Annotated in this window: 101 protein-coding genes, 3 tRNA genes and 1 other RNA gene (2 of these 105 cut by a window edge); 71 read left to right on the plus strand and 34 right to left on the minus strand. The window is 71.3% G+C overall.

Annotation, left to right across the window (positions count from 1 at the left end; genetic code table 11):
- From WFJ17_RS13485 to WFJ17_RS13500, 4 genes are all read left to right on the plus strand, one after another.
- Positions 1-3629, plus strand: partial view of an ExeM/NucH family extracellular endonuclease gene (locus WFJ17_RS13485; protein WP_336648696.1) — the 3' portion only. It extends 1405 nt beyond the left edge of the window; only the last 3629 of its 5034 coding nucleotides appear in the window; its start codon lies off the left edge, out of view; the stop codon is at positions 3627-3629.
- Positions 3630-3746: 117 nt separating this feature from the next.
- The gene (locus tag WFJ17_RS13490; protein WP_251445864.1) at positions 3747-4232 is read left to right on the plus strand and encodes a DUF3817 domain-containing protein; all 486 of its coding nucleotides are present in this window, start codon (positions 3747-3749) and stop codon (positions 4230-4232) included.
- On the plus strand, positions 4229-5815 hold the full coding sequence (gene guaA / locus WFJ17_RS13495) for a glutamine-hydrolyzing GMP synthase (RefSeq protein WP_251445867.1): 1587 nt from the start codon (positions 4229-4231) through the stop codon (positions 5813-5815). The genes WFJ17_RS13490 and guaA overlap by 4 nt, the downstream gene beginning before the upstream one ends.
- Positions 5816-5899: 84 nt before the next feature.
- Entirely contained in the window at positions 5900-6838 is a 939-nt protein-coding gene (locus WFJ17_RS13500) for an L-lactate dehydrogenase (RefSeq protein ID WP_251445870.1), read from the plus strand.
- Positions 6839-6945: 107 nt separating this feature from the next.
- Here WFJ17_RS13500 and WFJ17_RS13505 read toward each other — a convergent pair whose 3' ends face one another.
- Complete coding sequence (locus tag WFJ17_RS13505) at positions 6946-7620, minus strand: DNA alkylation repair protein (protein WP_336648697.1); 675 nt, start codon at positions 7618-7620, stop codon at positions 6946-6948.
- A 117-nt stretch (positions 7621-7737) separates the two neighbouring features.
- Between WFJ17_RS13505 and WFJ17_RS13510 the strand changes: the two genes are divergently transcribed.
- Positions 7738-8163 (plus strand): YciI family protein, encoded by a 426-nt coding sequence (locus WFJ17_RS13510; protein WP_251445877.1) that lies wholly within the window; start codon positions 7738-7740, stop codon positions 8161-8163.
- A 5-nt stretch (positions 8164-8168) separates the two neighbouring features.
- Positions 8169-9443, plus strand: coding sequence for an RNA polymerase sigma factor (locus WFJ17_RS13515; RefSeq protein WP_336648698.1), 1275 nt, complete (start codon positions 8169-8171; stop codon positions 9441-9443).
- A gap of 101 nt (positions 9444-9544) precedes the next feature.
- Here the strand turns inward: WFJ17_RS13515 and WFJ17_RS13520 are convergent, their stop codons facing one another.
- Entirely contained in the window at positions 9545-10468 is a 924-nt protein-coding gene (locus WFJ17_RS13520) for a Bax inhibitor-1/YccA family protein (RefSeq protein WP_336648699.1), read from the minus strand.
- Positions 10469-10555: 87 nt separating this feature from the next.
- On the opposite strand from WFJ17_RS13520, the gene WFJ17_RS13525 reads away from it, so the two are divergent.
- The 8 genes from WFJ17_RS13525 to WFJ17_RS13560 all read left to right on the plus strand — a co-directional run bounded on the left by WFJ17_RS13525 (position 10556) and on the right by WFJ17_RS13560 (position 18779).
- Positions 10556-11578 (plus strand): glycerophosphodiester phosphodiesterase family protein, encoded by a 1023-nt coding sequence (locus WFJ17_RS13525; protein ID WP_251445886.1) that lies wholly within the window; start codon positions 10556-10558, stop codon positions 11576-11578.
- Positions 11579-11630: 52 nt separating this feature from the next.
- Positions 11631-14117 (plus strand): ATP-dependent helicase, encoded by a 2487-nt coding sequence (locus WFJ17_RS13530; protein ID WP_251445889.1) that lies wholly within the window; start codon positions 11631-11633, stop codon positions 14115-14117.
- 27 nt (positions 14118-14144) lie between these two features.
- Positions 14145-15305: an SseB family protein gene (locus WFJ17_RS13535; RefSeq protein WP_336648700.1), complete on the plus strand. Its 1161-nt coding sequence runs from the start codon at positions 14145-14147 to the stop codon at positions 15303-15305.
- A gap of 241 nt (positions 15306-15546) precedes the next feature.
- On the plus strand, positions 15547-16173 hold the full coding sequence (locus WFJ17_RS13540; RefSeq protein ID WP_336648701.1) for a SipW-dependent-type signal peptide-containing protein: 627 nt from the start codon (positions 15547-15549) through the stop codon (positions 16171-16173).
- Positions 16174-16225: 52 nt separating this feature from the next.
- Positions 16226-16810: a SipW-dependent-type signal peptide-containing protein gene (locus WFJ17_RS13545; protein ID WP_336648702.1), complete on the plus strand. Its 585-nt coding sequence runs from the start codon at positions 16226-16228 to the stop codon at positions 16808-16810.
- 82 nt (positions 16811-16892) lie between these two features.
- Entirely contained in the window at positions 16893-17642 is a 750-nt protein-coding gene (locus tag WFJ17_RS13550; RefSeq protein ID WP_251445902.1) for a signal peptidase I, read from the plus strand.
- Complete coding sequence (locus tag WFJ17_RS13555; protein WP_336648703.1) at positions 17629-18273, plus strand: LPXTG cell wall anchor domain-containing protein; 645 nt, start codon at positions 17629-17631, stop codon at positions 18271-18273. Before WFJ17_RS13550 ends, WFJ17_RS13555 begins: the two co-directional genes overlap by 14 nt.
- The gene (locus WFJ17_RS13560) at positions 18270-18779 is read left to right on the plus strand and encodes a hypothetical protein (protein ID WP_336648704.1); all 510 of its coding nucleotides are present in this window, start codon (positions 18270-18272) and stop codon (positions 18777-18779) included. The genes WFJ17_RS13555 and WFJ17_RS13560 overlap by 4 nt, the downstream gene beginning before the upstream one ends.
- A gap of 25 nt (positions 18780-18804) precedes the next feature.
- Here the strand turns inward: WFJ17_RS13560 and WFJ17_RS13565 are convergent, their stop codons facing one another.
- A complete protein-coding gene (locus WFJ17_RS13565) occupies positions 18805-19482 on the minus strand; it encodes a YqaJ viral recombinase family protein (RefSeq protein WP_251445909.1) in 678 nt (225 codons plus the stop codon).
- Between the two features lie 277 nt (positions 19483-19759).
- On the opposite strand from WFJ17_RS13565, the gene WFJ17_RS13570 reads away from it, so the two are divergent.
- The 3 genes from WFJ17_RS13570 to rplL all read left to right on the plus strand — a co-directional run bounded on the left by WFJ17_RS13570 (position 19760) and on the right by rplL (position 22114).
- Positions 19760-20800: a hypothetical protein gene (locus tag WFJ17_RS13570; protein WP_336648705.1), complete on the plus strand. Its 1041-nt coding sequence runs from the start codon at positions 19760-19762 to the stop codon at positions 20798-20800.
- Between the two features lie 392 nt (positions 20801-21192).
- On the plus strand, positions 21193-21681 hold the full coding sequence (rplJ, locus tag WFJ17_RS13575) for a 50S ribosomal protein L10 (RefSeq protein WP_251445913.1): 489 nt from the start codon (positions 21193-21195) through the stop codon (positions 21679-21681).
- Positions 21682-21730: 49 nt separating this feature from the next.
- Positions 21731-22114, plus strand: coding sequence for a 50S ribosomal protein L7/L12 (gene rplL / locus WFJ17_RS13580; protein WP_251445916.1), 384 nt, complete (start codon positions 21731-21733; stop codon positions 22112-22114).
- Positions 22115-22253: 139 nt separating this feature from the next.
- Here rplL and WFJ17_RS13585 read toward each other — a convergent pair whose 3' ends face one another.
- Positions 22254-23273: a LacI family DNA-binding transcriptional regulator gene (locus tag WFJ17_RS13585; protein ID WP_336648706.1), complete on the minus strand. Its 1020-nt coding sequence runs from the start codon at positions 23271-23273 to the stop codon at positions 22254-22256.
- Positions 23274-23506: 233 nt separating this feature from the next.
- On the opposite strand from WFJ17_RS13585, the gene WFJ17_RS13590 reads away from it, so the two are divergent.
- From WFJ17_RS13590 to WFJ17_RS13610, 5 genes are all read left to right on the plus strand, one after another.
- Positions 23507-24838: an ABC transporter substrate-binding protein gene (locus tag WFJ17_RS13590; RefSeq protein WP_292883969.1), complete on the plus strand. Its 1332-nt coding sequence runs from the start codon at positions 23507-23509 to the stop codon at positions 24836-24838.
- 117 nt (positions 24839-24955) lie between these two features.
- A complete protein-coding gene (locus tag WFJ17_RS13595; protein WP_336648707.1) occupies positions 24956-26299 on the plus strand; it encodes a carbohydrate ABC transporter permease in 1344 nt (447 codons plus the stop codon).
- The gene (locus tag WFJ17_RS13600) at positions 26299-27267 is read left to right on the plus strand and encodes a carbohydrate ABC transporter permease (RefSeq protein WP_336648708.1); all 969 of its coding nucleotides are present in this window, start codon (positions 26299-26301) and stop codon (positions 27265-27267) included. The genes WFJ17_RS13595 and WFJ17_RS13600 overlap by 1 nt, the downstream gene beginning before the upstream one ends.
- A 143-nt stretch (positions 27268-27410) precedes the next feature.
- On the plus strand, positions 27411-28058 hold the full coding sequence (locus tag WFJ17_RS13605; RefSeq protein ID WP_336648709.1) for a phosphatase PAP2 family protein: 648 nt from the start codon (positions 27411-27413) through the stop codon (positions 28056-28058).
- Between the two features lie 65 nt (positions 28059-28123).
- On the plus strand, positions 28124-28732 hold the full coding sequence (locus tag WFJ17_RS13610) for a GNAT family N-acetyltransferase (RefSeq protein ID WP_336648710.1): 609 nt from the start codon (positions 28124-28126) through the stop codon (positions 28730-28732).
- A gap of 124 nt (positions 28733-28856) precedes the next feature.
- Here the strand turns inward: WFJ17_RS13610 and WFJ17_RS13615 are convergent.
- Positions 28857-28944: transfer RNA gene (locus WFJ17_RS13615), tRNA-Ser, on the minus strand.
- Positions 28945-29059: 115 nt separating this feature from the next.
- Between WFJ17_RS13615 and WFJ17_RS13620 the strand changes: the two genes are divergently transcribed.
- Positions 29060-30457: an LssY C-terminal domain-containing protein gene (locus tag WFJ17_RS13620; protein WP_336648711.1), complete on the plus strand. Its 1398-nt coding sequence runs from the start codon at positions 29060-29062 to the stop codon at positions 30455-30457.
- 31 nt (positions 30458-30488) lie between these two features.
- Here WFJ17_RS13620 and WFJ17_RS13625 read toward each other — a convergent pair whose 3' ends face one another.
- The gene (locus tag WFJ17_RS13625; RefSeq protein WP_336648712.1) at positions 30489-30944 is read right to left on the minus strand and encodes an Lrp/AsnC family transcriptional regulator; all 456 of its coding nucleotides are present in this window, start codon (positions 30942-30944) and stop codon (positions 30489-30491) included.
- 225 nt (positions 30945-31169) lie between these two features.
- Here WFJ17_RS13625 and WFJ17_RS13630 point away from each other — a divergent pair, with 225 nt between their 5' ends.
- The 3 genes from WFJ17_RS13630 to WFJ17_RS13640 all read left to right on the plus strand — a co-directional run bounded on the left by WFJ17_RS13630 (position 31170) and on the right by WFJ17_RS13640 (position 35228).
- Positions 31170-33500 carry a transketolase-like TK C-terminal-containing protein gene (locus WFJ17_RS13630; protein ID WP_336648713.1) on the plus strand — a complete coding sequence of 777 codons (2331 nt, stop codon included), beginning with the start codon at positions 31170-31172 and terminating at the stop codon, positions 33498-33500.
- Between the two features lie 64 nt (positions 33501-33564).
- Positions 33565-34461 (plus strand): oxygen-dependent tRNA uridine(34) hydroxylase TrhO, encoded by an 897-nt coding sequence (gene trhO, locus WFJ17_RS13635; protein ID WP_251445979.1) that lies wholly within the window; start codon positions 33565-33567, stop codon positions 34459-34461.
- Between the two features lie 98 nt (positions 34462-34559).
- Entirely contained in the window at positions 34560-35228 is a 669-nt protein-coding gene (locus WFJ17_RS13640) for a DedA family protein (protein WP_292883986.1), read from the plus strand.
- Between the two features lie 87 nt (positions 35229-35315).
- Here WFJ17_RS13640 and WFJ17_RS13645 read toward each other — a convergent pair whose 3' ends face one another.
- The 4 genes from WFJ17_RS13645 to WFJ17_RS13660 are packed head-to-tail and all read right to left on the minus strand — an operon-like array spanning position 35316 to position 43008.
- Positions 35316-38252: a DEAD/DEAH box helicase gene (locus WFJ17_RS13645; protein WP_336648714.1), complete on the minus strand. Its 2937-nt coding sequence runs from the start codon at positions 38250-38252 to the stop codon at positions 35316-35318.
- A gap of 59 nt (positions 38253-38311) precedes the next feature.
- Complete coding sequence (locus WFJ17_RS13650) at positions 38312-40648, minus strand: transglutaminase family protein (RefSeq protein ID WP_336648715.1); 2337 nt, start codon at positions 40646-40648, stop codon at positions 38312-38314.
- On the minus strand, positions 40638-41924 hold the full coding sequence (locus WFJ17_RS13655) for a DUF58 domain-containing protein (RefSeq protein WP_251445991.1): 1287 nt from the start codon (positions 41922-41924) through the stop codon (positions 40638-40640). Before WFJ17_RS13655 ends, WFJ17_RS13650 begins: the two co-directional genes overlap by 11 nt.
- A gap of 55 nt (positions 41925-41979) precedes the next feature.
- Positions 41980-43008: an AAA family ATPase gene (locus tag WFJ17_RS13660; RefSeq protein ID WP_251445994.1), complete on the minus strand. Its 1029-nt coding sequence runs from the start codon at positions 43006-43008 to the stop codon at positions 41980-41982.
- 125 nt (positions 43009-43133) lie between these two features.
- Here WFJ17_RS13660 and ffs point away from each other — a divergent pair.
- From ffs to WFJ17_RS13695, 7 genes are all read left to right on the plus strand, one after another.
- An RNA gene (ffs, locus tag WFJ17_RS13665) (signal recognition particle sRNA small type) lies at positions 43134-43230 on the plus strand.
- A gap of 99 nt (positions 43231-43329) precedes the next feature.
- On the plus strand, positions 43330-44040 hold the full coding sequence (locus tag WFJ17_RS13670) for a hypothetical protein (protein ID WP_336648716.1): 711 nt from the start codon (positions 43330-43332) through the stop codon (positions 44038-44040).
- A gap of 196 nt (positions 44041-44236) precedes the next feature.
- Positions 44237-44974, plus strand: a complete 738-nt coding sequence (locus WFJ17_RS13675; RefSeq protein WP_251446000.1) for a beta-phosphoglucomutase family hydrolase — start codon at positions 44237-44239, stop codon at positions 44972-44974.
- Positions 44975-45003: 29 nt separating this feature from the next.
- Positions 45004-47508 carry a glycoside hydrolase family 65 protein gene (locus tag WFJ17_RS13680; protein WP_336648717.1) on the plus strand — a complete coding sequence of 835 codons (2505 nt, stop codon included), beginning with the start codon at positions 45004-45006 and terminating at the stop codon, positions 47506-47508.
- A gap of 232 nt (positions 47509-47740) precedes the next feature.
- Complete coding sequence (locus WFJ17_RS13685; protein ID WP_336648718.1) at positions 47741-50095, plus strand: DNA polymerase III subunit gamma and tau; 2355 nt, start codon at positions 47741-47743, stop codon at positions 50093-50095.
- A 22-nt stretch (positions 50096-50117) separates the two neighbouring features.
- Positions 50118-50711, plus strand: a complete 594-nt coding sequence (gene recR, locus WFJ17_RS13690) for a recombination mediator RecR (RefSeq protein ID WP_251446009.1) — start codon at positions 50118-50120, stop codon at positions 50709-50711.
- Positions 50708-51718 (plus strand): DMT family transporter, encoded by a 1011-nt coding sequence (locus WFJ17_RS13695; RefSeq protein ID WP_251446012.1) that lies wholly within the window; start codon positions 50708-50710, stop codon positions 51716-51718. Before recR ends, WFJ17_RS13695 begins: the two co-directional genes overlap by 4 nt.
- Here WFJ17_RS13695 and WFJ17_RS13700 read toward each other — a convergent pair.
- Positions 51684-52157 (minus strand): DUF2871 domain-containing protein, encoded by a 474-nt coding sequence (locus WFJ17_RS13700; RefSeq protein ID WP_336648719.1) that lies wholly within the window; start codon positions 52155-52157, stop codon positions 51684-51686. The genes WFJ17_RS13695 and WFJ17_RS13700 overlap by 35 nt on opposite strands.
- A 95-nt stretch (positions 52158-52252) precedes the next feature.
- On the opposite strand from WFJ17_RS13700, the gene WFJ17_RS13705 reads away from it, so the two are divergent.
- From WFJ17_RS13705 to WFJ17_RS13740, 8 genes are all read left to right on the plus strand, one after another.
- Positions 52253-53560, plus strand: a complete 1308-nt coding sequence (locus WFJ17_RS13705; RefSeq protein ID WP_336648720.1) for a sensor histidine kinase — start codon at positions 52253-52255, stop codon at positions 53558-53560.
- Positions 53557-54174, plus strand: a complete 618-nt coding sequence (locus WFJ17_RS13710; protein WP_251446020.1) for a response regulator — start codon at positions 53557-53559, stop codon at positions 54172-54174. Before WFJ17_RS13705 ends, WFJ17_RS13710 begins: the two co-directional genes overlap by 4 nt.
- A gap of 124 nt (positions 54175-54298) precedes the next feature.
- A complete protein-coding gene (locus WFJ17_RS13715) occupies positions 54299-55585 on the plus strand; it encodes an aspartate kinase (RefSeq protein ID WP_251446023.1) in 1287 nt (428 codons plus the stop codon).
- 260 nt (positions 55586-55845) lie between these two features.
- Complete coding sequence (locus WFJ17_RS13720) at positions 55846-56910, plus strand: aspartate-semialdehyde dehydrogenase (protein WP_251446025.1); 1065 nt, start codon at positions 55846-55848, stop codon at positions 56908-56910.
- A gap of 125 nt (positions 56911-57035) precedes the next feature.
- Complete coding sequence (gene mqo, locus WFJ17_RS13725) at positions 57036-58496, plus strand: malate dehydrogenase (quinone) (RefSeq protein WP_292884021.1); 1461 nt, start codon at positions 57036-57038, stop codon at positions 58494-58496.
- 9 nt (positions 58497-58505) lie between these two features.
- Positions 58506-59108 (plus strand): thymidine kinase, encoded by a 603-nt coding sequence (locus tag WFJ17_RS13730; RefSeq protein WP_336648721.1) that lies wholly within the window; start codon positions 58506-58508, stop codon positions 59106-59108.
- 262 nt (positions 59109-59370) lie between these two features.
- Complete coding sequence (locus tag WFJ17_RS13735) at positions 59371-60096, plus strand: FadR/GntR family transcriptional regulator (RefSeq protein WP_336648722.1); 726 nt, start codon at positions 59371-59373, stop codon at positions 60094-60096.
- A gap of 15 nt (positions 60097-60111) precedes the next feature.
- Positions 60112-61371: an alpha-hydroxy acid oxidase gene (locus WFJ17_RS13740; protein WP_336648723.1), complete on the plus strand. Its 1260-nt coding sequence runs from the start codon at positions 60112-60114 to the stop codon at positions 61369-61371.
- 28 nt (positions 61372-61399) lie between these two features.
- Here the strand turns inward: WFJ17_RS13740 and WFJ17_RS13745 are convergent, their stop codons facing one another.
- A complete protein-coding gene (locus tag WFJ17_RS13745; RefSeq protein ID WP_251446033.1) occupies positions 61400-62152 on the minus strand; it encodes an HAD-IIB family hydrolase in 753 nt (250 codons plus the stop codon).
- Positions 62153-62306: 154 nt separating this feature from the next.
- Between WFJ17_RS13745 and WFJ17_RS13750 the strand changes: the two genes are divergently transcribed.
- Positions 62307-62383: transfer RNA gene (locus tag WFJ17_RS13750), tRNA-Pro, on the plus strand.
- 84 nt (positions 62384-62467) lie between these two features.
- Here WFJ17_RS13750 and WFJ17_RS13755 read toward each other — a convergent pair.
- Genes WFJ17_RS13755 through WFJ17_RS13765 form a run of 3 tightly spaced genes read right to left on the minus strand, consistent with a single transcriptional unit; the run spans position 62468 to position 66704 of the window.
- The gene (locus WFJ17_RS13755; RefSeq protein WP_336648724.1) at positions 62468-63124 is read right to left on the minus strand and encodes a Pr6Pr family membrane protein; all 657 of its coding nucleotides are present in this window, start codon (positions 63122-63124) and stop codon (positions 62468-62470) included.
- A 5-nt stretch (positions 63125-63129) separates the two neighbouring features.
- Positions 63130-64065, minus strand: a complete 936-nt coding sequence (locus WFJ17_RS13760; RefSeq protein WP_251446041.1) for a metallophosphoesterase — start codon at positions 64063-64065, stop codon at positions 63130-63132.
- A 2-nt stretch (positions 64066-64067) separates the two neighbouring features.
- A complete protein-coding gene (locus WFJ17_RS13765; protein ID WP_251446044.1) occupies positions 64068-66704 on the minus strand; it encodes a transglycosylase domain-containing protein in 2637 nt (878 codons plus the stop codon).
- Between the two features lie 74 nt (positions 66705-66778).
- Between WFJ17_RS13765 and WFJ17_RS13770 the strand changes: the two genes are divergently transcribed.
- Together WFJ17_RS13770 and WFJ17_RS13775 are read left to right on the plus strand one after the other, a co-directional pair.
- Positions 66779-67003: a DUF4177 domain-containing protein gene (locus tag WFJ17_RS13770; protein ID WP_251446047.1), complete on the plus strand. Its 225-nt coding sequence runs from the start codon at positions 66779-66781 to the stop codon at positions 67001-67003.
- Positions 67000-67458: a RidA family protein gene (locus WFJ17_RS13775; protein ID WP_251446050.1), complete on the plus strand. Its 459-nt coding sequence runs from the start codon at positions 67000-67002 to the stop codon at positions 67456-67458. Before WFJ17_RS13770 ends, WFJ17_RS13775 begins: the two co-directional genes overlap by 4 nt.
- A gap of 95 nt (positions 67459-67553) precedes the next feature.
- On the opposite strand, the gene acs is transcribed toward WFJ17_RS13775, so the two are convergent.
- Positions 67554-69518 (minus strand): acetate--CoA ligase, encoded by a 1965-nt coding sequence (acs, locus tag WFJ17_RS13780; protein WP_251446053.1) that lies wholly within the window; start codon positions 69516-69518, stop codon positions 67554-67556.
- A gap of 444 nt (positions 69519-69962) precedes the next feature.
- Between acs and WFJ17_RS13785 the strand changes: the two genes are divergently transcribed.
- From WFJ17_RS13785 to WFJ17_RS13840, 12 genes are all read left to right on the plus strand, one after another.
- The gene (locus WFJ17_RS13785) at positions 69963-70952 is read left to right on the plus strand and encodes a TadA family conjugal transfer-associated ATPase (protein ID WP_336648725.1); all 990 of its coding nucleotides are present in this window, start codon (positions 69963-69965) and stop codon (positions 70950-70952) included.
- Complete coding sequence (locus WFJ17_RS13790; protein WP_336648726.1) at positions 70946-71923, plus strand: type II secretion system F family protein; 978 nt, start codon at positions 70946-70948, stop codon at positions 71921-71923. The genes WFJ17_RS13785 and WFJ17_RS13790 overlap by 7 nt, the downstream gene beginning before the upstream one ends.
- Before the next feature lie 75 nt (positions 71924-71998).
- Positions 71999-72220: a DUF4244 domain-containing protein gene (locus WFJ17_RS13795; protein ID WP_295034839.1), complete on the plus strand. Its 222-nt coding sequence runs from the start codon at positions 71999-72001 to the stop codon at positions 72218-72220.
- Positions 72217-72615, plus strand: a complete 399-nt coding sequence (locus WFJ17_RS13800) for a TadE family type IV pilus minor pilin (RefSeq protein ID WP_336648727.1) — start codon at positions 72217-72219, stop codon at positions 72613-72615. Before WFJ17_RS13795 ends, WFJ17_RS13800 begins: the two co-directional genes overlap by 4 nt.
- Positions 72615-72956 carry an Rv3654c family TadE-like protein gene (locus tag WFJ17_RS13805; RefSeq protein ID WP_336648728.1) on the plus strand — a complete coding sequence of 114 codons (342 nt, stop codon included), beginning with the start codon at positions 72615-72617 and terminating at the stop codon, positions 72954-72956. The genes WFJ17_RS13800 and WFJ17_RS13805 overlap by 1 nt, the downstream gene beginning before the upstream one ends.
- A gap of 265 nt (positions 72957-73221) precedes the next feature.
- On the plus strand, positions 73222-76017 hold the full coding sequence (topA, locus tag WFJ17_RS13810; protein ID WP_442927986.1) for a type I DNA topoisomerase: 2796 nt from the start codon (positions 73222-73224) through the stop codon (positions 76015-76017).
- A complete protein-coding gene (tmk, locus tag WFJ17_RS13815) occupies positions 76014-76640 on the plus strand; it encodes a dTMP kinase (protein WP_336628798.1) in 627 nt (208 codons plus the stop codon). Before topA ends, tmk begins: the two co-directional genes overlap by 4 nt.
- A gap of 114 nt (positions 76641-76754) precedes the next feature.
- On the plus strand, positions 76755-77909 hold the full coding sequence (locus WFJ17_RS13820) for a DNA polymerase III subunit delta' (RefSeq protein ID WP_295034473.1): 1155 nt from the start codon (positions 76755-76757) through the stop codon (positions 77907-77909).
- On the plus strand, positions 77906-79462 hold the full coding sequence (locus WFJ17_RS13825; protein WP_336648730.1) for an alpha/beta hydrolase: 1557 nt from the start codon (positions 77906-77908) through the stop codon (positions 79460-79462). Before WFJ17_RS13820 ends, WFJ17_RS13825 begins: the two co-directional genes overlap by 4 nt.
- A 128-nt stretch (positions 79463-79590) precedes the next feature.
- A tRNA-Thr gene (locus tag WFJ17_RS13830) sits at positions 79591-79666 on the plus strand.
- 53 nt (positions 79667-79719) lie between these two features.
- Positions 79720-80313: an isochorismatase family protein gene (locus WFJ17_RS13835; RefSeq protein ID WP_251446082.1), complete on the plus strand. Its 594-nt coding sequence runs from the start codon at positions 79720-79722 to the stop codon at positions 80311-80313.
- Complete coding sequence (locus tag WFJ17_RS13840; protein WP_251446085.1) at positions 80310-80855, plus strand: DUF1697 domain-containing protein; 546 nt, start codon at positions 80310-80312, stop codon at positions 80853-80855. The genes WFJ17_RS13835 and WFJ17_RS13840 overlap by 4 nt, the downstream gene beginning before the upstream one ends.
- A 59-nt stretch (positions 80856-80914) precedes the next feature.
- Here WFJ17_RS13840 and WFJ17_RS13845 read toward each other — a convergent pair whose 3' ends face one another.
- Positions 80915-81160: a hypothetical protein gene (locus WFJ17_RS13845; protein ID WP_251446087.1), complete on the minus strand. Its 246-nt coding sequence runs from the start codon at positions 81158-81160 to the stop codon at positions 80915-80917.
- Between the two features lie 25 nt (positions 81161-81185).
- On the opposite strand from WFJ17_RS13845, the gene WFJ17_RS13850 reads away from it, so the two are divergent.
- Positions 81186-81704, plus strand: a complete 519-nt coding sequence (locus WFJ17_RS13850; protein WP_251446089.1) for a CGNR zinc finger domain-containing protein — start codon at positions 81186-81188, stop codon at positions 81702-81704.
- Positions 81705-81759: 55 nt separating this feature from the next.
- On the opposite strand, the gene WFJ17_RS13855 is transcribed toward WFJ17_RS13850, so the two are convergent.
- Together WFJ17_RS13855 and WFJ17_RS13860 are read right to left on the minus strand one after the other, a co-directional pair.
- Positions 81760-83172 carry an APC family permease gene (locus tag WFJ17_RS13855; RefSeq protein WP_336648731.1) on the minus strand — a complete coding sequence of 471 codons (1413 nt, stop codon included), beginning with the start codon at positions 83170-83172 and terminating at the stop codon, positions 81760-81762.
- Positions 83173-83185: 13 nt separating this feature from the next.
- The gene (locus tag WFJ17_RS13860) at positions 83186-84907 is read right to left on the minus strand and encodes an amidohydrolase (protein WP_336648732.1); all 1722 of its coding nucleotides are present in this window, start codon (positions 84905-84907) and stop codon (positions 83186-83188) included.
- 142 nt (positions 84908-85049) lie between these two features.
- Between WFJ17_RS13860 and WFJ17_RS13865 the strand changes: the two genes are divergently transcribed.
- The 4 genes from WFJ17_RS13865 to WFJ17_RS13880 all read left to right on the plus strand — a co-directional run bounded on the left by WFJ17_RS13865 (position 85050) and on the right by WFJ17_RS13880 (position 88782).
- On the plus strand, positions 85050-85661 hold the full coding sequence (locus WFJ17_RS13865; protein WP_251446095.1) for a TetR/AcrR family transcriptional regulator: 612 nt from the start codon (positions 85050-85052) through the stop codon (positions 85659-85661).
- 412 nt (positions 85662-86073) lie between these two features.
- A complete protein-coding gene (locus WFJ17_RS13870) occupies positions 86074-86703 on the plus strand; it encodes a DNA-directed RNA polymerase subunit beta (protein WP_336648733.1) in 630 nt (209 codons plus the stop codon).
- Between the two features lie 380 nt (positions 86704-87083).
- Complete coding sequence (locus WFJ17_RS13875; RefSeq protein ID WP_336648734.1) at positions 87084-87974, plus strand: aminodeoxychorismate lyase; 891 nt, start codon at positions 87084-87086, stop codon at positions 87972-87974.
- A gap of 76 nt (positions 87975-88050) precedes the next feature.
- Positions 88051-88782 carry a flavodoxin family protein gene (locus tag WFJ17_RS13880; RefSeq protein WP_251446103.1) on the plus strand — a complete coding sequence of 244 codons (732 nt, stop codon included), beginning with the start codon at positions 88051-88053 and terminating at the stop codon, positions 88780-88782.
- Between the two features lie 74 nt (positions 88783-88856).
- Here WFJ17_RS13880 and WFJ17_RS13885 read toward each other — a convergent pair whose 3' ends face one another.
- From WFJ17_RS13885 to WFJ17_RS13915, 7 genes are all read right to left on the minus strand, one after another.
- Positions 88857-89966 carry a phosphate ABC transporter substrate-binding protein PstS gene (locus WFJ17_RS13885; RefSeq protein ID WP_251446106.1) on the minus strand — a complete coding sequence of 370 codons (1110 nt, stop codon included), beginning with the start codon at positions 89964-89966 and terminating at the stop codon, positions 88857-88859.
- Between the two features lie 109 nt (positions 89967-90075).
- Positions 90076-90855: a phosphate ABC transporter ATP-binding protein PstB gene (pstB, locus tag WFJ17_RS13890; RefSeq protein ID WP_251446109.1), complete on the minus strand. Its 780-nt coding sequence runs from the start codon at positions 90853-90855 to the stop codon at positions 90076-90078.
- A gap of 18 nt (positions 90856-90873) precedes the next feature.
- Positions 90874-91968 (minus strand): phosphate ABC transporter permease PstA, encoded by a 1095-nt coding sequence (pstA, locus tag WFJ17_RS13895; protein ID WP_251446112.1) that lies wholly within the window; start codon positions 91966-91968, stop codon positions 90874-90876.
- A complete protein-coding gene (pstC, locus tag WFJ17_RS13900; protein ID WP_251446115.1) occupies positions 91965-92978 on the minus strand; it encodes a phosphate ABC transporter permease subunit PstC in 1014 nt (337 codons plus the stop codon). Before pstC ends, pstA begins: the two co-directional genes overlap by 4 nt.
- 171 nt (positions 92979-93149) lie before the next feature.
- Entirely contained in the window at positions 93150-94277 is a 1128-nt protein-coding gene (locus WFJ17_RS13905) for a substrate-binding domain-containing protein (protein WP_251446118.1), read from the minus strand.
- Between the two features lie 127 nt (positions 94278-94404).
- Positions 94405-95412: an NUDIX hydrolase gene (locus WFJ17_RS13910; RefSeq protein ID WP_251446121.1), complete on the minus strand. Its 1008-nt coding sequence runs from the start codon at positions 95410-95412 to the stop codon at positions 94405-94407.
- A complete protein-coding gene (locus tag WFJ17_RS13915) occupies positions 95409-97574 on the minus strand; it encodes an RNA degradosome polyphosphate kinase (RefSeq protein ID WP_336648735.1) in 2166 nt (721 codons plus the stop codon). Before WFJ17_RS13915 ends, WFJ17_RS13910 begins: the two co-directional genes overlap by 4 nt.
- A 141-nt stretch (positions 97575-97715) precedes the next feature.
- Between WFJ17_RS13915 and WFJ17_RS13920 the strand changes: the two genes are divergently transcribed.
- Positions 97716-99137: an ATP-binding protein gene (locus WFJ17_RS13920; protein WP_336648736.1), complete on the plus strand. Its 1422-nt coding sequence runs from the start codon at positions 97716-97718 to the stop codon at positions 99135-99137.
- A gap of 7 nt (positions 99138-99144) precedes the next feature.
- On the opposite strand, the gene WFJ17_RS13925 is transcribed toward WFJ17_RS13920, so the two are convergent.
- Positions 99145-99837, minus strand: a complete 693-nt coding sequence (locus WFJ17_RS13925; RefSeq protein ID WP_251446130.1) for a winged helix-turn-helix transcriptional regulator — start codon at positions 99835-99837, stop codon at positions 99145-99147.
- A gap of 68 nt (positions 99838-99905) precedes the next feature.
- Here WFJ17_RS13925 and WFJ17_RS13930 point away from each other — a divergent pair, with 68 nt between their 5' ends.
- From WFJ17_RS13930 to pabB, 4 genes are all read left to right on the plus strand, one after another.
- Positions 99906-100196 carry a hypothetical protein gene (locus tag WFJ17_RS13930; protein ID WP_251446133.1) on the plus strand — a complete coding sequence of 97 codons (291 nt, stop codon included), beginning with the start codon at positions 99906-99908 and terminating at the stop codon, positions 100194-100196.
- A gap of 199 nt (positions 100197-100395) precedes the next feature.
- Complete coding sequence (locus WFJ17_RS13935; RefSeq protein WP_292884177.1) at positions 100396-101016, plus strand: FABP family protein; 621 nt, start codon at positions 100396-100398, stop codon at positions 101014-101016.
- Between the two features lie 2 nt (positions 101017-101018).
- On the plus strand, positions 101019-102170 hold the full coding sequence (ygfZ, locus tag WFJ17_RS13940; protein WP_336648737.1) for a CAF17-like 4Fe-4S cluster assembly/insertion protein YgfZ: 1152 nt from the start codon (positions 101019-101021) through the stop codon (positions 102168-102170).
- A 13-nt stretch (positions 102171-102183) separates the two neighbouring features.
- Positions 102184-104310, plus strand: coding sequence for an aminodeoxychorismate synthase component I (gene pabB, locus WFJ17_RS13945; protein WP_336648738.1), 2127 nt, complete (start codon positions 102184-102186; stop codon positions 104308-104310).
- A gap of 9 nt (positions 104311-104319) precedes the next feature.
- On the opposite strand, the gene WFJ17_RS13950 is transcribed toward pabB, so the two are convergent.
- Positions 104320-104679 carry a hypothetical protein gene (locus tag WFJ17_RS13950; protein ID WP_336648739.1) on the minus strand — a complete coding sequence of 120 codons (360 nt, stop codon included), beginning with the start codon at positions 104677-104679 and terminating at the stop codon, positions 104320-104322.
- A gap of 118 nt (positions 104680-104797) precedes the next feature.
- On the minus strand, positions 104798-105619 hold the full coding sequence (locus tag WFJ17_RS13955) for a class I SAM-dependent methyltransferase (RefSeq protein WP_251446147.1): 822 nt from the start codon (positions 105617-105619) through the stop codon (positions 104798-104800).
- Positions 105620-105675: 56 nt separating this feature from the next.
- On the opposite strand from WFJ17_RS13955, the gene WFJ17_RS13960 reads away from it, so the two are divergent.
- Complete coding sequence (locus WFJ17_RS13960; RefSeq protein ID WP_336648740.1) at positions 105676-106179, plus strand: GNAT family N-acetyltransferase; 504 nt, start codon at positions 105676-105678, stop codon at positions 106177-106179.
- A gap of 12 nt (positions 106180-106191) precedes the next feature.
- Here the strand turns inward: WFJ17_RS13960 and WFJ17_RS13965 are convergent, their stop codons facing one another.
- A complete protein-coding gene (locus tag WFJ17_RS13965; RefSeq protein WP_336648741.1) occupies positions 106192-107157 on the minus strand; it encodes an intradiol ring-cleavage dioxygenase in 966 nt (321 codons plus the stop codon).
- 147 nt (positions 107158-107304) lie between these two features.
- On the opposite strand from WFJ17_RS13965, the gene WFJ17_RS13970 reads away from it, so the two are divergent.
- A complete protein-coding gene (locus tag WFJ17_RS13970; RefSeq protein ID WP_285814333.1) occupies positions 107305-108048 on the plus strand; it encodes a phosphoglyceromutase in 744 nt (247 codons plus the stop codon).
- Positions 108049-108221: 173 nt separating this feature from the next.
- Here WFJ17_RS13970 and phoU read toward each other — a convergent pair whose 3' ends face one another.
- A complete protein-coding gene (gene phoU, locus WFJ17_RS13975) occupies positions 108222-108932 on the minus strand; it encodes a phosphate signaling complex protein PhoU (protein WP_251446160.1) in 711 nt (236 codons plus the stop codon).
- A 229-nt stretch (positions 108933-109161) separates the two neighbouring features.
- Between phoU and WFJ17_RS13980 the strand changes: the two genes are divergently transcribed.
- Together WFJ17_RS13980 and WFJ17_RS13985 are read left to right on the plus strand one after the other, a co-directional pair.
- Positions 109162-110436, plus strand: coding sequence for a sensor histidine kinase (locus tag WFJ17_RS13980; protein ID WP_251446163.1), 1275 nt, complete (start codon positions 109162-109164; stop codon positions 110434-110436).
- Positions 110433-111116: a response regulator transcription factor gene (locus tag WFJ17_RS13985; protein WP_251446166.1), complete on the plus strand. Its 684-nt coding sequence runs from the start codon at positions 110433-110435 to the stop codon at positions 111114-111116. Before WFJ17_RS13980 ends, WFJ17_RS13985 begins: the two co-directional genes overlap by 4 nt.
- A 71-nt stretch (positions 111117-111187) precedes the next feature.
- On the opposite strand, the gene WFJ17_RS13990 is transcribed toward WFJ17_RS13985, so the two are convergent.
- Positions 111188-111739: a DNA modification methylase gene (locus tag WFJ17_RS13990; protein WP_336648742.1), complete on the minus strand. Its 552-nt coding sequence runs from the start codon at positions 111737-111739 to the stop codon at positions 111188-111190.
- Between the two features lie 168 nt (positions 111740-111907).
- On the opposite strand from WFJ17_RS13990, the gene WFJ17_RS13995 reads away from it, so the two are divergent.
- On the plus strand, positions 111908-112390 hold the full coding sequence (locus WFJ17_RS13995) for a CarD family transcriptional regulator (RefSeq protein WP_251446171.1): 483 nt from the start codon (positions 111908-111910) through the stop codon (positions 112388-112390).
- Positions 112391-112461: 71 nt separating this feature from the next.
- On the opposite strand, the gene WFJ17_RS14000 is transcribed toward WFJ17_RS13995, so the two are convergent.
- Positions 112462-113280, minus strand: a complete 819-nt coding sequence (locus WFJ17_RS14000) for an ABC transporter permease (protein WP_336648743.1) — start codon at positions 113278-113280, stop codon at positions 112462-112464.
- Positions 113277-114071, minus strand: the 3' portion of a protein-coding gene (locus WFJ17_RS14005; protein ID WP_251446177.1) for an ABC transporter ATP-binding protein. The gene runs 234 nt beyond the window's last position; only the last 795 of its 1029 coding nucleotides appear in the window; its start codon lies off the right edge, out of view — the gene reads right to left on this strand; it ends in the stop codon at positions 113277-113279. Before WFJ17_RS14005 ends, WFJ17_RS14000 begins: the two co-directional genes overlap by 4 nt.

Below are 114071 nucleotides of genomic sequence, written 5' to 3' on the forward strand. Positions count from 1 at the left end.
ACACCGTGAACTTCCCCGCTGAGGGCGAGATCCTGCAGTACGGCTTCGACGACTGGCGGCTGCAGCCGGTGGTGCCGATCGACGGCACCTCCGCCGCGTCGCACAAGCCGACCTTCGGCAACGAGAACGCGCGCACGACGGCACCGCCGGCCGTGGGCGGCGACGTGAAGGTCGCGTCCTTCAACGTGTACAACTTCTTCACCACTCTCTCGAGCCAGGACGCGAACGCCCGCGGCGCCAAGACCGACGCGCAGTTCCAGATCCAGCGGTCCAAGATCGTCTCGGCGATCAACGGCCTGGGCGCCGACGTCGTCGGCCTCATGGAGGTCGAGAACGGCCCGAAGTTCGGGCTGGCGCTCGACGCCCCGCTGCAGAACCTCGTGCAGGGGCTGAACGATGCGGCCGGCGCCGAGGTGTGGGACTACGTCCGCACGCCCGCGGCGCTGAACGACACGTCGATCACCGACGTGATCACGACGGCGATCATCTACAAGAAGGCGTCCGTCACCCTGAAGGGCGACGCGTCGACCATCGTGGACGAGACGGTCTTCGGCAACGCCCGCGAGCCGATCGCGCAGACGTTCCAGACCAGCCAGGGCCGCGTGCTCTCGGTCATCACGACGCACCTGAAGTCGAAGTCTCCGCCGCAGAACGCCGGCCCCGAGCCCGCCGACGGGCAGGGCTTCTTCAACGCCGACCGTGTCGCCCAGGCCAAGGCCGAGCTCGCGTTCGCGCAGCAGGTGCAGAAGAGCTCCGGTAGCGACGACGTGTTCCTCGTCGGCGACTTCAACGCCTACGGCAAGGAGGACCCGATCGACGTGTTCTCCCAGGCCGGGTGGACCGACGTCGAGCCGACCTTCGCCACGGGGCAGTACACCTACTCCTTCGACGGTGAGCTCGGATCCCTCGACCACGTGATCGCGTCGCCGTCCGCGGCGAAGGCGATCACGGGCGCCGGCGTGTGGAACATCAACTCGCCGGAGTGGAGCGACCGCGGCTACGCGTTCGCGGCCACCGAGACGGGCACCCCGTACCGCTCCAGTGACCACGACCCGATCGTCGTGGGACTCAAGGGCGCGGCGGATCCGATCGACATCAACATCGCGACGATCAACGACTTCCACGGACGCATCGAGGCCGACAGTGCCGCCGCCGGCGCCGCGGTCGTGGCCGGTGCGGTCCAGGAGTTCCGGGCGCAGAACCCGAACACGATCTTCGCGGCCGCGGGCGACCTCATCGGCGCCTCCACGTTCACGTCCTTCATCCAGCAGGACAACCCGACGATCGACGCGCTGAACGCGGCCGGTCTCGATGTGAGCGCGGCGGGCAACCACGAGTTCGACCAGGGGTACGCCGATCTCCGCGACCGGGTCATCCCGCGTGCGGACTGGACCTACCTCAGCTCCAACGTGTTCCTCACCGCGGACGGCAAGCCGGCTCTCACCCCGTCGTGGGTGAAGGACGTGCAGGGCGTCAAGGTGGGCTTCATCGGCGCGGTGACCGAGGATCTGCCGACCCTCGTCTCGCCCGACGGCATGAAGGGCCTGGAGGTGCGCGACATCCCCACGTCGGTGAACAAGGTCGCTGCAGCGCTCAAGGACGGCGACCCGTCCAACGGCGAGGCCGACGTGATCATCCTGCTCGTGCACGAGGGCGCGACCACGACCGACGTGGCCAGCATCACGCCCGAGTCGCGCCTGGGCGAGATCGTCAACGGCGTCGACAAGAGCGTGAACGCGATCGTCTCCGCGCACACGCACCTCGCCTACAACCACGTGATCGACGGGCGTCCGGTGGTCTCCGCCGGGCAGTACGGCGAGAACATGGGCCTCATGGATCTGAAGGTCGACCCGACCACGAAGAAGCTGCTCTCGATCACCAACGAGATCAAGCCGCTCGCGAAGCAGATCACCGACCCGAAGGATCCGACCAAGAAGATCTGGGTGGGCAACTACCCCGCGGTCCCGGCGGTGCAGGCCATCGTGGACGCGGCGAAGAAGAAGGCCGATGAGCTGGGCGCGGTCAAGCTCGGCGACATCACGGCCGACTTCAACCGGGCGCGCCAGAGCGACGGCAAGACGGAGAACCGCGGTGGCGAGTCCACCCTGGGCAACTTCGTCGCCGACGTGCAGAAGTGGTCGACCGGCGCCGACTTCGCGGTGATGAACCCGGGCGGTCTGCGTGCCAACCTCACCTACGCGTCGAGCGGCGCGGGGGATGCGGACGGCAGCGTCAGCTACCGGGAGGCCGCGACGGTCCAGCCGTTCGCGAACACGCTGATGACGGTGAAGCTCACCGGCGCGCAGGTGAAGCAGGTGCTCGAGCAGCAGTGGCAGCCGGCGGGTTCGGCGCGTCCGTTCCTGAAGCTCGGCGTCTCCAAGGAGCTGACCTACACGTACGACCCGGCCGCTCCGGCGGCGACGCACATCACGGGCATCCTGGTGAACGGCACGCCGATCGACCCGGCCGCGACCTACACCGTGGGGGCGAACGCCTTCCTCGCAGCCGGCGGCGACGCGTTCACCGCGTTCCAGCAGGGCACCGACAAGAAGGACACCGGCAAGGTGGACCTGCAGTCGATGGTCGACTGGTTCGCGGCGAACAAGACGGCATCCCCCGACCTCGCTCAGCGCGCGGTCGGCGCGGTGCTCTCCGCTCCCGCCGACGCGGCCGGCTACAAGGCCGGGGAGAGCGTCACGCTGAACCTCAGCTCGCTCGCGTTCAGCGCGGGCGAGAAGGCTCCGGGAGACGTCACGGTCTCGCTCGGCGGCACCGCGCTCGCGACGACGGCCGTGAACGCGGCGGTCACGGTGGACGCCTTCGACGAGGCGGGCACCGCGACGCTGACCTTCACGATCCCCGAGGGCGTGACGGGCGCGCAGGCGCTGCAGGTCGACGTCGCGGTCACCGGGACGTCGCTCCGGCTGCCGATCACGGTCGCGGGATCCGACACCGGATCCTTCAACGGCACGATCTCGGTCGGTGCGGCCAAGGTCCTCGCGGGGGAGAAGCTGACGCTGACCGGCACGGACTTCGAGCCGGGCGAGACGCTGACGCTGCAGCTGCGCGACCAGGGCAAGAAGGGCACGGTCATCGACCTCGGCACCGTCAAGGTCGGCGGCGACGGATCGTTCACCGCCGCACCGGTGGTGCCGCGCTCCGTGAAGGGCGGCGACTACCTCGTCGCCGCGACGCAGGCGGACGGGGACGAGGCGACCGCCGCCGTCACCGTGGTCCGCGGCAAGGGCCAGCTCAAGCTCGGCGCCTCCTCGGTCGCCGCGGGCGGCACGGTCACGATCTCCGGATCGGGTCTCGAGGAGAACGAGAAGGTGGCTCTCGAGCTGCACTCCACCCCGGTCTCGCTCGGCTCGGCGACGGCGGACGCGGACGGCGCCTTCACGGCCACCGTCACGATCCCCGCCGGCACCGCCGCAGGGCAGCACCACGTGGTGGCGATCCTGTCGGACGGCTCGCAGATCTCCGTGGAGATCACGGTCGTCGCGGCCGGATCCGGGGGAGGCCTCGCGCTGACCGGTGCGGACTCGGGCTCGTTCCTCCTCCTCGCCCTGGTGCTGCTGGCACTCGGGCTGGGGCTGGTCGTCGCCCGTCGTCGCCTGCGCGTGGAGTGATCCTCTCGCGCTGACCTGCGAAGGCCGTCGGATCTCCGGATCCGGCGGCCTTCGTCGTGCGGCGCCGCGTCCCCTGGTCCGGGAATCGCGCACAGGTCCGGCGCTTAGACTGGAGGCATGCCCGAACCGAAAGCCGCGAGCTTCCCGGCCATCCGCGGGGCGCTGAAGTTCTACCAGATCGCTTCTGTGATCACCGGCGTCATGCTCCTGCTCCTGGTCACGGAGATGATCCTCAAGTACACCCCGATCCACCTCGAGCTCTTCGCGGGCGGATCCGGCGGCTTCCTCTGGTTCGCCCCGGTCGTCGAAGGCGTGCACGGCGGCCTCGAGTCCACCGGCAACGGCCTGAACCTCTCGATGGGGATCCTGGTCGCGCACGGCTGGTTCTACGTCGTGTACCTCTTCGCCTGCTTCCGCGTGTGGAGCCTGATGCGCTGGCCGTTCCTCCGCTTCATCATGCTCGCCCTCGGCGGCGTCGTGCCCTTCCTCTCCTTCATCATGGAGACCCGCGTCGCCCGCGAGGTGAAGGCGTATCTCGCCGCGCGGGAAGCCTCCTCCGACCAGAACTCCTCGACCACTCCCGCCACGGAAGGTGCCCGTTGACCGACAACACTCCCGACACCGAGCAGCGCCCCGCCCTCGTCGTCGACTTCGGTGCGCAGTACGCGCAGCTGATCGCCCGCCGCGTCCGCGAGGCCGGCGTCTACAGCGAGATCGTGCCGCACACCGCGACGGCCGCCGAGATCGCGGCGAAGAACCCGGTCGCGCTGATCCTGTCCGGCGGTCCGTCCTCGGTGTACGAAGAGGGCGCGCCGCAGCTGGATCCGGCGGTGTTCGACCTCGGCGTGCCGACGCTCGGCATCTGCTACGGCTTCCAGTACATGGCGCGCACCCTCGGCGGCGAGGTGGCCAACACCGGCCTGCGCGAGTACGGCGCGACCGACGCGATGATCCCGATCAACGACTCCACGCTGCTCGGCGGCCAGCCCGCGGAGCAGAACGTGTGGATGAGCCACGGCGACCAGGTCGCCCAGGCGCCCGACGGGTTCCAGGTGCTGGCCTCGACGCCGGCCACCCCCGTGGCCGCGTTCGCGGACGAGGAGCGCAAGCTCTACGGCGTGCAGTGGCACCCCGAGGTCAAGCACTCCGACCACGGCCAGGAGATCATCGAGAACTTCCTGCACAAGGGCGCGGGGCTCCCCGCCGACTGGAACAGCGACAACGTCATCGCCGAGCAGGTCGAGCGGATCCGCGCGCAGGTCGGCGACGCCCGCGTGATCTCCGCGATGTCCGGCGGCGTCGACTCCGCCGTGTCGACCGCGCTGGTGCACAAGGCCATCGGCGACCAGCTCACCGCGGTGTTCGTCGACCACGGTCTGCTGCGCAAGGGCGAGCGCGAGCAGGTCGAGCGCGACTACGTCGCCTCGACCGGCGTGCGCCTCATCACGGTCGACGCGGCCGACACGTTCCTCGGCCACCTGGCCGGCGTGACGGATCCCGAGACCAAGCGCAAGATCATCGGCCGCGAGTTCATCCGCACCTTCGAGCAGGTGCAGCGCGATCTCGTCGAGGAGGCGAAGGCCTCGGGCGAGAAGGTCCGGTTCCTCGTGCAGGGCACTCTGTACCCCGACGTCGTCGAGTCCGGCGGCGGCGCCGGCACCGCGAACATCAAGTCGCACCACAACGTCGGCGGTCTCCCCGACGACCTCGACTTCGACCTCATCGAGCCGCTGCGCACCCTCTTCAAGGACGAGGTGCGCGCGATCGGCCGTGAGCTCGGGATCCCCGAGGCCATCGTCGGCCGTCAGCCGTTCCCCGGCCCTGGCCTCGGCATCCGCATCATCGGCGAGGTCACCCGCGAGCGCCTCGACATCCTGCGCGAGGCCGATGCGATCGCCCGGGAGGAGCTCACGCTCGCCGGCCTCGACCAGACCATCTGGCAGTGCCCGGTCGTGCTGCTCGCCGATGTGCGGTCGGTGGGCGTGCAGGGCGACGGCCGCACCTACGGTCACCCGGTCGTGCTGCGCCCGGTGTCGTCCGAGGACGCGATGACCGCCGACTGGACCCGCCTGCCGTACGACGTGCTCGCGAAGATCTCGAACCGCATCACGAACGAGGTGCGCGACGTCAACCGCGTGGTCCTCGACGTGACGTCGAAGCCGCCGGCAACCATCGAGTGGGAGTGACGAAGGAGCTCCCGCGCCGCTGATCCGTCTCGCTTCTGCCGCGACCCGGATGTGCTCACCGGCCGGTGCGGGCAGGATGGAGTCATGGCGAACGGACGCACGAAGCTGTCGGTGATCGGAGCGGGCGGGGTCGGGGTGGCGGTCGCGTATGCGGCCCTCATCCGGGGGAGCGCCTCGGAGGTCGCGCTCTACGACGTCGCGACGGAGAAGGTCGACGCCGAGGTGCTCGACCTCGCACACGGCACGCAGTTCACGGCATCGTCGGTGAGCGGCGGATCCGATCTCTCCGTGGTCGACGGCAGTGACGTGATCGTCGTGACGGCCGGCGCGAAGCAGCAGCCGGGGCAGACCCGCATGGAGCTGGCCGGCACCAATGTGCGCATCCTGCAGGCCCTCATGCCCGCGCTCGTCGAGCGGGCCCCCGACGCGGTCTACATCATCGTCACGAACCCGGCCGATGTGATGACCGTCGTCGCGCAGCGGATCTCCGGGCTCCCGCCGCAGCGGGTGTTCGGATCCGGCACCGTGCTGGACACCTCGCGCCTGCGCTGGCGGATCGCCGAACGCGCGGGGGTGAGCACAGCCAGCGTGCACGCCGACATCGTGGGCGAGCACGGCGACACCCAGTTCCCGCTCTGGTCGAACGCGACGATCGGGCCCGTCCCGATCCTGGACTGGCCCTCGGACGACCCGTTCACCCCGGCGGAGCTCGACCGCATCGCGATCGAGGTGCGCGATGCGGCGTATGCGGTGATCCGGGGCAAGGGCGCCACGAACCTCGCGATCGGGGTGAGCGCGGCCCGCATCGCCGAGGCCGTGCTGAACGACGAGCACGCCGTGCTCCCCGTCGCGACCGTGCTGGACGACGTGCACGGCATCAGCGGGGTCGCGCTCTCGGTGCCGTCTGTGGTGAGCTCCGCCGGGGCCGAAGCGCTCGGCGAGACGCCGATGACCGCCGACGAGGAGGCGAGGCTCGCGGCGTCGGCGGCGGCGATCCGCGCGGCGCTGGACGAGCTCGGCTGACGTCGATCCGCGAGAAACCGCTTCTCGCATGAGACGCCCCGTGTGCCGTGATGTCCCATGCAGGATCCGGCTTCTCACGCGCCGGCCGCGCCGGTCCCTGGAACGGCTCAGCCCAGGTGCTTGAGAGCCTCGCGGCGGCTCAGCGGGGAGAGGCCGGGGTGCGCGTCGACGAAGGCCCGCACCCAGTCCGGATCCGCCCTCGCGTGGTCGCGCAGAGCCCAGCCGATCGCCTTGCGGATGAAGAACTCGCCGTCGCCGAGGTTCGCCTCGATCACGTCGGAGAGCAGGGCGTGATCGACGCGGTCCTTGCGCTGCAGCTGGGCGATGATCGCCGCGCGGCGGATCCAGAAGTCCTCGTCGTCCGCCCACACGCGCAGCTCCACGGCCAGCTCGTCCGGGTGCGCGTCGAGCAGATCGGCGAGCCGGTGCGCGACCTCGTCGACGTGGTCCCACCAGGCTCCGGTGCGGATCATCTCCTCGTGCACGTCGAGCAGGTCCAGCAGCCCGCGCAGGGGCCGCAGCGCCATCAGGGCCTGGGCGGCGTAGCGCTCCTCGCGGTACTCGGCCTCCCGCCACAGGTCGAGGGCCGCCTCCCGCAGCTCATCGACGTCGGCGACACCGCGCGCCGCCTGTGTGGCCAGCCGCCGCGCCTCCGGCACGCGCACTCCGAGGAACGGCATGGCCGACTTCATGTAGGCCTGCTGGCCCGGTGCGAGAGCGGGGTCCGCGGCCGCACGCAGGGTCTCGCGGATCTCGGCGGCCAGGCGGGAGGAGGACGTCACATCCGGAGTCTAGAAAATCTTCGAAGGAATCTCGACGAGCTGTCGATCCCGCGTCTTCTCGTTCGACGTCTTGAGTGAGAGGGTCGAAGGACGACCCCCGATGAGGAGACAGACATCATGAAGTTCATGCTGATCATGCGCGCGGACGAGCAGGGCGTGCGGGCGTACGAGGACATGCCGTTCGAGCAGGTCATCGAGGCGATGGGCCGGTACAACGAGTCGATGATCAAGGCGGGCGTGCTGCTGGCCGGAGAGGGCCTCACCGACGCCGCGGAGGGTTTCGTCGTCGACTTCTCCGGCGAGGCGCCGCTGGTCACCGACGGCCCCTACGGCGAGACGAAGGAGCTGTTCAACGGCTTCTGGATCATCGAGACGTCCACGCGCGAGGAGGCGGCGGAGTGGGCCAAGCGTGCGCCGCTCGGACCGGGTGCGTTCCTCGAGGTGCGTCGCGTCACCGAGCTGGAGGACTTCCCGGCCGACAACGAGTGGATCCAGAAGGAGGCCGGCTGGCGCGAGGAGGCCGCCGCCCGCGCGGCCGAGTGACGGCGATGGCCGGATCCGATTCCGCGGCGACGGAGGGCGCTGAGACAGAGCGCGCCGTCGCCGCGGTGTGGCGCATCGAGTCGGCGCGGATCATCGCCACGCTGACGCGTTTCACCGGGGACTTCGGCCTCGCCGAGGACCTCGCGCAGGATGCCCTGCTGGAGGCCCTCGCGCAGTGGCCGCGCGACGGGGTGCCCGCGAACCCCGCCGCCTGGCTGACGGCCGTGGCCAAGCGCCGTGCCATCGACGGGTGGCGGCGCAGGGAGCGCTATGACGATCGCCTCGCCGTGATCGCGCACGATCTCGAGCGGGAGCAGGACGCCGCCCTGGACGCGCCGCCCTGGGATCCCGACGCGATCGACGACGACGTGCTGCGACTGGTCTTCATCGCCTGCCACCCGGCGCTCTCGCGGGAGGCGCGCGTGGCCCTCACCCTGCGCGTGGTCGGCGGTCTGAGCACGGAGCAGATCGCGCGCGCGTTCCTGGTGCCCACGGTCACCGTGCAGCAGCGCATCGTGCGGGCGAAGAAGACGCTCTCGGTCGCCAGGGCTCCCTTCGAGGTGCCGGGGCGCGACGAGTTCCCCGCCCGGCTCGGAGCCGTGCTCGGCGTGCTCTACCTGGTGTTCAACGAGGCGCATGCGGCGTCGGCGGGGGAGGACCTGCTCCGTCCGGATCTGGGACGCGAGGCGATCCGGCTCGCCCGGGTCCTGACCGCGCTGATGCCGGCCGAGCCGGACGTGCACGCGCTGCTCGCGCTCCTCGAGCTCACCGCCGCGCGCTTCCCTGCGCGCGTCGATGCGCACGGCGACCCGGTGCTGCTCGCCGACCAGGACCGCCGTCTGTGGGACCGCGGTCGCATCGCGCGCGGACGCGCCGCCCTGGCCCGGGCGGACGCCTTCGGCCGCGGGCGCGGGGCGTACGCCCTGCAGGCGGCGATCGCCGAATGCCATGCCGTCGCGCCATCGGTCGAGGAGACCGACTGGGAGCGCATCGTGCTGCTGTACGAGGCGCTCGGGCGTCTCGCGCCCTCGCCGGTCGTGGAGCTCAACCGCGCCGCAGCCGTCGCGATGGCGACGGGCCCGGCGTCGGCGCTGCGGATCGTCGACGGGCTCGTCGCGGGCGGGGCCCTGCGCGGCTACCACCTGCTGCCGGCGACGCGCGGCGAGCTGCTGCTGCGCCTCGGGCGGGCGGAGGAGGCGCGCTCGGAGTTCGCGGTCGCCGCCGCGCTGGCCGGCAACGACCGGGAGCGTGCGCTGCTCGAGCAGAAGGCCCGCGGCTGACGGATCCAGCCCCGTTCTCGTCGGGACCGGACTCCGGCCCCGACGAGAACGACGAAGGCCGCCCTCCGAGGAGAGCGGCCTTCGTGCGGATCAGAGCCGCGTCAATTGTTGCCGCGGGCGATCGCGATCATGCGCAGGATCTCGACGTAGAGCCAGACGACGGTGACCATGATGCCGAAGCCGCCGAGCCAGCCGTACTGACGCGGGGCGCCGTTGCGCACGCCCTGCTGGATCTGGTCGAAGTCCATGACCAGCGAGTACGCGGCGAGGAAGACGACGAGCACGCCGATGATCAGGCCGAGCGGGATGCCGGCGACCTTGGCGCTGTACAGGCCGAACATCTGGTTCGCCGGCAGCACGTTGAACACCATCAGCACGACGTTGAGCAGCGAGAACAGCAGGTAGCCGAGCATCGCGATCATCACGATCTTGGTCATCTTCGCGGAGGCGCGGACCTTGCCGCTCGCGAACAGCGCGAGGGTGACGGCGACCACGGCCGCCGTGGCGAGGGTCGCCTGCAGCACGATGCCGGGCCAGAGCACCTCGAAGAACGCCGAGATGCCTCCGATGAAGAGGCCCTCGAACGCGGCATACGCGAAGATCAGCGCCGGGCGCACCTTCTTGCGCGAGGTGAAGCTGACGACCATCGCGAGCACGAAGCCGCCGAGCGCGCCCACGGCCCACGGCCAGATCGCGACGGCGGTCGGCGTGCGCGGCACGGCCGCCCCGCCGAGGGTGAAGAACCAGCCGACCGCGGCGAAGACGAGCAGGATCCCGAACAGGCCCGCGGTCTTCCAGACCGTGTCCTCGACGGTCATCCGGTCGGTCTCGATGGCGCCGGCGGACGGCGCGGCGTACATGCCCTCGAGGTTCGCGTTGACGGCGGCCTGCTGGGCCGCGGCGAGCTGCGTCGCGGGCGGCGGCGGCGCGTACTGGCCACCCGCCTGCGCGCCCCCGGGATAGGTCGCGACGGCGCGCGGATCCCGCTCCTTGAACGCCGGGTTGTTGAAGGCGAAGTTGCTCATGGTCGGCCTCACTCCTCAGAAGTGGTGGTCATCTTCCCTCTACAGTACCGGCGGAACCCGTGAGGAGCACTGCCGTACGCTGAGAGCGTGACCCGACGGATCCCGCCCGACGTCTCGCCGACGGATCCGTCCGTCCGTCCGCTCCTGATCGGCCACCGCGGCGCCCCCGGTCATCGGCCGGAGCACACCGCATCGTCCTACCGTCTCGCCTTCGCGATGGGGGCGGACGCCGTCGAACCCGACGTCGTCGCGACCGCCGACGGGGTACTGGTGATCCGTCACGAGAACGAGATCTCGGGCACCACCGACGTGGCCGACCATCCCGAGTTCGCGGATCGCCGCACGACGAAGCGCGTCGACGGGGAGCGTCTCACCGGGTGGTTCACCGAGGACTTCACCTGGGCCGAGCTCGCCACCCTGCGCTGTCGGGAGCGGATCCCCGCCCTGCGTCCCGGATCCGCGGAGTTCGACGGCACCGAGCCGATCCTGCGGCTGACCGATCTGCTGGCGCTCGTCGCCGAGGCCTCGGCCGAGCGCGGTCGCGAGCTCGGCATCGTGCTGGAGATCAAGCATGCGACCTTCTTCGCCCGGATCGGGCACGATCTCGCGGCACTGGTCGAGCGCGACCTGCGCGCGGCCGGATGGGCGTCGGGGGAGCACCCGCTCTGGATCGAGTCGTTCGAGCAGACCGTCCTGGCGGAGCTGCGCGGGCGCGGCGTCCGCGGGAGGTTCGTGTACCTGCTGGAGGCGACCGGTGCGCCGGCGGATCTCGTCGCGCGGGACGGCGCCGACGCGCAGACCTATGCGGAGGCGCTCGCCCCGGAGGGGCTCGACCGGCTGGCCGGCGAGGTCGACGGCATCAGCGTGGACAAGGCGATCCTGCTGCGCGACCACGGAGCGGACCTGGTCCGGGCGGCGCACGCACGCGGGCTGGACGTGTTCACCTGGACCTGTCGTCCGGAGAACGCGTTCCTCGACCGCCGCTTCCGCCGGGGAGCGCGCAAGGCCGCGTTCGGCGACTACCGGGCGGAGTGGGAGTCGATCGCGGCGACCGGCGTGGACGGGGTCTTCGTCGACCATCCGGACCTGGGCGCCGCGGTGCTCCGCTGACACCCTCCGCGCCGGAGTCGATGTCCGCTGCTCGACCTAGACTGGGAAGGTCATGAGCGAAGCCCCCTCTCCCGTCATCCTCCCGCCCGGAACCGCCCCTCGAACGGGTGCGGGACCGTCCGCGGGAGCCCCCGCGGACGACCTGCTCGCGGGCCTCAACCCGCAGCAGCTCGACGCGGTCACCTACCGCGGGCAGGCCCTGCTCATCGTGGCGGGTGCGGGGTCGGGTAAGACGAGCGTGCTGACCCGGCGCATCGCGCTGCTGCTGCGTCAGCGGGAGGCCTGGCCGAGCCAGATCCTCGCGATCACCTTCACCAACAAGGCCGCGGGCGAGATGCGCGAGCGCGTCGCACAGCTCGTCGGAGACACGGCCCGCGGCATGTGGATCTCGACGTTCCACTCGGCCTGCGTGCGCATCCTGCGTCGCGAGGCCGAGCAGTTCGGGTTCACCAAGTCGTTCACGATCTACGACTCCGGCGACTCGCGCGCGCTCATCAAGAGGCTCGTCAAGGAGCACGAGGCCGACGCGTTCGGCTACACCCCGGCCGCGATGCAGTCGCGCATCTCGAAGCTCAAGAACGAGTTGCAGGATGCCGAGTCCTTCGCCCGGCAGGCGAACATGTCGGATCCGGCGGAGCGCGTGTTCGCGGAGGTGTTCGCCGACTACCAGCGTCAGCTGCAGAAGGCCAACGCCTTCGACTTCGACGACCTGATCGGGCAGACCGTCTACCTGTTCCGCGCGTTCCCGCAGGTGGCCGACGTCTACCGGCGCCGCTTCCGCCACATCCTCGTCGACGAGTACCAGGACACCAACGCCGCGCAGTACGCGCTCATCCACGAGCTCACCCGCCCGGTGCAGGGGAGCGCGCCCGAGCCGTATGCCTCGAACGGCATGATGATCTTCGAGCCGGATCCGCAGGAGGCCGCCGGCGCCGAACCGGGCGCCGCCCTCACCGTGGTCGGCGACTCCGACCAGTCCATCTACGCGTTCCGCGGCGCCGACATCCGCAACATCAGCGAGTTCGAGCGCGACTTTCCGGGCGCCAAGGTGGTGCTGCTCGAGCAGAACTACCGCTCGACGCAGAACATCCTCTCCGCCGCGAACGCCGTGATCAGCAACAACTTCGACCGCAAGGAGAAGAAGCTCTGGAGCGACAAGGGATCCGGTGACGCGATCGTCGGGTTCACCGGCTACTCGCAGCACGACGAGGCCCAGTTCGTCGCGGACGAGGTCGAGGCGCTGCGTCGGGCGGGCATGCCGTATGGGGAGATGGCGGTGTTCTACCGCACCAACTCGCAGTCGCGTGCACTCGAGGAGATCCTCATCCGCTCCGCCGTGCCCTACAAGATCATGGGCGGCACCAAGTTCTACGAGCGCGCCGAGATCAAGGACGCCCTCGCCTACCTCGTCGCGGTCGCGAACCCCGCCGACGAGATGGCGGTACGGCGGATCCTGAACAAGCCGCGCCGCGGGATCGGAGACGTGACGGAGACGTCGATCGCGCGATTCGCGGAGGAGCACGGGCTGAGCTTCCGCGATGCCCTCGCGCACCCGACCCAGCTCGGCGTCGGGCCGAAGATCCAGGGCGCGATCGCGCAGCTGGACGCCGTGCTGCGCGAGGCGACCGAGATCATGCTGCCGGCCAGCGGCGAGATCGCACCGCCCACCGCGGTCGCGGAGGGCCTCACGGTGCTGCTGCAGAAGAGCGGATACCTGGACGCGCTGCGCGCGAGCCGCGACCCGCAGGACGAGGCCCGTCTGGAGAACCTCGACGAGCTCATCGCGGTGACCCGCGACTTCGCCCGGAACAATCCCGAGGGCACGATCGCCGACTTCCTCACCGAGGTCGCGCTCGTCTCGGACGCCGACGACCTCGACGACGAGTCCGGGGTGGTCTCGCTCATGACGATGCACACGGCGAAGGGTCTCGAGTTCGACGCCGTGTTCGTGACGGGCGTCGAAGAGGATCTCATCCCGCACCGGATCTCGGCGAACGAGCCGGGCGGTCCGCAGGAGGAGCGGCGCCTCTTCTACGTCGGCATCACCCGGGCCCGCAAGCGCCTGCACCTGTCGCTGGCGATGACCCGCGCCCAGTTCGGCGAGGTGTCGGTCGCGATGCCGAGCCGGTTCCTGCAGGAGATCCCGGGCGACCTCATCGACTGGCGGCAGTCGCCGGGCGACGTGAACTCCCGCGGCGGCACGCAGTCCCGAGCCCTCAACGCCCGCCGGCCGGGCGGCTTCGGCGGTTCCGGCAGCGGCTCCGGCGACCGGTTCGCCGCGCGGGCGCTGCCGAAGCGCGAGGGCCTCACGCCCCTGTCCACGGCGATGGACAAGTTCCCGAACCGGGTGACGGCGAAGGTGCGCGACAACGGCGATCTCGAGCTGAACGCCGGCGACCGGATCCGCCACGACGACTTCGGTGAGGGGCGGGTCGAGGCGATCACGGGCGAGGGGGCCAAGCGGATCGCGCATGTGCGCTTCGATTCCGCAGGTCAGAAGAAGCTGCTCGTCAAGATCGCGCCGATCCAGAAGCTCTGACGCGAAGGGCGCGGTTAGGCTGGGGCAATGGGTCTTTTCTCGCGCCGTAGCAAGCAGGACGATGCCGTCACGCCGGAGTCCGCTCCTGCCACCGCCGAGGAGGCCGCCGACGCCGACCGGGCATCGGTCTCCGTCGCCGAGGGCGGCGCCGGCGCGGCCGACGCCGATGTGCCGGTCGTGAACATCGCGGTGCAGGCCTTCCGCGGGCTGGGCTCGCCGTCCGGCCCCGTCGTCGACGCGCCGACCGAGGCGCCCGAGCCCGGTCATGACCTGATCGACCCCGTCGTGGACGAGGCGCCCGTGCCGCCTGCTCAGGCGCAGGCTCCTTCCGGGCGCCCGCCGCTCCCGCTGGCTCCGGCGGATCCGCCGGAGCCGACCGAGTCGATCCCCGGAATGCCCGACAACGTGCTGCTGCGCGAGGCGCTCGCCATGCTCGGCGACGACGCGAGCCAGGCGGAGCTGCTCGGCGTGCTCCGCCAGTCGCTGCAGGGCAACCTCTTCCTGCGCGTGAGCGGCGATGCCGGCGAGCAGATCAAGGAGGGCCGGCCGCTCGCCGTCGCCGTCGTCAACGACGGCGAGAACTCCTTCATGCTCGCTTTCAGCTCGGCCGCCGCCGTGCGCGACTCCGTGCAGCAGGGCGATGAGGACCCGTCGGAGACTTCCGCCGTGGTGCAGCCCGTTCAGGCCGTCTACCAGAACGTGATCGAGGGACCTTTCGCCGGGCTCATCATCGACAACGCCTCCGAGCCGCACCGTGTCGTGTTCCCGTCGGAGATCCTGCAGAAGGCGCTGGAGGAGGCGGATCCGACCTTCGCGGTCAAGGCCCTGCTCGCGGCGCCCCGTGCGGCGGACTCCGAGGCCCGTGTGGCCGAGGCGCTGACCACGGCCCGGCTCTGGGTGGCGGTCAGCGATGTCGACGGCGACGGCCAGTACGGCGTGGCGGAGGCGCACACGGCCGAGGGGGCACGCTACCTGCAGCTGTTCAGCCACCCGCTCGAGGTCATCGCGCTCGGCCGCGGCGACCAGCCCCTGCCCTTCACCGCCGAGCAGATCGGCGCCGTGCTCGTTCAGCAGCCCGAGATGAGCGGCGTGCTGGTCGACGCCGCGGGCCCCGCGATCGCGGTCGGCCGGGGCGCCCTCGGTCCTGTGATCGCGCTCGCTCCCGCTGCGGAGGAATCGGCCGAGTAGGCCGTCGGTCCCGCCCGGAGCCGGCCGAGGAGGCCGTCGGTCCGACGCGGAATCGGCCGAGGAAGCCGTCGGTCCGGCGCGGAATCGGCCCGGCGGAGCCCCGTCGAGTGGCTCTGGGAGGGCATCCTCAAGGGCACCCTCAAGGATCCGTGAAGCGAACCTCAAGAACATGTGAACGCTCTTGCATGCCAGTATTCCGAAATGAAGGATGAGGTCAACAACCCCGACCACGAGGACGATCATGACCAGCACAGCTCCTTCATCCACCCGCACACGTCGCAAGGTTCTCGCCGTCCTCGCCGGAGGCCTCGTCCTCGGCGTGGGCGCCGCGATCACCCTCGCGGCCTGGAACGACTCCGAGTTCGCGACCGGCACGTTCACCGCCGGCTCCTTCAACCTGCAGGGGTCCACGGACGGCACCACCTACGGCGAGCACACGACCGCTCCCGGCGCTCCGCTGACGTTCAGCGCCAACTTCGGCAACCTCACGCCCGGTGACAGCGTCTACGCGTCGTACTGGCTGCAGCTCGACAAGAACACGACCAGCCCGGCGACCGTCACGCCCGCGCTCGACGCCACGTCCGGCACGGGCAGCAACGCATCGGCCATCTCGTACAAGGTCTACACGGTGCCCAGCGCGACCGCGTGCGACGCGAACGTGGCCACGACCGGCACCCTGATCCTCTCCGGCGCGAACCTCAGCACCGCCACCGGTGCGACGACCTTCTCTCTGGCCAAGGGCACCCCGCCGACCACCGCCGGCGCCGCGCAGAAGCTGTGCTTCGTCGCGACCGCCGGAACCCAGGCGGTCCTGCAGCAGGGACAGAGCGGAACGGCCGTCTGGAAGTTCACCGCGACCTCGAACTGAGGACGTCATGATGCGAGCCCACCGAGGGAGGCGAGCAGCGCCGCGCGCTGAGGTGCGAAGGATCCGTCTGCTGCGGATCCGGGCGCTGCTCGTCGGCGGGCTCGTGCTCGGCACGGGAGCGACATCCACCCTGGCGAGCTGGAACGACGGCGAGTACGCCACCGGTTCGTTCACGGCCGCCCGATTCGGCATCGAGGGCAAGCTGCCCGCCGAGACCGACTACGGCAAGCACACCGGTTCCAATGCGGCAGTGCTGGGGTTCACCCCCGCCGTGACCGGTCTGTATCCCGGGGTCACCGGGTATGCGGCGTTCTCGGTGCGGGCCACCAGCGGATCGATCGCCGGCTCGGTCCGGCTCACCGCCGGAACGCCGACCGGCACGCTCACCGAACTCCGCTACGGCGTGCGGACGGTGGGCAGCGCATCGGCGTGCAACGCCTCCGGCTACTCCGGCGGGACCTCCGTGATCCCGGACAACTCGACCTTGGACACGTCGGCCGCCGTCGCGCAGACGCTGGCCGCCGACCGCACCCCGGTGTACTACTGCTTCGCGATCTCGTTGCCCGTGGGGGCCTCGAACGGGATGCAGTCCCAGTCGAGGGCGCAGTCGTGGCAGTTCGTCGCGATCTCCGGCTGAGCCGGGCGCACGCGGCGGCGGCACCGAAGGATCCACGTGATCGCGATCCGCTCGCCGCGGACCACACAGAGAGAAGGACGGCATGACCGAGACGACGCAGCCCCTCACCCGCCGTGCCGCGCGCGAGAACGCGGCGGCAGACGGCACCCGCGGCGAGCACGCCGAGACTCCCCGCACGACAGCGGCGGAGTCCCGTGACGAGCGACCGGCCGCGGAGGGCGGACGGTCGCGCCGCACCTCTCTTCGAGGTGTGCTCGGCGAGGTCCTGCTCTGGGTCCTGGCCCTGGCGGGGCTCGTCTGCATCGTGCTGGTGGTCCTCGCGTTCACCGCGCACATCACGCTCATCATGTTCCGCACCGGCTCGATGGCCCCCACGATCCCCGCCGGATCCGTCGCTATCGTGCAGCAGATCCCCGCGTCGCAGGTGCACGTCGGAGACGTGGTCACCGTGGACCGCCCCGGCGAGCTCCCCATCACGCACCGGGTGCGCGTGGTCGCGGACGGCGCGCAGCCCGGCGAGCGCCTCCTCACGCTGCGCGGCGACGCGAACGCGCACGACGACCTGGCGCCGTATCCGGTCTCGACCGTGCGGATCGTGCGCTTCTCGGTCCCCGGGGTCGCCCCCGTGATCGTCGCGTTCAGCAACCCGCTCGTGCTCGGCGGGATCACGGTCGGCGTCGCCGGCCTGGTGATCTGGGCGTTCTGGCCGCGCGGCCGCCGCCCGCAGGGACAGGAGGGCTCGGATGAGGGAGACGGCGGTCCGGCGGACCGTCCCGCGGACGCGGGGCCGCGTCGCCGGGGCGCAGGAACGGAGAACCGTGTATCGCCCTGACCGCGGCCCCGCCGGGATCCTCACCGCCCTGGCGGCGTCCGCGGTGCTGCTCATCGCCGCGATGCCGGCAGCAGACGCCGCGCCGACGACCGAGACCGTCCAGGGCCGGTACGTGCGCATCGTGTCGAGCGCCGACTGGGATGCCGCAGCGGCGATGGGACCGGGTGCCAGCGTGCGCTGGGACCTCGTGGTGAGTGCGGCCGCGCCGGAGCCCGGCACGCTGCGGCTCGGGCTCAGCGCCACCGGGGACGCCTCGATCACCGTCGACGCGCGGCTCTGCCCCACGGCGTGGCAGGGCGAGACGTGCACTGAGGGGGAGCGCCTGCTGCGTTCCGCGTGGACCGTCCCGCGCGACGGCCGGACGGTCGCGCTCGACGAGATCCCCGCCGACGCGGTCGCGCATCTCCGGCTGGATGTGCGCCTCGATGCGCGGGAGGACCCGGCGGTCACGCAGCTCCGCGTGCAGGCGGAGGGGTTCGGCGACCGGATCCAGACCGGTCCGACGCCGGCCCTCCCCGCGACCGGGGGATCCGTGCCGGTCGTGGCGATCGCCGGCGGGGCCGCGCTGCTCGTCGCGGCGGCCGTGCTCCTGCTCGTCGGCCGACGACGCCGCGGCGGCGAGGACTCATGAGCGTCGCCGAGCGCGGTCCGCGCCGTCGCGTCGCGATCGCCCTGCTCGCGATCGGGGCCTGTGCGGCGCTGCTCGCGTGGCCCCGGCCGGCCCTGACGGACGCGGCGTACACGGATGCCGAGTACGTCGCGAGCGGCACCATCTCTGCCGGGTCGCTCTCGAATCCGACGAACATGACGTGCACTCCGATGAAGGCCCTCGGGATCATCACCGGAGTGACGGTCACGTGGCAGTCGGCGTATCCGCTGACGCCGACGACGGTTCCGACCTCGAAGCTCACCGCCAACCCGTCGAGCTACGTGAGCACGATCAGCTCCTCCGGGACGGGCCCGTTCACCTACACGATGACTCTCAACGAGGGGCTGCTCGGCGGCATCCTCGGCAACGCGCTCGGCAGCACGGTCACCTTCACCGTCGTCAATCAGGCGGGGACGAACTGGCAGTCGGCGAGCATCACCAAGACCTTGACGACGGGCGCGCTCGGGTTGAACCCCAAGTGCACGTGATCGGCCTGGTCCCGGCGCGAGCGCGTCACTCCGCGAGGGCGAGGGCGCGGAACATGTCGCGCTCGCGCAGCGCGTCCCGTTTGCTCGGCGCGGCCGGCGCGGGACGCGGAGGCGCCTGGCCCGTCGTGCGGTGGTAGAGCTCGTCGATCAGGCGCGTGGCGAGGCCGACCAGGCGCCCGATCTCGCGGTCGTCGCGGTCGATCCACACCGACTTGGGCTCGTCGTGGATGGGGCGGAAGTCGTCGTGCTCCTCCCACACGAACAGCGTGCGCTCGGCGCCGAGCACATGCTGCTGCCACCACACCTGTCGCAGGTAGGTGCGGGGGATGGAGCGCCACGACTTGTTGGTGGTCTTGATCTCCGCGAGCAGCACGCGGCCGCCCGGCTCCTGCACGATGCCGTCGGGGGTAGCCAGGTGGCGCTTCTCGACCTCGGCGCAGAACAGGGCCGACGAGGGCAGGATGCCGTGGGTCGCGGCGACCCAGGCGGCGATCTCCGGCTCGCGACGCCGGCCGTGGTCGGTGTAGACGTTGCCGCCGAAGCGGGGTCCCGCGCCGAGCTTGGCGTCGGCCGCGCGGGCGATCGAGGTCTCGCTGGTGAGCCCGGCGACGTCGGTCGCGGTGATCCCGCGGGCCCGCGCGCGCAGCCACGCCACCCGGTCGCGCGAGTCGGCGACGATGCGCGCTTCGAGTTCCGGGGTCACCCACCGAGGCTACCTCCGGCCGCCGACTCCGGCGCCCTGGCACGCCGCGGGGACGGAGTCCGCGTCCGCCGGTAACGCCCGGCGCCGAGTGCACGGTCGGTTGCCGAGCGCACGGGTCGTTCGCGCGAAGTTCCCGTGCAGTCGGCGGGTTCCCGTGCGGTCGCGGCCGACGACGCCGGGTGGCCCTTCGTTCCGCACAACGGGCGAACCCGCCGGGTCCCGCACCTTTCGCGTGAGGCGCCCTCCACGATGCCCCGGCACGGCGCCAGCATCAGGCATGATCTCGTTCGATTCTCTTCCGGCTCATCCGGATCCGCTCGTCGGCGCCTCGCATCCGCCCCTCGAGCACGAGGTGCGCTCGCGCGACGATCTGATCCTGAACGGGTGGACGGATCGGCGCCTCGCGGCTGCCGTTGCGCGAGGCGAGCTCTTCCACCTCCGGCGCGGCTGGTACATCGACGGCGCAGAACGTGCGGCGCTCCACCCCGAGGAGCGTCATCGGGCGCACGTCATCGCGGTCGCGCGGGACAGCACCGGGGGTGCGGTCATGTCGCACACGTCCGCCGCCGTGCTTTGGCGGCTGCCGCTGCACCGGATCCGCTGCGCGGCCGTGCACATGACGATGCCCGCCGCCCGGCGGGTGTCGAGCAGCCCCGACGTACGGCGGCATGCGGGGCCGTTGCCCGCCGCCGATGTCGTGATCGTCGACGGGATCCGATGCACCTCGCTGTCACGCACGGTGTTCGATCTCCTGTGCGTCCTGCCTCGGGAAGCGGCCGTGTCGGTCGCGGATGCCGCGGAGCGTCAGATGGCGCGGCGCCTGCGCGAGTGGGATCTGGATGCGGTCGCGGCCTGGCGCCTCGAGCTCGGCCGACGCCTTGCCGAGGCCGACGGGAGGAGGGGCGTCCGTCAGGCGCGATGGGTCGCGGCGTTCGCGGACGGACGGGCGCAGCTTCCCGGTGAGAGCGTCAGCCGACTGCAGCTGCATCGGCTCGGGTTCGCGGCGCCCGAGCTCCAGGTTCCGGTGGCGGGACCGGACGGGCGGACCTTCTTCGTGGACTTCGAGCTCGGCGATGTGCGCTGCTTCGGTGAGTTCGACGGCAAGGAGAAGTACTTCGACGAGGCGATGCGCTCGGGGCGCACCGTGGAGCAGGTGATCTTCGACGAGAAGCGCCGGGAGGACTGGATCCGCGGTGCCTCGCAGAACCGTTTCGCCCGCTGGGGGATGGAGCACATCGGCACACCGGCCGCCCTCGGCCGCCGACTCGCCTCGTTCGGCGTGCGTCCGCCGGATGCCGGTGCGCAGGGTCGCCGATGATGCCCCGCGCCGAGTGCACGGGTGGTTGCCGAGTGCACGGGCTGTTCGCGCGAAGTTCCCGTGCAGTCGGCGGGTTCCCGTGCGCTCGCGGCGAGAGCGGGCGACGCGGCGGCGAGAGCGGCGCCGATTTGGGGGAGCGGCGCAGATGCCGTAGTCTGGGACCAACCGAAGACCGCTGGTCATCGTCGTGTGCGCGAGCACGAGACGATCGAAGCACTGCCGGATCCTGGATCCGAACAGCAGAGGCCCGCGCAGGTGACACGAACGAACTCCAGATCCTGGACCACGCTCCGTGCGCTTGCGCCGGAGCGTTTTTGTTTGCCTGCAGAGCGCGGCGGTCGAGGCCGGTGCTCCACCGCCGTGGAGCATCCCGTACTCATCAAGGAGTGACCATGGCGCAGAAGGATGCATCGGTCGCCGAGCTCACGAAGAATTTCGAGAACTCGAACGCCGTCCTGCTGACCGAGTACCGCGGTCTGACGGTTGCCCAGCTCAAGCAGCTGCGCAACAACATCCGTCAGGACGCGAACTACGCCGTGGTGAAGAACACGCTGACCAAGATCGCCGCGAACAACGCGGGGATCACGGCGCTGGACGACGACCTCAAGGGTCCGTCGGCCGTCGCGTTCGTGCACGGCGACTTCGTCGCCACCGCCAAGGCTCTGCGTGACTTCGCCAAGGCCAACCCGCTTCTCGTGATCAAGGGCGGCATCTTCGAGGGCAACGCCCTGAGTGCCGACGAGGTCAACAAGTACGCCTCCCTGGAGAGCCGCGAGGTTCTGCTGGCGAAGGCTGCGGGCATGATGAAGGCGACGATGGGCAAGGCCGCGGCCACCATCGATGCTCTTCGCGAGAAGCTGGAGACCGCCGAGGCCGCCTGAGCCTCCAGGTCTTCACCCCCCAAACCCCCATCTATCTAGGAGATACATCATGGCGAAGCTCACCACCGAGGAGCTGCTCGACCAGTTCGCTGGTCTGACCCTTGTCGAGCTCAGCGAGTTCGTGAAGGCGTTCGAGGAGAAGTTCGACGTCACCGCTGCCGCTCCCGTCGCCGTCGCCGGCGCTGCGGGTGGCGCTGCCGGCGCCGAGGCCGAGGAGGAGAAGGACTCGTTCGACGTCATCCTCGAGGCCGCCGGTGACAAGAAGATCCAGGTCATCAAGGTCGTCCGCGAGCTCACCTCGCTCGGCCTCGGCGAGGCCAAGGCCGTCGTCGACGGTGCCCCGAAGGCCGTCCTCGAGGGCGCCAACAAGGAGGCCGCCGAGAAGGCCAAGGCTTCCCTGGAGGAGGCCGGCGCTACGGTCACCCTCAAGTGAGTCGAGGCGGGTCAATGCTGCGAAGCAGCGTTGACCCGCCTGCGACTCAGGTTGAGCGAGGACGCGCGTAGCGCGCCCGAGACGAAACCTGCGTCAGAGACGCTGCGAAGGCCCCGGGTTCTCCCGGGGCCTTCGTGCGTCAGCGGGCTGTCTCCGCTCGCGGCGGGGCCGTCGACTGGCGGGCCACGAGGGTCGCGGGGGAGGCCACGTGCTCGAGTGCGGCCTCGGGATCCTGCATCCGCGCGCGCAGCAGGCGCACCGCCTCGACGCCCTGCTCCCGGGGGTTCTGCCGGATGGTGGTCAGACTGAACATCTCGGCGTAGCGGTGGTCGTCGATGCCGGTCACGCTGAGTTCGCTGGGCACGCCGATGCCGAGCCGCTGCGCCGCGATGATCGCCCCCACGGCCGCCTCGTCGCACACCGCCGCGATCGCCGTGGGGCGGCTGCGCCGGTCGGCGAGGAGGGCTGCGGCGGTGGCGAACGCCTCGGGGATCGTGGACTGCGTGGGCACGGCCCTGATGTGTTCCTCCAGGCCCGCGGCGATCATCGCCTGCCGGTAGCCGTCGAGCCGCTTGCGCTCCCCGAAGCTGAACTGGTCGGCATCCGGCTCGTCCCCGAGGAACGCGATGTTCTCGTGGCCGAGGTCGATCAGGTGCTCCGTCGCCACGCGCGCGGCCACCACGTCGTCGATCGAGACGGTGTCGGCGCCCTGGGTGAAGGGACCGACGGACACGAGCGGCAGTCCGATCCCCGCGAGCCGTTCCAGCTCATGCGCGCCGGGCTGCAGGCACACGGCGATGATGCCGTCGAAGCGGCGGCCCGCCAGGGCGTGATCCAGCATGCGGGCGCGTTCGGCGCTGCCCTCGGCCGCTCCATACAGGGCGAGGTCGAGTCCGTCGTCGATGAGGGCCTGCTGGAGACCCGCGAGCAGCTCGGCGAAGTACCAGCGGTCGGCCATGGGCATGATGACGCCGATGGTCGAGGTGCGCCCCGTGGCGAGGCTCGATGCGCTGGAGTGCGCGGCGTAGGCCAGCTCGCGGGCGGCGCGCTCCACGCGCTCCCGGGTCTCGGCGGAGACGTAGCCGTTGCCGCTGAGCGCGCGACTGGCAGTGGACTTCGCCACGCCCGCGCGCAGTGCGACATCGATGATCCCGGTCACGGCGCATCCTCCTCGAAACGGATGCCCTCACCATAGCGATATCCCAGCTTCTATGGAACCGGTTTCTTCCATCGGTTTCACTGGAATCACTGCGCAAACGCCTGGTTATCCAGTTGTGATCGAATCCGCATTGCGGAAGTAACGGAGAGCCCACTAGTGTCGCCTGGAAGCGGTTCCTGAAGGAGCCCCCAGTGCTGGGGAAATCCACCCCGCGAATTCGAAGGAGAAAACGTATGGGAATGTCTCAGCGACGTCGCCTGATCGCGCCTCTGGCGTTGCTTGCGGTGTCCGGACTCGCGCTCGCGGGATGTGCCGAAGGCGGCTCGTCCGGGGGCGGGGACTCGTCCGGCAAGGGTGAGACCGTCAAGATCTCCGGCGGCATCACGGGATCCGAGGCGGATCTGCTGAACAAGTCCTTCGACCAGTTCACCAAGGACACCGGGATCAAGGTCGTCTACACGGGCGACAAGGGCTTCGAGGGCAACATCGTCACCAAGGTGTCCGGCGGCAGCGCCCCCGACATCGCGATCGTGCCGCAGCCGGGTCTGCTGAAGAGCCTCGTCGGCACCGGTCAGGTCAAGGAGGCCCCCTCCGAGGTCTCGGCGAACGTCGACAAGAACTGGTCCAAGGACTGGAAGACCTACGGCACGATCGACGGCAAGTTCTACGCCGCTCCGATGCTGGCCAACGTCAAGGGCTACGTCTGGTACTCGCCCGCCAAGTTCAAGGAGCTCGGCGTCGAGGTGCCGAAGACCTGGGACGACCTGCTGGCGCTCACCAAGACGCTCCAGGAGAAGAGCGGCGCCGCACCGTGGTGCGCGGGCTTCGCCTCGGGCGACGCCTCCGGCTGGCCCGGCACCGACTGGATCGAGGACCTGGTCCTCCGCCAGAGCGGCACCGACGTCTACGACAAGTGGGTCGCGGGCGACGTGAAGTTCACCGACCCGCAGATCAAGCAGGCCTTCGACGCCCTCGGCACGATCCTGCTCGACCCGAAGTACGTCAACGCCGGCTTCGGCGACGTGAAGAGCATCAACTCGACCGCCTTCGCCGACGTCGCGGCCAAGGTCGCCGACGGCACCTGCCTCATGACGCACCAGGCCTCGTTCCTCTCGTCGAACTTCCTCGACGTGAAGACCAAGGACGGCAAGGCGCCGACCGTGGCGCCCGACGGCGACGTGTACGCGTTCGTGCTTCCCGGCATGAAGGAAGGCGAGACCACCATCGAGGGCGGCGGCGAGTTCGTCGCGGGCTTCAGCGACAACACCGCGACCAAGAAGGTCCTGGAGTTCATGTCCTCGCCCGAGTTCGCGAACGCCCGCGTGAAGCTGGGCGGCGTCATCTCCGCCAACAAGAACGCGGACGCCTCGCTCGCCTCCAGCGAGTTCCTTCAGGACGCGATGAAGACGCTGCAGGATCCGAAGACCACGCTGCGTTTCGACGCGAGCGACCTGATGCCGGCCACCGTCGGCTCCGGCTCGTTCTGGAAGGGCATGGTCAGCTGGATCGACGGCAAGCCGACCGATCAGGTGCTGAGCGACATCCAGGCCGGTTACAAGAACTAGCCTGAGCAGCACCCCCGTAGGGCTGCGGGGCTCGTCCGCATCATCGCGGACGGCCCCGCAGTCGTCATCGGGCAGATTCCTGACAGAGTTCATCGTCGAACCCGGAAGGGGCTCCACATGTCGCAGACCACAGCGACCGAGACCGCGAGATCCGATCGCAAGACCGAGTCCGTGCGCTCCGGCCGCACCACCGCTTCCCGATCCGTCACGGTCGGCGCCTACATCGTCGGCGCGATCCTGATCATCGGGATCTTCATCGCTCTCATCGCCGGCGGTCCGGCGGAGAGCCCGAAGCCGACCTCGCTCGGCTTCTCCCTGAACAGATTCTTCGTCTGGCTCGGCGGTCTGAACCCGCTGCTGCAGATCCCCTTGGTGCTGGTCGTCTTCGGCATCGTGGCCGGGGTGCTGCTGGTGCTCATCGAGTACGCGCCGAGGCACGGCAAGGGCTATTTCTGGCTGCGTCTCGTGGCCTGTTTCGCCATTCCGGTGCTGGCGTTCATGATGCTGCGTCCGTATCAGAACGCGGTCGTGTACGTCATGATCATCGCCCTGGTCGCCGGCGGCCTGCTGTTCTTCGCCGACTACCGTGCGCGCGAGGGATCCGGCTACCTGTTCCAGCTCACGCTGTTCATGGCCCCGGCCACCCTGCTGCTGATCATCGGCCTCATCTACCCGGCCGTCTCGACGATCATCCAGTCCTTCTTCGACAAGACGGGCAAGGACTTCGTCGCCCTCGAGAACTACCAGTGGGTGTTCACGAACCCGGAGGGGTTCTGGTCCGTGATCAACACGCTGATCTGGGCGCTCATCGCCCCGATCGTGTCGACGATCTTCGGGCTCGCGTACGCGGTGTTCATCGACCGCGCGCGGGGCGAGAAGATCCTGAAGGTGTTCGTGTTCATGCCCGTCGCGATCTCGTTCGTCGGCGCCGGCATCATCTGGAAGTTCATCTACGACTTCCGGCAGGGCGACCAGATCGGCCTGCTGAACGCGATCGTGACGCTGTTCGGCGGCAAGCCGGTCTCCTGGCTCGACACGACCCCGCTCGTCAACACCGTCTGCCTGCTCATCGTCTTCATCTGGACGCAGACCGGGTTCGCGATGGTGATCCTGTCGGCGGCGATCAAGGCGGTTCCGACCGAGCAGATCGAGGCGGCGTCCCTGGACGGCGCGAACGCCTGGGAGAGGTTCCGCAACGTCACGGTTCCGGGGATCCGCTCCTCCCTGATCGTGGTGCTCACCACGATCACCATCGCCTCGCTGAAGGTCTACGACATCGTCGCCGTGATGACCGGCGGCCGGGCGAACAGCACCGTGCTCGGCTTCGAGATGGTCAACCAGCAGCAGCGCTTCCAGAGCTACGGGCACTCCTCGGCGCTGGCCGTCGTGCTGTTCCTGTTCGTGCTGCCGCTGATCATCTACAACGCCCGGCAGATGGCCAAGCAGAGGGAGATCCGCTGATGAGTGCGACGCAGGCAGTCGTCACCGACAACCGCAGCGCGCGCCAGGTCGCACGCGACACCCGCCGCAACGAGGCCACCGCGCAGAAGCGGCTCACGTCGCGCGGCGCCACGATCGCGGCGGTGATCATCGCGATCTTCTGGACCATCCCCACGCTGGGGCTCTTCGTGACGTCGTTCCGCCCCGGAGCCGACTCGAACAGCACCGGCTGGTGGACCGTGTTCGTGAACCCGTCGTTCACGCTGAGCAACTATGCCGACGCGCTGAACTCGGGAGGCACCGCGCTGACGCTCGGGGCCTCGTTCGTGAACTCGCTCGCGATCACGATCCCGGCCACGGTGATCCCGATCTTCATCGCATCGCTCGCGGCCTACGGCTTCGCGTGGATGAACTTCAAGGGCAAGAACCTCGTGTTCGTGCTCGTGTTCGCGCTGCAGATCGTGCCCATCCAGATGGCCCTGGTGCCGCTGCTGTCGCTGTTCTCCCGCGGGCTCACGCTGTTCGGCACGCAGATCTTCCCCGGCTTCACCCTGCGCGATGTGGACCACAGCTTCGCCACGGTGTGGATCGCGCACGCGATCTTCGCGATGCCGCTGGCGATCTTCATGCTGCACAACTTCATCTCGGAGATCCCCGGTGAGGTCGTCGAGGCGGCCCGCGTGGACGGCGCCGGGCACGGGCAGATCTTCTTCCGGATCATCCTGCCGCTCGCGATGCCGGCCATCGCGTCGTTCGCGATCTTCCAGTTCCTGTGGGTCTGGAACGACCTGCTGGTGGCGACGATCTTCGCGCCGGAATCGTCACTGCCGCTGACCCAGACGCTGAACTCGCTGTCCGGCACCTGGGGCAATCAGTGGTACCTGCAGTCGGCGGGAACGTTCATCTCGATCATCGTCCCGCTGATCGTGTTCTTCGCCCTGCACCGCTTCTTCGTGCGCGGTCTGCTGGCCGGCGCGACGAAGGGCTGATCACCGCACCATCGCCGAGGCCGGTGCCCGCACGTCGCGGGCGCCGGCCTCGTCCGTGCCACCCGCGTCCGGGATCCGGCCTTTCGGCGGGCTCTCGGAACGGCCGGCGCGGTTCCGGGAGCGGATCGGGGGAGAATGGGCGGATGACGCGTCGGCTGGCTCTCGTCCTCGGTCTCGTCGGGGTCGCGGTGACCCTGGCGACGGCGGTCGTCCTGGCGACCGCACCGGGCCTGATCGTCTCGCTCGACGACGCCTGGAACCTCGAGATGGTCGAGTGGCGCAACCCCGCGCTGACCGGCTGGGCGCTGGTCATGAACGTGCTCGGAGGGGGCTGGGTCGCGACGATCCTCACCCCGCTCCTGATCGCGCTCGTCGCGTGGATCGTGCGCGGCTGGCGCGGCGCCGTGTTCGCGATCGCGGCCTTCGCGTTCAGCGCCGGGATCGTCCAGCTCGTGAAGAGGGCGCTGGGTCGGGACCGGCCGCAGGATCTGCTGATCGCCTCGGATTTCGGATCCTTCCCCTCCGGGCACACCTCGAATGCCGCGACGCTCGCCGTGGTGCTCTGGTTCCTGTTCCCGTCGCTGTGGGTCGCGATCGGCGGCGCCCTCTGGGCGGTCGCGATGGGCTTCTCCCGCACCGTGCTCAGCGTGCACTGGTTCAGCGACACGGTCGGCGGCGCGCTGATCGGCGCGGGCGCGGCCCTGCTCCTCGCGGCCGCGCTGTGGCGCTGGGTCCGCCTGCCGTCGATGCTCCAGGCGGGAGACGGCCGGAGCGCGGATCCGCCTCGCTAGGCTGAGAGGATCCGCTGGTCTCCGGGCGCCGCAGCGCGTCCGGGACGCCGATCGAAGGGCACTCCGTGGCACGCATCCGACCGTTCCGCTCCGACGACGTCGTCGGGCTGTACGACGTGTGCGTGAAGACCGCAGACGTGGGCGCCGACGCCACCGGCATGCTCGAGGACGACGCCCTCTGGGGCGACCTCTTCGCGGTGCCCTACGCGCGCCGCGATCCCGGGCTGTGCTGGGTGGTCGAGTCCGACGACGCGCGGGTGATCGGGTACGTGGTCGCCACGGACGACACGAACGCCTTCGCCGGTTGGTTCCGCGACGAGTGGTGGCCGTCGCGCCGCGACCGCTACCGCCGCTCCGGTGCGCAGGAGCCCACCGCTCAGGACCGCTTCATCGCGTACGGCGACCGGCAGGCGCCGAGTGACGACGCGATCGTGCGGGAGTACCCCGCGCACCTCCACATCGACCTGCTGCCGGAGACCCAGGGGCAGGGGCTCGGCCGCCGGCTCATCGACACCCTGCTCGCCGAGCTCGGACGTCGGGGCGTGCCCGGGCTGCACCTCGGGATGAACGCCGACAACCATTCGGCCGGCGCCTTCTACGAACGGCTCGGCTTCACCGAGCTCGCCTCGGGCGAGGGCAGCACCACCTACGGGATCCGGATCCCCTCGGCCTGACGCGGTGCGTGTCGTCCGACCCGGACCGGTCGCCTGACGAAGGCGGCCGCCCCGAGGCGCGTCCGGCTCATGACGAAGGCCCCGCCTCCCCAGCGGCTTTCTTGGGGAGTCGGGGCCTTCGATCTGGCGGTGACGGCGGGATTCGAACCCGCGGTTGCTTGCACAACACACGCTTTCCAAGCGTGCTCCTTCGGCCGCTCGGACACGTCACCAGGAGGACAACCTGATCAGTCTATCCGATCCGCGGGTGTGATCCGGACCAGGGCGGAGCGCCCCGGAGAGCGGGCGCCCGTGCCAGGATGAGGACGACCGCGAAGGAGAACGACGGTGACCGGCACCGACTCGCAGCACGCCGACGGGGAGCATCCGTCGAGACGGCGCTGGGCCCTGCAGATGCAGCAGCCGCTGCCGTCGTCCACGGTCTTCGACCGGTTCGCCTTCCTCGTCGGCACCGCCTCGGCCGTCTGGCTCGCGGTGATCATCTCGCTGCAGACGTTCCGCTACGCATGGTCGGTGCTGCTGTTCGTCCCGGTGTGGGCGATCATGGCCTACCTCGTGCTCCCGCGCCTGCACCGGATGCTGAGCGATCTGTACGTGCCGGACTACTTCTTCGGGCGCACCCGCACCGCCGACGGGCTGCTCGGGGATCCGGTGAACCTCGGCGTGGACGGCACCGCGGCCCAGCTCGACGACGTGATGACCCGGGCGGGCTGGCACAGGGCCGACGAGATCACCGCCGCGTCGACGTGGGGAATCATCGTCTCGACGCTCACCCGGAGGAGCTACCCGACCGCGCCCGTCTCGCCGCTGATGCTCTTCGGGCGACGCCATGACGTGGCCTACCAGCAAGAGGTCGCGGGCAACCCCAAGCAGCGCCATCACGTGCGCTTCTGGCACTGCCCGCCCGGGTGGCTCCTACCGGGCGGGGCGAAGACCGACTGGCTCGGTGCGGGAACCTACGACACCGACGTGGGGCTGAGCCTCTTCACGCTCCAGGTGACCCACCGCATCGACGAGAACACCGACATCGAGCGCGATTTCGTGGTGCAGAGCGCGCGCGATGCCGACCCTGCCGTGCGGGTGCGCGAGCTGCACGACTTCACCACCGGCTACCACTCCCGCAACGGCGGCGGAGACCGGTTCATCACCGACGGCGACCTGCCCATCCTCGACGTCACCCGCGTGGTCGTCCCGGAGGACGCCGATCCGGCCGCCGCTCCCGGCGGCTCCCGGTCCGCCGTCCTTCCGGAGGAGGGGCACGGCGAGTCGCTGCGCACCACGGCCGAGCGCTCGATCCGGCGCGCCCCGCTGTCGACCTTCTTCGCGGTGGGCGTCGTGGTGCTCGGGGCGCTGCTCGACCTCGGCGGCCTCGTCATCGGGATGGCGACGGATGCCGACATCCGCCGGCTCCTGGCCGACGGCCCGGCCGACCAGGCGACGGTGCTGCTCGTGGTGATCGGGTTCGGAGCGGTCGTCTCGATCGCTCAGCTGCTCATGGCCTGGTCGGTGCTGCGCCGGGGCAGGCGTTCCCGGGCGGTGCTCATGGTCCTGCTCGCGATCGGCGTGCTGTCGACCGCCATCGACTATCTCGACGGCCGCGCGGCGCTCGGGTTCAACGGCACGCTGCTGGCGGCCTGCCTGCAGTGCCTCGCCCTGCTCGCGCTGTCGAGCGAATCCGCCGGGGCATGGGCGCGGCGGCGGTCGACGGCCCACCGGGGCAGCTGACGCACGCGACTGCGCCGGTCCGTTGCGGGGCTCAGAGCAGCTGGGCCACGCGATAGGGGACCATCTCGCGCATCACGAGGCCGGTGCTGGTGCGCTTGACCCCGTCGACGTCGAGGATCCGTCCGGCGATGCGGTACAGGTCGTCGGTGTCGCGGGCGGCGACCCGGATGAGCAGATCGGAGACGCCGGACAGGCCGAGCACCTCGATCACCTCGGGGATGCCGGCGAGCTCCACGCCCACGCTGTCGAGCTTGCGCTGGGTGACCCGCGTGAGGATGTAGGCGCCGAGCGGGTAGCCGAGGAAGGCCGGGTCGACCCGGCGCTCCAGCGAGCGCAGCACCCCGTCGCGCTCGTAGCGGTCCAGGCGCGACCGCACCGTGTTGCGGGCGAGCCCGGTCGCCTCGGCCAGAGCGACGATCGTGGCCGCGGGGGAGCGGATCAGCTGGCGCAGGAGGATGGCATCGGTGCGGTCGGCGCGAGGAGTCATCCTGATCACGTCCCATCTTGGAAGTGCGTCGATTTTGATTGATCTGATCAACGGCGGATCGATCTATTGTCAGGGTGATGCGACGCTGGTGCAATGAGGCGACAATCTGCGTCTGAACAGATGCCTCGCCCCGGTCCGTGACGGATGGGCCGGCGCGAGACCCCACAAGGGCCGGCATCGACGGTGCGGCGAGGACGCCGCGCACCCGTCCCGAGGAGGATCCCGATGACCCCGCCCACCGCGACCGCGCCCGCCGTGGCGACCGATGACCGGCTCGCCGCCCTGACCCGCATCGAGCAGCGCGTGCTGTGGCTCGCGACCTCGATGGTGCACCACGCGAACCGCGTGCGCCCCAACCCCTCGGGGCTCAAGGTGGGCGGCCACCAGGCCTCGAGCGCCTCGATCGCGACCATCATGACCGAGCTGTGGTTCGAGCAGCTCCGTCCTGAGGACCGCGTCTCGGTGAAGCCGCACGCCTCGCCCGTTCTGCACGCCATCAACTACCTGCTCGGCGGCCTCGAGGAGTGGCACATGACGGCCCTCCGCCAGTTCGGGGGCGTGCAGAGCTACCCGAGCCGTACGAAGGATCCCGACGTCGTCGACTACTCGACCGGATCGGTCGGGATCGGCGCCACGGCACCGATCTGGGGCGCGATCGCCCGCCGTTACGCCTCCTCGCTGTCGGGGGAGTCCCCGCAGGGGCGGCAGTACTCGCTGGTGGGGGATGCGGAGCTCGACGAGGGCGCGGTCTGGGAGGCGCTGCTGGATCCGCACGTGCACGATCTCGGCGAGATCGTCTGGATCGTCGACCTCAACCGGCAGTCCCTGGATCGGGTGGTGCCGGACATGGCCGCCGGCAAGCTCGAGCGCATGTTCGCGGCGGTCGGCTGGCAGGTGATCACCGTCGCCTTCGGGCGGCTCCTCGACGAGCTCTTCTCCCGCGAGGGCGGCGGGGTGCTGCGCAGCCGGATCCTCGACATGCCCAATCCGGAGTACCAGCGACTGCTGCGCTGCCCCGTCGACGAACTGCGCCGGCGCCTGCCGGGCACGGGGCCCGATGCGGCCGCGATCGGTGCGCTGCTGGCCGGGATCGGAGACGACGAGCTGCGTGCGGCGATCCGCAACCTCGGCGGCCACGATCTGGAGGCGCTGCGCGAGGCGTTCGCGCGGATCGACGACACGAGGCCGACGGTGATCATCGCCTACACGATCAAAGGCAACGGCCTGCCGACCGAGGGGCACCCGCAGAACCACTCCTCGCTGCTGACCGCGGCGCAGTACGCCGAGCTCGCCGAGCGTCTGGGCGAGGATCCGGCGGAGCCGTGGCGGCGCTTCGCGGCGGGCTCCGCGGAGGGCGCCCTCTGCGCGCAGACCGCCGAGCGTCTCCGCCGGCCCGCGGTGCCGGCGGCCGCGGAGCACCCGGTGCCCGCGGACTTCGGGCGCACGCCGGCGGGCGCCGGCACGACCCAGGCCGCGCTCGGGCGCGTCCTGCTCGATCTCACCCGCTCCGCGCCCGAGGTGGCGCGCCGTGTCGTCACCGCGAGCCCCGATGTCAGCTCCAGCACCAACCTCGCGGGGTGGCTCAACAAGGTCGGGGTGTGGTCGACCGACGACCGGCCCGACTGGTTCGACGACGACGGCGAGACGATCATGCACTGGCGCGAGCGTCCGACCGGGCAGCACATCGAGCTCGGCATCGCGGAGGTGAACCTCGTCAGCCTCCTCGGCGAGCTGGGCGCGACGTGGAGCCGCTGGGGGCAGCCGCTCTACCCGATCGGCGTGCTCTACGACCCGTTCGTGGAGCGCGCCCTGGAGCCCTGGTCGTACGGCATCTATGCGGGCGGCCAGTCCATCCTGGTGGGCACGCCCTCGGGGGTGAGCCTCGCGGGCGAGGGCGGCGCGCACCAGTCCATCAAGACGCCGTCGATCGGGCTGGAGCAGCCCGGATGCACGAGCTACGAGCCCGCCTTCGTGCAGGACGTGGAATGGACGCTCCTCGCCGCCATGGCGCAGATGGGGCGTCCGGGCGGGCGGTCGGCCTATCTCCGCCTGTCGACCAAGCCCGTCGATCAGTCGCTCGCCGCGATCCCCGCCGACCCGGCGGCCCGGGAGCGCCGGCGGCGCCAGGTCGTCGCGGGCGGCTTCCGGCTGCGCTCGGCCGAGGCGCCGCGCGTGACGATCGCCGCCATGGGGGCGATGGTGCCGGAGGCGTGCGCCGCGGCGGAGCGGCTCGAGGCCCAGGGGTGCGCCGCCGACGTCGTCTGCGTCACGAGCCCCGGCCTGCTCTTCGAGGCGCTGCGCGCCCGCGACGGGGACGGCGATGTCGACAGCTGGATCCTCGAGCAGATCCTGCCCTCGGAGCGCGCCGTTCCGCTCGTGACCGTGCTGGACGGCCATCCGCACGCGCTCGCCTTCCTCGCCGGAGTGCGCGGCGTGCCGGCGCGGCACCTGGGCGTCAGCCGGTTCGGACAGGCCGGGGATCTGGACGACGTGTACCGGTATCACGGCATCGACGTCGACAGCATCGTCCGCGCCGCCCTCGACCTCGCGGACTGACCCTCGCCGCCTTCGGCACCGCGACCACCGCCGCGGGCGCCGAGGGCGCGCCTAGAATCTCCTGGTGCCCACCCCGAAGATCGTGCTCTTCTACGCCTTCGCGCCCCTCGCCGACCCGGAGGCGCTCCGCCTCTGGCAGCGCGACCTCTGCGCGGCGCTGCACCTGCGCGGCAGGATCCTGATCTCGCCGCACGGCATCAACGGCACGCTCGGCGGCGACCTCCCCGCGGTGAAGACCTGGCTGCGCTCGTTCCGCTCCTACGCCCCCTTCCGCGATGCCGACGTGAAGTGGAGCGAGGGCACCGCGGTCGACGCCGACGGGTACAGCGCGGACTTCCCGAAGCTCAGCGTCAAGGTGCGCGACGAGATCGTCTCGTTCGGCGCACCCGGCGAGCTGCGCGTCGACGAGCACGGGGTCGTCGGCGGCGGCGCCCGGCTCAGCCCGGACGCACTGCATGACCTCGTCGCCGAACGCGGCGACGAGGTGGTGTTCTTCGACGGGCGCAACGCCCTCGAGGCGGGGATCGGCCGGTTCCGCGGAGCCGTTGTGCCGGATGCGGAGACCACGCGCGATTTCGTGGGGCTGCTGGACTCCGGCGCCTACGACGACCTCAAGGGACGCCCGGTCGTGACCTACTGCACCGGGGGGATCCGCTGCGAGGTGCTGTCGAGCCTGATGACGGCGCGCGGCTTCGGAGAGGTGTATCAGCTGGAGGGCGGGATCGTCCGCTACGGCGAGCGGTTCGGCGACGACGGGCTGTGGGACGGCTCGCTGTACGTGTTCGACGGACGCGGATCCGTGGACTTCTCCGACCACGCCGCCGTGATCGGCGTGTGCGCCGGCTGCGGGGCCGCCACGAACCGCACGGCGAACTGCCCGGATCCGTCGTGCCGCCGGCAGGACGTGGTCTGCGCGGACTGCGTCGCCGTGCCCTGCAGGGAGCACGCCGCCGCGGTCTGATCCGGGATCCGGCCCGGTACCGCGGTCCCGGTGAACAGTTCGGAACATCACTCCCGGGGATGACGACGGCGCCGGATCCGCGCCGTAGCGTGGTGCGCATGGACCTGCTGAACGCCTGGCTGCTGCACGCCGCAGGACAGCTCTGGCTGTTCCCGGTGCTGCTGGTGTTCTTCTTCGTCGACGGCTTCGCGACGATCCTGCCGAGCGAGACCGCGCTCGTCGCGCTGTCGGCGCTCTCGCTGCAGAGCGGGCAGCCGAACCTGATCGTGCTCGGGCTCGTGGCGCTGGTGGGTGCGGTCGCCGGTGACAACATGGCGTACCTGCTCGGCCGCACGATCGGCACCGAGCGCTGGCGCTGGATGCGCCGGCCGCGCGTGCAGAAGATGTTCGAGTGGGCGCGATTCGAGCTCGACAAGCGCGGAGCGGCGCTCATCTTCACCGCCCGCTACATCCCCTGGGGGCGGGTCGCGGTGAATTACGTCGCGGGCCAGACCCGGTTCCCGCACCGGCGGTTCTTCCTGTTCGACCTGTTCGCCTGCATCACCTGGGTCGCCTATGCGATCGTCATCGGCCTCGTCGCCGGCCAGTGGGTGCACGACAACCCGCTGCTGGGCGTCGGTATCGCGGTGGTGTTCGCCGTCGTCGTCGGCTTCGTGATCGACCATGTCCTGCGCTGGTGGCACCGTCGTCGCGGGGACGCGGAGCCGGTCCCGCCCGCACGACACGACGGGGAGGCGGTCACCGCCGAGGTGCGCGACGCGTCCTGACCGAGATCCCGGGCACGGGCTTTCCTCCCGCCTCGCGGCGCCGATCGGCGGCTTCGGCGCGGGCGGTTCCGATCGGCGGGGCCGCGCTCAGCCCCAGAGCGTGGTCCGCGGCTCGGCGGAGTCGAGCACGCGCGGCGTGCGCCGTGCCACGGCGAGCAGCGCGAGTCCGCGGGATCCCTCGAGCTCGATGAGCTGCCCCGCCCCGACCTGCTCCCGCCAGTGCCGGGCGAAGGTCTCGGCGTCGGTGCGGCGGCGGGCGATCATCCGGGGCACCGCGAGGAGCGTGGCCCGGCGCAGATCCCGCGCCTGAAGGGAGGCGATCATCGCGACGAGGGAGGCCGAGCGGCCGACGTCGGCCCGATCGGTGCGCAGCAGGAAGCGGGGCGACACCGGCGGGGCGAAGAGCTCCTCGACCGCTTCGGCGACGAGACGCCGACCGGATCCGGCGAGCTCGATCCGCATCCGGTCACCGTCCGCAGCGACCGTGATCGCCGTCTCATCGATGGGAGGGATCCGCCCGGCATCGGCGAGGGTGCGGGCGACGGCTATCGCCGCTCCCCGGAACATGCCCGCGGGATCCGCCCGGCGGCGGCGCGCGGCGGTCAGCGGCCGGATCGCCCCGCCGAGCACGAGCGCGACCCCGGCGCAGCCGAAGGCCACGAGGGCTCCGACCGGATCGATCGGGACGAGACCCGTGACGGCCGCAGACATCACGGCGCCCACGCCGAGAGCAGACAGGGCGGCCCCGGGGATGGCCGTCGCGAGGATGCGCCCGGTGGGGATCAGCGCCACCGCCGACGAGCGCCGCACCGCGAGCACCTCGCGCTCCTCGGATCGGTACGGCTCGCCGATCCGCCACTGCGTGCGCGTCAGCGACCGCGGCCGGAGGTCGGCGCGCACCTGCTCCTGCAGCGCGCCGATCGAGGCGCGGGGATCCTTCCCGAGCACTCCCGCGAGCAGCTCCCGCGCTCCACGACCCAGCGCGTTGCCCAGGCCGCGCACGATCCGGCCCTCCGGGTCGTCGTCGGCCGAGAGGCCGAGCAGGCGCCCCTGCCGGCGGACGAGCCGGCGGTGCTCGGTCGCATCGTCGAGCGCGACGTCGGCCGGGATGAGGCAGGTGACCGACCAGTTGTGCGCGACCTTCTCCGTCCACGCGGGATCCAGGCGCAGCGTTCGGCCCCGCAGCTGCGGCGTGCCGGTCGCCGTGGTCACGGTCGTCAGGTCGATGAGCGTGTTCACGGCGGGGCAGTCCCAGCCCTCGCCGAGCAGCCCCCTCGTGCCCACGAGCAGCCGCACGGCGCCCCCCGTGATGAGCGCCGAGACCGCGGCCACGATCCGCCCGGATCCGACTCCGGGAGCATCCAGGTCGCGCCACGGGCCGACGCCGTCCTGCACGCGCACGGCGGCTCCCACGTCCTCGGCGATCGCCGCGGCGAACGCCTCGGCGGAGCCCGCCGGCACCCGGATGCGGTCCGCCGTGAGCAGCACCGGGGACAGCGCGGCGGTCACCGGGTCGCTCACGACCAGCTCGTAGACGCGCAGCGCCCCGGCCGCGCGCTCGCCGACGAGACCGCGGCTGTTGCCGTGCTCGACGAAGTCGGTCACGATCGCCGCGCGCACCAGGGCGCCGTCGGATCCGCCGAGCTCGAGACGCAGGATGTCGACGGCGGCGCGATCCTTCGCCTCCGAGAACGCCAGGGTCGTCTCGATCGGATCCCTGCCCCGGCGCAGCCCGCGATCGGTGAGCAGCAGGCCGAAGTCCGCCAGAGCCCTCTTCACGAAGAGCCACTGGGGCCGCGCCGCCGGGTCGGGCAGCAGCCGGGTCAGGGCGAAACGGGCGAGCACGGTCAGCAGATCGTCGGTCGTGCACCGCTCGAACAGCGCGGGCGGGAGGATCGCGCACAGCGGGTGCCCCGGGGCGAGGGCGCGCAGCACGACGCCGCAGGAGCGGGTGAGCGGGAGGTCCTCGGAGAGTGCGCGCTCGAGCGCCTCAGCGGAGGGGGACGGCTGATGCGCGGTCTCCCGGTCCGGTGGCGACGGGTCGGGGGCGGACGGATCGGTCGGCTGCAGCCGCTCTTCGAGATACCGGATCCCGTCGGGGGTGGACAGCACCTGGGCGAGGAGCTCCGTGAGCCGGTCGCCGTGCTGCCGGATGAACGCGGCCTCGGCCGGCACCGGTTCGGTGAACCAGACGTGATCGCGATAGGGGGCGAGGTGGCCCTCCTTCACGACCGCGGGCGTCGGCACCTCGAAGTCCACCTCGCCGAGCAGCTGCGTGTAGTTCTCGTACTCCGGCCCGTCCGCGACGTCCGGCAGCGTTCCGGTGAGGCCGATGACGACTCCGCGTCCGCCGCGCCCGCGGATCGCGCCGACGAGGTAGGCGACGACGAGCGCCCAGTGGTCGAGCAGGTGATGGCACTCGTCCAGCACGACGGTGTCCACGTCGGCGTCGACGATGCGATCGAGCAGGGCGACCGCGTTCGGATGCAGCACCTGGGCGATCGTCTCGGGGCGCTCGCGGGCGAGCCGTCGGCGCAGGCGCACGACCCGGCGAGCGAGGCCCGAGCGGTACTGTCGCGGGTTGTCGACGGCGAGGGCGGCGAGCCAGGTCTCCGCCGAGGCCTGGTCGCGGCCCGCGGTGACGAGTTCCTCCGCCCAGCGGGCGCGGGCGAGGGATTCGAACGGCGACCCGTCGCCCGTGACACTGACGGCCTGGTACGTGAGCGCGGTCAGCGCGGCGATGCGCAGCGGATCCGTCGAGACGTCCGTCGGGTCCGGCGCGAGCTCGGCGGCCTGGCGCGCCCACTGCTCGCGGATGGTCGTGCTGGGGGCGAGGACGAGAGTGCGCCCGCCCTCGCGCATCGCGAGGAGGAGCCCGAGCAGGGTCTTGCCGGATCCCGGAGGCGCGACGATGTGCAGCGCATCCTCGGATCCGGGGGCGAGACGCTCGAGCACCTGCCGCTGGTAGGTGCGCAGCACGCCCGTGAAGCGCCAGCCGGCGAACGGCGTGCTCGCCTCGGCCATGCTTCCCTCCCCGCCGGCGCCGGATCGCACCGGCTTCGAGCGTAACCGCCTGCGCCGGCTCAGGACGTCGAGGCCGCGAGCAGGCGCGCACCCAGCAGCGACCGCGGCGCGAGCACGGCCGCGACGCGGTCGCGACGGGAGACATGCAGGCGCAGCTCGAGCCGGATGGCATCGAGGGGTGCCCGGAGGTCTTCCGCTTGCGATCCGGATCCGGATCCGGACGGCGCGTAGCTCGCGCGTTCGATCGCGCGCACCAGGAGGGCGACGGCGGCGGGATCGACGCCGCGCTCCCGGACGAGGCGCTCGCCGCGGCGGCGCGGGGACTCCGCGGGCGGGGCGGGCAGGCCCAGATCCTGCAGCGTCGCGCGCAGCTCGGCCCACGCCGCGTCCGCGTCGCCCCGGCGCGCCGCGGCGCGCCGGCCCGACAGCTGCACGCGGCGGACGAGGGCCGGGATGAGCAGCACCGCGAGCAGTCCCAGGATCGTCCACAGCACCGGAGCCGCGGCGAGGGCGGTCGATGTCGTGCCGCCCGCGCCTCCGGCCTCCGGCACGTCCAGGTTCTTCGGATCCTTCGCGCTGCCGGTCGCGGTGGGGGCGGGGGAGGGAGCCGTCGTCGCGCCGCCGGTCCCGGCGCCGCCGGCCGTGGCCGCCGCGGTGAACGCCGTCGGCACGCCGCGGGTGGCGGTGGGCTCGAACGGCACCCAGCCGATGCCGGAGAAGTAGACCTCCGGCCAGGAGTGCAGCTGATCGGTCGACACCTCGAACACGACCCGCCCGTCGTCCGACCGCCGATCGGTCGCCGTGCCGGGCAGGTACCCCACCACGATCCGCGCCGGCATGCCCAGCGAGCGCGCCATGAGCGCGAACGCGCCCGCGAAGTGCACGCAGTACCCTTCGCGCACGGTGAGGAACGTGGCCACCGCGTCGACGTTGGTGCCGTCGAACCGCTCGTCGACGGGCGTCTGCAGCGAGTACCGGAATCCGGCTCGGAACCAGGTCTGCAGCGCGATCAGGCGGTCGTAGTCGTTGGTCGCGTCGCCGACCACCTGCCGTGCGTCGTCGGCGATGATCGCCGGCATGTCGGCCGGAAGCGCCCGCAGCTCCGCAGGGGCGTCGGATCCCGAGGCCGAGGAGGCGCGGATCTGATCGAGCGTGGGCACGAGCACCGCGGTGTCGGTCGTGTAGTTCTGATCCGCGGCGTCGGCGTTCGCGGCGATGACGGTGCGGTTGTCGGGTGCGGCGTTCCAGCCGCCGTCCTCCCCGCGCACCGTGGTGGCCTGATAGGGGACCGGAAGCCAGGATCCGGAGATCCCGGCCGTGCGGATCGTCGTCTTGTTCTCGTGCACGGCGACGCCGTCGGGCGCCGTGACGTCCCCGAAGCCCTGGGAGAGGGGGACGGTGGCGGGCCGGTCCGGCTGCCAGGTCGAGCCGTCGAAGCGGGTGAGGGTCGCGATGCGCAGGTACGGTGGGGTGCCGTCCTGCGTGATCAGGGTGAGCGCGGTGACGGGAGCGGGACGCCGCAGGTCCTGGCCCAGGTTCAGCGTGGCGCTCAGGGTCGCGCGCCCTCCGCCCGTGCTGATGCCCGAGGCCGACACCGGCAGGAGCGGGGCCACGACGAGGGCGGCGACGACGGCGATCGCGCCGATGACGACGGCGGGCAGGCGGCGGGTGCGCGCCACCGCCGCGGACGGAGGAGATGCCGCGGCCGCGTGCGCCCGCGCCGACATGCCCTCGGGCGTCTGCGGCGCGGGAGCGGCGGATCCGGTCGGCGCGAAGCGGACGCGCAGGAACAGCAGGATCACGACGGCGAGCCCGACGAACCACACCGGATCCAGGCCCTGGTGCACTGCGATCGCGGGCAGCGCGCCGATCACCGTGACCAGCACCACGGCGACCAGCGGGGATCGCAGCGGGACGAGCAGCAGATCGAGCACGATCGCGACGAGCCCGACCAGGGCCGCGATCGACACCGCGATCGCGACGGTCGAAGCCAGGGGCGCGACGCCGCCGCGGATCTCGGCGATCGCCGCGGAGACGAGTGCGTCCACCGCGCGCCACACCTCCGGCGACGGCAGCAGCCATGCCTTGCCCAGCTGCCGGCCCGTGAACACGGTGAGGACCACCGTCCCCGCGATCAGCTGAACCACAGGGACCGCGGGGATCGCGATCCACGCCGGCGCCCGGCGTGCGAGGAGGCGCGTCGCGACCCCCGCGATGATCACCGCGGCGGACGTCGTCGCGGCCCCCGCGCTCCAGCTGCCCGGCTGGAGCACGGCGCTGAGCGGCCACACGCCGGCGAACACCCCCAACGCGACCAGCAGGGCGGCGGCGACCGGACCCGCTTCCGCGCGGGACGGGCGCGGCGGGCCGGCGTAGGCGCTGGCGTCAACGGACATGGGCGGTCTCCGGGGGCGGTCCGGCCTCGTCCTCGCGCCCCGCCGGGGCGGGCCGGCGGTGCTGCGGGTGTCCGGATCCGGCATCCGTGCTCGCGGATCCGGGATCCGCGGCGCCGGCATCCGCCCAGGCCTCGGCGGGGTCGTCGCCCAGCGCGGCCGTCCGCCAGCCCTGGAGGGAGGCGGCGGGAAGCGCGTCCGCGGCGGATGAGGTCGCGAGCAGGATCGGGGTGCCGGCGCCGCCGTGCGGCAGCGAACCGGCGTCGGCGGCGTCGATCGACCCCGTGATCATGACGAGCGGGCCGACGGTGTGGCCCTCGCTCGCCGCGGGGAGTCCGTGGTCGCGCTCGCCGGAGCGCGGCGTGATCCCGGCGAGGCTCACGAGCAGCCCGTCGCGCTCGTCCTCCGCTCCGCGCAGCCGGCCGATCAGCACGCCGGTCGCATCGACGACGTCGACCGCGAATCCCTGATCCACGAGGTGCACCGCGATCGAGGCGCAGGCGGTCACCGCCCGGTCGAAGGCATCGGGATCCGCGCCCGGCCAGCGCGTTCCGGCGCGGTCGAGGACGACGAGAGCATCCGGGCTGGACTCCTGCTCCTCCTGGCGCACCATGAGATCGCCGCGGTGCGCGGTGGCGCGCCAGTGGATGCGTCGCATCGAGTCGCCGGGCACGTACCGGCGCGGCGAGAGGTTGTCGGCGCCCTGCCCGAGGCGGTGCGACGAGGTCTGGGCGGTGCCGCCGGCGCGCCCGGTGCGGTCGGCGAGCCGCGGGAGGGGCAGCACGGCGGGCACGATCGTGATCGGTGTGACGTCGCCCAGCTCGTCGGTGCGGGTGAACATCCCGAACGGGTCGGCGGTGCTCAGGCGCAGCGGTCCGAGCGAGGCGAGTCCGCGCCGCGCTCCCGAGATCGGATAGGTCATCGACATGGTCGTGCCGCCGGGGATCGGCTCCGCGTCCGCGGCGGGGAACGGCCCGGCCGCCTGGCCGTGCACGGCGGCGGGGAGGGCATCGCTCCAGCGCCCGGCGGGCGGGCGCAGCAGGGTGCGCAGCTCGACCCGCATCCGCACCGTGGTGTCGTCGCCGACCGTGAGCAGGTCGGCCGCCACGGCGCGGTTCACCCGCACGCGCCGCCGGGGCGCGAACACGAACAGCGCGGCGAGCACGAGCAGGCCGAACAGCAGCGCCGCGACGTACAACAGCACCGGCGCGGCGAGCACGTTCGCGCCGATCACGAGCAGGATCCCGACCAGGAGCGCGCTCGCCCCCCGTCCGGTCATCCGCCGCCCGGACGGATCCGCCGGACGCCGCTCCCGCCTCGGCCGGGTCATCGTGTCACCGGGGCAGGCCGACCGGAACCGGGATCCGCCGCACGATCGCCTCCAGCGCCGACTCGATGGGCCGGGCGCCGGCCCGGTGCAGTCCGCGGGCCGCGATGAGCCGATGCGCGAAGACGTCCGGCAGCAGCGCCGTGAGGTCGTCCGGGATGACGTAGTCCCGCCCGTCCAGGGCCGCCTGCACCTTCGCGGCGCGCACGAGCTGCAGCGTGGCGCGCGGGCTCGCCCCCAGGTGCAGGTTGGGGTCGGTGCGGGTGGCCTGCGACAGCGCGACGGCGTACTCCTCGAGCGCCGGGGCGACGTGCACGGCCCGCGCCCACGTGATGAGCCCCCGCACATCGGACGCGGCGAGCACCGGCCGGATCGCGTCGAGCGGGTTGGCCGTGTCGCGCTGGCGCAGCATCAGGGTCTCGGCGGCCGCATCGGGATAGCCCATCGAGATGCGCATCATGAAGCGGTCGCGCTGCGCCTCCGGCAGGGCATAGGTGCCCTCCATCTCCAGGGGGTTCTGCGTGGCGACGACGAGGAAGGGATCCGGCAGCGGGCGCGAGTGACCGTCGACCGTCACCTGGTGCTCCTCCATCGCCTCCAGCAGGGCCGACTGCGTCTTGGGGGAGGAGCGGTTGATCTCATCCGCGATCACGATGTGCGCGAACACCGCGCCGGGCTTGAACTCGAACTCCTGGGCGACGGGGTTGTAGACGCTGACCCCGGTGACGTCGCCGGGCAGCAGGTCGGGGGTGAACTGGATCCGGCGCACGGTCGCATCGATGCTCGCGGCGAGGGCGCGGGCGAGCATCGTCTTGCCGACCCCCGGCACGTCCTCCACGAGCAGATGGCCCTCGGCGAGCAGGCACACCAGAGCGCTGCGGACGGCGTCGTCCTTGCCGTCGATCACCGCCGTGATGGAGTCGAGGATCGCGGCGGTCTGCCGGGCGAACCCGGCCGCGTCGATCCCGTCGGCGGATCCGGTGCGCGTCTGCGGGGCCGTGCTCGTGGCGACGTCGGCGGCGTTCGTGGCGTGCATGCGTCCCTCTCACCGGGCGCCGCGGTGCGCCCGCGTCTCGATCGTAACCCGCGCCCGGGACGGGCGGGCCGGGGATCCGATCCGCCGCCCGGTCCGACCCGCCCGCGACCTCGGGTAGACTGGTCGACGGCTCTCCGCGTGGCGGCACCCAGGCCAACTCCCCCAGGGCGGAAACGCAGCAAGGGTAACCGGGCTCTGTCGGGTGCGCGGAGGGTCTTTTCTTTTGCCCGGAACCCGTACGCCGCCTTGCCCGCAGCCGGTCGCACCGTCTGCGGCACGCGGGTTCCGCCGCACGCGAGTCCGACGCGCTAGGGTCCGAGCATGGGACACGACGAGCACCGGCCCACCGTCTACTCCGCGGTGCCGAAGAACCTCACCGCGCCGTACGTCATCCCGCCGCTCGAGCACGATCAGAGGGGGCGTCCGCGGACGGTCGGCGCGCCTGAGCCCGCCCCGGCGCGCGCCCGCTCGTGGGCGCCGCTCCTCTTCATCGCGATCGCGGCGCTCATCGCCGTCCCCGCCGCGATCGCGCTCTTCTCGGGACTCGCGGATCAGCCCGCCTCCGACGACGCGGCGCCGCCCGCGGTCGGCGCCGCGGTCGAGACCTCCACCGCCGTGCCGCCCACGGCGGCGCCGGCTCCGGCCGCGCCGGCCGTCGATCCGGCGTTCCCGGCGCTGGATCCGGCTCAGCTGAAGGCCCTCCTGCAGGACGCCGCCGCGCACGCGGGCGAGCGGCACACCGCGTACGTCGAGATCCAGGTCGGCACGGAGAGCATCCCGCAGAGCCTGCGGGACACGACGGGCCTCGTCGGCTTCGCGGGCGCGGAGCAGCCCGCGCGAACGCTGCAGGATGCGGGGAATCCGGTCGCGCTCACGGCGGATCCGGGGATCCTCGACGCCGCCGTGCGCGGAGACGTGCTGCGGATCCGGTTCACTGTCGTCGGCGCCGCCGACCGCACCACGATCTACAACGGCTCCGGCATCGCCGAGCTGCACGTCGTGGGCGCCGAGAAGGTCGCCTCGTTCTCCTGAGCGCGGCCCCGCCGCCGGGCCCGCGCCCGGCTCGCGATCGACCGGGCGCGGAGCGGGGTCGGACGGCTCGGAAACGGTCGCGAATCGGGCCTTCCCGCACCTTCCGGAGGGCACTGTCGCCCACTACTCTGGACAGGGTGGCACCCAGACGTGCCGATCCGACCGATCCCGCTCTCAGCCACCCGGAGGCCTCGCCGTGCCCGACACCCCCGCAGCGCTTCCCGATCTGCACCGCGCCGCCGCCGTGCTCTTCGATCTGGACGGTGTGCTGACCCCGACCGCCGAGGTGCACATGCGCGCCTGGAAGGCCGTGTTCGACGAGGTCTTCACCCTCTGGGGAATCCAGCCCGCGTACACCGACGACGACTACTTCGCCTACGTCGACGGCAAGAAGCGCTACGACGGCGTCGCGAGCCTGCTGCGCAGCCGCAACGTCGAGATCGCGTGGGGATCCGTGGACGACGACCCCGAGGCCGACACGATCTGCGGCATCGGCAACCGCAAGAACGTCGCCTTCTCCGAGGCGCTGCGCCGCGACGGCATCGCGCCCTATCCCGGATCCCTGGCCCTGCTCGAGGAGCTGCGCGAGGCCGGTGTCCCGCTCGCCGTCGTGTCCAGCTCGAAGAACGCCGAAGAGGTGCTGACCTCGGCGGGCATCCGCGACTTCTTCACGGTCGTCGTCGACGGCGTCGTGGCAGAGCGCGAGCACCTCGCCTCCAAGCCCGCTCCCGACGTGTTCCGGGTGGGCGCCGAGCGCATCGGCGTCGATCCCGCGTCCGCGGTCGCCGTCGAGGACGCCACCAGCGGCGTCGCGTCCGCCGCCGCGGCGGGCTACGGCACGGTGGTCGGCGTCGACCGCGGCGCCGGATCCGACTCCCTCCTCGCCCATGGCGCCACGGTCGTCGTCGACGACCTCTCCCGCTTCCTGTCCTGACCCGCCATCCCTTTCACGGAGAGCACTGCATGATCGACCGCGACCTCTTCCCCGTCGACCCCTGGCGTCTCGTCGAGACGCAGTACCCGCATGCGAACCCCGGCGTCTCGGAGACGCTGCTCGGTCTCGGCAACGGCTACCTGGGCCTGCGCGGCAACCACATCGAGGGGCGCAGCGCGCTCGAGCACGGCACGTTCATCAACGGGCTGCACGAGACCTGGAAGATCCGTCACGCGGAACAGGCCTTCGGCTTCGCCGAGGTCGGCCAGACCATCGTGAACGCCCCCGATGCGAAGGTCATGCGGGTGTACGTCGACGACGAGCCGCTGAGCTTCGACGAGGCCGACGTGCGCGAGTACCGGCGCGAGCTCGACTTCCGCACCGGCATCCTGCAGCGCGAAGTGCTCTGGGAGACGCCGTCCGGCAAGCGCGTGCGGATCCGCGATGAGCGCATCGTGTCGTTCGTCGAGCGTCACCTCGCCGTGCTCCGCCTCGAGGTCACCGTCGAGAACGCCGACGCCCCAGTGACGATCTCCTGCCAGCTGCTGAACCGGCAGGACGGCGAGGACGTCTACGGCGGCGTCCCGTCGATGGCCGTCGGCTCGCCGGGGGAGAAGGCGGGCTTCGACCCGCGCAAGGCGGAGCGGTTCGGCGACCGGGTGCTGCAGCCCGCCGAGTTCTGGCAGGACGGGGAGCGCTCCGCTCTCGCCTACCGGGTCGCGAACTCGGGCATGACCCTCGCCGTCGTCGCCGACCACGTGGTCGAGACCGAGAACGACTACACCGCCCGGCAGCTGGTCGAGCCGGACATCGCCAAGAACGTGTTCCGGGTGCAGGCGAAGGCGGGCGTCCCCACGCGGGTGACGAAGCTCGTCAGCTACCACACGTCGCGCGGTGTGCCCGCGCGCGAGCTCATCGACCGCTGCCGGCGCACGCTCGACCGCGCCGCCGTCGAGGGGGTCGAGGCGCAGTTCGCCAAGCAGGCGGAGTGGCTGACCGCGTTCTGGGAGCGCAGCGACGTGCGCATCGCCGGGCACGACGACCTGCAGCAGGCGACCCGCTGGTGCCTGTTCCAGATCGCGCAGGCGTCCGCGCGCGCGGACGGCGCCGGCGTCTCGGCGAAGGGCGTGTCGGGATCCGGCTACGGCGGGCACTACTTCTGGGACACCGAGGTGTACGTGCTGCCGTTCCTCACCTACACGTCGCCGCAGTTCGCGCGCAACGCGCTGCGCTGCCGGGTCCATATGCTGCCCGCCGCGCGCCGCCGCGCCGGCCAGCTGAACGAGGGCGGGGCGCTGTTCCCGTGGCGCACCATCAACGGCGAGGAGGCCAGCGCGTACTACGCCGCGGGCACCGCGCAGTACCACATCAACGCCGATGTCAGCTATGCGCTCGGCAAGTACGTGCGCGCCACCGGCGACGACGACTTCCTGTACCGCCAGGGCGTGGACATCGCTGTGGAGACCGCGCGGATGTGGGCGACGCTCGGGTTCTGGCGCTCGGCCGAGGGGCTGGACACGTTCCACATCCACGGCGTGACCGGGCCGGACGAGTACACCACCGTCGTCAACGACAACCTGTTCACGAACGTGATGGCGCGCTACAACCTGCGTTTCGCCGCGCGGGTGGTGCGGGAGATGGCCGCCGACGCGCCCGAGGCGTACGACGCCGCCGTGGAGCGGCTCGGCATCGACCCCTCCGAGGTCGAGCAGTGGGAGCGCGCCGCCGACGCGATGCACATCCCGTTCAGCCCGGCCCTGGGGATCCACCCGCAGGACTCGCTCTTCCTCGAGCGGGAGGTGTGGGATCTGCCGCACACCCCGGCCGAGCAGCGCCCGCTGCTGCTGCACTTCCACCCGCTGGTGATCTATCGGTTCCAGGTGCTGAAGCAGGCCGACGTCGTGCTCGCGCTGTTCCTGCAGGGCAATCACTTCACCGAGGCCGAGAAGCTCGCCGACTTCGAGTACTACGACCCGCTGACCACGGGTGACTCGACGCTGTCGGCCGTGGTGCAGTCGATCCTCGCCGCGGAGGTCGGCTACCAGGATCTCGCGCACGAGTACTTCGAGCACGCGATCTACGTCGACCTGGGCGACCTGCACCGCAACGCCTCCGACGGGGTGCACGTGGCCTCGGCGGGCGGCGTCTGGACGGCGCTTGTGTCCGGCTTCGGCGGCATGCGCGACCACGACGGCGAGCTCAGCTTCGACCCGCGGCTGCCGACGGACTGGCCCGAGCTGTCGTACCCGCTGCAGTGGCGCGGGTCCCAGCTGCAGATCACGCTGACCGCGGACCGGCTGCTCGTCCAGGTGCGCACCGGCGATCCGGTCTCGTTCTCGGTGCGCGGGGCGATGTTCACGGCCTCGACCGAGGCGCCGGCGGCGGTGCCCCTGGCGAATCAGGGGCCGGTGCTCCGCGGGCGGCCCGAGTTCGGTCGTCAGGCGCTGCGCGAGGACGGCACGATCCTCTCGCCGACGGTGCCGACGACATCGGCCATCCCGATCGTCGGGTACGTCGGAGAGTCGGGGGAGTAGCGCCCGGCGCAGGGCCGGCGGGACCGGCGGGGCGCGCACCCCGCGCGGAGATGTGCGCTTCGCGCGGAGATGTGCGCTTCGCTCGGAGATGTGCGCTTCGCTCGGACGGAATCCAGGATCCGGTCCGCGCGAAGCGCACTTCTCCGAAGCTGGGGCACGGGCGGGGCGGATCCGAACGAGCGCCGGGGACCGACCCGGTCCGAATGTCGCAGGCACGCTCTAGGCTTGTCGGGTGAGCACAGCCCTGTACCGCCGCTACCGGCCCGAGAACTTCGGGGAGATGATCGGGCAGTCGCAGGTGACCGATCCGCTCATGACGGCGCTGCGCGGCGACCGCGTGGGGCACGCCTACCTGTTCTCCGGCCCGCGCGGCTGCGGCAAGACCACGTCGGCGCGCATCCTGGCGCGCTGCCTGAACTGCGCCGAGGGGCCGACCGACGTGCCCTGCGGCGTGTGCCCGAGCTGCGTCGAGCTGTCCCGCGACGGGGGCGGCTCCCTCGACGTCGTCGAGATCGACGCGGCCAGCCACAACGGCGTCGACGACGCGCGCGACCTCCGCGAGCGGGCGACGTTCGCGCCCAGCCGCGACCGCTTCAAGATCTTCATCCTCGACGAGGCGCACATGGTGACGCCGCAGGGCTTCAACGCGCTGCTCAAGCTCGTCGAGGAGCCGCCGCCGCACATCAAGTTCATCTTCGCGACCACCGAGCCCGAGAAGGTACTCGGCACGATCCGCTCCCGCACGCACCACTACCCGTTCCGGCTGGTCGCGCCCGCGGCGATGCTCGAGTACGTCGAGAAGCTCTGTGCCGAGGAGGGCGTGACCGTCGCCCAGGGCGTGCTGCCCCTCGTCGTGCGCGCCGGCGGCGGATCGCCCCGCGACACGCTCTCGCTGCTCGATCAGCTCATCGCCGGCTCCGAGAACGGCGAGGTGGCGTACGAGCGCGCGGTCGCGCTGCTCGGCTACACGCACTCGGCGCTGCTCGACGAGATCGTCGACGCGCTCGCCGCGGGCGACGCGGCGGCGGCGTTCCCTGCGGTCGACCGCGTCGTGCAGACCGGACAGGATCCGCGTCGCTTCGTGGACGACCTGCTCGAGCGGCTGCGCGATCTCATCGTGATCGCCGCCGTCGGCGACGCCGCCTCGGCGGTGCTGCGCGGCGTGCCCGAGGACGAGCTCGTCCGCATGAGGGCGCAGGCCGCGACCTTCGGCGGTCCCCGGCTGTCCCGTGCGGCCGACCTGGTGAGCTCGGCGTTGGACGACATGACGGGGGCGACCTCACCGCGACTGCACCTGGAGCTGCTGGTCGCCCGGGTGCTCACCGCGCTCTCCGGCGGCGCGGAGGGCGCGCCGACGTCGTCCGTGACCGCCCCGGCGTCCGCGACCGCCCCGGCTGCTGCTCCCGCATCCGCCCCGACGACCGCGCCTGCGCCGAGGGTCGATCCGCCCGCCGAGGCGACTGCGCCGTCCGGAGGTCGGCCCGCCGAGGCGACTGCGCCGTCCGGGGCCGCCGACCGAGGACGCGAAGCGCCCGAGCCGAACGGCGTCGCCCGCGACGGAGACGGTGCGACCGCACGTCCGGACGCTCCGCAGGCTCCGGCCGCTCCCGAGCCGGCTCCGGCGGCCGGGCCGATCGACCTCGACCGGGTCCGCGCCGTCTGGCCCGCCGTGCTCACCCGCCTGGAGAAGATCAGCCGCGGATCCTGGCTGGTCGTCACGGCCGTCCAGCCGCTCGCCTACGACGCGGCCTCGGAGGTGCTCACCCTCGGCTTCCCCGGCCCGAACGACGTCGCGCGATTCAAGGGCACGTCGCCCGGCAACGGCCCCTCGGACCATCTGCGCACCGCGATCGAGGCCGAGCTCTCGGTCACGGTGAAGTACCTTCCGGCCCCGCTGCCCAGCGCGGATCCGGCGGGCGTCGAACGGAACTTAGCCGAGAGCGGGAAGGCCCCGCGCCCCTCCGACCAGATCCCCGCCGAGCGCGGATCCGCCCCTTCGGCCCCGTCCGCTCCGCGTGCGTCCGCCCCGGCTTCGGCGCCGGTCGCTCCGCGCGCGTCGGATCCGGCCGCCTCGGCAGCCCCGGTCACTGAGTGGGCCGTCGCGGCGATCCCGCAGGGCGATCCCGCGGCCGAGACCGAGAGCGCGCTTCCGGCAGCGGCGCCGTCCGCCCCGTCCGCTCCCGCAGCGCGGGTGGGCCAGTTCCCCGTGGACGAGGAGCCGGCCGACGTCGAGGCGATGCCGGCATCCGGCTGGTACGAGCCAGGGCACGACGGTGACGTCCTCGACGACGAGCCGCCGTTCCCCGATGACGCGGACGCACCGGGGCCCGAGGAGGATCCGGATGCGCATCGCATCCCGGCGCCCGCGATGGCCGCGGCCCCGCGGACGACGGGTCCCGCTCCGGCGGCCCCTGCGCCCCGGCCGGATCCGGCACCGCGCGCGGCGGCGGCCCCCGCGGTCATCGACCGGGCTCCGCGCTCCGGGGTACCGGGGGTGCAGCGGTACGGCGAGGCCGTGGTGCGGCAGGTGCTCGGTGCGACCTTCCTGCGCGAGGAGCCGTACGAGCCGCAGACCAGATTCCAGTGACGACCGATAAAGGACCATCGAGATGTACGACGGCATCGTCCAGGAGCTGATCGACGAGTTCGGCCGACTGCCGGGCATCGGCCCGAAGTCGGCCCAGCGCATCGCCTTCCACATCCTGCAGACGCCCTCCTTCGACGTGAAGCGGCTCGCCGAGCTGCTCACCGAGGTGCGCGAGCGGGTGCGCTTCTGCGAGATCTGCGGCAACGTCGCGGAGCAGGAGCGCTGCGCGATCTGCCGCGACCCGCGTCGCAACACCGCGCTCATCTGCGTCGTGGAGGACGCGAAGGACGTCGCGGCGATCGAGCGCACCCGTGAGTTCCGCGGGCTCTACCACGTGCTCGGCGGCGCGATCAGCCCGATCGCCGGCGTCGGCCCCGACGACCTGCGCATCGCGCAGCTGATGACCCGCCTCGCCGACGGAACGGTGCAGGAGGTCATCCTCGCCACCAACCCGAACCTCGAGGGCGAGGCGACGGCGAGCTACCTCAGCCGGCTGCTCGTGAGCATGCAGATCACGGTCTCGCGCCTCGCCTCCGGCCTCCCCGTGGGCGGCGACCTGGAGTACGCGGACGAGGTGACGCTGGGCCGCGCCTTCGAAGGCCGGCGCGTCCTGTGAGCGCCATCGGCTTCAGCCGTCGCGGCTGGCTGCTCTTCGGAGCCATGTGCCTCCTCTGGGGCGTGCCGTACCTGCTCATCAGCGTGGTGGTCGAGTCGTTCTCGCCGCCGGCGATGGTGGCCGGCCGCACCCTGATCGCGGCTCTGCTCCTGCTCCCGTTCGCGATCCGCAGCGGCGCGCTCCGGGCCGCGTGGAAGCTCTGGCCCTGGGTGCTCGCGTTCGGGCTCGTCGAGATGGCGGGACCGTTCCTCCTGCTCGGCCACGCGGAGCAGTCGCTGCCGTCGGGGCTGACCGGTCTGCTCGTGGCCACGGTCCCGCTCTTCGCCGCGCTCATCGCCCTCGGCGGCGGCGACCGCGCCGTGCTGCGCCCCGCACGGCTGATCGGGCTGCTCGTCGGGTTCGTCGGCGTCGGCGTCGTGGTCGCCGGTCCGGGTCTGACGGGCGGCAAGGTCGACCTCCTCGCCGCGGGGGAGGTGCTGCTCGTCGCGGTGCTCTACGCGACCGCGCCGTTCATCGTCGCCCGCAAGCTCGGCGATGTGCCCTCGATCGGCACGATCACCCTCGCACTGCTGTTCATCGGGATCCTCTACCTTCCGGTCGCCCTGCTCACCCAGCATCAGGTCCCGACGGTGCCGTCGATCGCGGCGCTGATCGCCCTCGGCGTGATCTGCACCGCGATCGCGTTCCTCGCGTTCTTCGCGCTCATCAAGGAGGTGGGCCCGGTGCGCGCGCCGCTGTTCACCTACGTCAACCCGGTGATCGCGATCATCCTCGGCGCGATCGTGCTCGCCGAGCCGCTGACCGCCGGCCTGCTCGTCGGATTCCCGCTCGTGATCATCGGATGCTGGTTCGCCGGCACCGGCGGACGCCTGCGTCCGAAGGCGGCGGTCGACCGGGCCGCGGTGGAGCTGACGGCCGAGCCGGTGCCCCCGGTCGCGGCGGACGCGCGCGGCCCGGAGTCCCCGTCCGAGGTCAGGAGGACCGACGGATCCCCTTCCACAGGGTGATCAGCAGCAGCACGAATCCGGCGCCGATGAGGATGTGCCCGGCGCCGGCGATCCCGGAGATCGCCTTGGATGCCTCCGCCTTCTGGACGTCGAGGATGCCGTGCCAGGTCATCATCGCGCCGGTCAGCAGCACCCCGGCGTTGTAGATCCAGAAGAACCAGCGGAACAGGCGGCTCGCCGAGAGCATGAACAGTTTCTCCAGGGCGAGCACGATGAGGGTGACGAGGGCGCCGAGGGCGAGGAGATGCGTGTGCACCAGAGCGAGCTGCCCGCTGACGCCGTTCGGGAAGCCCTGCGCCTTGGTGAACTCGCGGTAGAAGAGGCCGGCGGCGAGGCCGAGCGCGATCCAGGTGACGGTCGCGACGAAGAGCTGCGCGAGCGCGCGCCGCGAGGCGCCGGGCGCCGTGGCCGGGGCGGTGAGGTCGGAGGAGGAGGTCATGATCCCAGCCTCCCGGGCTTCGGCGGGCGGCGGATCCATCGAAGGATCGATCCTGAGCGGGTGGGATCCGCGTCGTCACGGGGGAGAATCGGAGCATGAGCACCGCGCCCGCCTCCGCCCGTCGGCGGATGCTGCGCGGCGCGCGGTTCGCGCTGCACCTCATCACGGTGGTGCTCGTGGTCGTCACGACCGTCCGCGCGGGGGTCGAGGGCGCGCTGCTGCCCGTGCTGCTGGCCGCCGCGGTGTACCTCGCCTGGTACGGCGCCGGTGCGGGGCTCGCGCACAAGCACGCGGCCGGGTGGTGGATGCTCGGCCTGGTCGCGATCTGGATCGGGATGCTCGTGCTCTCGCCGGAGTTCGTGTGGCTCGCGTTCCCCCTGCTGCTGCTCGCCGGTCATGTGCTCCGCCTGCCCTGGTCCGCGGTCTTCGTGGCCGTCGTGCTGGTCGCGTCGATCGTCGCGCCCGGGCTGCACCCCGGCGGCGTGCAGCCCGGCACGGCGCTCGCGCACCTCATCGGCCCGCTCGTCGGCGGCGGGTTCGCGTTCGCCGTCTCGCTCGGCTACGACGCCATGCTCCGGGATGCGGCCGAGCGCGAGCGTCTCATCGATTCCCTGCTGCGCGCGCAGCGCGAGGCGGCGCAGCTGCACGACGAGCTCGCGGCCACCCAGCGCGAGGCCGGCGCGACGCGCGAGCGCACCCGGCTGGCCCGTGATCTGCATGACACGATCGCGCAGGAGCTCAGCACCATCGTGATGCTCGCCAGGACCGACGCCGAGACGCCTGCGGGCGAGGCGCGGCCCGACCGCACCGCGCTGATCGAGCAGCTGGCGCAGCATTCGCTCACCGAGTTGCGCCGCATCGTGGCGGCCCTCGCCCCCGCCGACCTGGACGAGTCCGCCCTGGCGGCGGCCCTCGCCCGCATGCTCGACGCCCTGCGCGAGGAGACGGGCGTCACCGGGACGCTCGAGGTGGATCCCGACCTCCCCGCGCTGCCGACGCCGGTCGAGGTCGCCCTGCTGCGCGTGGCCCAGTCGGCGCTCGCGAACGTGCGCCAGCATGCGAAAGCACGGACCGTCCGCGTCGCGCTGACGACGGGGGGCGGATCCGTGCGCCTGCGGCTCGAGGACGACGGCGTCGGGTTCGACCAGGATGTGCGGCCCTCCGACGCGTCCTACGGTCTCGCCGCGATGCGCTCTCGGCTGCGCGAGGGCGGGGGAGAGCTCGCGATCCGCTCCGCACCCGGCGCCGGCACCACGATCGAGGCGACCCTGCCCCTCGGCTCCGGCTCCGGCTCCGGCTCTGGCACCGGCTCCGGCTCGGGCGCCGGAGCCGCGGACGACGGCGCCTCGGGTGCCGGAGCCGCCGCCGACGGCACCCCCGGCGCGATCGGAGGAGCGGCATGACGGTCCGGCTGATCATCGTCGACGACCACCCCATCGTGCGCGCCGGGATCCGCGCGGTCGTCGAGGCGCGCGGCTTCGACGTCCTCGCCGAGGTCGGCACCGGTGAGGAGGCCGTCGAGGCCGCCCGCCGTCTCCGCCCCGACGTGGTGCTGTGCGACCTGCGGCTCGGCGACGGGATGGACGGCGTCGCCACCACGGCGTCGCTGCGGGCGCTGCCGGATCCGCCCGCGGTGCTCATCCTCACCACGTTCGACCACGACGCGCAGATCGTGCGCGCGGTGGAGGCCGGCGCCGCCGGGTACCTGCTCAAGGAGGTGGGCGTCGACATCATCTCCCGGGCGATCGTCGACGCCGCGGCCGGCGCCAGCGTGCCCACCCCCGGTGGCGACGAGCGCCTCGTGGCCGCGCTGCGCGCGCCCCGGGTCGAGCTCACCGCGCGGGAGCAGGAGGTCCTCGCGCTCGTCGCCGAGGGGCTCAGCAACCGCGAGATCGCGGTGCGCCTGTATGTCGCCGAGGCCACGGTGAAGACGCACATCGTGCACCTGCTCGACAAGCTCTCCGCCGACAGCCGCACCGGGGCCGTCTCGGAGGCCCGCCGGCGCGGCCTGCTCTGAGCCGGATCCCCGGGGCTGTCGCTCGCTCCGGCGGGCCGTCACATACCGGTTCGGGCATGAAGGCCGCTCGTAGAATGACCTCTGGTGCGCCGCCTCCGGCGCCCGGCATCCCCAGGAGTGATCCGTGGCCCTCATCGTGCAGAAGTACGGCGGCTCGTCCGTCGCCGACGCAGAGAGCATCAAGCGCGTCGCCAAGCGCATCGTCGACACCCGTCGCGCCGGCCACGATGTGGTCGTCGCGGTGAGCGCCATGGGCGACACCACCGACGAGCTGCTCGACCTCGCCGCGCAGGTCGCGCCGATCCCGGCGCCGCGCGAGCTCGACATGCTGCTCTCCAGCGGCGAGCGCATCTCGATGGCGCTGCTCGCGATGGCGATCCACTCGATGGGCTTCGACGCCCGCTCGTTCACGGGTCCGCAGGCGGGCATGCGCACCGACAGCCGGCACGGATCCGCGCGCATCGTCGAGGTCACCCCGACGCGCCTGCGCGAGGCGCTCGACGAGGGTGCGATCGTCATCGTCGCCGGCTTCCAGGGCATCAACGACGACACGCAGGACATCACGACGCTCGGCCGCGGCGGATCCGACACGACGGCGGTCGCGCTCGCGGCGGCCCTCGACGCCGACGTCTGCGAGATCTACAGCGACGTCGACGGCATCTTCACGGCGGATCCGCGAGTGGTCCCGCTCGCGCACAAGCTCTCGCACGTGTCAAGCGAGGAGATGCTCGAGCTCGCCGCCAACGGCGCCAAGGTGCTCTACATCCGCGCCGTCGAGTACGCACGCCGGCACGGCGTCCTGATCCACGCCCGTTCGACCTTCACGGCGAACGAGGGCACCTACGTTCTGGGCGAGGGCATGAAGAACCCCCGCGAAACCGAGGGAGAAGCCATGGAAGAGCCGATCGTCGCCGGTGTCGCCACCGATCTGAGCCAGGCCAAGGTCACGGTCGCGGGCGTGCCCGACGTCCCGGGCAAGGCCGCGGAGATCTTCAAGATCGTCGCGAAGTCGGGCGCGAACGTCGACATGATCGTGCAGAACGTGTCGGCCGCCTCCACCGGCCGCACCGACATCTCGTTCACCCTGCCGAAGTCCGATGCCACGGCCGCGCTCAAGGCGCTCGCCGCGGAGCAGTCCGAGGTCGGCTTCGAGAGCCTGCTGCACGACGACCAGATCGGCAAGCTCTCGGTTGTCGGCGCTGGGATGCGCACGCACTCCGGCGTCTCGGCGATCCTCTTCGAGGCGCTGTCCACCGCGGGCGTGAACCTGGAGATGATCTCGACCTCGGAGATCCGGATCTCGGTCGTCGTGCGCGGCGACGAGCTCGCGGATGCGGCCCGCGTCGTGCACGCCGCCTACGGACTGGACGGAGAGGTCGAAGCCGTCGTCGCCGCCGGAACCGGCCGCTGACCCGACGCTCCATCGCGGACCCCGGAGCCCTCGCTCCCGTCGCGAGAACTGTCGCTCCGAGCGTCGGAAAGCGGCAGAAACTGCGACGGGAGCATCCTCGGGTCCGGCCCGCGGAGATCGCATCCTCGCGGAACCGATAGAATCGCCCAAACCCTGACACCGGCGCCAGGCGCGGACAGCTCCGCCATACCCGGCGACCGCGCCTCCGCCTCGTCCGCCGTCCGGCATCCGCCGCGGCACGAAGCTGAGGAAGCATCCCCATGACCCGCATCTCCGACTCAGGATTCTCCGTCGCCATCGTCGGCGCCACCGGCCAGGTGGGCACCGTCATGCGCGACATCCTCGCGGAGCGTTCGTTCCCCATCCGCGAGCTGCGCCTGTTCGCCTCGGCCCGCTCTGCGGGCACGGCGATCGACTTCGGCGGGATCCCGGTGATCGTGGAGGACGTCGAGACCGCGGATCCGGCCGGTGTCGAGATCGCCCTCTTCTCCGCGGGCGCCACCGCGAGCCGCGCCTACGCGCCGCGCTTCGCCGCCGCCGGTGCCACCGTCGTCGACAACTCCAGCGCCTGGCGGATGGACCCCGAGGTCCCCCTCGTGGTGAGCGAGGTCAACCCCGAGGCGATCGCGGACGCCCCCAAGGGCATCATCGCGAACCCCAACTGCACCACGATGGCCGCGATGCCGGTGCTCAAGGCGCTGCACGCGGAGGCGGGGCTCGAGCGCCTCATCGTGAGCACGTACCAGGCCGTGAGCGGATCGGGCCTCGCCGGGGCCCAGGAGCTGCTCGGCCAGGTCGAGGGCGTGCTCGCCCAGGGCGACACCCTCAAGCTCGTGCACGACGGATCCGCGCTCGACTTCCCGCAGCCGGAGAAGTACGTGGCACCGATCGCGTTCGATGTCATCCCGCTCGCCGGATCCGTGGTCGACGACGGGCTCAACGAGACGGACGAGGAGAAGAAGCTCCGCAACGAGAGCCGCAAGATCCTCGGTCTGCCGGACCTCCGCGTCGCGGGGACGTGCGTGCGCGTGCCGGTGTTCACCGGGCACTCGCTGTCGATCAACGCGGAGTTCGCGAACGACCTCAGCCCGCAGCGCGCGTACGACGTGCTCGCCGCGGCCCCGGGCGTCGTGGTCGAAGAGGTGCCGACGCCGCTGTACGCCGCCGGCAAGGACCCGAGCTACGTCGGCCGGATCCGCGCCGACCAGTCCGCGCCGGAGGGCAAGGGCCTCGTGCTGTTCATCAGCAACGACAACCTGCGCAAGGGCGCCGCGCTGAACGCGGTCCAGGTGGCGGAGCTCGTCGCCGCGCGGCTCGGAGCCTGACGCACCTCGGCTCCGGCGCCGGATCCCCTCGTCGCAGGCGTGTCCTGTACGGCGTGGCGAATGTCCGGCGCCGGATGGCCGTCTCGGCGAAGAACTCGGCTCTCGCGGGCAACTAGACTGATCGAGTGACTGAATCCGTCGACGTCGTCCTCATCGGCGGTGGCATCATGAGCGCCACCCTGGGAACCCTGCTGCGTGAGCTGCAGCCCGACTGGAAGGTCGTCGCCTTCGAACGGCTGAGCGACGTCGCGGAGGAGAGCTCCAACGCGTGGAACAACGCGGGCACGGGCCACGCGGCGCTGTGCGAGCTCAACTACATGCCCGAGGGCAAGGACGGCACGCTGGACCCCGCGAAGGCGATCGGCATCAACGAGCAGTTCCAGCTCAGCCGTCAGCTCTGGTCGACGCTCGTCGACCGCGGCGTGCTCGACGCGCCCACGACCTTCATCAACTCCACGCCGCACATGACGTTCGTGCGCGGCCAGAAGGACGTCGACTACCTGCGCCACCGCTACGAGGTGCTCAAGGAGCAGCCGCTGTTCGCGGGGATCGAGTTCAGCGAGGACTCGCGCGTCATCAACCAGTGGGCGCCTCTGCTGATGGAGCAGCGCCGCAAGGGCGAGCCGTTCGCCGCGACGCGGGTGCCCAGCGGCACCGACGTCGACTTCGGATCCCTCACCCGCCAGCTGTTCGACCACCTCGCCGAGGACGACCGCTTCACGCTGCTGCGCAACCACGAGGTGCGCAAGCTGAAGCAGCAGAAGGACGGCACCTGGAACGTCCGCTACCGCAATGCGATCGGGCACACCCCGGGCCAGCTCAACGCGAAGTTCGTGTTCGTCGGCGCGGGCGGCTGGGCTCTCAAGCTGCTGCAGGGATCCGGGATCGACGAGATCAAGGGCTACGGCTGCTTCCCGATCGGCGGCCAGTGGCTGAAGACGTCGGATCCGGCGATCGTCGCCAAGCACCAGGCCAAGGTCTACTCGCAGGCGCCCGTCGGCGCGCCGCCGATGTCGGTCCCGCACCTCGACACCCGTGTCGTCGACGGCGAGACCAGCCTGCTGTTCGGTCCGTTCGCGACGTTCAGCCCGAAGTTCCTCAAGCAGGGCGGGATGCTCGACATCGTCACCCAGGTGCGCCCGCACAACCTCGGCAGCATGCTCAAGGTCGCGTTCACCAACTTCGACCTCATCAAGTACCTGGTCAGCGAGCTGCTGAAGACCCACCACCGGAAGGTCTCGACGCTGCGCGACTTCATGCCCACGGCCCAGGACGGCGACTGGGAGCTGCTCCAGGCCGGCCAGCGCGCTCAGGTCATGAAGGGCGGCAAGCTGCAGTTCGGCACCGAGGTCGTCGCTGCGGCGGACGGCACGATCGCGGGTCTGCTCGGCGCCTCCCCGGGCGCCTCCACGGCCGTGCCGGTGATGCTGGACGTGCTGCAGCGCTGCTTCCCGGAGCAGTACGGCGCCTGGGAGCCCAAGCTGCAGGAGCTGATCCCGACGCTCGGCGAGAAGCTCAACGACTCCGCCGCCGACGCGCGCGCATCGATGGGCGCCACGGCGAAGACGCTCGATCTGACGGCCTGATCCCGCGCCGTGGCCAAGCTGTACTTCCGCTACGGGGCGATGAACTCCGGCAAGTCCACGGCGCTGCTGCAGGCGGCGTACAACTACGAGGAGCGGGGCCAGCGGGTCCTGCTCGCGAAGCCCGCGATCGACACCAAGGGCGCCAGCCAGATCGAGAGCCGCCTGGGGATGACCCGCGAGGTCGACTTCCTCATCGCCGCGGGGCAGAGCGCCCGCGAGCTGTTCGGGCGGGAGCGCACGAAGGCGCGGGAGAGCGGATCCGACATCGCGTGCCTCCTCGTCGACGAGGCGCAGTTCCTCGAGCCGTGGCAGGTCGACGACCTCTTCCGCATCGCGGTCGAGGACGACATCCCGGTGCTCGCCTACGGGATCCGCAACGACTTCCTCACGCACGCGTTCCCGGGATCCGGGCGACTGCTCGCGATCGCGCACACGCTCGAGGAGCTGAAGACGATCTGCCGGTGCGGGCGCAAGGCCGTGTTCAACGGACGGCGGATCGGCGACCGGTTCGTGTTCGACGGGGATCAGGTCGCGATCGACGGCGTCGCCGTGGCCTACGAGTCGCTCTGCGGCCACTGTTATCTCCAGGAGTCCGGCGGGCGCCTGGGCTGAGCGCCTCCTCGCTGCTCGAGGTCGTCGAGCGGACACGCCCGCACGCCCGTCCTCTCTGGGGCCGTTGAGCGAACACGCGCGAAGCGCCAGTGAGACGAAACGCGGCGCTCTCGCAGGTCACCGCTTTTCGTCTCGGTCGGCTTCACCGTCCTCGCTCAACGACCCCGTTCTTGCGTGGGGTCCGCGATCAACGACCCCGGATGCGCCGTCTTGCGTGGTCTGACCACATGCCCTAGGCTGTGGTCTGACCACAGGAGGATGCATGCCCGACCGCAGCGACGCGCCCGCGCGCACCTGGCGCACGGTGCTGCAGCACGTCGAGCGTCGCCTGCTCGACGGAGAACTCGGCCCGGGGGATCGACTGCCCAGCGAGCGCGACCTCGCGGCGGAGCTCGGCGTCGGCCGATCGAGCGTGCGGGAGGCGATCCGCGTGCTCGAGGTGATGGGCCTGATCCGCACCTCGACCGGATCCGGCCCGCAGGCGGGGGCGATCGTCATCGCCGCGCCCGGGGGAGGACTGTCCGCGCTTCTGCGCCTCCAGGTGGCCGCTCAGGGCTTCCCGATCGCCGATGTGGTCGGAACCCGCCTCATCCTCGAGCAGGCTGTCGTCGCGGCCCTGGCCGCGGGTCGGCGGGACACGGCCGAGGCGCATCGGATCCTCGACGCCATGGAGGCCGAGCTGTCGGCGGCGGACTTCCTCGCGCTCGACGCGCAGCTGCATCTCGCCCTCGCCGAGGCGAGCGGCAACGCCGTCGTGGCGGCGATGATGACGGGCCTGCGCGACAGCATCGAGTCCTACGTGCTCTCGGGATCCGCGGGGATCCGCGACTGGGAGCGGATGGCCGAGCGCCTGCGGGCGGAGCACCGCGATCTCGTGCGCGCGATCGACGAGGGCCGCGCCGACGCGGCCACGGCGCTCGTGCGCGACCACATCACCGGCTACTACTCCGCGACCGGCCTCGCCGGCGCGGCCGACACGAACCCCTGATCGGAAGGATCCCCCATGGTGAAGCGCCAGCTCCCCAACCCCGCCGAGATCTTCGAGCTGATGAGCTTCAAGACCCCGGAGCTCGACGGCACCAAGCGCCGCCTCGAGGGAGCGCTGACGATCTCCGACCTGCGCACGATCGCGAAGCGGCGCACCCCCAAGGCGGCGTTCGACTACACCGACGGCGCGGCGGAGGGCGAGCTGTCGCTGGCGCGCGCCCGGCAGGCGTTCGAGGACGTGGAGTTCCACCCGGGGATCCTCGCTCCGGCTCCCGAGCTGGACACGTCGACCACGATCCTCGGGGGACCCAGCGCGCTCCCGTTCGGCATCGCACCGACCGGATTCACGCGCCTCATGCAGACCGAGGGGGAGGTCGCCGGCGCCGGCGCGGCCGCCGCGGCAGGGATCCCGTTCACGCTCTCCACCCTCGGCACGACGTCGATCGAGGACGTCAAGGCCGCCAACCCGCACGGGCGCAACTGGTTCCAGCTCTACGTGATGCGCGACCGCGAGATCTCCTACGGCCTCACCCGCCGCGCCGCCGAGGCCGGGTTCGACACGCTCATGTTCACGGTCGACACCCCGGTCGCCGGCGCCCGCCTGCGCGACAAGCGCAACGGGTTCTCCATTCCGCCGCAGCTGACCCTCGGCACGATCGTCAACGCGATCCCGCGGCCGTGGTGGTGGATCGACTTCCTCACGACGCCGAAGCTCGAGTTCGCGTCGCTGTCGACCACCGGCGGCACCGTGGGCGAGCTGCTCGACGCCGCGATGGATCCCACCATCAGCTACGACGACCTCGAGGTGATCCGCGGCATCTGGCCGGGCAAGCTCCTCGTGAAGGGCGTGCAAACGGTCGAGGACGCGATGCGGCTCAAGGACACGCACGGGGTCGATGGCGTCGTGCTGTCCAACCACGGCGGACGCCAGCTCGACCGCGCTCCGATCCCGTTCCATCTGCTGCCGCAGGTGCGCCAGGCCGTCGGCGAGGACTTCACGGTCATGGTCGACACCGGGATCATGAACGGGGCGGACATCGTCGCCTCGGTCGCGCTCGGGGCCGACTTCACGCTCATCGGACGCGCCTACCTGTACGGACTCATGGCCGGCGGGCGGCGCGGTGTCGACCGGACCATCGCGATCCTGCGCAGCGAGATCGAGCGCACGATGCGACTGCTCGGCGTCTCGTCGCTGGCAGAGCTCGAGCCGCGCCACGTCACGCAGCTCACCCGCATGGTCCCGGTCGCTCCGTCGCTCGCCGCCGCCGTTCGCTGATGCCGAGCGCTGACGCCGTCGCGGCCGGTCAGAGCGTCGGCAGCAGCGCGTCGAGCTTGTCGGCCGTGTCCTGCCAGCCGTCGACCGCGACGCAGGGCACGCCGAGGGTCTTCACGGGGTAGTCGTTCCCGCCCTCGTCGAGGCGATCGCCGTAGAACAGCATCTCCGCGAACGGGATGCCGGTGCGCTCGGCCAGCTCGGTCATGCCGTAGGCCTTGTCGATGCCCGCGCGGGTGATGTCGATCGACGTGGATCCGCCGGAGCGCACCTCGAGATCGGGCACCCGGGGCGCGACGGCGTCGCGCAGCGCGGCGCGGCGCGATCCATCCGGATCCCAGGCCTTCTTCGCGTCGTGCGGAGCCTTCTGGCCGAGGGCCGAGAAGGTGATCTGCGAGCCGCGGTCCTCGAGGATCGGTCCCCAGGTCTCGCTCTCCCACAGGCCCAGCCGCTGGGCCTCCTCCTCGAGCGCGGCGAGGGCCGCGTCCTTCTGCGCAGGGCTGAGGTCGCGGGCGTAGACGAGCGAGAACCCGGATCCGTCGTGCGCGAGGTAGCGGGTGCCGCAGGTGGGCAGCAGGTGGATGCGCTGCAGGGCGGAGACGTCGGCGCCGAGCCGGGAGACCACCTGGGTGCGGAACTGCTCCTCGTTGCCGCCGGAGATGATCGCGACCTCGACGCGCTCCGCGAGGGCGAGGAGGAGGGCGGCGATGCGGGGTTCGATCGGGCTCTTGGAGGCGGCGAGGGTGTCGTCGAGGTCGAAGGCGACCAGGCGTGGCGTCGTCATAGCGCTTCCAGGATACGGGAGCAGCGGTCAAGGATGCTGGGGGATGCCCCGCGCGGGGTCACCGCCGCGCGGGACGATCGTGCACCGCGCCACGCGCGGGCGCCGCCTCGATTCGCTCCCGCGTCCGTCTCCGTATAGACTTGAACGGTTGCCACGGGGTGTGGCGCAGCTTGGTAGCGCGCTTCGTTCGGGACGAAGAGGCCGCAGGTTCAAATCCTGTCACCCCGACCAACGAGAGAGGGACCGACCCACAGGGTCGGTCCCTCTCTCGTTGTCTCGTGGCGTCTGGCGGGGTCCCGGCGCGGGCCGGATCCGTCAGTGATCCGTCCCGCGCCGCAGGACCATCCCGGGGAAGCGGCTCGCCGCCCACACGAGGACGCCCGCTGCCGTGAGTGCGCCGAGCAGGCCGAGGACGGTCAGCGTCATCGCGGTCGCGCCGCGTTCGGGGAGCAGGAAGCCGTAGGGAACCCAGCCGTCGGTCGCGCCGCGCACGAGGACGACGGCGAGCCACAGCAGGGGATAGGGAGCGAGCACCCACAGCCGCGACCAGGGCAGGCATCGACGGTCTCCGATCAGCAGCCAGTCCAGAGCCATCAGCGTCGGAAGGACGGCGTGGAGGGTGAGGCTCACCCAGGCGGGGGCGGATCCGGTGCCCGGCACCACGGTGTTGTAGATCACCGCGACGATCAGCATGCACGCGGTGACGACGGCACGAGCCGGTGCGAGCCAGCGGGGCGTGCGTCGACCGGTCAGACCGAGTGCGCCGCAGGTCATGAGGACGAGTGCGGCGAGCAGGCTCGTCAGGTTCGTGAAGTACCCGAAGTAGTCGAAGGGGTTGTACCCGTGGGCTTCGCCGCCGATCGCATAGGTGTACAGCAGGATCACGAGGACGGCGAGGCCGACCAGTCCCCGTACGCCGCCCACCACGCGTGCTGCGGCCGGCCGGACGCGCTCCGGAGCGGCGGGGCGCACGTCGCTCAGTTCCGCGGCAGCAGTGTGAGCAGGGTGGCCTCCGGGCGGCAGGCGAAGCGGACCGGCGCGTAGATCGAGTGGCCGCATCCGGCGCTCACGTTGAGCGGCACGGTGCGCCCGGCGTGCGTCCAGGTGCTCAGCCCCTTCGCCTGTCGCAGCGGGATGTCGCAGTTCGCGACGATCGCCCCGAAGCCGGGGATGCACACCTGACCGCCGTGGGTGTGGCCGCCCAGGATCGCATCCGCGCCCAGGTCGGTGAAGGCGTTCAGTACGCGCTGGTAGGGCGCGTGCGTCACACCCAGCACGGGCACGTCGGAGGGGCGGGCACCGAGGGCGTCGATCTCGGCCGGAAGGGCGTCCAGGTCGTCCCAGTGACGATGCGCGTCGTCCACGCCGAACAGGTCGATGCGCCGGCCCCCGACGGTCAGGGAGGCGGCGGTGTTGTCCAGGTCCGTCCAGCCCAGCTCGTCGGTGAAGTAGGCGTCCATCGCGGCGGTGTCGAGCTTCGGCGCGGTGGCGACCCGCGCCGAAGGCCCCATGAAGTAGCGGAAGGGGTTGCGCGGCGACGGTGCGTGCACGTCGTTCGACCCGTGCACGAAGACCCCCGGCGTGCCGGCGAACGGCGCGAATGCGGCCCTGATGCCCTCGAGTCCGTGCTCGTGGCCGAGGTTGTCGCCCGTGTTCACGATGAGGTCGGGCCGCAGGCCGGAGAGGGAGGCGAGCCAGCGCTGCTTGCGATGCTGCCACGGCGCCATGTGCGCATCCGAGATGTGCAGGATCCGGAGCGGACGGGATCCGGTCGGCAGCGTCCGTGCGGTGGCGTGGCGCACCGTGAACAGGTAGCGCTCGATGCCGATGCCCCAGGTGGCGGCTGCGACACCGGCGGCCCCCACCGCACCGAGTGCGATGAGGGCCGAGCGGGTGGTGCGCGAGGGACTCATCCTCAGCAGTTCTTCTTCATGTAGTTGAGCGTGACCGACGAGCCCTTCGGCGCCGCCGTGCCCGCCGCGGGCACGGTGGCCGACACGGTTCCGGAGTCGTCGCCGTTGCCGGGCGTGCAGGTGCCCTTGGTCGCCTGGAAGCCCGCGGTCTTCAGCGCGTTCGCGGCGTCGCCCATGGTCATGCCGACCACGTTCGGGACCGCCACTCCCTGCCCGTTGCTCGGGCTGATCGTGATGGTGCTGCCGGTGACGACCTGGCCGGGACCCGGATCCTGCTGAGCCACCTGATCGGCCGGCAGGTTGCTCTGCACGGCGGCGCCGACGGAGACCGAGAACCCGGCGTCCTCGAGGGTCTGGGTCGCCTGATCGACCGTCATGCCGATGACGCTCGGCAGGTTGGTGTACGACTGCTTGAGCGCGCTCTGCTGCGGACTGGGGAAATCGCCCGCGGGGAACAGTTCGTCCGCGGCCCCCAGGATCTGACGCCCGAGGTAGTAGCGGATGTCGGGGACGTTGGTGTCGTGCGTGTAGAAGTCGTTGATGTCGACGTTGCCGTCGGCCTGACCCACCCAGATGCCGGTGGTGGACGCCGTCGAGGACGCCATGAGCATCGTCTGCTGGTTGTTGTGCGATCCGGTCTTGCCGATCAGCGGGGTGCCGTCGTCCGGGTTCGCACGCGAACCGGTGCCGCCGCCCGCCATGACGCCCTGGAGCGCATACGCGGCCCCTGCGGCGATCTCGGGCTTGATGACCTCGGTGCAGGTGGTCGGTGCGAGCGGGATGTCCGAGCCGTCCGGCCCCGTGATCTTGTCGATCGCGTGCGGATCGCAGCGGGTGCCGTTGTTCGCGATGGCGGCGTAGACGGCCGCCATCGAGATCGGGGCGATGTTCTTCGACCCGAGGACGCCGAACGGGGTCGGGCCCTCGAGGTCCACGGTGTCGGTGCCGGGGTAGTAGGTCGTCTCGTGGGAGTTGACCGCCTTCATGTCACCGGTGTGCACGCCCATCCGCGCCGCGACGTCGTTGATGTCGCAGAGGTCGAGCTTGGAGGCCATCGCCAGGAAGCCGCTGTTCAGCGACGCCGCGGTGAACTGCATCGGGGTGCCGACGTAGCCGCGCTGGTTCTGGAAGTTCCCGATCTCGGACGTGTCCGTGGTCATCGTGTCCGTGCCGCACTTGAACGTCATGCGCCGGTTGTTGCCGTCCACCGTCTCCCGCAGCGAATGGCCCTTCTCCAGCCAGTCGATGAGCGTGAAGACCTTGTAGGTCGATCCGACCGAGAAGCCGATGCCGCCGCCGTGCGCCTGGTCGGCCGCATAGACGATTCCGGTCTGGCCGGGGGGCGCGTCCTGCGCCTCGTTGAACGTCGTGTTCTGGGCGAGGGCGAGGATCTTGCCGGTCTTCGGGTCGAGGTTCACCGCCGCGGCGCCGAAGACCATCCCGTCGATCGTGGCCGTCGTGTTGTCGTGCATGGCCTGGACCGTCGCGGCCTGCATCGGTGCGGACAACGTCGTGTAGATGTTGAGGCCACCGCGGTACAGCTTGTCGTTGCGCTCCGCGGACGTGGAGCCGAGGGCGGTGTTGAGCGACTCGTCGTTCTCCAGCGAAGCCTGGACGTACTTGCAGAAGTACGCGTTGTCGCCGGCGTCGGAGCAGCCGGAGCTCGGCGTCTTGATCGCGGGCGTGATCGGCTGGGCCTTGTCGGCCTCGTACTCGGCCTTGGTGATCTTGCCGAGCACCTCCATGCGGCTGAGCACGTAGTTGCGGCGCACGAGCGTGTCGTGATACCCGTCGGCCTGCGAGTTCTTGCAGTTGTTGCCATCCTTGTCGCAGTCGTACGTGCCGCCGGGCAGATCGATGCGGAACGCATTGGGGTTCTGCACCATGCCGACGAGGGTCGCCGCCTGCACGGCGTTCAGCTGCGAGGCGGAGACGCTGAAGTAGCGCTGCGCCGCGGCCTCGATGCCGTAGGTCGTGCCACCGAAGTTCACCAGGTTCAGATAGCCGATGAGGATGTCCTGCTTCGAGTACTGCTTCTCGATCGCGGTCGCGTAGCGGATCTCCTGCAGCTTGCGGGCGATGCCGGAGCTGCCCACCGTCGCGGCCGCGTCCTCCCAGCACTTGGCGAGCTTGGCGTCGCGGTTCTTGTCGTTGAGCGGGACGCCCTTCTCGCAGTCCTGCAGCAGCACGTTCTTGACGTACTGCTGGCTGATCGAGGATCCGCCGTTGGTCGCGGATCCGGTCACGTTGCCGACCACGGCCTTGATCGTTCCGGCGATGTCGATGCCGCCGTGCGAGTAGAAGTTCTTGTCCTCGCTGGACAGGAGCGCGTCGTACAGCACCGGGGCGACCTGGTCGTACTTCACCGGGATGCGGTTCTGGTCGTAGAAGCGCGCCATGACCTGGTCGTTGCCGGCCGCGTCCTTCGAGTAGATCGTCGTCGGCTGCATCGGACGGTCGACCTTGAGGTTGGAGGGCAGGCCCTCGAAGAGGTCGATCGACTGAGCGGCGGTGGCACCGGTCACGGCGAAGACCGGGGTGACGGTCGCCGTGACGAGCACACCGGCGACGACGCTGAGACCGACGAGGCCGGCCAGGCCGCTGAGCACACCGGTGAGCGTCCGTTTGGTCTGAGGCATACGCTTGATCGTAGGGGAGTTCCCTGAACGCCAACTTTGACGCGCCTGCGCGCGTCCGTCCCTCCGGGAGTGCCATGACCACGTGGGAATACCTCACGACACCGCTGCTCATCCACAACACCGCTGCGATCCTGAACAACTGGGGCAAGCAGGGGTGGGAGCTCGTGCAGGTCGTCACCGGGCCCGAGGGCGGGCTCGTGGCGTACTTCAAGCGTCCGGTCGGCGGCGATGCGGCCGCCAACACCGGCCTCGGTGCCGCCGCAGAGGCCGCCCGCCAGTTCGAAGGAGACAACGCATGACCATCGCTTCCCGCCTCGCCGAGCTCGGCATCGAGCTGCCCTCCGTCGCGGCCCCCGTCGCCGCGTACGTGCCGGCCCGCGTGCACGCCGGGCTGGTCTACACGTCGGGGCAGCTGCCGTTCGTGGCCGGATCCCTGCCCGCGACCGGCAAGGTCGGCGCCGAGATCTCGGCCGAGGACGCCCAGGCCCTCGCCCGCACCTGCGCGCTGAACGCTGTCGCCGCGGCGGCCGACGCCGCCGGCGGCGTGGACCGGCTCGGCGGCGTGCTGCGCGTCGGCGGCTTCGTCGCGTCCGCGCCGTCGTTCTCCGGTCAGCCCGGGGTGATCAACGGGGCGAGCGAGGTGCTCGGCGAGATCTTCGGCGATGCCGGCAAGCACGTCCGCGCCGCCGTCGGCGTCGCGGTGCTGCCGCTGGACAGCCCCGTCGAGGTCGACGTCGTCTTCACCCTCGCCTGACTCCCCTCCGGGGAAGACGAGACCCCCGTCCCGGTCCCTTCGAGAAGGGATCCGGCACGGGGGTCTCGTCGTATCGGCCCTGCGGCCGCCCTCGGCTACTTCACCTGCGCCGAGATGGTCGACATCACCATCGTGTCGGCGAGGGTCGTCGTGTCGCCGACCTCGCGGCCCTCGGCCACGTCGCGGAGCAGCCGGCGCATGATCTTCCCGGAGCGGGTCTTGGGCAGCTCGCCGACGATGTACACGTCGCGCGGACGGGCGATGGGGCCGATCTGCTCGCCGACCCAGCCGCGCAGCAGCTGCGCGAGTCCCTCGGGGGAGTGCACCCGGATGTAGCTCTCCTTGATGATCACGAACGCGACGACGGCCTGACCCGTGGTCTCGTCGGAGGCCCCGACCACGGCGGCCTCCGCCGTCGCCTCATGGGCGACCAGGGCGGACTCGATCTCCGCGGTGGACAGGCGGTGTCCGGAGACGTTCATCACGTCGTCGACGCGGCCGAGCAGCCACAGATCGCCGTCCTCGTCGAAGCGCGCGCCGTCGCCCGCGAAGTAGTAGCCCTGCTTCTCGAACTTCTCCCAGTAGGTCTCCTTGAACCGCTCCGGGTCGCCCCAGATGCCGCGCAGCATGCTCGGCCACGGCTCGGTGATCGCCAGGAGCCCGCCGCCGCCGACGCCCACGGGGGTTCCGTCGTCATCGACCACATCGATCGAGATGCCCGGCAGCGGCACCTGCGCCGAGCCCGGCTTGGTCGCGGTGATCCCGGGGAGCGGGGAGACCATGATGGCGCCCGTCTCGGTCTGCCACCAGGTGTCGACGATGGGCGTGTGCCCGCCGCCGATGACGTCGCGGTACCAGATCCAGGCTTCGGGGTTGATCGGCTCTCCGACGGAGCCGAGCAGGCGCAGGGAGGTCAGGTCGTACTGGTTCGGGATCTCGCGCCCCAGCTTCATGAAGGAGCGGATCGCGGTCGGCGCGGTGTAGAGGATGGTCACGCCGTACTTCTGGATGATGTCCCACCAGCGCCCCTGCTGCGGGGTCTCCGGCGTGCCCTCGTACATGACCTGGGTGGCGCCGTTCGCGAGCGGGCCGTAGGCCACGTACGAGTGCCCGGTGACCCAGCCGATGTCGGCGGTGCACCAGTAGACGTCCGTCTCCGGCTTCAGGTCGAAGACGACGCGGTGCGTGTAGGACGCCTGGGTGAGGTAGCCGCCGGACGTGTGCAGGATGCCCTTGGGCTTCCCGGTGGTGCCGGAGGTGTAGAGGATGAACAGCGGGTTCTCCGCCGGGAACGCCTGCGCCTCGTGCGCGTTCGAGGCACCTCCGACGACGTCGTGGTACCAGAGGTCGCGCTCGTCGTCCCAGTCGATCTCGTTCTCGCAGCGCTTGACCACGATGACGTGCTCGACCGTGTTCTGCTCGCCCTCGCCGCGGTCGGCGAGGGCCTGGTCGACGGTCGGCTTGAGCGCGGAGGCCTTGCCCTTGCGGTAGCCGCCGTCGGCGGTGATGACGACCTTCGCGCCCGCGTCGTCGATCCGCGAGCGCAGGCTGTCGGCGCTGAAGCCGCCGAAGACGACGGAGTGGATCGCGCCGATGCGGGCCACCGCGAGCATGGAGGCGACGGCTTCGGGGATCATCGGCAGGTAGATGGCGACGCGGTCGCCGTGCCCGACGCCGAGGCCCTCGAGCACGTTCGCCAGGCGCTTGACCTCGTCGGTGAGCTCGGCGTAGGTGATGCGGCGCTCGTCTCCGGGCTCGCCTTCCCACAGCAGCGCCACGCGGTCGCCGTTGCCGGCCTCCACATGACGGTCGAGGCAGTTGTACGCGACGTTGAGCTCACCGTCGGCGAACCACTTCGCGAACGGCGGCGTGGTCCAGTCCAGCACCTGCGTGAAGGGCGTGTGCCAGTGCAGCTCGCGGGCCTGCTTCGCCCAGAACGCCTCGCGATCGGTGGCCGCTTCGGAGTAGATCTCCGGCTGCGCGACGGCGGCGGCCGCGAACTCCGGGGAGGGCGGGAACACACGGGTCTCGTCGAAGACGTGATCGATCTGGCTGCTCATGTGAGGGGGCGCTCCTTTGCGGCGAGGATGGGCCGCGGCCTCGCCGCGACAGGGGCGAATCTAGCCGCGCCCATCGCCTGGCAATACCGCCGGAAGTCGGTAGTGCCGGTCGTTTTGTTCGGTCTCTTTTCAGACGTACACTGTCCGACGGCCGATCATTCGATTCCGGCTTTCCCGCGGCAGCGACGGTCCCCCTCCGTCCACCGCGGCCGGGCGGCATCCCATTCCCCCCGTGGGATGCCGCCCTTCTTCCTGCCGTGTCTGCTGCCGGGCCCGGCGTGCTTCCCCGGGCGGGGCTCGTGCGTCCGGTGCGCGCCCCCGGCCTCCGTGCTCCGACGCCGCGTTCCGACGTGCTGCTCCTGCACAGCCGGGGCGGGGAGGGACTTGTGCACGGGATGTGCTCGGGCGTCTCGGCCGCCCGAGCCGGGTGCCTAGCGTCGGGACATGGCCTCGCCTTTCGTGATCGTCCCCCGCGGTCCCGCCGACTCCCCGGAGCGGCTCGACCTGGATCCCGCCTTCGGCGACCTCGCGGTCCACGCCGCCGATCCGCGGGTGACCGACCTCTTCCTCAACGGAGCGGGCGGGTTGTTCGCCGACCGAGGCGCGGGTGTCGAACCGGTGCCCGGGTGGACCGCGTCCGAACGCGAGGTGCGCGAGCTCGCCGTGCGCCTGGTCGCCCTCGGCGGCCGGCACCTCGACGACCAGGCCCCGTGCGTGGACGTGCGGCTCGCCTCGGGGGTGCGCGTGCACGCGGTGCTCGCCCCGGTCGCGACCAGGGGCACCGCGGTCTCGGTGCGCATCCCGCGGGTGCGCGCGGCGGATCTCGACGACCTGGCACGTCTGGGGGCGATCGACGCGGCGCAGCGCGGCTGGCTGGAGCGCATCGTCGTCGCACGGAAGAACGTGCTGATCACCGGAGGCACCGGCACCGGCAAGACCACGTTGCTCGCGGCACTCCTGGCGCACGTGCCGCCGCGTGAGCGGATCGTCACCATCGAGGACGTCGCAGAGCTGCGCCCGAGGCACCCGCACCACGTCTCGCTCGAAGCCCGGCAGCCGAACCTGGAGGGCGTGGGCGCGATCAGCGTCGCGCGCCTCGTGCGCGAGTCGCTGCGGATGCGGCCGGACCGCCTCGTCGTCGGCGAATGCCGCGGGGAGGAGATCCGCGATCTGTTGACGGCGCTGAACACCGGGCACGACGGCGGCGCGGGGACGCTGCACGCGAGCGGGCTCGCCGATGTGCCGGCGCGGCTGGAGGCGCTCGGAGCGCTGGCCGGCATGGACCCTCCGGCGCTGGCCCGTCAGGCCGTGAGCGCGTTCGCCTCCGTGCTGCACCTGGTGCGGGCCAGCGGCGGAGAGCGACGGCTCGCCCAGGTGGGGGAGCTGCGTCTGGACGGCGAGCATCTGGGCATCGAGGAGGTGCGGCCGTGGTGAGGGCGGTTCCCTCCGCGCGACGTCCGGCGCCGCTCCGGGCCCCGCGCGATCCGGCTCGGCGCCCTCGGCTGCGGGGCAGGGGCTCCCGCGTCCGCGAGGCCGAGGTCGCCGAGGCCGTCCGCACGCTGGCCGTGCTGCTGCAGGCGGGTGCGGCGCCCCTCGCCGCCTGGCACCACCTCGCCGAGAGCGGATCCGCCGTCGCCGTCGGCGTGGTCGCCGAGACCGTCGAGCACGGCCGGCCCCTGGTCGAGGCGATCCGCGAGGGCGGCGGAGTCTGGCGGGTCGTCGCGGCGGCCTGGGGGATCGCGGGCACCGTCGGGGCGCCGCTCGGCGAGGTGCTGCGCGCGATCGCCGCAGCGCTCGAGGGCGCGGGGGAGATCCGGGACGAGGTGGCGGTCGCGCTGGCCGAGCCTGCCGGCACCGCCCGTCTGATGCTGTGGCTGCCGCTCGTGGGGCTGCTCCTCGGCGGCGCGCTCGGGTTCGATACGACGACGGTGCTCCTCACCCGGCCCGCCGGGTGGATCTGCCTCGCGGCGGGTCTCGGCCTCCTGCTGCTCGCCCGCGGGTGGACCAGGGCGCTGGTCCGACGCGCGGCTCCGCCGGCCGGGATCCCGGGGATCCGCGCCGAACTGCTCGTCGTCGCACTCGCCGGCGGGACCGCGATCCCGCGAGCCCGTGCCCTGGTCGAGCAGGAGCTGGCGGAGGGGGAGGATGCGGCGACGGCCGAGGAGGCGATCGAGCGGATCCTCCGTCTGTCCGTCGCCGCGGGCGTTCCGGCCGTGGAGCTGCTGCGCGCCGAAGCCGATCGTGCACGCAGGGAAGCCCGCACCGCGGGGCGCACCGGGGCCGCGCGGCTGAGCTCGCGCCTGCTGCTCCCGCTCGGCATCTGCACCCTGCCGGCGTTCCTGCTCCTCGGCGTCGCGCCCCTGATCCTCAGCGTGCTGTCGACGACGCCGCTGCCGTTCGCTTGAGCAGGGCGGCGGCGACCGGGTGCCGATCCGACGGGACGAAGAAACCCACGGAAGAAGAAGAGAGAAGGAAGAAACATGATCCAGAAGCACCAGAGCGGCTCGAGTGCCCTCCCGCCGCTGACCCGCCGCCGGGCCGCCGGGCTGTTCGGCGACGACACCGGAGCCGCGACCGCGGAGTACGCCATCGCCACGATGGCGGCCGTCGCGTTCGCGAGCCTCCTCGTGGTCATCATGCGCAGCGACGAGGTGCGCGGCATCCTCACCGATCTCGTGCGTCGCGCGCTGACGGTGCAATGAGAGTCCGGACTCCGATCGCCCGCGGTCCCGGTCGCGATCGCTCCGGTGCACGGGGTGGCGCGCGCGACCGGGAGCGCGGCTCGGCGACGGCCGAGCTCGCCGTGGCGCTGCCGATCGTCGTCCTCATCCTGCTGCTCGGCGTCGGCGGCCTCGGCGCCGGGATGCGGATGGTCGCGCTGCAGGACGCCGTGGCCGACGCGGCCCGCCTGCTCGGCCGGGGCGACGACGCCGGGGGAGCGGGCGCCGCGGTGACGCGGGCGGATCCGGCAGCGACGTTCGGGGTGCGCCGGTCCGCCGAGCTGGTGTGCGTCACCGCCTCGGCCCAGGCGCGCATCCTGGGCGCGGTGACGGTGCCCCTCCGTGCGACGGGGTGCGCACTCGACGGAGGACGCTGATGGCCGGCTCCGCCGTCGCCGTCGGGGGCATCGCCGTGGCGGCCGCGCTGGGCATCGGCGCCGCGGCGGTGGGCGGCGCGGGCGCGACCTCGCAGCGCGTCGCGGCCGCGGCCGATGCCGCGGCGCTCGCCGCGGCGGACGCGGTGTCGGGTGCGGTCGCGGTGGATTCGGATCCCTGCGCGCTCGCCGCGAGGGTCGCCGAAGCGCACGGCGCCGCGCTGGAGGACTGCCGCATCGCCGGCCTCGAGGTCGTCGTGCGCGTCGGCACCGCCTACGCGGGGCTCCCCGCGGCGGCGGGGGCCAGGGCCGGGCCGCCCTCGCCGAGCACGGGGCGGCGATGACCGGCGACCGCGGCCGGCGGCGCGGCCCGATGCGCGTCTTATGGTCCCCGGCCCTCCGGCAGCGGCGTACGCTGGGTTCCCGGCTGTCGCGGGATCCCGTGCAGGAGAACCCGAACCTCCTGCGGCGACGGCCCATCGTGCTGAGTCCCCTCCTCCGGCGCGGTGTGTATGGTGTGCTTCGACTCCTCGTCAAAGCTCAGGACCCGAAAGGACCGCACCCGTGGCGCAAGGCAAGAAGCTTGTCATCGTCGAGTCCCCGACGAAGATGAGGTCCATCCAGGGCTATCTCGGCGACGGCTTCGAGGTGCTCAGCTCGGTGGGGCACATCCGCGACCTGGCCGACAAGAAGGACATCCCGGCCGCCGACAAGCAGGCGTACGGCAAGTACTCGATCGACGTCGACAACGACTTCGACCCCTACTACGTCGTCTCGGACCGCAAGACCAAGACCGTCGCCGAGCTCAAGCGCGCCCTGAAGACCGCCGACGAGCTCCTGCTCGCCACTGATGAGGACCGCGAGGGCGAGGCCATCGCGTGGCACCTGCTGGAGACCCTGAAGCCGAAGGTCCCCGTCAAGCGGATGGTCTTCCACGAGATCACGAAGGACGCGATCCAGGCCGCCGTCGGCAACACCCGTGAGCTCGACCTCGCGCTCGTCGACGCCCAGGAGACCCGCCGGATCCTGGACCGGCTGTACGGCTGGGACGTGTCGCCCGTGCTCTGGTACAAGGTCAAGTCGGGCCTCTCCGCAGGGCGCGTGCAGTCGGCCGCCACCCGCATGATCGTCGACCGGGAGCGCGAGCGCATGGCGTTCGTGTCGGCCGAGTACTGGGACGTCGACGCCACCGCCGTAGCCGCCACCACTCCGTTCACAGTGCGCCTCGTGCGCCTGGACGGGGGCGCCATCGCCCGCGGCACCGACTTCGACGACAACGGCGCCCTGAAGAAGGCCGTCGTCGTGCTCGACGAGAAGGCGGCGGCCGCGCTTGCCGCAGCCGTGGACGCGGCCGGATCCGGCACCGTGACGAAGGTCGAGGCGAAGCCCGGCACCCGCAGCCCCTACGCGCCCTTCACCACCTCCACGCTGCAGCAGGAGGCGGGCCGCAAGCTCTCGATGAGCGCGAAGCAGGCGATGAGCGTCGCCCAGCGCCTCTACGAGAAGGGCTACATCACCTATATGCGCACCGACTCGGTCGCCCTCAGCACCCAGGCGGTGCAGGCGGCGCGGTCGCAGGCGGTCGCGCTCTACGGCGATGCCGCCGTGCCGCTGAAGCCCCGCGTGTACAAGGGCAAGAGCAAGAACGCGCAGGAGGCGCACGAGGCCATCCGCCCGTCGGGCGAGCAGTTCCGCACGCCGGCATCGGTGTCCGCGCAGCTCGACCGCGAGGAGCAGCGCCTCTACGACCTCATCTGGAAGCGCACGGTCGCCAGCCAGATGTCCGACGCGAAGTACGAGACCACCACGGTCACGCTCGCCGTGGACGCGGACGGCCGCACCGCGGAGTTCACCGCGTCCGGCACGGTGTACACCTTCAAGGGCTTCCTCGAGGCGTACGAGGAGGGCAAGGACGAGCGCCGCAACGCCGCCGATGCGGCCGAGAACCAGTCGCTCCCCGCCGTCGCCGTGGGCGATGTGCTCGGCGTCTCCGACGCCGACGCCAAGCCGCACCGCACGACCCCCAAGCCGCGCTACACCGAGGCGTCGCTCGTGAAGGCGCTCGAAGAGCACGGCATCGGCCGCCCGTCCACGTTCGCCAGCATCATCGGCACCGTGATCGACCGCGGCTACGCGACCAAGCGCGGACAGGCCCTCGTGCCGACGTGGATGGCGTTCAGCGTGGTCCGGCTGCTCGAGCAGCACTTCGCCGACCTCATCGACTACGACTTCACCGCTGCGCTCGAGGACGACCTCGACGCGATCGCCCGCGGCGAGCAGAAGCGCATCGAGTGGCTGCACTCCTTCTACTTCGGCGACGACACGCAGGTCGGCCTCCGTCAGGTGGTCGACAACCTGGGCGAGATCGACGCGCGGGCGCTCAACGCGACTCCGATCACCGACACCGCCACGCTCCGGTTCGGCAAGTACGGCCCGTACCTCGAGGTCGCCGATCCCGCGCACCCCGACGCGAAACCGCGCATCGTGAACGTCCCCGAGGATCTGGCTCCCGACGAGCTGACGGCGGCGAAGGCCCGGGAGCTCATCGAGGCCCCCGTCGCCGGCGACCGCGTGCTCGGCGAGAACCCGGCCAACGGCAAGGTCGTCGTGGTCAAGGACGGCCGGTTCGGCCCCTACGTCCAGGAGAACGATCCGGTCTCCGACGACGACCAGGTCGATGAGACCACCGGCGAGGTCGTGGAGAAGCCGAAGCCGAAGCGCGGAGCGAAGAAGGAGGCCGCGCCCAAGCCGCGCACCGCCTCCCTGTTCCGCTCGATGTCGGTCGACACGATCGACCTCGACACGGCGCTCAAGCTCCTGGAGCTGCCCCGCGTGGTCGGCGTCGACCCCGCGACCGAGGAGGAGATCACCGCGCAGAACGGCCGCTTCGGGCCGTATCTGAAGAAGGGCGCCGACTCGCGTTCGCTCGAGAACGAGCAGCAGATCTTCGACATCACGCTCGAGCAGGCGCTGGAGGTCTACGCGCAGCCGAAGTACGGCGCGCGACGCGCATCGAGCGCGCTCGCCGAGTTCGAGGCCGACCCGGTCAGTGGCAAGCCGATCCGGATCCGGGACGGGCGTTTCGGCGCGTACGTCACCGACGGCGAGACCAACGTGACCATCCCGCGCGGCCAGCAGGTGCAGGACATCACCTTCGAGATCGCCGTGCAGATGCTCGCAGACAAGCGGGCCAAGGGACCGGCGCCCAAGCGCGGATCCCGTGCTGCGGCGGCGAAGAAGGCGCCGGCGAAGAAGGCGCCCGCCAAGACCGCTGCGAAGAAGCCCGCAGCCGCCAAGGCCACGGCGAAGACCGACGCCGAGAAGGCGGCTGCCCGCTCCGCTGCGGCGAAGAAGGCGGCTGCCACGCGCGCCGCCAACGCCGCGAAGAAGCAGGCCGGGGCGTGAGCGCCGCCCGAGGGATCTGGATCACCCTCGAAGGCGGCGACGGCTCGGGCAAGACCACGCAGGCCGCGCTGCTCGAGGCCTGGCTCGACGCACAGGGCCGCGATGTGCTGCGCACCCGCGAACCTGGCGGCTCCGAGGTCGGCGTGCTCATCCGCGACATCGTGCTGCACCACCGCGGCGACATCGCACCGCGGGCGGAGGCGCTGCTGTACGCCGCCGACCGCGCCCACCACGTCGCCACCGTCGTGCGCCCCGCGCTCGAGCGCGGCGTGGTCGTCATCCAGGACCGCTACCTCGACTCGTCCGTCGCCTATCAGGGGGCGGGGCGGGTCCTGGACGCCCAGGAGGTGCGCGATCTGTCGCTGTGGGCGGCCGAGGGCGCGCTGCCCGACCTCACGGTGCTGCTCGACCTGGATCCCGCGGCCGCGCGCCGTCGGCTCGACTCCGCCGACAAGCCGTTCGACCGGCTCGAGGCCGAGCGCGAGGAGTTCCATCAGCGAGTCCGCGAGGCCTACCTCGCCCTCGCCGCGGCGGAGCCCGAGCGCTTCCTCGTCGTCGACGCGGCGCAGGATCCGGCGGCCATCGCGGACGTCGTCCGCGCACGCGTGGCCGCCCTGCTCTGATCCGCGGCCCGGCGGGCAGCACGTCCCCGCGGGCTCGGCGGGCGAGCACGCGCGGCGCCGCAGCCGGTCGCGGGCGCACGGTGCATGTCGCCCCTCCCGGTTAGGCTTGACCGCATGCCCGCCACCGTTCCCGCGCCGTTCCCCTGGACCGACGTGTGGGGGCAGGACGCCGCCGTCGCGGCGCTGCGAACCGCGGTCGAGAACCCGGCCGCCATGTCGCATGCCTGGCTGATCACCGGACCTCCGGGGTCGGGCCGCTCGACGCTGGCCACGGCGTTCGCCGCGTCGCTGATCGCCGGCCCCGGCGACGAGCAGACCATGCACCAGGTGCTCGCCGGCACCCACCCCGATGTGACGGTGCTGCGCACCGAGAAGGTGATCATCTCGATCGCCGAGGCCCGCGCCCTCGTCGAGCGCTCGTATTTCGGGCCGTCCAGCGGGCGCTATCGGGTGATCGTCGTCGAGGACGCGGACCGCATGACGGAACGCACCTCGAACGTGCTGCTGAAGGCACTGGAGGAGCCGCCGGAGCAGACCGTGTGGATCCTGTGCGCCCCGAGCGAGGCGGATCTGCTGCCGACCATCCGCTCGCGCGTGCGGTCGCTGCGCCTGCGCGAGCCCGATGTCGCCTCCGTCGCCGAGCTCATCGTGCGCCGCACGGGCGCCGACCCCGCAGTCGCGGAGCAGGCCGCGCGTCTCGCACAGCGGCACATCGGCATGGCGCAGCGGCTTGCGACCGATGAATCGGCCCGGGCTCGTCGCGAGCACACCATGCGAGCCGTGCTGGGAGCCAGGGGCGTCAGCGACGCCGTCGAGGTCGCCGGCCAGATCGTGCAGGCGGCGACGGAGGACGCCAAGGCGCTCACGGCCGAACGCGACGACGCCGAGCGGCGCGCGCTGCTGCACACCGTCGGCATCGCCGAGGGCCAGGCCGTTCCCCCCGCCGTGCGCTCGCAGATCAACGCCCTCGAGGAGGAGCAGAAGCAGCGCGCCAAGCGCAGCGTGCGCGACGGGCTCGACCGTGTGCTCACCGACCTGCAGTCGCTGTTCCGCGACGTGGTCATGCTGCAGTTCGGCCGCGACGACGGGCTCATCAACCAGGAGCTCGCCGCCGAGCTCGCCGCCGTCGCCGAGGCCTGGCCGCCGGAGCGCACGCTGGTCGTGCTGGACCACCTCGCCGAGACCAGGGAGTCGCTGGAGCGCAACGTCGCCCCGGCCCTCGCCCTCGAGAGCTTGCTCGTGACCGTCACGAGCGGGAGGAGACCATGAACACGCGTTCCGCTTCGCGACTGCGCCGGATCACCACGGTGGCGGCGGGTGTCGTCGTCGCCGCCCTGGCGCTCACCGGCTGCCTGTACTCGATGATCCCCGCCGGATCCTCGTCGGCCGGGCCGACCGCGACCCCCGACACGTCGGGCGTCTCCGCCGAGCTGATGCCGTTCTACGGGCAGACGCTCCAATGGTCCGCCTGCGGCAGCGGCATGGACTGCACGACCGTCAAGGCGCCGCTCGACTGGGACGACCCCGGCAAGGGGAGCCTCGATCTCGCCGTGGTGCGCCATCGCGCGACCGGCAACTCCCAGGGATCCCTGCTGACGAACCCCGGCGGGCCGGGGGCGAGCGGACTCGAGCTGATCAAGTCCAGCCTGAGCTTCGCCGTCAGCCCCACGCTGATCAAGAACTACGACGTCATCGGGTTCGACCCGCGCGGTGTCGGGTCCTCGACCGCCGTGAAGTGCCTCGACGCGCCGCAGATGGACGACTACCTCTACTCGATCCGCCCCGGCGCGCGGGGCAGCGACGAGTGGACCGCCGCGCAGAAGAAGGCGAACAAGGACTTCGCCGATGCGTGCGAGAAGAACAGCGACGGGATCCTCCCGTACATCACGACCGTGAACTCGGCGCGGGACATGGATCTGCTGCGCGCCGTGCTGGGCGACAAGAAGCTCAACTATCTCGGCTACTCGTACGGCACGTTCCTCGGCGCGACGTACGCCCAGCTGTACCCCGAGCGCGTCGGGCACCTGGTGCTGGACGGCGCGCTCGACCCCGCCGTGTCCAACCTCGACGTCAGCACGACGCAGGCCATCGGGTTCGAGTCCGCGCTGCGCGCGTACATGGCCGAGTGCCTGAAGGGCAAGAAGTGCCCGTTCCAGGGCACCGTCGACGAGGCGATGAGCGACCTCGGCGCGCTGCTGGCGAGCGTCGACCGCTCTCCGCAGAAGAACGCCGACGGGCGCATGCTGGGCGCGGACACGCTGATGACGTCGATCGTCTCGGCGCTGTACTCGCAGGACAGCTGGCCGTACCTGACGCAGTCGCTGACCGCCGTGCTGAAGGGCGACCCGTCGGTGGCCTTCCAGCTCGCCGACTTCTACAACAACCGGGAGAACGGCGCCTACTCCGACAATTCGACGGAGGCGTTCCGGGCCTACAACTGCATGGACTACCCGGTCGAAGACGATCCCGCGGCCAAGGCCGCGTCGGACGCGAAGATCAAGGCCGAGGCCCCCACGATCGCCCCCTACTGGGATGGTCCCGACCCCTGCGAGCAGTGGCCCTATCCGCCGACCGGAAAGCGCGGCGAGATCACCGCGGCAGGATCCGGTCCGATCCTCGTCGTCGGGACCACCAACGACCCCGCGACGCCCTACCCGTGGGCGGAGTCCCTCGCCAAGCAGCTCGAAGGCGGGATCCTCATCACCCGCGTCGGTGAGGGCCACACGGGCTACAACAAGGGCAACTCCTGCGTCGATGACGCGGTGGACGCCTACTTCGTCGACGGCACCGTGCCCGACAAGGCCGGGATCCGCTGCGAGTAGACCGAGGCGCGGCGGGGCCTTGCCGGGCCCGAGCCGCGCCCGGGCGCGCGTGGTTCGCAGCATGCCCGCGGACAGGGTAAGATCGTTGATCGTGCGGTTCGCCCGCATGCGCATCTCTCGGGATGTGCGCCGCCCTAGCTCAGTCGGCAGAGCATTTCACTCGTAATGAAAAGGTCAAGGGTTCGATTCCCTTGGGCGGCTCCACCCGAAACCCCCTCCGCGGAGGGGGTTTCGTCGTTCCGGCGTACGCTCGGGTCATGACCCGTGCGCTGCTGATCGTCGATGTGCAGAACGACTTCACCGAGGGCGGTGCCCTCGCCGTGGCCGGAGGAGATGCCGTCGCGCGCGGCATCACCGGACTGCTGCGCGATCACGCCGCCGACTACGACGTCATCGTGGCCTCGCGGGACTGGCACGATGCCTCGGGGGACAACGGCGGGCACTTCTCCTCCGAACCCGACTTCGTGGACAGCTGGCCCGTGCACTGCGTCGCGGGCACAGCCGGCGCGGACTACGACCCCCTGCTCGATACCGCCGCCGTGACCCACCACGTGTTCAAGGGCCAGGGCCGCCCCGCCTACTCGATGTTCGAGGGCACGACCGAGGCGGGGGAGACGGTCGCCGGGATCCTCTCCTCCCGCGGCGTGCTGACGGCCGACGTCGTGGGCATCGCCACCGACCACTGCGTGCGCGCCTCGGCCGCCGACGCCATCGCGCACGGCGTGCAGGTGCGGATCCTCACGGACCTCGTGGCCGGCGTCGGGGCGGAGTCGAGTGCCGCGGCGCTCGCGGAGCTGGCCCACGCGGGGGCGGAGCTCGTGGAAGGCGCGCACCCGGCGGAGGAGGCATGAGTGCGGGACGCTGCGCTCTGCTCCTCCGCGCCGTCAACGTGAGCGGCGCCAACCGGGTGCCGATGGCCGAGCTGCGGGCGCTCCTGAACGAGCGTGCGGCGTTCGGCGTCGTGACCACCTACATCGCGAGCGGCAACGTCATCTGCGACGCCGCCGCCGACCCGGCGGCGGCCTGTGCCGAGGTGCGATCGCTGATCCATGATGCCTTCGCCGTCGATACTCCGGTGATCCTGCGCACTCATGACGATCTCGTGCGGGCGGTCGACGAGAACCCGTTCCCCGACGCCGCGGAGGACAAGATGCTGCATGCGATGTTCCTCGAGGGGGAGCCCGCGGGTGACGCGGTGGAGGCGCTGACCGGGCGGCTGCAGCCCGGCGAGCGGATCGCCCTGCGCGGGCGGGATCTCTGGATCGACTTCGGCGCCGGGGGAGTTCACTCCAGCAAGCTCACGCGCCCGGTGCTGGATCGCGCCCTCGGCGTCGCCGGCACAGCCCGCAACCTGCGCACCGTGCGCAAGCTCGTCGAACTCACCGCCGGCTGACGGTCACCGTCGGCCCAGGCCACCGCCGGCCTCCGGCCACGGCCGGCTGGCGGTCGGACTCACCGTCCGCTCGTCCTGGGCGCGTCGAGCGCGCGGCTCAGCGCCCGCGGAGCCGCGTCCCCGGACGCCTGCAGATCCACCCGCTGCGCACCGCACCGGAGGCACTGCACGTACAGCAGCGTGCCGTCGGCGGTCCGGTGCCGCGATCGCGTGGTCCAGGCGTGCTCGTGGGCCGGTACCGCGCGGGGCGGATGCGGAGGGGCGAGGGGGAGCGATGCGGTGTCGGCGGAGGATGTGGCGGTCATGGTTCCACGATGATGTAATGCCGTTATGCATCTCAACCCTTACGGCGAGTACGCGGTGCTGATGGCGGCGTCGCTCGCCGACGAGTGGCCGTCCGATCGCGCCGGCATCGAGCGACGCACGCGGGAGTTCGGGATGACGATGGTCTTCCCGGAGGGGCCCGACGATCACGCCGAGACCCGGCGGGTGATCGACGAGTGGCTGCGCGTCGTCGACGCGCCGACCCCCGCGGAGCGCGCGATGCTGCTGAACGCGCAGATGGCGGCGGCGGCGGCCTACCCGCGCCTCACCGACCACGACGGCGAGGGCTGGCACCTGCACTACCGCGACGAGCAGGATGCGCTGCCCCGTGTGCTGCGCGCCGTCATCGCGGTGGGCACGTCGCTGCACCTGGTCACCCGGGGGATGGGGCGCCTCGGCCGCTGCGCGGCGGCGCCGTGCACGAACGTCGTGGTCGACGTCACGCGCAACGGGCGGCAGCGCTACTGCTCGGTGCGCTGCGCCAACCGCGACGCCGTGCGCCGGCATCGGGCCCGGCGCGCCTGAACGTGGCGCCGAGGCCGAGGCCGAGGCCGAAGCCGGGGCCGATGCCGGCGCGGGGTCAGTCGTACATGCCGACGTTGATCGGTCCGGTCAGATCCGGCGGTGCGGCCCGGAAGCCGCGGGTCTTGATGAGCAGGTAGACGACGCCGATGGCGGTCCAGGCGCCGCCGATGATCATCGAGATCCCGTCCAGGCTGAGCCAGAGCGCCACGTTGATCACGACGCCGATCGCCGGGATGGCGACGAAGCCGATCCAGGATCCGATCGTGCGCTTCGTGATGAACCGGAAGAACACGAAGATCACGGACAGGTTCACGAAGGTGAAGGCGATGAAGGCGCCGAAGTTGATCATCGAGGACGCCTGCTCGAGGTTGACGAACAGTGCGGTGAGCGCGATCGCGGCGACGATGAGGACGTTCGCGACCGGGACGCCGGTGCGCGGGTTCACCCTGCCGAACAGCCGCTTCGGCAGGGCTCCGTCACGACCCATCGCGTACAGCAGGCGCGCCGCGCTCAGCTGCTGCGTGATGCCGCAGCCCAGCACCGCCATCATGTACCCGCCGACGAAGATCGCCTGGAATGCCGCCCCTCCGATGTACTTCGCGATCTCGGGGGAGGCTCCGACGATGTTCTCGAGCTTCGTCACATCGGGGAACAGCGTCTGCATGACGTAGGTGACCGTGAGGAAGAACGCGCCCGCTGCGGCGACGATGAGGAAGATGGCCCGCGGGATGTCGCGGGTGGGGCGCTCCGCCTCCTCCGCGAGGGTGGAGACGGCGTCGAACCCGAGGAACGACAGCGCGAGGATCGCCGCGCCGCCGGCGAGGGCCGCGGCCTGGATGTCGTCGGAGAAGAACGGCCGCACGCTGAAGGCGGCGCCGTTCGCGCCGTTCGCGATGTTGACCACTGCGAGCACCACGAAGAGCACGGCGACGACGAGCTGGATCCCGACCAGGATCACGTTCATGCTCGCGGCGAGGCGCACCCCGACCAGGTTGAGCGCGGTGCAGATGACGACCGTGAGGAGCACCCACACCCAGACCGGGACGCCCGGGTAGATCGCTCCCATGTAGATCCCCGACAGGATCGCGTTGATCATCGGCAGCAGCAGGTAGTCGAGGGTCGCCGCCCAGCCCACGAGGAAGCCGACGGAGGGGTGGATGCTCTCCTTCGCATAGGTGTAGGCGGACCCGGCGATCGGGAAGAAGCGCACCATGCGCGAGTAGCTGAACGCGGTGAACAGCACCGCGACGAGCACCACCAGGTAGGCGAGCGGCACGTGGCCGCTGGTCTGATCCGCCACGATCCCGAACATGTCGAACACCGCGAGCGGGGCCATGTAGGCGAGGCCGATGAAGACCAGGTGACGCAGCTTCAGGGTGCGCTTGAGCGATCCGGGCTCGTGGGTGACGGCGTGGGCGAGCTGGTCGTCGCCGGCGGCGACGGCGGAGCGGGATGGCAGCGTTGACATCGTGGGGGAGTCCTCAATCGGTGTGCGAGTGGCAGTGGTGGTCGGCGGAGGGCTCGGTGCAGCTCTGCCCGGCCCCGCCCGGGTCCTGGACCGGGGCGGAGGAGGAGGCGCCGCCGAGCTCGCCGCGGTGGTCGTGCACCGCGGTGCCGCCGACGACGGTCAGGTCGGCGTGCTGGGCGAGGATCTCCGCGGGCTCCATGGAGTAGAGGTCTCCCGACCACACCACGAGGTCGGCGAAGTATCCGGTGCGGAGCATCCCGAGGGCGTCCTCGTGATGGAACGCTCCGGCGCCGCCCTGGGTGTAGGCCTGCAGCGTGCGGTCGAGATCGAGGCGCTCGCCCGGAGTCCAGGCGTCGCCGCCGTCCAGGCGCGCGCGGGTCATCGCGCTGTAGACGCCGACGAGCGGATCCATCTCGCCCACCTGCCAGTCGCTGGAGAACGTGACGCGCGCGCCCGACTCGATCATCGAGCGGAACCGCCAGGCGCGGTCCCAGCGGGCCTCTCCGATGTTCTCCATCCAGGTCCCCGCGACGAGGTCCGGGGAGGCGTGGCGGGGCTGCATCGCCGCGACCACGCCGAGTTCGCGGAAACGCGGGAGGTCCTCGGGCGCCAGGCACTCGACGTGCACGATGCCGTGCCGGGCGTCCCGCGTGCCGTTCGCCCGCTGGGCGGCCTCGATCGAGTCGAGCGTCAGGCGGATGCCCCAGTCGCCGGTGGCGTGCGTGTGCACCTGGTAGCCGAGGCGGTCGAGCTCGACGAACAGCTTCGTGAACTCGGTCGGCTCGAGGCTGGTGTGCCCGCGGTGGCCGGGACGGTTCGCGTAGTCCTCGAGCATGGCCGCGGTGTGCGGCTCGATCACGTCGTCGGCGTACAGCTTGACCATGCCCAGACGGAACCGGTCGTGCTGCGGGGTCTCCCGGATCGCCTCGGTGATGCGGGTGCGGAAATCGCCGTCGGCGCCGACGGGGTGATAGATCGCGGCGATGGTGCGCGACGTCAGCCTGCCCTCGCGCTCGGCCCGCTCGAACAGCGGCAGCTCCGCGAGCGGGACCTGCGGCTCGACCACGGTCGTGATGCCGAAGCGGCGGGCCATGTCGAGGCTGTTCACGATCTTGCGGTAGCGCCGGTCGGGGGAGTACATCGGGATGTCGCGCTGCAGCTCGGCGAGGCCGTCGACGGTCATCGCGCTCGTGTAGAAGTCGGTGACCCAGCCGGTGGGCTCGCCCGTGGTGCGGTCGATCTCGGGGTTGCCCCAGGCGATGTCGCCGCCGTTCAGGATGCCGAGCTTCGCCAGTGCCGGCCGGTTGAGCCACACGGAGTGCTGGTCGTAGGTGGTGATGAACACCGGACGGTCGGTCACGCCGGCGAGGTCGTCGGCCCGGGGGCGACGGTTCTCGACCACCGAGTAGAGCGCGTTCTCGGCGCAGATCCACTCCAGGTCGGGGTGCGTCTCGGCGAAGGCCGCGATGCGCGAGCGCACGACGTCGAGGCTCTGCACCTGATCGAGGCTCACGGCGAGGTCGTCGTAGCCGAGCAGGAGGTGGTTGTGGGTGTCGGCGACGCCGGGGGTGACCAGGCGCCCCTCGAGGTCGACCGTGCGACGTGCGGCGGGTGCATCGGCGGCCGTTCCGACGTAGCTGATCCGGTCGCCGGTGACGCCGACGGCCTCGGCCCAGGGCTGGGCGGGGTCGAAGGTGCGGACGCGTCCGCCGGTGTAGAGGGTGTCGACGGCCATGTCGGTGCTCCAGGGGCTTGGGCGGCTCTGCCCGGAGGGGCGACCGCAGTTCTTTGACTCAAGAGTAAATTAATTGACGCAAATGTCAAGAAACTCTTTCGATCGGAACCGGATCCCTCCGCGGGACTGCGATACTGGCTTCATGGCACGCCCGAGCACCCAGGAGCAGCGCCGCCGCGACGTGGTCGATGCGGCGCTCGAGGCCGCTGCCGAGCACGGGCTGCGCAATCTCTCGCTGACCGACGTCGCGAACCAGGCCGGGGTGACCCGCGGCGCGCTGCTGTACTACTACGAAGATCTCGACGCGATCCTCGTCGAAGCCCATGCCGCGGGCATGCGCCGGGTGGGCGAGGAGCGCGAGGCGCTCGTGGCCCGGGCGGAGCATCCGGCGGAGCAGCTCGCGATCGCGATCCGCGCCGGCCTGCCGAGCGGCCCGGACGACGCGCTCATGCGCCTGCTCTACGAGTTCGACGTGCTCGCGGGCAAGTCGCCGCTGCACGACGAGCTCGTCCAGCGCCTCTACGGCGAGCAGCTCGGACTGTACCGGCGGATCCTGGAGGCCGGCACGGCGAGCGGCGACTTCGCGCTCACCGGCCCGATCGAGGACATCGCGATGAACTTCGTCGCCCTCGAGGACGCGTACGGCCTGCACATCGTCGCGGGCGGCAGCATCTCCCTCGCGGACGCCGAGCGGGCCATCGCACTGTTCGCGCGCCAGGCGGGCGCGCCTCTTGCCGAGACATCGCCGCGCTGAGCGTTCGGCGGACGAACAGAGGGTCCGGTCGATGTCGACCGGACCCTCTGTTCACGGTGGGCCCCGTGGGGCTCGAACCCACGACCCGCGGATTAACCTGCCACTTCGGCTTTCGCCGCCGCCCGATGGGCGTTCGTGGTCTGGACTGTCCCTTCACCCTGGCTTGCGCTTTAGGTGCCACCCGTCCAGTCTCTACACCTTCCGGACTCGCGTCCGGCTTGGCTCGGGATTGCCAACTGGTCTCCCAGGAAGGGTTCCCCGACTTTGAGTGGTGTCATCCTCGGCGTTTCCCCCGAGGCGCTCCTATTGTGTTGAAGTCCGATGCTCTGCCAACTGAGCTAGAGGCCCGTGTCCCCGAGTCTATCGGTCGCGACTGGGTGCCCGAGTCGGGCACCGCGCGTAGCCTGGGTCGGTGCCCGCTCCCTTCCACCGCCCCGTCCGCCTCTCCCCGGAGACGTTCGACAACCTGCTCGGATCCCACGATCCGGCCGAGCAGACGCGGATGGCGCACGCCACGGCCTCGGCGCTGCTGGCGCGCGTCCGGGCCGACGACAGCGGCGTGAGCGCCGAGCGGCTGGTGGCCTACGCCACCGAGCACGGCATCGACGAGGTCGCCGAGCTCTGGGCGAAGAGTCCCGCGGTGTCGCTGCCCGGAGCTCTGTGGCGTCTGTACCTCCTGCAGGTGTCGATCCACGCGGATCCGTCCCTCGCCGCACTCCTGCACGAGCGCGGGCGGGTGGAACTGCCGTCGGTCGACGCCCTCGTCGCCGGCGCACCGGTGCCGGCCGGTCCCGAGGAGCTCGTCGGGCTGATCGACACGATCCTCCGCGGCGCTTTCACCGGCGACTTCGCGATCGCGCTCGAGCGGGCCGCGGCGTTCTGCCGCGTGCAGGCGTCCGGCTCGACGCACATCGCCGACGACTACGACCCGACCGAGCCGGACCGGGCGAGCGAGCTGACCACCCGTGCCGCCCGCCTCAGCGCCTTCGCCCAGGACCTCACAGCGTCGGCCGCCGCCTGGCGCGACGGATTGCTGACCTGACCGGACTCCCGGATCCATCCCGGAGGGGACCGGATCCATCCCGGAGGGGAGCGGATCCGGAGACGAAGAAGCCGGGCCGCAAGAACGCCTCTCGGCGGAAGGCCGCTCGCAGCGGCGAAAAATGGAGCCCGGGGTTATGCGGCCCGGCCGATCCAGTGTAACGCGTAGCACCCGGAGGTATTCCCCGCGACCGGGAGCTCGGGCGAGTCGCCTCCGGCAGGGCGCACGCCCGCGGAGGTCCGCGGATGGGCGTGCGCTTCGCTCGGAAATGTGCGGCTGCTTCGGACGAAACGAGTGAGGTCGTCCGACCGAAGCGCACATCTCCGCGCGAGGTGCACAGCAGAATCCGGCCCTCCCGGCGCACGCCCTAAGCTCGTCCTATGGCCGCCGCCCGCTTCGCCCTGCTGATCACCCCCGCCGAATCCACGGACGAGGAGCGCGCCGACTTCAGCGACAGCTTCCGCCGCATCGACCCGAGTGCGCCCGCGCTCAGCGTCGGAGAGCTGAGCACCCAGCGCGGCGACGGCATCTTCGAGTCGATCGGGGTCGTCGACGGGCACGCCCAGGAGGTCGAGCCGCACGTGCAGCGGCTGGCGCACTCGGCGGCGCTGTGCGACCTGCCCGAACCGCATCGCGAGCAGTGGCGGCAGGCGATCGCGATCGCGGCGGCCGAGTGCGGTCCGGGGGAGTGGGTCATCAAGCTCATCCTGAGCCGCGGCGTCGACCACGGTCCCGCGCCCACGGCGTGGGTCACGGCCGCTCCTGCGGGAGACTTCGCTGCCGCCCGCGCGGAGGGGATCCGCGTCGTCACCCTGGACCGGGGCTACGACAGCGGCGCCGCCGAGCGCTCGCCGTGGCTGCTGCTCGGCGCGAAGACCCTGTCCTACGCGATCAACATGGCGGCTCTGCGCGAGGCGCACCGCCGGGGCGCCGACGACGCGATCTTCGTCACCACCGACGGCGTCGTGCTGGAGGCCCCGACCGCGTCGCTCATCCTGCGCTTCGGCGACCGCTTCGTCACCCCGGCCCCGCACGGCGGGATCCTGCAGGGCACCACGCAGATCAGCCTCTTCGCGCACCTCGAGGAGCAGGGCTTCGCCACGGAGTACGCCACGGTGCCGACGACCGACCTCGCCGCCGCGGACCAGGCCTGGCTCGTCTCCAGCGTGCGCCTCGCCGCCCCGATCGCGGCGATCGACGACCGTCCGCTCCCGATCGACCGCGCGTTCACCGACACCCTGAACGCGTACCTGCTCTCCGCGCGGGACTGATCCGACGGGTCGCGCACCGGGGTCCACCGGCGCCCGGGGGCTGGCCGGGGCGGCGTGATCGAAGTAGTCTGCCCCCATGGCAGAGCACCCGGCCGCTCCGGCGGCCTATGACGACCTCCGCGCCGTGTTCGTCAACTGCACCCTGAAGCGGAGCCCCGAACCCAGCCACACGCAGGGGCTGATGGCTCGCAGCATCGCGCTGATGCGCTCGCAGGGCGTCGCCGTCGAGAACATCCGGTTCATCGACCACGACGTCGCCACCGGCGTCTACCCGGACATGCGGGAGCACGGCTGGACGAGCGACGAGTGGCCTGAACGGATCTGGCCGCTCATCGACGCCGCCGACATCCTCGTCGTGGGCGGCCCGCTGTGGCTGGGCGACAACGCCTCGATCACCCGCAAGCTCATCGAACGGCTCTACGCCATGAGCGGGCTCTTCAACGACAAGGGCCAGTACGTGTACTACGGCAAGACCGGCGGGGCGATCATCACGGGCAACGAGGACGGCGTCAAGCACGCCGCGATGTCGATCCTGTACAGCCTGCAGCACATCGGGTTCACCATTCCGCCGGCCGCGGACGCCGGCTGGATCGGGGCGATCGGACCGGGGCCGAGCTATCTGGATCCGGGGTCGGGCGGACCGGAGAACGACTTCACGAATCGCAACACCACGTTCATGACCTGGAACCTCCTGCACACCGCGCGCCGGCTGAAGGACGCCGGCGGCATCCCCGCCTACGGCAACCTCCGCCAGGCCTGGAACGACGGCGAGCGGTGGGGCTACGACGCCAATCCCGAGTACCGCTGAGCGCGCGCAGACGGCGGTCCTCGGGCGGAACCGGTCTCGGCTCGGAGGCGGCGGATCCGGAGGCGGTCGGAGACCTAGGAGATCAGGTCGATCGCGGCCTGCGCCCTGGTGCGCAGCTCCTCCGAGATCGGCGCGCTTCCGGCGGCGTCGGCCGCCCGCTGCTGCCCCTCCGCCGAGACCGCGGTCGAGAAGAGGGTCTTCACGAGGGCGGCGGTCTCGGCGTCCTCATAGCGGGAGCAACCGATGAGATAGCCGACCAGGAGCACGGGGTAGGCGCCGCGGGCGGGCGTGCCGCGGTCGATCGTGGTCGCGAGGTCGCCCGGCGCGCGGCCCTGCTCGATCCGGGCGGCGTCCATCGCCGTCCTCGCACCGGCGGCCGATGCTTCCACCCAGCCGCCCCCGACCTTGATCTGCACCGAGGGCAGGTCGCCGGCGACGGACGCGTCGACGTACCCGATGCCGCCGTCGGTGGCGCGGACGACGGCGGCGAGGCCGGCCGCGCCCTGCGCGGCACGGCCGTCGAGGGCGGAGGGCCAGGTGTCCGCCGTGCCGGCGGTCCACACGTCGGGAGCGGTCTGCGACAGATAGTCGGTGACGTGGGCCGTGGTGCCCGAGGCGTCGGAGCGGTGCACGGGAAGGATGGGCTTCGACGGCAGCGCCGCGGTCGGATTGGTGGCGACGATCGCGGGGTCGTCCCATCGGGTCACGGTCCCGGCGAAGATGCCCGCGAGGGCCCGGGGGGAGAGCTTCAGCGCATCGACGCCGTCGAGTGCGAAGACGATCGCGACGGGGGAGACGTAGGCGGGGATCTCGACGAGCTGCGCCCCTTCGGCGCAGGCCCGGAAGCCGCCTGCCGCGACCTCATCCGTCGAGAACGGCACGTCGGAGGCGGCGAACGGGACCTGCCCCTCCCGGAACGCCTGGCGGCCGAGGGCGGAGCCGCGGGCATCGAAGCCCACCTGCGCACCCGGATGCGCGGCGGCCACGAGTCCGGCCCACGCCTGGAGGGCGCTCTTCTGCGCCGTCGATCCTGCGCCGAGGATGCTGCCGGAGACCGGCGCGGGCGGCGGAGTCGTTGCGGCGGACGTGCGGGGAGCGCCGCCGCCGGGCGCGGTGCAGCCCGCGAGGGCGAGGGCCGATGCGAGGGCGATCGCGGCGGCCGTCGAGATGCGGCGGTTCGTCACGGTGGATCCCCTCGGTCGTCGCCCAGGATAGCCCAGGGTCCCGGAGGAGGGATCCGGGCGCCGGACCGCCGGGCGGATCAGGATCCGAGCGGAAGCACGCGGCCCGGGATCACCCGAAGCGACCGGAGACGTAGTCCTCGGTGGCCTGCTCCTTGGGCGAGGTGAAGATCGCCGCCGTGTCGGAGTACTCGATGAGCTTGCCCGGCTTGCCGGTGCCCGCGATGTTGAAGAAGGCCGTCTTGTCGCTCACGCGCGAGGCCTGCTGCATGTTGTGGGTCACGATCACGATCGTGAACTCGTTCTTGAGCTCGGTGATGAGCTCCTCGATCGCGAACGTCGAGATCGGGTCCAGTGCCGAGCAGGGCTCGTCCATCAGCACGACCTGCGGGGAGACCGCGATGGTGCGCGCGATGCACAGGCGCTGCTGCTGGCCGCCGGAGAGACCCGCGCCGGGCTTGTCGAGGCGGTCCTTGACCTCGTTCCACAGGTTCGCGCCGCGCAGCGACTTCTCCACGAGGTCGTTCGCGTCGGATGCCGAGATCCGCCTGTTGTTCAGGCGCACGCCGGCGAGGACGTTCTCCTTGATCGACATCGTCGGGAACGGGTTCGGGCGCTGGAACACCATGCCCACCTGGCGGCGCACGAGCACCGGATCCACGCCCGGGGCGTACAGGTCCTCGCCGTCGATGTAGACGCTGCCCTTGACGGTCGCGCCCGGGATCACCTCGTGCATGCGGTTGAGCGTGCGCAGGAACGTCGACTTCCCGCAGCCGGACGGCCCGATGAAGGCGGTCACGGTGCGCGGCTCGATGTTCATGGACACGCCTTCGACGGCGAGGAAGTCGCTGTAGTAGACGTTCAGGTCGTTGACTTCGATGCTCTTGGACACGGTGAGTTCCTTCGGGAGTTAGCGGCTCTTCGGCGCGAATGCCTTCGCGACGATCCGAGCGATGAGGTTGAAGATGACGACGACGATGACCAGGAGCAGGGCGGCGCCCCAGGCCTGCGCCTGCGAGGCCTCGATGTCCTTGCCCGGGAACGCCCAGGAGGTGTAGGCCATCACGGGCAGGGTCTGCATCGGGCCGCTGAACGGGTCCGCGTTGAAGTTGTCCGTGAAGCTCGCCGCGATGAAGATCGGGGCGGTCTCGCCGACCACGCGGGCGACGGCGAGCACGACGCCCGTGACGATGCCGCTCGCCGCGGTGCGCAGCACCACCTTGATGATGGTGGTCGCCCGCGGGACGCCGAGGGCGAGCGACGCTTCGCGCAGCTCGTTCGGGACGAGGCGGATCATCTCCTCGGTGGACCGGATCACGATCGGGATCATGAGCACGCAGAGGGCGATCGACGCGGAGAAGCCGCTGAACGCCTTCGGGCCGACGATGAGCGCGAACAGCGAGAAGGCGAACAGACCGGCGACGATCGAGGGGATGCCGGTCATGACGTCCACGAGGAACGTGATCACGCGGCGCATCGGGTTGCTCGGCTGCGCGTACTCCGTCAGGTACACCGCCGCCAGAATGCCGATCGGCACCGAGATCACGGCGGCGATCCCGGTGATGATCAGCGTTCCGACGACGGCCTGGAGCGCGCCGGGGGTGTTCGTCACGGCGAGCGTGTTCGGGTCGAAGACGCTGCCGCCGACCTTGGTCACGAAGTCCCAGGTGAGCACCTTCAGTCCCTGGGCGACCACGGTCCAGAGCGTGGAGATCAGCGGGGCCACGGCGAGGATGAACGCGCACACGACGAGACCGCGCACCACGCGGTCGACCGCCTTGCGGCGCCCCTCGACGATGCCGGCCCCGATGCCGATGGCGAGGAGGTAGAACACGGCGGTGAGGACGAGCCACACGGCCGGGTTGAAGAGCTGGAGCACGAGGAGCACGGCGGCGACGACGGCCGCCGTGCCGACCGCCAGGACCGGCTCGATCCAGCGCGGCAGCTGGCCGCTGGTGAGCGTGATCGACGAAGCGGTCGCCGGAGAGGAGGTGACGGCGGTCATGCGCGCTTTCCGATCTTCGGGGCCTTGCGTGTGCGGTTCGTGGAGCGGCCGATGATGCCGCGGGCGAGCATGTTGACCGCCAGCGAGACCACGAACAGCATGAGACCGGTGCCGATGAGGGCGGAGCGCTGCATGTCGGTGGCGATCGGGAAGTTGTTGGCGATGTTCCCGGCGATCGTCTGGGAGTTGTACCCGTCGGTCAGGACGGCGAAGGAGAACAGGATCGACGGCGAGATGATCAGCGCGATCGCCATCGTCTCGCCGAGCGCACGCCCGAGGCCGAGCAGGATCGCCGAGATCATGCCGCTGCGCGCATAGGGGAACACCGCCAGGCGGATCATCTCCCAGCGCGTCGCGCCCAGGGCGAGCGCGGCCTCCTCGTTGAGCCGAGGCGTCTGCAGGAAGATCTCGCGGGTCAGGGCGGTGATGATCGGCAGGATCATGACCGCGAGCACGACGCCGCCCGCGAGCATGGTGGAACCCGTGCTCGAGACGGGTCCGCGGAAGAGCGGGATCCAGCCCAGGTACTCGTTCAGGAACTGGGCGAGGGGCGTGAGGAACGGGCGCATCACGATGACGCCCCACAGGCCGAAGACGATCGAGGGCACGGCCGCGAGCAGATCCACCACGTAGGCGAGGGGGCCGGCGAGCTTGCGCGGCGCGTAGTGCGAGATGAACAGGGCGATGCCGATGGCGACCGGCGCGCCGAGGACCAGCGCGATGAGCGACGACCACAGGCTGCCCCAGAGGAGCGGGGCGACGTAGTTCCAGAAGCTGCCCCAGTTCTTGTTCTGGTAGCCCGCCAGATCGTGGTTGGTCTCCCAGTTCGCGGTGATGGCGGGGAGGCCCTTGAGGATCAGGAAGATCGCGACGCCGGCGAGGATCACCATGATCGAGGCGGCGGCCGTCGTCGACAGGCCGAGGAAGAAGCCGTCGCCGGCTCGACGCTTGCCGACGAGCTTGTCGGTCGGGGCCGCTGTCGCGCCACCGGTCTGCGCGACGTCAGTCACGGTCCCACTCCTGATCTCGCATGTGTGCGCGTCTTTCGTTTGTGCTCCGCCCCAGGGGCCGGAGAGGTGATCGGGCCAGCACGGAAACTCGGCAGGACCTCCGCGTGGATCGGCTGTCCTGCCCAGCCCGGGTCGGCTCCGCAGGGAGCCGACCCGGACCCGGTCTGAGGATTACTTGATGGTCGCGAGCGACTCCTGAGCGGCCTTGAGCACCGACTCCGGCAGCGGGGCGGCGCCGGCGTTCTTGACGGCGACCTGCTGGCCGATCGTGCTGTCGATGAAGCCGATGTACGACTTCACCAGCTCGGCCTGGGCCGGGGTCTTGAAGGTGGTGCACGCGATCGCGTACGAGACCAGCGGGATCGGGTAGGTCTCGGCGGTCAGCTTCGAGTAGTCGAACTTCTTCGACAGATCGCCCTTGACGCCGTTGGACGCCTCCACCGCGGCGACCTCGAACGTCTTGGAGACGGCCTCGGCGCTGAACGGGATGGCCTTGCCGTCCTGCAGGATCGCGACGCTGGCGAGCTTGCCGATCGCGGAGTGGTCGGCGTAGCCGATCGTGCCGGTGCCGGCCTCGATCGCCTGGACGACGCCGGAGCCGCCCTTCTGCTTGGAGACGTCGCCCTCGACCGGCCAGTCCTTGCCCGCGGGGAAGGTCCAGACGCTCGACTGCGTGGCGGCGAGGTAGTTGGTGAAGTTCGCCGTGGTGCCGGACCCGTCCGAGCGCGCGACCGTGGTGATCTTGCCGGCGGGGAGCGCCTTGCCGTTGTCCTTGGTGATCGCCGCGTCCGACCAGTCGGTGATCTGCAGGGCGAAGATCTTGGCGATGGTCTCGCCGCTGAGCTTGAGGTCGGTCACGCCCGGGATGTTGAAGGCGATCGCCACGCCGTCGAGGTAGACGGGGATGTTGATGCCGCCCTCGGTGCACAGGCCCTTCGACTGGGTGGTCTGGTCCGCGTTCAGCGGGGAGTCGGAGCCGGCGAAGTCGTAGGCGCCGCTGAGGAAGTTGGTGACGCCACCGCCCGAGCCCTGCGACTTGTCGTAGTTGATCGTGACGCCCTTGGCCTGAGCGTTGTACGCAGCGGTCCACGCGGCCTGTGCGTTCGCCTGGGCGCTGGATCCGCCCGAGGTGATCGTGCCGGTCAGCGAGGCGTCCACCGGGGAGGTGACGCCGCTCGCGGTCGGAGCGGCCGAGGAGGATTCGGTGCTCGTGCTGCTGGGCGTCGAGGAGCAGCCCGCGAGCGCGATCGCGGCGAGCACGCCGGCTGCGCCGATCGTGGTGATGCGGTTGAGCTTCACTATTCAAGTCCTTCGCTGTGTCGAGTGTGCCCTGGTGCAGGGCCACGCCAGACGATATGCGGCGTCTGTTACGCGATCAAAGATCGAAGGTAAACGGGGGGTGAACGGCCGTCAGCGACCCGAGCACTCAGATCTTCGGCAGGTGCGTCTCGATCGAGATGATCCCGGATCCGGGATTGGTGGCGCTGAGGTGCACGACGCTGAACGCGCCGACCTCGAGCGCGGAGGCGCTGCCGAGGTAGGAGCCGTGCATGGTGCCGGTCGCGAGGGCGATCTCGCGCAGGATGTCGGGCAGCACGGGGCCGTGGCTGCACAGCACCGCGGGCTTGCCGGAGCGCACGCGCTTGCCGATCACCGTGCGCGGATCCGACTTCCCCTCCTCCCAGGCCTCCTGGCTGAGCAGCTCGGTCCTTCGGATCTTCTGGCCGATGGCCTTCGACAGCGGCGTCACCGTCTCCACGCAGCGGCGCGCGTCGCTGGTCACGATGCGCTGCACGCCGAAGGCGCGGAGCGGTCCCACGATCGCCTTCGACTGCGCGTGCCCGCGGGGGGTCAGCGGACGGGAGGCATCAGTTCCGAGCCACACCCCGCGGCTCGCGGCCTTCGCGTGCCGCAGCACGATGAGCGGGAAGGTGCGCAGCGCCCCGTCATCGACGAGCTTCGCGAACGCGTCCAGGATCTCGACGTCGACCGGGTAGCTGAGCCGTGCGCGCGCCTTCTTCAGGCTCACCCATTCCAGGGCCGCGATCTCGCGGTTCGGCACGAACACCGACGCGCGCACGGCGTCGTCGGTGGCCTCGGCGGCCCAGTAGTGCACCACCTTCTGCTTGCGGTTGGCCATCGTGTACCGCGAGACGCCCACGGGGGCGCCCAGCGAGACCCGGATGCCGGTCTCCTCGAAGATCTCGCGCACCGCGGTCTCCGCGAGCATCTCGCCCGGATCGACCTTGCCCTTGGGCAGCGTCACATCGCGATACTTCGTGCGGTGGATCAGCAGGATCCGCAGCTTGTCCTCCACGACGCGCCAGACCAGCCCGCCCGCGGCGTACACGGCACGGTCGGGGCGGTCGGCGAGGACGGTGATCCCCGTGGTGTCGGCGGTGGCGACGGAGGATCCGGAGGGGCTGGGGGTCATCGGACCGCCCGTGCCCTGCGACGCTTCTGGATCTGCGACATGGTCCTATCCTGCAGGTCCACGAGCGGAGCGCCAACCTCGGAGAACGCACGCCGGGTCCATTCGCCGCCCGCTCCCAGGTGCCAGGACGACGTCTCGGGGGAGAGGGCGAGGTCGAAGAACCCGACCAGCTCGTCGATGTGCGCGGGGTCGGTGACCCGCACCAGCGCCTCGACGCGACGGTCGAGGTTGCGGTGCATCATGTCGGCACTGCCGATGTAGACCTGGGGGTCGCCGTCGTTGTGGAACGCGAAGATGCGCGAGTGCTCGAGGTACCGCCCGAGGATCGAGCGCACCGTGATGTTGTCGGTGATGCCGGGAAGGTCGGTGCGCAGGCTGCAGATGCCGCGCACCCACACGTCCACGGGCACGCCGGCGGCGCTCGCGCGGTACAGGGCGTCGATGATCTGCTCGTCCACCATCGAGTTCACCTTGATGCGGATGTGCGCGGGCTTGCCGTCCAGGGCGTTCTTGCGCTCGTGCTCGATCTGCCGCAGCAGGCCCTTGCGCAGGTGCAGGGGGGCGACGAGCAGGCGCTTGAACTTCTTCTCGATCGCGTAGCCGCTGAGCTCGTTGAACAGGCGGGTGAGGTCCTTGCCGACCTGCGGGTCGGCGGTGAACAGGCCGAAGTCCTCGTAGATGCGGCTGGTCTTCGGGTTGTAGTTGCCCGTGCCGATGTGGCTGTAGCTGCGCAGCACGCCGTCCTCCTCGCGGATGACGTTGACGAGCTTGCAGTGCGTCTTGAGACCCACGAGGCCGTACACGACGTGCACGCCGGCTTTCTCGAGCTTGCGCGCCCACACGATGTTGTTGGCCTCGTCGAAGCGGGCTTTGACCTCCACGAGCGCGAGCACCTGCTTGCCCGATTCCGCGGCGTCGATGAGCGCCTGCACGATGGGGCTGTCGCCCGAGGTGCGGTACAAGGTCTGCTTGATCGCGAGCACGTGCGGGTCCCGGGCGGCCTGCTCGAGGAACGCCACGACACTCGTCGTGAACGACTCGTAGGGGTGATGCACGAGCACATCGGCCTTGCGGATCGCCTTGAAGATGTCGATGCGCTCGTTCGCGCCGGGCTTGAACGCGAGGGCGGTCGTGGGCACGTGCGGGGTGTACCGCAGGTCGGGGCGGTCGATCCGGCCCAGGCCGAACAGTCCGCGCAGGTCGAGGGGCCCGGGGAGGCGGTAGACCTCCTGATCCGTGATGTCGAGCTCGCTGATCAGCAGGTCGAGCGTCACGTCGTCCATGTCGTCGGTGATCTCGAGACGGATCGGCGGGCCGAAGCGGCGGCGCAGCAGCTCGGCCTCGAGCGCTTGGATGAGGTTCTCCGACTCGTCCTCCTCGATCTCCACGTCCTCGTTGCGGGTGAGCCGGAACGCGTGGTGGTCGAGCACCTCCATCCCGGGGAAGAGGTCGTCCAGGTGGTTGGCGATGAGCTCCTCGAGCCGGATGAAGCGCAGCTGTCCGTCGTCCGAGGGAACCTCGACGAAGCGCGGGAGCATGGGCGGCACCTTGAGGCGCGCGAACTCCTGCCGACCGGTGCGGGCGTTGCGGATCCGGATCGCGAGGTTCAGCGAGAGCCCGGAGATGTACGGGAACGGGTGCGCCGGGTCGACCGCGAGCGGCATCAGCACGGGGAACACGTTGGCCTGGAAGTAGTCGGTCAGCTCGGCCTTCGCCTCACCGTCGAGATCGTCCCAGTCCACGATCCTGATGCCCTCGGCGGACAGCGCCGGACGCACCAGGTCGGTCCAGGCCGCGGCATGGCGCAGCTGCAGCTTGTGCGCTTCGGCGGAGATGTCGGCGAGCACCTCGACCGGGGCGCGGCCCACGTTGGTCGGCACGGCGAGCCCGGTCACGATGCGGCGCTTGAGGCCGGCGACGCGCACCATGAAGAACTCGTCCAGGTTGCTTGCGAAGATCGCGAGGAAGTTCGCCCGCTCCAGCACCGGCAGGGTGTCGTCCTCGGCCAGCTCGAGCACGCGCTGGTTGAACGCCAGCCAGCTCAGCTCGCGGTCCAGGTACCGGTTCTCCGGGAGGAGGGAGTCGTCCGGCGCCACGAGTTCGTCGAAGTCGTCGTCCTCGGCGTCGCCGAGACCGGAATCTGCCAGTGCGGGATCGATCATGCGCCCATCATGTCAGGAGGATGTTGCCTGCAGGTGAACGGGTCGGAATCCGGTCCGCGCGGCCCGCCAGGTGCCCGTCCGACCCTGGTCGCGGCCGGGTGGGCGTTGGTAGGTTACGAAGCAGGCGACCCGGGGGGATCCATGGACTTCGATCAGGACGATCGCGAACTGCTGCGCGCGGTGAGCGGGTATCTGACCTCGGCGCAGGAGTTCGCCCACGCGGAGCTGCGGGCCAGGCGCACTCCGCTCGGCGACGTGATCAGCGCCCACCTCGGCGTGGACGCCGAGACTCTGCCGATCGTGCAGGAGAGCATCGCCGAGCATCGCCTCGTCGACGCGGACATCGCGCTGGAGCTGCTGTCCGCCGAGTCGGACGGCCGTCTGATCGGCGTCACCGGCGGCGAACAGCGTCAGCACCAGAGCATGACGGAGTACGTCGGCAACGGTCATTTCCCGTACGGGCCCGGTCCGGTCGATTACGTGGAGCGCGCCTCGGGGCCGGGGACGACGCGGCGCGTCGTGGCGCTGGGGGTGCGCCTGCTGCACTTCGACGGACAGCCCCTGGCGATGACGCAGCGCGGCGCCGCGCCGCAGTTCGGGCGCAGGAGCGCATCGCTGGAGGTCATGGGGGCGGACTCCGACGTGGTCTCCGGCTTCCTCGCCGCGGTTCGCGCCCGGATGATCTCGCACAGCGTCCTGCGCGGGCGGGTGCTGTCCTTCGTGCCCACCGAGTACGGGCAGGACGCCGGTGCGACCTTCGTGCCGCGTCCGTCGGTCGCGGCGGAGGACGTCGTCCTCCCCGACGGCCTGCTCGACGGGGTCGTCCAGCACGTGATCGGGATCGGCGAGCACCGCGAGCTGCTGCGGGCCTCGGGGCAGCATCTGAAGCGCGGCGTGCTGCTCTACGGCCCGCCGGGGACCGGGAAGACGCTCACCGTCCGCCACCTGCTCACCCGTGCGCCGGACATGACCGTGGTGCTGCTGTCGGGCCCGAGCATCCGGTTCGTGTCGGCGGCGGCGGAGGTCGCGCGCACCTTCCAGCCGTCGATCGTGGTGCTGGAGGACATCGACCTCGTCGCGATGGAGCGGAACGCCTCGCCGCAGCCGCTGCTGTTCGAGGTGCTCGAGGCGCTGGACGGCCTGGACGGGGATGCCGACGTCGCCTTCGTGATGACCACCAACCGCGTCGAGGTGCTGGAGCGCGCCCTCGCCGAGCGACCCGGCCGGGTCGATCTCGCCGTGGAGGTGCCGCGGCCGGCGCGCGCCGAGCGCGAGCGGCTCTACCGCCACTACGCGCGGGGTCTCGGCTTCGGCGACGAGGCGCTGCGCGCGGCGACCGACGCGACCGAGGGCGTGACCGGATCGTTCGCGAAGGAGCTCGTGCGCCGCAGCGTGCTGCGCGCGGCCGAGCGCGGGGAGGCTCCCGTGGATGCGGACCTGTCGGCGGCGCTCGCGGAGCTCCTCGACGCACGGCAGGAGCTCACCCGGCGGATGCTGGGCGACGACCCCGGCGCCGGGGAGGGGAGTGCGCCGCAGGGCTTCCCGCCCCACGGCGCATACTGAGCGGGCGTCAGCGGGGGCCGGGCGAGACCGGACGCGTGTCGTCCTCGTCGACGGCGAAGCGATAGCCCACGTTGCGCACGGTGCCGATGATGTGCTCCTGGTCGCCGAGCTTCGCCCGCAGTCGCCGCACATGCACGTCGACGGTACGGGTGCCGCCGAAGTAGTCGTACCCCCACACCTCGCTGAGCAGCTGCTCGCGGGTGAAGACCCGGGACGGATGCGTGGCGAGGAAATGCAGGAGCTGGAACTCCTTGTACGTGAGGTCCAGGGGAGTGCCGCGCAGCTTCGCCGAGTACGACTGCTCGTCGATCGTGAGCCCGGACGTCTGCACGCGCACCGGCTCGGACGCGGGAGCCTCGCGGGACAGGGCGAGACGGATCCGGGCGTCGATCTCGGCCGGGCCGGCCCCGGTGAGCAGCACGTCGTCGATGCGCCATTCGCCGTTCACGGCGGTCATCCCGCCCTCGGTGACGACGAGCAGCAGCGGTCCCCGCAGCCCGGTCGTGCGGATGAGGGTGCACAGCGATTTGGCCGCCACGAGATCGGTGCGGGCGTCGACGATCACGGCATCGGCATCGGGTGCCGTGACCAGCTCCGCCGGCTGCGCGGGGATGACGCGGACGCGATGGCCCAGCAGCTCGAGGGCGGGAAGAACAGGCCCTTCGCTGCTGGGAGACGTCAGCACCAGGAGTTGCGCCACGCGGATCCTTTCCGTTTGACACTCTACTCAGCAGCGCAGGCACAGCGCGGATGGGTGACAATGGGCGCATGGCCGAACCCGTCCTCGCACCGCGCAGCCCCTTCGTCGGGCTCGTCGTCACCTGGGCCGCCGCCGCCGTCGCGGCGATCCTGATCGGGGTGATCGCGCCGGCAGGGCTGCTCATGCCCTGGTACGTGATCGGATTCGGGCTCTGCGTGCTGCTCTCGTTCACGGTGCAGCTGTTCCGCGGCGAGACCCGCGGGTTCATCCTCCGGGTCTCGGCCGGCTGCCTCGGTGCGCTCCTCGTGATGGGCATCGTCTCGGCGGGCTTCGGCGTCGCCGCGCTCTTCGGCGCCTGACCCCGCGCGCCGACGACCCTGTCGACCGCGTTAGAGTAGGGACATGGACATCGTCGCGCTCGAACTCTTCTTCGTCGGCCTGCTGGCTCTGGCGGGGCTTGCGATCGCCTTCTGCGCGGGAGCCGTACTGGTCAACCTGTTCCGCGGCCAGCGCTGACCGCTTCCGCCGGACTGACTCCGCCGATCCGGAAGGCCGCGCATGCTCGATCTCCCCTCTGACCTGCCCGCCGACATCGTTCCGCTGTCGTGGCTGCTCGGCGTCTGGGAGGGCACCGGCGTCATCGACTACGACGTGCCGGATCCCGACGGCGGCGAGGACCACCGGTTCCGCGGCGAGTTCGCCCACCGCGTGAGCTTCAGCCATGACGGCGGGCCGTTCCTGAACTACGCGGCGACGGCGACGTTCACGCCCGAGGAGGGCGAATCCGTCGCGCTCGTCGCCGAGTCCGGCTACTGGCGGCTGGCGCGTCCCGCCGACGCCCAGGACGCGGGTCCCGCACTGCTGCCGCCGCGCGAGAGCCGCTCCGCGGCGCGCACGGTCGACGACGTCGAGGCGTTGCGGCTGCCGGAGGGCGGTTTCGCGATCGAGGTGTCGATCGCGCACTCCGACGGCACGCTCGAGCTCTACCTCGGCCGCATCGACGGCCCGCGCATCGACATCGCGACCGACGCGATCGTCCGGGCCGAGGGCGCCAAGGAATACGGCGCCGCAAGCCGCATGTACGGTCTCGTCGACGGTCATCTGCTGTGGGCGTGGGACATCGCCGCCCTCGGCGCCGGGCTGGGCTCGCACGCTTCCGCCCGGTTGGCGAAGGTCTGATCGTGGCCGGCTTCCCGGCACTGCCCGGGGCGATCCTCGACGGCGACGCCGTGGCGCACTTCGGCGATCCGGTGCGCGAGCAGCGCGCCCTCGAGCGAGGCGAGGCGCTGGCCCCGCTCACCGACCGGACCGTGATCGAGCTGACTGGATCCGAGCGGCTCGGCTGGCTCGACTCGATCACCTCGCAGTCCGTCGCGCGCCTGGGCGCGGGTGAGAGCACGGAACTGCTCGTGCTGGATCCGCAGGGGAGGGTCGAGCACGTCGCCGCGGTCGTCGACGACGGCGCCTCCACCTGGCTGATCGCCGATGCCGCGGACGCCGAGCCGCTGGCCGTCTGGCTGCAGCGCATGGTCTTCCGCGCCGACGTCACGGTCGCCGTGCGTCCCGAGCTGACGGTGGTCGGGTTCTTCGCAGGCGCCGCCGCCGAGCAGCAGGCCGAGCGCGCCGCCCTCGCTCCGCAGGGGGTCGCCGTGGTCTGGACCGACCCGTGGCCCCGGGTGCAGCCCGGCGGGCACCAGTACTACGTCGGCGTCGGAGGCGACGGCAGCGAGCACCCCGGTGCCGGCTATCACTGGCGTACCGCCGTGATCGACGCCGAGGCCGCGGCCGGACTCGCCGCCGACCCCTCGACCGTCTGGGCCGGCGCACTCGCCGCGGAGGCCCTGCGCATCGCGGCCTGGCGTCCGCGCTGGGCCGCCGAGGTCGACGAGCGGTCGCTGCCGCACGAGACCGACTGGATCCGCAGCGCGGTGCACCTGAACAAGGGCTGCTACCGCGGGCAGGAGACCGTGGCGAAGGTGCACAACCTCGGGCACCCGCCCCGCCGCATCGCGGCCCTGCACCTGGACGGCAGCGAGAGCGTGCTGCCCGCTCCGGGGAGCCCGGTGCTCGCGCAGGCGGCGGACGGAACCGCCGAGGACGAGGTCGGCCACGTCACCTCGGCGGCACGTCACCATGAGCTCGGGCCGATCGCGCTCGCCATCCTGTCCCGGCGCGCGCCCGCCGGCGACCTCGTCGTGCGCACCCCGGAGGGGGACGTCGCGGCGGCGCAGGAGGTCATCGTCCCCGCCGACGCCGGCGCCACGGCGGAGGTGCCGCGGCTGACCCGGCTCTCCCGACGGCCGTCCGCGCCGGATCCGCGCGGCGCGCACTGACGCGGTGCCGGCGGTGGGCGGCGCGACCGGGGAGGCGGGACCGATCGGCGCGAACACGGGGAGCGTCGCGCCGTCCCGGCCGCTGCGCATCCTGCTGATCGACAACTACGATTCGTTCACCTACAACCTGGTGCATCAGATCGCGGCCACCGCGGGGCAGGCGCCCACGGTGGTGCACAACGACTGGCCAGGCTGGCACCCGTCGGTGCTCGACGCCTTCGACGCGGTCGTGCTCTCGCCCGGCCCGGGGGATCCGCGGGTGCCGGAGGACTTCGGGATCTGCGCCGAGGTCATCCGCCTTGCGGCACGACGGCGCATCCCGCTGCTGGGCGTCTGCCTCGGGCACCAGGGCCTGGCGCACGCCTTCGGCGCCGTGGTCCGCCGCGCTCCGGAGCCCCGCCACGGGCGGCCTTCACCGGTCCTGCACGACGGCACCGGGCCGTTCCACGGGCTGCCGTCGCCGGTGGAGGTCATCCGCTACCACTCGCTGCTGATCGACGAGGTGCCGGAGGAGATGGTCGTCACTGCCCGCGCCGACGACGGCGTCATCATGGGCATCCGGCACCGGGAGCTGCCGCTGTGGGGGGTGCAGTTCCATCCCGAATCGATCGGCACCCGCGACGGTGCCCGCATGATGGCGAACTTCATCGCGCTCGTCCGGGAGGAGCTCGACGACCGCCCGCGGCCCGCGGAGGTCCTCGAGCGCACACGGCCGGAAGGGGCCGCGCCGGAGGTCGCCGGCTCCCGGACCGCACCGCGCGGGATCCTGCGGCGCACGCTGACCCGTGCCGTCGACACCGAGGCCCTGTTCACGGCGCTGTACCGCGACGCCGCGCAGGCCGTATGGCTCGACGGGAACCGGCCCGGCGACGACCGTGCGCGCTATTCGATCCTCGGTGGCGGCGACACGCTCCCGACCGCGCTCGCCGATGTGCACGCCGGCACCGTCACGGTGCGCGACCGCGACGGGATCCGCGAGGTCCGGTCCGGGTTCTTCGACTGGCTGGAAGCCGAGCTGGCCGCGACCGCGGTCGTCGCGGGAGACCTTCCCTTCGCGCTGGGCTGGGTGGGCGCGCTCGGCTACGAGCTGCGGGCGGAGTGCGGCTCCCCGCACGAACGGAGGTCGGAGACGCCCGATGCCCTGCTCGTCCGACTCGATCGGACGCTCGTCGTCGACCATCGCGAGAACCGGATCCACCTCCTCGCCCTCGACGACGCGGGCTGGATCGAGAGCACGGCGGCTCGCATCGCCGCCCTCCCCGATGATGCCGCCGAGCGCTCCGCACCACCCGCGGAGCAGGGCGCGCCGCCGGTGCTCACCGCGCGGCACTCGCGTGCGCGCTACCTCGAGCTCATCGCCGCCGCGCAGGAGGAGATCGCGGCCGGGGAGACGTACGAGGCCTGCCTGACGAACCTGCTGCACGGTGAGGACGCCGCGGATCCTCTCGAGGTCTACCGGATGCTCCGCCGGCAGAACCCGGCCCCGTTCGGCGCGTTCCTGCGCATCGATGGGGTGAGCGTGCTGAGCACCTCCCCGGAGCGCTTCCTGCGCATCACCGCGGACGGCGCGGTCGAATCGAGCCCGATCAAGGGGACGCGTCCGCGCGGCGACACCCGGGCGGAGGACGAGCGGATCCGCGCCGAGCTCGCCGCTTCGGAGAAGGATCGCGCGGAGAACCTCATGATCGTGGATCTGGTCCGTCACGACCTCGGACGCACTGCGGAGCTCGGATCCGTGCACGTGGACGGGCTCTTCCGGGTGGAGAGTTATGCGACGGTGCACCAGCTGGTCAGCACCGTCCGCTCACGCCGCGCCGCGTCGCCCGTCGCGTGCGTGCGTGCGGCGTTCCCTCCCGGATCCATGACGGGCGCGCCGAAGCTGCGCACGATGGCCATCCTGGATCGACTGGAGGGCGGCCCGCGCGGGCTCTACAGCGGAGCCCTCGGGTACTTCTCCTTCGACGGGTCCGTGGACCTCAGCGTGGTGATCCGCACCATGATCCGCCACGATCGGGGCTTCGATTACGGCGTCGGGGGAGCGATCGTCTCCCTCTCCGATCCGGACGAGGAGTACGCCGAGACCGTGGTCAAGGCCCGCCCATTGCTGCGTCTGACCGGTGCGGTGTTCCCCGAGGCCTGAGTCCAGGCTCTATCGCTCGACGAAGAGGCGCGGGCGCGGACCCTCGATGCGCGCGACGACGATCTTCACCTCGGTGAACTCGTGCTCGAGTGCGTCGAGCTTCCGGCTGAGTCTCTGGTCGACGGCGTCGATCTTCCGGCTGAGTCTCTGGTCGACGGTGTCGATCTTCTGGCTGAGCTTGTGCTCGACAGCATCGATCTTCTCGTCGAGTCTCTGATCTCCGCTGTCCATCCGGACGATGAGCCGGTGCTCCATCGCGTCCATCCGTCGGATCACCCACGCGAAGCCCGCGAACATCGCGATGCCGAGCGTCAGCAGGCCGCCGATGCCGCTGCCGATCACGGCCAGGGTGTCCGTGGACATGTACATGCCCCCATTCTGTGCGTTCCGGGTGGTGAGGGCCAGCCTAGAGCGGCACTTGTACCTCTCGACGTCTCGTGCGGAATCGGTGCAGAAGCCGGCTCCTCCCGTCGCTGGGGAGGATCGTTCAGGCCGGGGCGACCGCGCTCCACGGCACGGTGAGCTCGCCCAGGCGCCAGCGGGTGCGGCCGCCGAGCACGGGGCGCCCGGCGGCGCGCAGGGCGGCGACCGCGGCGAGGAAGCGCTGCGTCGCCCCGAAGGCGGAGAGACCCGCGGCGCGCTCCCACTCCCGGTCGAGGTCGGTGAGCAGCGCGTGGATCCGCTCGCCCGGCACATTGTGGTGGATCAGGGCCTTCGGCAGCCGTTCGGCGACGATCGACGGGCGTTCCAGATCGGCCAGCCGCAGCGAGATCGTGAGGCGCTGCGGAGCCCCTGCCTCATCGACGTCGACGAAGCTCGCGATGCGTCCGATCTCGTCGCAGGTCCCCTCCACGAGCAGGCCGCCGGGGGCGAGGCGGGAGGCCATCCGCGCCCACGCGTCGGGCACGTCGGCCTCGTCGTACTGCCGCAGCACGTTCATGGCGCGGATCACCGCGGGGCGGCGGCCGTCGGGCAGCGGGACCTCGAACCCGCCGCGGGCGAAGGAGACGGGCAGGTCGGCGGGGAAGTGCCCCGCGCCGCGGCGCAGCTCGGCGAGCTGGGCGCGAGCGGTCGACACGCGCTCAGGATCGAGCTCGAGCCCGAGCACCTCGGCATCCGCGCGCACCCGCACGAGTCGCGCGGCGAGCTCGAACGCGGTCACGCCGCTGGCGCCGAAGCCGAGGTCGACGACGAGCGGATCCGCGGCGCGACGGAAGGCGTCGGAGGCGGCGATCCAGCGGTCGTTGCGGCGCAGCCGGTTGGTGCCGGTCGTGCCCCGCGTGGGCCGGCCGAGCGGTGAGGACGCCATGGCTCCATCCTGCCCGGTCCCGGTGGCCGGCGCGGTCCCGGCCTAGGCTTCTGTGCGTGCAGACGATCGAGATCGGGATCCCCGGGACGGCGGATGCGGACGGGATCGTGCGCACCTACCTGACCGAGGTGGTCTCGCGATACCACGGAAGACCCGCGACGCACCGCGAGCGCGATGCGGTCCTCGCGGACGAGCCGTACGACGACCTCCAGGGCGACACCGGGATCCTGCTCCTGGCACGGGACGACAACGCCGTGGTCGCCTGCGCCGGAGCGCGCTTCGTGGACGGCCATGCCGAGCTCACCAAGGTCTTCACGCTGCCGGAAGCGCGGGGGAGGGGGATCGCGCGTCGGCTGGTCCTCCAGGTCGAGGAGGCGGCGCTCGACCGCGGGCTGCGGTCGCTCCGGCTGGACACCCGCTCCGACCTCGTCGAGGCGTGCGCGATGTACGAGAGCCTCGGGTTCCGCCCGGTCGAGGCGTTCAACGACGCCCCGTACGCCGATCGCTGGTACCGGAAGGACCTGACCCCGGCGGCGGGCACGCCGCCGACGGGGTCGTAGCCCGTCCGTCGGTCAGCGCGGCCCGCCGCCCATCGATCCGCCGGTGGGTGCGGTCCTCGTGTCCACGCGCACGGTGAGCGTCGCGGAGTAGCCCTTCGAGGTGTCGCCCGTCACCGCCGCCAGCTGCAACGCCCCGCCGTCGTCGCCGAAGACGTTGTCCGAGGTCAGGGACGTCTGGGCGAGGTTCTGCGCCGAGCCGTCGTAGCCGCTGGTCGCATACACGGCGTCGCAGGCGGACTGCGGCAGCGCGATCTGCGACGTCGCGATCGCGTTCGCGGAGTCGGTGACGTCGGCGGCGCTCGGGTACACCTCGAAGTGGATGTGCGGCCAGCGGCCGGAATAGCACCCCGGGAAGATCGAGGTGAACGACACCCTGCCGTCGGCGTCCGCCACCTGCACGCCGCGCAGGTAGGTCTCGCTCTCGATGCCCGACGAGTACATCGAGTAGCCGCCGGCGGCGTTGCAGTGCCAGGCGTAGACGGCGACACCGGCGAAGGGCGCGTCGCCGGACGCCATGTCGAGGATGTTCAGCGAGAACGTCAGCGGCACGCCGGCGGCGGTGGTGCCGGTGCCGATCGACGAGCGGATGTCCTGCCGGACGATCCCGGACTCGGTCAGCGCATCCGGGCCGTTCGAGCCGTCGCCCGGGTAGGGGCCGGCCGTCTCGTCCGGGATCTCCGCGGCAGGGACCGCGACGGTCGTGGCCGCGGCCGTGGCGGCAGGGGTGGTGCTGGTCACGGTGGGCGCCGGCGTCGAGGTGGCCGTGGACGCGGCGGTGGACGTGCTCGGCGTGCGCGCGGCCAGCACGGCGCCGCCGGCGCCGAGGCCGACCAGGCTCAGCACCGTCCGGCGCGAGAACAGGGTGCGGAGGTCGAACGGCGCCCCCTGATCGACGACCTCCTCCTCGGGGCGGTCGAGCAGTCGGCCCTCGTAGGCGGGGCCCTGCGGAGTGCGGGTCGGGTCGGGGAAGGTGCTCATGTCCGGATCCTCTCGTGCGGTGACAGAAGGATCCTCTCGACCGCGTCGGGACCAGACCTGTGCGCCTGCTATGCGTCGCCTAAGGCGTCGCTGTCACGCAGGGACCCGCGACGCGGGAGCCGCGCCCGCACGCCGTAGGCTGTGAGCATGACGCGCACCCTCATCCTGCTCCGTCACGGGCAGAGCGAATGGAACGAACTGAACCTGTTCACCGGCTGGGTGGACGTCCGGCTGACCGAGCAGGGCAAGGGCGAGGCCCGCCGCGGCGGCGAGCTGCTCGCCGAGTCGGGCATCCTGCCCGACGTCCTGCACACCTCGCTGCTCAGCCGCGCGATCCAGACGGCGAACATCGCGCTCGACGCCGCCGACCGGTTGTGGATCCCGGTGACCCGCTCCTGGCGCCTCAACGAGCGCCACTACGGAGCCCTGCAGGGCAAGGACAAGGCGCAGACGCTCGAGGAGTTCGGTCCCGAGCAGTTCCAGCTGTGGCGCCGGTCCTTCGACGTTCCGCCGCCCCCGCTCGACGACGCGAGCGAGTTCAGCCAGGTGAACGACCCGCGCTACGCGGGCATCGACGGCGAGGTGCCGCGCACCGAGTCGCTCAAGCTCGTGATCGACCGTCTGCTGCCGTACTGGGAGTCCGCGATCGTCCCCGACCTCGAAGCGGGCAAGACGGTGCTCGTCACCGCGCACGGCAACTCGCTGCGCGGTCTCGTGAAGCACCTCGAGGGCATCAGCGACGACGACATCGCCGAGCTGAACATCCCGACGGGCATCCCGCTCGTCTACGAGCTCGACGACAACAACGTGCCGACCGGGCCCGGCCGCTACCTCGACCCCGAGGCCGCCGCCGCCGGCGCCGCCGCCGTGGCGAACCAGGGCAAGAAGTAGCACCCGGACCGACGACGGATCCCGTCCCGCCCGGTTCTCCGAACCGGCCCGGGGCGGGATCCGTCGTCGGTCCGCCTCCCGACGGAGGTCGGGGATGCGTCTCGAGAGGAGAAGATCCGCCCGGGCCGGAACGGCGGGGCGGATCTTCGACGATCTGACGGCGGCGCGGGGGATCAGGCGAGCCCGGATCCGGCCTCCGCCTCGGCCTGCGCCTCGACGGCGAGGGCGATGTCCTCCTCGTCGACGGCCCAGTCGCCGGTCGCGAGGTAGACGACCTTCTTCGCGACGGCGACCGCGTGGTCGGCGAAGCGCTCGTGGTAGCGGCTGGCCAGGGTCGCGTCGACGGTCGCGCCGGCCTCGCCCTTCCAGTTGTCGCTGAGCACCTTCTCGAAGACGCTCGCGTGCAGCTCGTCCACGTCGTCGTCGGCATTGCGGATCGTGTCCGCGAGACGCAGATCCTGGGTGCGCAGCAGCTCGCTCAGGGTGCGGGCGATCTCGACGTCGAGCTCTCCCATGCGGGTGAACGTGCCCTTGAGGCCCTTGGGGATCGCCCGCTCCGGGAAGCGCAGGCGCGCGAGCTGGGCGATGTGCTCGGACATGTCGCCCATGCGCTCGAGCGACGCGCTGACGCGCAGCGCGGTGACGACGATCCGCAGGTCGCGGGCGACGGGCTGCTGGCGGGCGAGGATCTCGATGGCCTGCTCGTCGAGCGCGACCGCGAGCTCGTCGATGCGGGCGTCGTCGGCGATGACCTCCTCGGCCAGCGCCACGTCGCTGGTGGCGAACGAGCGGGTGGCCTTCTCGATCGACACGGCCACGAGGTCGGCGATCTCGACGAGCTGCGCCTGCAGGTCCTCGAGAGACTGGTGGAAGACTTCGCGCATGGCTGCGCACCTTTCGTTCGGTGACCCTGGCTCCGGCACGGTGCGGGTCGCACGGCGGCCCGCGGCGCGGGCACGGGGCGGTGCCCGCCACGGGTCGTGACGCGCACGAGCCGATTCTGTTCGGCGAAGGTTAACGGTTGGTGCCGTGCTCGTGAACAGTAGCGCGCCAGGGGGTGGGACGGCCGGGAACCCGCCGATTCCGGGGGTGAACGACCTCTACGCTGGAGGCATGGACAGCACCCTGCTCGCCCTGCTCGCCCTCGGGCTGGGGGTCGCGATCGGCGCGGGCATCGCCGCGATGATCGTCGCCGCGATGCGGGCGCGCACGGCCGCCGAGCAGCAGGCGTCCAGTGAGCTTCCGGACGGTCTGACCGACGTGCTGGCCGCGATGGACGACGCCGCCTGCGCGGTGGATCCGTCCGGGCTCGTGACCGCTGCGAGCACCGCCGCCGGACGCTTCGGCATCGGAATCGGCGCCACGCTGGAGAACCCCGAGCTGCGCCAGCTCGTGCGCGCGGTGCGCGAGGGCGGCAGTGAGACGGCGACCCTGCGTCTTGCCCGCGGCGGGCGGAGCCTGGATCCGCGGCTGGTCGCCGCACGCGCGAGCCGCATCGGACCGCGCCTGAGCCTCCTCATCATCCGCGACATCACCGAGCAGGAGCGCCTCGAGCAGATGCGCACCGACTTCGTCGCCAACACCAGCCATGAGCTGAAGACGCCCGTGGGCGCCGTGAGCCTGCTGGCGGAGGCGATCGAGTCCGCCGCCGACGATCCCGCCCAGGTGCGCGCCTTCGCCTCGCGTATCCAGGCAGAGGCAGCGCGTCTGGGACAGCTCACCGGACGGATCATGAGCCTGTCCCGGCTGCAGTCCTCCGACGGCCTCGGCCGCTTCGGCCCGGTCGCGATCGACGAGGTCATCGCGGCGAGCGTGGAGAGCCATGCGGTGCAGGCCTCCTCCGCGGGTGTGGAGCTGACGCGCGGCGGCGACCGCGGAGCGTGGGTGCAGGGCGACGCGCAGATCCTCATCGAAGCGGTCGGGAACCTCATCGCCAACGCGATCGTCTACTCGCCGCGCGGATCCCGCGTGGGCGTCGGCGTGCGCGTCGACGACGGCGTGGTCGAGATCTCGGTGTCCGACCAGGGCATCGGCATCGAGGAGGCGGACCGCGACCGCATCTTCGAGCGGTTCTACCGCGCCGACGAGGCCCGGTCCCGCCGCACCGGAGGCACCGGCCTCGGGCTGTCGATCGTCAAGCACGCCACTCAGCGCCACGGCGGGGAGGTGCGGCTGTGGTCGCGCCCTGGTCGCGGCTCCACGTTCACCATGCGCCTGCCGCAGATCGCGGCGCCCGAGATCGAGGACGATCCGGGCGCGCGCAAGAAGCCGGCCAAGGACAAGAGCAAGAACAAGAAGAAGCGGAAGGCCCGCAAGGCCTCCCGTTTGGCCGCGCCGCCCGTGATCAGCACGGACCAGCCCCGCACCGATTCCGGAGAACTCGTATGACCCGCATCCTCCTCGTCGAAGACGAGCCCGATCTCGCCGACCCGCTCGCGTACCTGCTGCGCCGGGAGGGCTACGAGGTCGAGATCGCCGAGGACGGCCCGACCGCTCTCACCCTGTTCCGCGAGAGCGGCGCGGACATCGTCCTGCTCGACCTCATGCTCCCGGGGATGCCGGGCACCGAGGTGTGCCGCCAGATCCGCACCTCCTCGGCCGTCCCGATCATCATGCTCACCGCGAAGGACTCCGAGGTCGACATCGTGGTGGGGCTCGAGCTGGGCGCGGACGACTACATCACGAAGCCGTACTCGTCGCGCGAGCTGCTCGCCCGGATGCGGGCCGTGCTGCGCCGCGTCGTCCAGGCCGAGGACGACGTCGACGAGCGCATCCTCGAGGGCGGCAGGGTCACCGTCGACATCGACCGGCACACGGTCGCCGTGGACGGGGAGGTCATCAACATGCCGCTCAAGGAGTTCGAGCTGCTCGAGGTGCTGATGCGCAACTCGGGCCGCGTGCTCACGCGCGGCCAGCTGATCGACCGGGTCTGGGGCAGCGACTACTTCGGCGACACGAAGACCCTCGACGTGCACATCAAGCGGATCCGCTCCCGCATCGAGGAGAACCCGTCCGAGCCGGTGATGCTCGTCACCGTGCGCGGTCTGGGCTACCGCTTCGAGGGCTGAGCGCGCCGCGCAGAAGCGGAAGGCCCCCGGATCCGAGGGATCCGGGGGCCTTCCGCGTGGTCTGCGCCGAGTCAGCCGACGGGGGTCTCGCTGGCCGTCGGGGTCGGCTCGACCGCCGGGGCGACCGGGGTCGTGGTCGGCGTCGGGCTGGGCGGGGCGGTCGGCACCAGCGTGGAGTAGTAGGGCAGGGTGCCGTCGAGCACCGGGATCGCGTACTTGATGCCCTCGGCGTCGCCGGACTGGAAGTAGACGTCGACCGTCTCGCCCGCCTTGGTGTCCAGGCCCTCGAACGTCAGCGGCTGGGCGTCGTCGCCGCCGAGGCTCACCGACTTCTGGCCGGCGACGCGCACGCTCTGGGCGGGGCCGTCGCCGACGGTGATGTGGATCGTGGCGGAGTCGGACGTGGTGTTCACCAGACCGGCCACGAGGTTGCCCGTGGTGCCGGACTCGTCGGCGACGAAGAAGGCGTTGCGGACCTCGATCGGACCGCTCTTGGGCACGTTCGCGCCGTCGGAGGCCGAGTAGTCGATCGTGGTCGCCTGCGGAGTGATCCCCGCGCACCCGGTGGCGCCGACGATGATCAGGGCGCTGAGGGCGATGGACGCAGCAAGGGGCGATTTCACGGGTCCTCCAGAAAATTCACGTGATGATCCAGCACCATTCTAGGGGCACGCGCCGCAGGCGCACGGCTCGGCCCACGCGCGCGATGGCGGGAGGGGAGCGGCCGGGGGCGCGAACCTTAGCGCATTCTGGCTGTGGTATCCTGGAGGTTGCCGAAAGGACACGACTTTATGCTTTTTGAGGTTGGTGAGACCGTGGTCTATCCGCACCACGGCGCCGCGACGATCATCGAGGTCAAGGACCGTGTGATCAAGGGGGAGACCAAGAAGTACCTGAAGCTGAACGTCACGCAGGGAGACCTCATCATCGAGGTGCCTGCCGAGAACGTCGACCTGGTCGGCGTTCGCGACGTGATCGGCCAGGAGGGACTGGATCGGGTGTTCGAGGTGCTCCGCGCCCCGTTCACCGAGGAGCCGACCAACTGGTCGCGCCGGTATAAGGCGAACCTCGAGAAGCTCGCCTCGGGCGATGTGATCAAGGTCAGCGAGGTCGTCCGCGACCTGTGGCGCCGCGACCAGGATCGCGGTCTCTCCGCCGGCGAGAAGCGCATGCTGGCCAAGGCCCGTCAGATCCTCACCTCCGAGCTCGCGCTCGCGGAGAAGATCGACGAGGAGAAGGCCGGGACGCTCCTCGACGAGGTCCTCGCCTCCTGAGCTCTGCGTGAGAAGGGGTGGATGCCGCGGCATCCACCCCTTCTTCGTGTCCGCGGTGCGGTCCGAGGGGCTCAGATCGACCGCTGGTAGCTGCGGATCGCGCTCAACGCCCAACCGAACGCGAGCACGGCCAGCAGGACGAGGCCGCCGGCCTGCCACCACCCTTCCGCGGGGTACGAGCCGGTGAGGCCGCCCCGGCCGAGTTCGACGGCCCAGGTCATCGGGTTGCCGCGCGAGACGTTCTGCACCCACTCGGGCATCGCCGCGGCGGGCATCATCGTGGTGGACAGGAACGTCGCCGGCAGCACGATCAGCTGCGAGAGGCTGATCAGCGCGATCTGACTGCGCGACACGAGCGCGACCGCCGTGGACGCGCAGCAGAAGATCGTTGCGAGCAGCGTCGCGACGCCCAGCGCGACGAGCACGCCGCCGACGCCGCCGGGGTAGCGCGCGCCGCCCAGCCAGCCGATGCCGAGCACGACGAGCGACTGCAGCACGGTGATCGCCAGCTGCTGCAGGAGCTGCCCCGCGATGATCGACGAGCGCCGCAGCGGCGACGTGAGGTACTGGTCCATCACGCCGGAGTCGATGTCGTCGATGTAGCCGGTGCCGGCCCAGGCGCCGGAGTACAGCACCGTCATCATCAGGATCCCGGGGACGAGGTAGTCGATGTAGCCGTGCCCGCCGAACGCGGGGAGGGCGCCCAGAGTGCGGAAGACCTGCCCGAACAGCAGGATCCAGATCACCGGCTGGATGAGGCTCATGACGGGTCCCCAGGCCTGACGGATCGAGACGATCGACCAGCGCCGCAGCACCTGCCCGGTCTGCGTGAACCAGCCGGGGCGCGCCGGGGCGGTGCCGAGGGCGGGGGAGAGGGCGATCGCGCTCATGCGGCGACTTCTTCCGTGAGGGCGGCCGCGGGTGCGTCGCCGAAGGTGTGGCCGACGAAGTGCAGGTACACGTCGTCGAGGGTGGGGTGGGAGGCGGCGACCTGGCCGTAGCGGATTCCGGCGCCGTCGAGGGCGGCGATGACCGCGCCGACCGCGGAGGCGGCGTCGTCGGTGCGGGCGACGAGCAGGCCGTCGACGCCGGCCGCCTCGACGAGCACGTCGCGCAGTCCGGGCACGGACGAGACCGCCGCGCGCACGGCGACCGGATCCGGCTCCACGAGGGTCACACGGACGGCGTCGCCGTGCAGCGCCGCCTTGAGCTCCTCCGGCGTGCCCTGGGCGACGGCCCGCCCGCGGTTCACCAGCAGCAGCTCGTCGGCGAGCCGGTCGGCCTCCTCCATGTAATGCGTGGTGAGCACGACGGTGAGGGCCTCCTCGCCGGCCAGCCGCCGGATCTCGGCCCACATGGCCGCGCGAGCCTCGGGGTCGAGGCCGGTGGTGGGCTCGTCGAGGAAGAGCACCTGCGGGCGATGCACGAGCGCGGCGGCCACGTCGAGGCGCCGTCGCATCCCGCCGGAGAAGGTGCGCACCGGCCGCCGCGTCGCGTCGTCGAGGCCGAACTCGGTCAGGAGCCGTGCGGCGCGCGCTCGGGCATCGGAGCCGCCGAGGCCCCGCATGCGTGCGGCGATCTCGAGGTTCTCGGTTGCGGTGAGGTTCGGATCCGTTCCGGTGCCCTGGGAGACGTAGCCGATCGCTGCGCGCACGTCGGCGGGGGCGTCGTTCACGTCGTG

The organism is Microbacterium sp. MMO-10, from assembly GCF_037148715.1.
Taxonomy (GTDB): Bacteria; Actinomycetota; Actinomycetes; order Actinomycetales; family Microbacteriaceae; genus Microbacterium.

Bases quoted from the DNA above. Each gene is read 5' to 3' on its own strand.
- WFJ17_RS13490 (WP_251445864.1), top strand. From the start codon at position 3,747: ATGCCCGAACCGAAAGCCGCGAGCTTCCCGGCCATCCGCGGGGCGCTG.
- WFJ17_RS13500 (WP_251445870.1), top strand. From the start codon at position 5,900: ATGGCGAACGGACGCACGAAGCTGTCGGTGATCGGAGCGGGCGGGGTC.
- WFJ17_RS13510 (WP_251445877.1), top strand. From the start codon at position 7,738: ATGAAGTTCATGCTGATCATGCGCGCGGACGAGCAGGGCGTGCGGGCG.
- WFJ17_RS13515 (WP_336648698.1), top strand. From the start codon at position 8,169: ATGGCCGGATCCGATTCCGCGGCGACGGAGGGCGCTGAGACAGAGCGC.
- WFJ17_RS13520 (WP_336648699.1), bottom strand. From the start codon at position 10,468: ATGAGCAACTTCGCCTTCAACAACCCGGCGTTCAAGGAGCGGGATCCG.
- WFJ17_RS13530 (WP_251445889.1), top strand. From the start codon at position 11,631: ATGAGCGAAGCCCCCTCTCCCGTCATCCTCCCGCCCGGAACCGCCCCT.
- WFJ17_RS13535 (WP_336648700.1), top strand. From the start codon at position 14,145: ATGGGTCTTTTCTCGCGCCGTAGCAAGCAGGACGATGCCGTCACGCCG.
- WFJ17_RS13540 (WP_336648701.1), top strand. From the start codon at position 15,547: ATGACCAGCACAGCTCCTTCATCCACCCGCACACGTCGCAAGGTTCTC.
- WFJ17_RS13550 (WP_251445902.1), top strand. From the start codon at position 16,893: ATGACCGAGACGACGCAGCCCCTCACCCGCCGTGCCGCGCGCGAGAAC.
- WFJ17_RS13560 (WP_336648704.1), top strand. From the start codon at position 18,270: ATGAGCGTCGCCGAGCGCGGTCCGCGCCGTCGCGTCGCGATCGCCCTG.
- WFJ17_RS13570 (WP_336648705.1), top strand. From the start codon at position 19,760: ATGATCTCGTTCGATTCTCTTCCGGCTCATCCGGATCCGCTCGTCGGC.
- rplJ (WP_251445913.1), top strand. From the start codon at position 21,193: ATGGCGCAGAAGGATGCATCGGTCGCCGAGCTCACGAAGAATTTCGAG.
- rplL (WP_251445916.1), top strand. From the start codon at position 21,731: ATGGCGAAGCTCACCACCGAGGAGCTGCTCGACCAGTTCGCTGGTCTG.
- WFJ17_RS13590 (WP_292883969.1), top strand. From the start codon at position 23,507: ATGGGAATGTCTCAGCGACGTCGCCTGATCGCGCCTCTGGCGTTGCTT.
- WFJ17_RS13595 (WP_336648707.1), top strand. From the start codon at position 24,956: ATGTCGCAGACCACAGCGACCGAGACCGCGAGATCCGATCGCAAGACC.
- WFJ17_RS13600 (WP_336648708.1), top strand. From the start codon at position 26,299: ATGAGTGCGACGCAGGCAGTCGTCACCGACAACCGCAGCGCGCGCCAG.
- WFJ17_RS13605 (WP_336648709.1), top strand. From the start codon at position 27,411: ATGACGCGTCGGCTGGCTCTCGTCCTCGGTCTCGTCGGGGTCGCGGTG.
- WFJ17_RS13625 (WP_336648712.1), bottom strand. From the start codon at position 30,944: ATGACTCCTCGCGCCGACCGCACCGATGCCATCCTCCTGCGCCAGCTG.
- WFJ17_RS13630 (WP_336648713.1), top strand. From the start codon at position 31,170: ATGACCCCGCCCACCGCGACCGCGCCCGCCGTGGCGACCGATGACCGG.
- WFJ17_RS13640 (WP_292883986.1), top strand. From the start codon at position 34,560: ATGGACCTGCTGAACGCCTGGCTGCTGCACGCCGCAGGACAGCTCTGG.
- WFJ17_RS13645 (WP_336648714.1), bottom strand. From the start codon at position 38,252: ATGGCCGAGGCGAGCACGCCGTTCGCCGGCTGGCGCTTCACGGGCGTG.
- WFJ17_RS13650 (WP_336648715.1), bottom strand. From the start codon at position 40,648: ATGTCCGTTGACGCCAGCGCCTACGCCGGCCCGCCGCGCCCGTCCCGC.
- WFJ17_RS13655 (WP_251445991.1), bottom strand. From the start codon at position 41,924: ATGACCGGACGGGGGGCGAGCGCGCTCCTGGTCGGGATCCTGCTCGTG.
- WFJ17_RS13660 (WP_251445994.1), bottom strand. From the start codon at position 43,008: ATGCACGCCACGAACGCCGCCGACGTCGCCACGAGCACGGCCCCGCAG.
- WFJ17_RS13670 (WP_336648716.1), top strand. From the start codon at position 43,330: ATGGGACACGACGAGCACCGGCCCACCGTCTACTCCGCGGTGCCGAAG.
- WFJ17_RS13680 (WP_336648717.1), top strand. From the start codon at position 45,004: ATGATCGACCGCGACCTCTTCCCCGTCGACCCCTGGCGTCTCGTCGAG.
- recR (WP_251446009.1), top strand. From the start codon at position 50,118: ATGTACGACGGCATCGTCCAGGAGCTGATCGACGAGTTCGGCCGACTG.
- WFJ17_RS13700 (WP_336648719.1), bottom strand. From the start codon at position 52,157: ATGACCTCCTCCTCCGACCTCACCGCCCCGGCCACGGCGCCCGGCGCC.
- WFJ17_RS13705 (WP_336648720.1), top strand. From the start codon at position 52,253: ATGAGCACCGCGCCCGCCTCCGCCCGTCGGCGGATGCTGCGCGGCGCG.
- WFJ17_RS13710 (WP_251446020.1), top strand. From the start codon at position 53,557: ATGACGGTCCGGCTGATCATCGTCGACGACCACCCCATCGTGCGCGCC.
- WFJ17_RS13720 (WP_251446025.1), top strand. From the start codon at position 55,846: ATGACCCGCATCTCCGACTCAGGATTCTCCGTCGCCATCGTCGGCGCC.
- WFJ17_RS13735 (WP_336648722.1), top strand. From the start codon at position 59,371: ATGCCCGACCGCAGCGACGCGCCCGCGCGCACCTGGCGCACGGTGCTG.
- WFJ17_RS13740 (WP_336648723.1), top strand. From the start codon at position 60,112: ATGGTGAAGCGCCAGCTCCCCAACCCCGCCGAGATCTTCGAGCTGATG.
- WFJ17_RS13745 (WP_251446033.1), bottom strand. From the start codon at position 62,152: ATGACGACGCCACGCCTGGTCGCCTTCGACCTCGACGACACCCTCGCC.
- WFJ17_RS13760 (WP_251446041.1), bottom strand. From the start codon at position 64,065: ATGAGTCCCTCGCGCACCACCCGCTCGGCCCTCATCGCACTCGGTGCG.
- WFJ17_RS13765 (WP_251446044.1), bottom strand. From the start codon at position 66,704: ATGCCTCAGACCAAACGGACGCTCACCGGTGTGCTCAGCGGCCTGGCC.
- WFJ17_RS13770 (WP_251446047.1), top strand. From the start codon at position 66,779: ATGACCACGTGGGAATACCTCACGACACCGCTGCTCATCCACAACACC.
- WFJ17_RS13775 (WP_251446050.1), top strand. From the start codon at position 67,000: ATGACCATCGCTTCCCGCCTCGCCGAGCTCGGCATCGAGCTGCCCTCC.
- acs (WP_251446053.1), bottom strand. From the start codon at position 69,518: ATGAGCAGCCAGATCGATCACGTCTTCGACGAGACCCGTGTGTTCCCG.
- WFJ17_RS13785 (WP_336648725.1), top strand. From the start codon at position 69,963: ATGGCCTCGCCTTTCGTGATCGTCCCCCGCGGTCCCGCCGACTCCCCG.
- WFJ17_RS13795 (WP_295034839.1), top strand. From the start codon at position 71,999: ATGATCCAGAAGCACCAGAGCGGCTCGAGTGCCCTCCCGCCGCTGACC.
- WFJ17_RS13800 (WP_336648727.1), top strand. From the start codon at position 72,217: ATGAGAGTCCGGACTCCGATCGCCCGCGGTCCCGGTCGCGATCGCTCC.
- WFJ17_RS13805 (WP_336648728.1), top strand. From the start codon at position 72,615: ATGGCCGGCTCCGCCGTCGCCGTCGGGGGCATCGCCGTGGCGGCCGCG.
- topA (WP_442927986.1), top strand. From the start codon at position 73,222: ATGAGGTCCATCCAGGGCTATCTCGGCGACGGCTTCGAGGTGCTCAGC.
- WFJ17_RS13820 (WP_295034473.1), top strand. From the start codon at position 76,755: ATGCCCGCCACCGTTCCCGCGCCGTTCCCCTGGACCGACGTGTGGGGG.
- WFJ17_RS13825 (WP_336648730.1), top strand. From the start codon at position 77,906: ATGAACACGCGTTCCGCTTCGCGACTGCGCCGGATCACCACGGTGGCG.
- WFJ17_RS13835 (WP_251446082.1), top strand. From the start codon at position 79,720: ATGACCCGTGCGCTGCTGATCGTCGATGTGCAGAACGACTTCACCGAG.
- WFJ17_RS13840 (WP_251446085.1), top strand. From the start codon at position 80,310: ATGAGTGCGGGACGCTGCGCTCTGCTCCTCCGCGCCGTCAACGTGAGC.
- WFJ17_RS13845 (WP_251446087.1), bottom strand. From the start codon at position 81,160: ATGACCGCCACATCCTCCGCCGACACCGCATCGCTCCCCCTCGCCCCT.
- WFJ17_RS13850 (WP_251446089.1), top strand. From the start codon at position 81,186: ATGCATCTCAACCCTTACGGCGAGTACGCGGTGCTGATGGCGGCGTCG.
- WFJ17_RS13855 (WP_336648731.1), bottom strand. From the start codon at position 83,172: ATGTCAACGCTGCCATCCCGCTCCGCCGTCGCCGCCGGCGACGACCAG.
- WFJ17_RS13860 (WP_336648732.1), bottom strand. From the start codon at position 84,907: ATGGCCGTCGACACCCTCTACACCGGCGGACGCGTCCGCACCTTCGAC.
- WFJ17_RS13865 (WP_251446095.1), top strand. From the start codon at position 85,050: ATGGCACGCCCGAGCACCCAGGAGCAGCGCCGCCGCGACGTGGTCGAT.
- WFJ17_RS13875 (WP_336648734.1), top strand. From the start codon at position 87,084: ATGGCCGCCGCCCGCTTCGCCCTGCTGATCACCCCCGCCGAATCCACG.
- WFJ17_RS13880 (WP_251446103.1), top strand. From the start codon at position 88,051: ATGGCAGAGCACCCGGCCGCTCCGGCGGCCTATGACGACCTCCGCGCC.
- pstA (WP_251446112.1), bottom strand. From the start codon at position 91,968: ATGACCGCCGTCACCTCCTCTCCGGCGACCGCTTCGTCGATCACGCTC.
- WFJ17_RS13910 (WP_251446121.1), bottom strand. From the start codon at position 95,412: ATGACCCCCAGCCCCTCCGGATCCTCCGTCGCCACCGCCGACACCACG.
- WFJ17_RS13915 (WP_336648735.1), bottom strand. From the start codon at position 97,574: ATGATCGATCCCGCACTGGCAGATTCCGGTCTCGGCGACGCCGAGGAC.
- WFJ17_RS13920 (WP_336648736.1), top strand. From the start codon at position 97,716: ATGGACTTCGATCAGGACGATCGCGAACTGCTGCGCGCGGTGAGCGGG.
- WFJ17_RS13930 (WP_251446133.1), top strand. From the start codon at position 99,906: ATGGCCGAACCCGTCCTCGCACCGCGCAGCCCCTTCGTCGGGCTCGTC.
- WFJ17_RS13935 (WP_292884177.1), top strand. From the start codon at position 100,396: ATGCTCGATCTCCCCTCTGACCTGCCCGCCGACATCGTTCCGCTGTCG.
- WFJ17_RS13950 (WP_336648739.1), bottom strand. From the start codon at position 104,679: ATGTACATGTCCACGGACACCCTGGCCGTGATCGGCAGCGGCATCGGC.
- WFJ17_RS13955 (WP_251446147.1), bottom strand. From the start codon at position 105,619: ATGGCGTCCTCACCGCTCGGCCGGCCCACGCGGGGCACGACCGGCACC.
- WFJ17_RS13965 (WP_336648741.1), bottom strand. From the start codon at position 107,157: ATGAGCACCTTCCCCGACCCGACCCGCACTCCGCAGGGCCCCGCCTAC.
- WFJ17_RS13970 (WP_285814333.1), top strand. From the start codon at position 107,305: ATGACGCGCACCCTCATCCTGCTCCGTCACGGGCAGAGCGAATGGAAC.
- phoU (WP_251446160.1), bottom strand. From the start codon at position 108,932: ATGCGCGAAGTCTTCCACCAGTCTCTCGAGGACCTGCAGGCGCAGCTC.
- WFJ17_RS13980 (WP_251446163.1), top strand. From the start codon at position 109,162: ATGGACAGCACCCTGCTCGCCCTGCTCGCCCTCGGGCTGGGGGTCGCG.
- WFJ17_RS13985 (WP_251446166.1), top strand. From the start codon at position 110,433: ATGACCCGCATCCTCCTCGTCGAAGACGAGCCCGATCTCGCCGACCCG.
- WFJ17_RS13995 (WP_251446171.1), top strand. From the start codon at position 111,908: ATGCTTTTTGAGGTTGGTGAGACCGTGGTCTATCCGCACCACGGCGCC.
- WFJ17_RS14000 (WP_336648743.1), bottom strand. From the start codon at position 113,280: ATGAGCGCGATCGCCCTCTCCCCCGCCCTCGGCACCGCCCCGGCGCGC.